This window comes from Dactylosporangium sp. NBC_01737 (assembly GCF_035963215.1).
GTDB lineage: Bacteria > Actinomycetota > Actinomycetes > Mycobacteriales > Micromonosporaceae > Dactylosporangium.
In genome coordinates, this window is the sequence record NZ_CP109153.1 from 5,545,966 (window position 1) to 5,657,070 (window position 111,105).

The window sequence follows — 111,105 nt, forward strand, 5'->3', positions numbered from 1 at the left end:
GGTCGGTGGGCAGCTCGTCCTTGTACCTGTAGCCCGGGCCGCCCTCGCCGGTGCCGGACGGGTCGCCGCACTGCAGGACCTTCAGCGTCGGGTAGGTCGTCAGCCGGTGGCAGATCGTGCGGTTGTAGAAGCCGTGCCGGGTCAGGTGCAGGAAGCTCTGCACCGTGCACGGCGCCTGCGCCCGGTCCAGGGTCAGCGGGATGAGGCCGAGGTTGGTGAACAGGGTGACGGTGACCGTGCCCCGCGACGGGGTGTGCCGCGGGTCCCTGGGCAGCGGCACCGGCCTGACCGCCGGATCCTCCGGTGTCGGCGTGTACGCGCACGGCCCGCCGGTCGGCCCGCCCCCGCCGGTCGCGGCCTGGGCGGGGGTGACGGCGAACGCGGAGGTGGCAAGCACGGCGAGCACGACCACGGCGAGACGGATCCGGACCACGTTGTCCTCCATCGAAGTTTGGGAATCTCCAAGAGGTCTAACGGATGTCGATGTCCTCGTCAAGGCCGGGGCGGCTAGTGTGGGTCGGTGGACCGCAGCATCCGGACCGTCGAGGACGTGCTCACCCTCATGGACGGGCTGTTCGCGCCGGAGGCGGACCGCTGGACCGCCGAGGGTGCCTCGTGGTGGGACGGCTTCTACGCCGACCGGGACCGGGCGGTGCCGTTCTTCGCCGCGAAGCCGGACGAGAGTCTCGCCGCGCACCTGGACCGGGGGCTGCTGACCGGCGGCCGCGCCCTGGACCTCGGCTGCGGCCCCGGCCGCAACGCGATCCACCTCGCCGCGCGCGGCTTCACCGTCGACGCGGTCGACCTGTCGCCGGCTGCGATCGCGTGGGCCGGCGACCGCGCCCGGGAGGCCGGCGTCGAGGTGCGCCTGATGCGGGGCGACGCGTTCACGCTCGACCTTCCCGGCCCGTACGACCTGGTCTTCGACTCGGGCTGCTTCCATCACCTGCCGCCGCACCGCAGGGTCAGCTATCTGGCGCTGCTGGAGCGGGTCCTCGCCCCTGGCGGGCTGTTCGGCCTCACCTGCTTCGCGGCCGGGGCGATGGGCTCGGAACTGTCCGACGCCGACCTGTACCGGCACGGCCGGCTGCACGGCGGCGTCGCCTATACCCCCGAGTCGCTGCGGCACATCTTCGCCGGCCTCACCGAGGTCGAGGTGCGGCGGATGCGGGACGAGCCGGAGGACTCCCCGTACTTCGGCGAGCCGTTCCTGTGGACCGCGCTCTTCCGCCGCGAAGACCGCCCGTTTGCGGGTGGAACGGCGGTATAGCAACGGCACTGCCCCTTCCCGTTGTTCACCTCATGCATGTCCGGCGTGCGCGCGGCCCCGCGTCTGTTGGTCATGCGCTGTCCCGAGCGTTTGTCCCAGCGGGTGGGAGTCCTGGGCGGACGAGGGGGCAGCGGGTGCACCAATCGAGGTTCGTCTTCTTAGCACTGGCCGGGGCGGTCGCCGACGACGGCACGGCCGCCGAGGCCACGACCTGGATGCTGGTGTCGCCGAACAACCGGCCGCTGGGCAGAGCGGCGCGGACGTTCGAGACCTACGGCGCCTGCCGCGACGCGGTGCTGCACCTGCGTGCCGGTTTCGCCGGGGTACGCAGCACCGTCGCGGCCGTGGAGTCCAACGGGCAGTGGGTCTGGCGGGCGGAGGTCGGCGGCACGACCGTCGGCATGTCCAGCCGCTCCTATCTGCGCGCCCGCGAGTGTCACTACAACCTGGAACGCTTCCTGGAAGCCGTGCCGGCGGCGCTCGTGGTGGCCGGCACCCGCAGTGTCCGAGGCGGTCACCGGGTGGCGTTCGACGCCGCCGGTGATCTGGCGGCCCTTCCGCCGAGCCCGGCACCGTGGGGCGCCCGGCCCCCGCACGCCGACCGCCCCCGCCACGGGGAGCGCGGCGGGTGGGCCGGGGCGCCCACCCGCTGACCCCGGCGCCGGGGAACCCGCCGGCGTGACCGGTTCGCACGGGCTGTGACGGTCCGGGCACTCGGTGCATCTCACCCGGCGGGGGTGCCCCGCATCGATGTAGGTTACGGACCATGGACGTGTTCCTGCTGTGGCACGTGCACCATGCGGGCCCTGACCACCGTGACAGTGACGGCGAGCTGAGCTGGGACGAGGCCGACGGTGACGACGTGAAGATCCTGGGCGTCTATTCGACCGAGGAGCGGGCCCGGGAGCGCATCGCCCGGGCTCGCCTGCTGCCGGGGTTCTCCGACGAGCCGGAGTGCTTCCTCATCACCGCGTCCGTCGTGGACGACGACCAGTGGACGGATGGGTTCGTCACCGTGACGGAGTGAGCGGCTCCGCCCGCAGCAGCGCCGGCTCGGGCACGGGCCCGCGCAGCTGGCGGGCGACGGCGGCGGCCCAGCCGAGGTGCCACTCGTCGGCGTCGGCGTGGAATGCGGCCCGCAGTTCATACCAGTGCAGCCCCCGGATGCCGGTGGTGCACGCTGTGCAGGTTGAACGCGAGGACGAACAGCTCCAGGGGCCGGGGCAGCCGCAGGTTCATCGCGTCGAGGGGTCGCTCCAGGCGGGTGCGGTAGTGGTAGGCGTTGTCCGCGAGGGACACCAGCAGCGCCCGGCCGCCGACGGCGGCGGCGAGCATCCACGTGTGCCGCCCGTAGCCGGCCACCGCAGCGGCGTAGGTCGCGACGACGGCGAGCGCCTCGAGGCGGAAGCGGCGCAGCGTGCCGCGCCGTGACACCCGCTCGAAGAGCAGCCCGGTGACGGAGTCGAGGGTGTCGGTGCGGCGCACCAGCCACCGCCACCCGGCGCCGGGCAGCGCGGCGAGCACCACCGACGCGGCCTCCAGCAGGTAGAGCCCGCCGAGCAGGCGCGGGTAGTAGCCGCGGGCGGCGGCGAGCCACGTGGTGACCGCCGGGTCGTAGACCTCGGTGCGTTCGCGGCGGGTCCGGCTGTACCGGTGGTGCAGCAGGTGCCCGGCCTTCAGCAGGGTGAACGGCGCGCCGTAGCCGGTGGACAGGACGCGGGCGAGGCGGTCGTTCCAGCGGCGGTCGCGCAGCAGGGTGCCGTGGATCCCCTCGTGGATGAGCGACCACAGCGGCACGGTGGTGAGCACGACCGGGACCAGCAGCCAGCCCCACCGCGGGTCGGCGGGCAGCAGCCACACCGGCAGGATCAGCAGTTGCAGCACGAGCGTGACGGCGGCGGCGGTGGTCAGTACCCCCGAGATCAATGTCTGACGGGCAGCCATGTGCGCACGGTAGCCCCGGCTCGAAAACGGCCGGGAGAACTCAGCCTGAACTGTCGCGGACGGTCAGTGTGGTCGGGAACGTGGCGTGCCAGCCGCTGCCGACCTCGCCGGCCAGCAGCGCCCGGGTCGCGGCCGCCGCCATCTCCTCGACGGGCTGCCGCACCGAGGTCAGCGGCGGGGTCGTGCACGCGGCGATGAGGCTGTCGTCGAAGGCGATGACCGCGACGTCCTGCGGCACCCGCCGGCCGGCCGCGGCGAGGGTCTGCAGCGCGCCGGAGGCCATCAGGTCGCAGGCGACGAACAGCGCGTCGAGGTCCGGGTGCTCGTCGAGGAGGCGCCGGGTGCTGGTGGCGCCGGTCTCCCGGGTGAACTCACCGCCGTCGCCGGTGATCGGGTCGAGCCCGGCGTCGCGGACGGCGGCGAGATATCCGGCGCGGCGGTCGACGGCGTCGCTGATGTGCGCCGGGCCGGTGACCGCCGCGATCCGCTTGCGGCCGTTGCGGTGCAGCAGCCGCACCGCCTCGTAGGCGCCGGTGGTGTTGTCCGGCACGATCGACGGCACCGGCGCGGCGGTGCGCCCCATCGACACGACCCGCGGGCAGATCGCGTGGAACGCCGCGGCGAGCGGCGGCGGCACGTTGACGAGGATCGCACCCACGCTGACGGAGTGGGCGACGCGGTCGAGCAGCCGCGGCGCGTCGGGCAGCCCGACGACGTGGACCCGCATCTGCGCCTCGGAGTGCCGCAGCCCGTCGACGACCCCGGCGACGACCCGACCGTAGTAGGGGTTGGTGCCGAAGCTGGTCGGCCGGCCGTCCACGACGATGAGCTCCACGACGTCGCCGTGCCCGCGGGCCAGGGCCCTGGCGACCGGGTCGGGCCGGTAACCGAGCTGCTCGACGGCCCGCTGCACCTGGTCGCGGACCTCTGCCGCGACGCGGGCGTTGCCGTTGATGACGCGCGAGACGGTCGCCCGCGAGAACCCGGCGACCTGCGCGACATCATCAAGCGTTGGTCGTTTGTGTTGCATCACGTGAGTTTATGGCGTCACCCGAACGCTGTTTCTTCTGCGGCGGCCTTCAGCCGTCCAGGAGCCGTGGGGATTCTCACCCCACACCCCCAGTGCACCCGCTGGTCGCACGCCCTGAAGGGCGCGGGCGACTCGCACGCGTGCGCGCTGCATCTGAAAGGCCCGTGGCCCGGGTTCCGACTCGCGACAGGTCTGCCGGCCGATTCGCCTGCCCTTCGCGCGAGACGCGTAGGCAGGCCCGTCCGGAGGACCCCGCGCTGCAAGAGCCTGGGTCAGCGGAACGCGGTGCGGATCTCCTGCACGAACAGCTCCGGCTGCTCGGCGGCCAGGAAGTGGCCGCCGGTGTGCGCGTGCGCGACCCTCGTCAACCTCGGGTAGGCGCGGCGCAGCCACTCCTCGGGCGGCACCGGCAGCCGTGGCTCGTTGGGGATGAGGACCGAGGCGGGCACCTGGATCACGTCGTGCGGGCCGGGCGGGCTCGACAACGCATAGAGGCGGGTCGAGCTGGCGATGGTGTCGGTCAGCCAGTAGAGCATCACGTTGTCGAGCATCAGGTCGGCGCTCAGCTCGGACGCGGGGTCGCTCCAGGTGAGCCACTTCTCCAGGATCCAGGCCGCGAGGCCGACCGGCGAGTCGGTCAGCGCGAACGCCAGGGTGTGCGGCCTGGTCTGCTGCACGTGCGCATAGGCCCCCTCGGTGCGGTCCCACTCGCGCGACGCGGCCAGGTAACGCTCCTCGGCCTCGCTCAGCACGGTGCCCGGGGGCAGATGCGCGTCCAGCCAGTTGGCGGTCTGGATGGCCGTGACCGTGCCGGCGTGGTGGATGCCGAGCCGGTTGACCACGCCGCCGCCGATGTCATCGCCGTGCGCCACGTAGCTGCCGAACCCCAGGTGCTGCACCATCAGCCGGTCGAAGAGCCGGGCGATCGCCTCGCGGTCCAGGTCCAGGTGCAGCGCCCGGTCCGACAGCCCGTAGCCTGGCAGGGCCGGGATCACGACGGTGAACGCGTCGGCCGGGTCGCCGCCGTGCGCCGCCGGGTCGGTCAGCGGCCCCAGCACGTCCAGATACTCCACGAAACTGCTCGGCCACCCGTTGACCAGCAGCAGCGGGCTCGGGCTCGGCCCCGTGCCCTCGGCGACGATCGCGTGCAGCCGGACGCCGTCGACCGTCACATACCGGTGCGGCAGCGCGGCGAGCCGCTCGGCCCGCGCCGGCCAGTCGTAGCCGTCGCGCCAGTAGGCGATGAGCTCGTCGAGGCGGGCCATCGTCTGCGGTGACTCGCCGCCGCCACGGATCGGCGCGGCCGGCAGCCTGGCCGCCGCGAGTCGCCGGTGCAGGTCTTCGAGCCGCTCCTCCGGGAATCTCATCCACCCATGTTACGTCCTAATCAGCTTTGACTGTAACCTGGCAGCATGGACCACCGGCTGCCGGCCCCGGGCGGGCTCGCCCTCGTCGAGGCGTTTCTGCGCACCCGCAACGCGGTGACGTCACCGCGGACCCTGGCCGCGTGGCTGCGCTCGCACGGCTTCCAGCCCGGCCCGCTCACCGCGGCGTCGCTGGCGACCGCGGTCGGTGTCCGCGAGGCGATCCGCGCCCTGGCCGCCGCGAACGGCGCGGTGCCGTCGCCGGGTCCGGCGGTCGAGACGCTGGACGCGCTGCTCCTGGAGCACCGGGTGACGCCGTCCCTCACCGGGCACCCGGCGTCGCCGGTGCCGGGCTGGCGGGCGGCCGGCGCCGGACCCGGCGACGGGCTGGCCGCCGCGCTCGCCGCGATCCTCGGCGGCGTGGTCACGGCGATCGCCGACGGCACCTGGCCGCGGTTCAAGACCTGCGCCGCCGACGACTGCCGGTATGCGTTCTACGACCACACCCGCAACCGGTCGACCCGCTGGTGCGATGTCGCCGGCTGCGGCGTCAACACCCGCATGCGGGCGTACCGCACCCGCCGGAAGCCCGCCTGACCCGGCACGGGCCGATGCCCCGCCGGGGCGGCGGGTGTGCCGCTCGACACCATGCGGGGACGAAACGGGCGGGGCGGCGGATGGCGCTGGCACGATTGGGGTCATGATCACGCCGTTGCTGGAGGTCATCGCGCTCGACGCCGTGGACGCGCGGCACGCCCGCGACGGCGGGGCGGACCGGGTGGAACTGGTCAGCGACATGGCGGCCGCCGCCGAGCCCGGCACCGGCGACCGTCGCCGCCGTGCGGGCCGCGGTGGACCTGCCGGTGCGGGTGATGCTGCGGACCCGGGCGGGCTTCGCGGCCGGTGACCTCGACGCCCTGCGGCGCACCGCCAAGGAGCTGCGCTCCGCGGGCGCGGAGGAGTTCGTCCTGGGCTTCCTGGACCGGTCCGGCGCCGTCGACCTGCCCGCCGTCCTCGAGGTCGTCGACGCCCTCGACGGCGCGCCGTGGACCTTCCACCGCGCGATCGACCACGCCACCGACCGCGCCGCCGTCTGGGCCGCGCTGACCGGACTGCCGGGCCTCGACACGGTCCTCACCTCGGGCGCCCCGGCCGGCCTGTCCGAAGGCCTCCCCACGGTCCTCGCCGAAGCGGCGGGCCTGGCCGAAGCGGCGGGCCTGGCAGGCACGGCGGGCCTGGCGGACCCAGCGGGCCGGCTACGGCTGTTGGTGGGTGGCGGGCTGCGGGACGAGCACATCGGGCCGCTGCGGGCGGCCGGCGTCACCGCGTTCCACTCGGGCAGCGCCGTGCGCCGTGATCGCGGCTGGGCCGGCCCGGTCGACCCGGCGCTCGTCGCCCTGCTGGCTCAGCGGCTGCGATCGGCCGGGTAGGGACGCTCGTCGGGGAGCATGGCCCGGGCCTCGTCGAGGGCGCCGGCGGTGACCAGCGCGTGGATCGCGTGGGCGAGGGGCGTCACGTCGCGGATGTCGACGGTCCAGTCGTCCACGTAGCGGTCACGGCCTCGCCGCTGAGACCCAGTTGCAGCGACCGGTGCTCCAGCGGCTGCAGCCGCAGGTCGCGCTCCGGGTCCCACTGGACGCGGACCGGGCTGGTGCGCAGCAGGCGGGACCACTCGGCACGGTCGGCGTGCACGCCGGGGGAGTAGTGGCTGAGGCAGGCGCCGGCGACGGCGGCGTCGAACCCGGCGCGGCGCAGCCGGACGGCGAGGACGTGCTCCTGGCCCTCCTTGGTGGCCCAGCCGCTGCGGTACATCATCCACAGGAACGACGGCTTGACCCAGGTCATCCGGTCCCGTTTGAACGGCGGCACGAACCGCTGCGCGTCCACGGCGGGCAGCGCGATGGCGGCGCCGTACGCCTGGTAGACGGTGATCGTCGCGTCGTCGAAGACGGCCCGGACGGCGCGGGTCTCATGAGGCACGCCGAAAACCCTAGAAGGTTAGGGTGCTGCGATGCCATTCGATTTGAACGATCTGCCCGCCACCGCCGCGGACGTCGCCGGTCACCTGGAGGCGGCCGGGTTCACCGAGTCGGCGCACCTGCGCCAGACCCTGGCTCTGGCGGAGGAGGTGGGCGAGTTCGTCGGCGCGGTCCGGCGGCACGCGGGGATGGCGCGGCGGCCGGGGCCGTTCAGCGACGTCGAGGCGGAGCTCGCCGACGTGGTGCTGACGGCGTTCGTCACCGCGCACACCATGGGCATCGACCTGCGGCAGGCCCTGGAGGACAAGCTGGCGGTCATCTACACCCGCGGCTGGCGTCAGCCGGAGAGCGCGTCGTAGAGCGGGGCGGGGTCCAGGCCCATCGAGGCGAAGTTGCCCTCGATCTCCAGGCTCACCAGGCCGTGCACGCGGCTCCACAGCTCCACCGCCCGCGCCGCCACCGCCGGGTCGGCGTCGGGCACGCCGCGGCGTGAGGCCCAGGCGGACAGCTGCGCCGACAGCGCCGGCGGCGGGGGCGGGCCGGGGGGCAGGGCGCGGATCAGCAGGTTCATCGGCTCCTGCGCGGCGGCGACGAGCCGGTCGCCGTGCGCGTCATACCCGGGCAGCGGCGCGGCGAACAGCAGCCGGTAGCGGTGCGGCTGCGCGAGGGCCCATTCCCGGTACGCGACCGCGAATGACGCACCGGAGGCCAGGGCGGCTGCCAGGTCCGCGTACGCGTCCACGATCAGCTCGGTGAGCAGCTCGTCGCGGCCGGCGAAGTAGCGGTACAGCGCGGGGCCGGACACGCCGAGCTCCTTGGCGATCGCGTTGATCGACAGGGCCTGCGGGCCGCCGGCCGCGAGCTGGCGCAGCGCGGCGGCCTTCACCTCGTCGCGGATCTGCGTGCGAAATCTGTCGCGCATGTCACTCATCTTGCCCTCCGAGCGCCGTCATGTTAGATACTATAACAGAAGTTAGAAGTTCTAACAGAGGAGTCGAACGATGCAGACCACCGAGATCGTCCTGCCGGGGATCGGCGAGCCGGAGACCCTGCGGGTCCGCGTGCGGGAGCTGCCGGAGCCCGGAGCGGGGCAGGTCGTGGTGCGGGTCGAGGCGAGCGGGATCTCCTTCGCCGAGCAGCAGATGCGCCGCGGGAAGTACTACGACATGCCGCCGTTCCCGTTCGTGCCCGGCTACGACCTGGTCGGCGTGGTCGAGGGGACCGGGCGGCGGGTCGCCGCGCTCACCAAGACCGGCGGCTGGGCCGACCGGGTCGTGCTCGACGAGGCCGACCTCGTGCCGGTGCCCGACGGGGTGGGCGCCGCCGCGGCCGAGACCGTCGTCGTCAACGGCGTCACCGCGTGGCGGATGCTGCACCGCGCCGCGAAGGTCCGCGCCGGCCAGACGATCGTGGTCCTCGGCGCCAACAGCGGCGTCGGCACCATTCTCGTCCAGCTCGCCCGGCACGCCGGGATCCGCGTCATCGGCACGGCCTCGCCGAAGCACCACGACGACCTGCGCGCGCTCGGCGTCGAACCCCTCGACTACCGCGCCGGCGACGTCCCCGCCCGGGTCCGCGAGCTGGCGCCCGGCGGCGTCGCGGCCGTCTTCGACCACGTCGGCGGGCCCGGCGTCGCCGACTCGTGGCGGATGCTCGCGCCGGGTGGCACCCTGGTCGGCTACGGCAGCGCCGCCACCCGCGATCACGCCGGCGACCCGCGGGTGCCCGTCTTCAAGCTCGTCGCCAGGCTGCTGTGGTGGAACCTGCTGCCCAACGGCAGGCACGCGACCTTCTTCGACCTGTGGAAGGGCAAGCGGAACCTGCCGCGGTACCGGCGGCAGCTGCACGAGGACCTCACCGCCGTGCTGGACCTCCTGGCCGCCGGGAAGATCACGGCCCGGGTCGCGAAGGAGTTCCCGCTGCGTGACGCGGCCGCGGCGCTGCGCTTCGCCGAGACCGCCGGGGTCGCGGGCAAGGTGGTGCTGATCCCTTGAGGATCATTAGCCCGGCTAACGAGCTATATTGGCCGGGTGGAAACCGACGGACCGGCCGTGCGCATCGACGGGCTTCGGCACCGGTTCAAGGAGACCGTCGCGGTCGACGGTCTCGACCTGGTCGTCGACCGGGCGGAGATCTTCGGCCTGCTCGGGCCCAACGGGGCGGGCAAGACGACCACGATCCGGGCGCTCGTGACCCTGCTGCCGCCGCAGGCCGGCACCGTGGAGGTGTTCGGGCTCGACGTGCGCCGCCGCAGGATGGCGGTGCGCCGGCTGATCGGCTACGTGCCGCAGGCGCTGTCCGCGGACCCCGCGCTCAGCGGCCGGGAGAACGTCGCACTGTTCGCCCGGCTGTTCGACGTGCCGCGGGCACAGCGCCGCGACCGCACCGCCGAGGTCATCGACGCGATGGGCCTCACCGACGCCGCCGACCGGCCCGCCGGCACCTACTCCGGCGGCATGGTCCGCCGCCTCGAGCTGGCGCAGGCCCTGGTGAGCTCGCCGCGGCTGCTGGTCCTCGACGAGCCGACGATCGGCCTCGACCCGGTCGCGCGGGCCGGGGTCTGGGAACGCATCCATGAGACCCGCGCCCGCACCGGCATGACGGTCCTGGTCACCACCCACTACATGGAGGAGGCCGCGGCCAACTGCGGCCGGGTCGCCCTCATGCACCGCGGCCGGATCCGCGCCCTCGACACGCCGGCGGCGCTGGTCGCGTCCCTCGGCGACACCGAGAAGAACCTCGACGACGTGTTCCGCGAGTACACCGGCGACGACCTCGACGGAGGTGGGTTCAAAGATGTCCGTGTCGCTCGCCGCGCCCGTTGAGCCGGTCCGGCTCCTCGCCTCCCGCACGTTCGCCCTGTGCCTGGTGGAGCTGCAGAAGCTGCGGCGGGACCGGACGGAGGTCGTCACCCGGGCGGTGCAGCCGGCGCTGTGGCTGATCATCTTCGGGCAGACGTTCACCCGGCTGCGGGTCGTGCCCACCGGCGACGTGCCGTACCTGGACTTTCTGGCGCCCGGCATCCTCGCCCAGTCGGCGCTGTTCGTGTCGATCTTCTACGGCATCCACATCATCTGGGAGCGCGACGCCGGCGTGCTGGCGAAGCTGATGGTGACACCCACCCCACGGGCGGCGCTGGTGACCGGGAAAGCGTTCGCCGCCGGTGTACGGGCCCTCACGCAGGCCGTCGTCGTCGTGGTGCTCTCCGTCCTGCTCGGCGTCTCCCTCGACCTGAACCCGCTGCACCTGCTCGGCGTCGCCGCCGTCCTGGTGCTCGGCTCGGCGTTCTTCTGCTGCCTGTCGATCACGCTCGCCGGCCTGGTCCTGAAACGCGACCGGATGATGGGCATCGGGCAGGCGATCATCATGCCGCTGTTCTTCGCCTCCAACGCCCTCTACCCGGTCTCCGTCATGCCGGGCTGGCTGCGGGCCCTCAACCACGTCAACCCGCTCAGCTACGAGGTCGAGGCGCTGCGCGGCCTGCTCATCGGCACCCACGCCCGGCTGCTGCTGGACTTCGGCGTCCTCGTCGGCTCCGCCGCCGTCGCGATCGTCGTCGCCTCGGCGATCCTCGGCAGGCTCACCCGCTGAGCCGGGGACCGGTGGAGCCGCGGACGGTCAGGTGCACCGGCAGCATCACCGACTGGCGCATCGCCGGGGCGGCCGGGTCGAGGCGCGACAGCAGCATCGACACCGCGACCCGCCCGGCCTGCTCGATCGGGGCGGTGAGCGTGGTCAGCGGCGGGTGGCAGAAGTCGGCGCCGAAGATGTCGTCGCAGCCGACCACGCTGAGGTCCTCCGGCACCCGCACCTCCCGCTCCCGCAGCCGCTGCAGGATGCCGATCGCGAGCAGGTCGTTGAAGACGATGCAGGCGGTCGCGCCCGTGTTGAGCACCGCGTCGGCGGCGGCGGAGCCGGAGCGGCGCCCGGACGGGAACGGCCCGACCCGGGTGAACGTGAGCCGGTGCCGGGCGGCGACCGCCCGCGCCGCGTGCCAGCGGGCCTCGTTCGGCCACGAACGCTCCGGGCCCGACACGTAGGCGATGTCGCGGTGGCCGAGCGAGATGAGGTGCTCGGCCGCCTGGCCGATCCCGGCCGGCGTGTCGATGATGGTGCTGGGCACGCCGCGCACGTTGCGGTTGATCGTGACGAGGGGGATGTCCTCGGCGAGCGCGGCCAGGGCCCGGTCCGGCAGGCGCGACGCGGCCAGGATCGCCCCGTCCAGCGAGCGGCGCATCTTGTGCAGCAGCTCCACCTCCAGGTCCCCGGAGTCCTCGGTGTCGATGAGCAGCTGCGCGTAGCCGGCGGCCTTGAGCTGCATCTGGGTGCCGCGCAGCACGCCGAAGTAGAACGGGTTCGTCACGTCGGAGACCAGCACCGCGATCGCGCCGGTCCGCCCGGAGCTCAGCGCGCGCGCCTGGGAGTTGGGCACGTAGCGCAGCTCGCGGGCGGCGGCCTCGATCCGCTCCCGGGTCGCCGGATTGACCCGGCCGGGGTTGTTCAGCGCGCGGGACACCGTCGACGCGGCGACCCCCGTGGCCGCGGCGATGTCATTGATGGTGACCGGCCGGTCACCGGATCCGAACTGGTGTGCACGGGGCATGACGAACAGCAGAGCAGACGATGGCAAACGATGGCAAGCGGTTGCCGCCGTGAATGCGGCGCTGATAGCGTCCGGCTCAATCCGCCGTCAAGCAGCATCGATGCGCCCGCCCGACACCCTGGTACCCGCCCGGTGCCGCGGGTCGGCGCACCGCTCACTGAGGAGTGGACACCCCTATGAGACGCATGTCCTTCATCGCCGCCGTTGCCGCCACCGCCCTCGTCTTAGCCGCCTGCGGCGACGGCGACGGCGCCCCCGAGTCCGGCGAGACCGGACTCAACGGTGCCGGCAAGACCCTCAACGTCCTCGTCCAGGCCAACACCATCTACCCCGACCAGCAGCGGTCCTGGTTCACCGAGATCAACGACAAGTTCAAGGCGCAGACCGGCGCCGAGGTGAAGTTCGAGACGTTCGCCTCGCCCAACGACGAGCTGACGAAGATCCAGACGTCGGTGCTGTCCGGTCAGGGCCCCGACATCTACTCCCTGGGCACCACGTTCACCCCGACCGCGTATGCGACGGGCGCGTTCCTGGAGCTCAAGGACGACGACTGGAAGAAGCTCGGCGGCAAGGACGCGTTCCTGCCCGCGACGCTGGGCATCTCCGGGCCCGACGCGGAGCACCAGGTCGGCATCCCGTTCACCAGCCGGCCGTTCGTCATGGCGTACAACACCGACCTGCTCAAGGCGGCCGGCATCGACAAGCCCGCGGACAGCTGGGACGGCCTGCTCGAACAGGCGAAGAAGCTCACGTCGGGCGGCACCTACGGCCTGGCCGTCGCCTACGCCGACGGGTTCGACCCGTGGAAGTTCATCTGGGCGATGAGCGTCCAGGCCGGCAACCCCCTGGTGAAAGAGAAGAAGGCGTCGCTGACCGACCCGAGCACGCTCAAGGCGTATCAGACCTACCTCGGCTGGCTGGCCACCGACAAGGTCGTCAACCCCGCCGCCGTCGGCTGGAAGAACGCCCAGGCGATCGCCGACTTCGGCGCCGGCAAGGCCGCGTTCCTGCCGATGGTCTCCGCAACGTCGAAGGTCACCCTCGACAAGTCCGCCGTCGCCGGCAAGTACGCCTACGCGATCATGCCGACGATCCCGCCCGGGCAGACCAGCAAGCCCTCCGGTGGTGTCGGCGCGACCAGCATCCTGTCCGGCGACAACCTCGTCGTGGCGAAGTACACCAAGAACAAGGACCTCGCCCTCGCCCTGGTGAAGCTGCTGACCAGCGCGGAGCAGCAGGAGTCGTACTACAAGACGTTCGGCGAGATGCCGACGAACGCGGCGGCGGCGAAGAAGCTGCAGGCCGACCCGGCGCTCGCGCCGATCATCGACTCGGCGTCGAAGGCCAGCGGCACCCCGTTCAACGGCGCGTGGAGCCAGGTCCAGCTGGCCCTGGTCAACGTGGTCGTGCAGTCGATCCCAGCGCTCAAGGACGGCAAGCTGGACGAGGCGAAGCTCAAGCAACTCATCGCCGACGGCCAGAAGGCCGCGCAGGACGCCCTGGACAAGAGTAAATAGATTCATGGCGATCGAAACTGTCGCACCGCCGGCGGCCCGGGACTCCAAGCCCGGGCCGCCGGCCCGCCGCCGGAGCCGACACCGTCCACTGTGGATGTTGGCGCCGGGTGGCGTGCTCCTCGTCCTGGTCATCCTGGTGCCGCTCGGCGTCGCCCTCACCGTGTCGCTGCTCGACCTCGACCAGTACACGCTGCGCGAGTGGACCGGAGCGCCGTTCATCGCGTTCGACAACTACGTCGAGGCGGTCACCGACACCGCGCTGCCGCACGCCATCTGGGTGTCCGTCGGCTACTCGGCCCTCGTCACCGTCGCGACCCTGCCCGTCGGGCTGGCCGCGGCCCTGGCGACCCAGCAACGGTTCAAGGGCAGGGCGCTGGTGCGTTCGGCGTTCCTCATCCCGTACGTGCTGCCGGCCTTCGTCGTCGGCACCGTCTGGCGGACCATCCTCATGCCGACCGGCCCCGCGAACACCGCCCTCGGCGAGCAGCACCTGTGGCTCAACGGGCCCAACAGCTACTGGACGCTCGTCGTCGTGCAGCTGTGGACGTCATGGCCGCTGCTGTACCTCCTGGCCGCGTCCGGCCTGCAGGGCATCAGCGACGAGGTGCACGAGGCCGCCGCGCTGGACGGCGCCGCGTGGTGGGCGAAGCTGCGCTACGTCATCTTCCCGCACCTGCGTGGCGTGCTCGCCCTCGCGCTGATCATCGCGTTCCTGCACAACCTCAACAGCTTCACGCTGCCGTACGTGCTGTTCGGGGTGCCCGCCCCGCACGACGTCGAGGTGCTGCCGGTCCTCACGTACGTGGAGAGCTTCCAGAACTTCCGGTTCGGGCTCAGCGCAGCCATGGCCGTGCTGTCCCTGGTGCTGGTCGCGATCCCGCTGTCGGTGTACCTGCGAGCGGTGAGGCTGAACCAGCATGAGAACTGACGTGCAGCGGCTGCTGCCTCGCGGGGTGCAGGCCCTCGTCATCGCGGTCCTGCTGGTCTTCGTCCTGACCCCGGTGCTGTACATGCTGTTCGCGTCCGTCAACGACGACCTCGAGGTCGCCCGCGGCGCGTTCTGGCCCACCAGCCTCCACCTCGACAACTACGCCAAGATCTGGTCCACGGTCGACCTCGGCGCCGGCCTGGTCAACAGCGTCGTCGTCGCCGGCACCGTCGCCGTCGTGTCCGCCCTGGTCGCCGTCGCCACCGCCTACGTCCTGGTCCGCTTCGCGTTCCTCGGCCGCGGCCTCATCCTGCGGGGGCTGCTCGCGCTGCAGTCGATCCCCGGCACGCTGATGCTGCTGCCGGTGTTCGTGCTGTTCGCGAACCTGTCCGCGGTCCTCGGCGTCCAGGTCATCGGCACCCGCTGGGCGCTGTTCGTCACGTACCTCACGTTCGCCCTGCCGTTCTCGACCTGGGTGATGGTCACCTACCTGCGCGGCCTGCCCACCGAGCTCGACGAGGCCGCCCGCCTCGACGGCGCCTCCTCCTGGCGGATCCTGCGCTCGATCATCATCCCGCTGAGCTGGCCCGGGCTGGTCGTGGCGAGCATCTTCGCGTTCCTGCTCGGCTGGAACGACGTGCTGTTCGCCTCCGTCATGACCAACCCCGACAGCCGCACCGTCGCGGTCGCCCTGCAGGTCTTCGGCGCCACCCAGGAGGGCGGCGCCATCCCGATCTACGGGCAGCTGATGGCCTCCGCGCTGATCTGTGCGCTGCCGGTGGTGGTGTTGTACCTCGTGTTCCAGCGGTTCCTGGTCGGCGGCCTGACGGCCGGGGGAGTGAAATGACAGACCTGATCAACGTGGCGATCGTCGGCAGCGGCATCATCGGCGGCAACCACGCCGACGCCATCCTGCGCCATCCTCGTCTGCGGATCGTGGCCCTGGTGGACGCGCTCGACGCGGCCAACGCGGCCCTCGCCGCCCGCATCGACCCGGCTCCTTCGTGTCATCGCACGCTCGGTGACGCCCTGGCTTCGCAGCAGGTGGACCTCGTGGCCATCTGCACCCCCAGCGGGCTGCACGTCGAGGCCGCCGAGCAGACCCTGCGGGCCGGCGCGCACCTGCTCGTCGAGAAACCCCTCGACGTGTCGCTGCCGAAGGCCCGCGCGTTCGCGAAGGTCGCCCAGGAGGCGGAGAACCGCGGCCTCGTCTGCGCCGTCGTCAGCCAGCACCGCTTCGACCCGGCGATGGTCGCCGTGCAGCGCGCCGCCGCCGCGGGCCGGCTCGGCCGGCTCACGTCCGCGGTCGTGTCCATGCCGTGGTGGCGCGACCAGGCCTACTACGACTCCGCCGACTGGCGCGGCACCTGGGAGTTCGACGGCGGCGGCGCCGTGGCCAACCAGGGCATCCACCTCGTCGACCAGATGCTCGCCCTGCTCGGCCCCCCGGTCGAGGTCACCGCCCGCACCGCCCGCGTCGCCCACGAGCGGATCGAGGTCGAGGACCTCGCGGTCGCCACGCTGCGCTTCGCCGGCGGCGCCCTCGCCGTCCTGCACGCCAGCACCAGCGCATACCCGGGCCTGCCGGTGCGGCTGCAGCTGCACGGCACCCGCGGCTCCGCCGTGCTGCACGAGGACCAGCTCGAATACTTCTGCTCCGCGGACAGCTCCCTGCCGGCCGCGGCGCAGACCCGTGAGCTCGTCGCCGCCGAGGACCTGTACGGCGCGCCGAAACCCGCCGACGGGTTCGTGCTCGGGCACCTGCGCCAGTACCAGGACCTCGTCGAGGCCATCGACGAGCGGCGCCCGCCGGGGGTCCGGGTCGCCGACGGCCTCCTCGCCCTCGCCACGGTGCGGGCCGTGTACGTGGCGGCCACCCTCGGCCGCCCGGTGCTGTTCGACCAGGTCCTCGACGGCGTCCACGACGACGTGCGCCCGTCGGTGACCGACGTGATTGAGGAGGAGCAGGCGTGAGGTTCTCGGTCTTCACCGCGTCGACCCCGGACTGGACCCCGCAGGAGGCGGTGCGGCACCTCGCCGCGCAGGGCTGGGACGGCGTCGAGTGGCGCGTCGTCGACCAGGACGACGCCGCCGAGCCGGGCTTCTGGAAGGGCAACCGCGCCACCTGGCCCCTCACCGGCCTCGAAGCGGCCCTGCCGGAGATCGCCGCGCTGACCCGCGGCGCCGGCCTGGAGTACTCCGGCATCGGCGGCTACGCCCGCAGCTTCGAACACGACGACGTCGCCCGGCTCCTCGCCGCGACCGCGACCCTCGGCGCCGGCCGGGTCCGGGTCACCATGCCGCTGCTGTCCACCGGCCGCTACCCGGACCTGTTCGACGCCACCCGCAAGGACCTCGAATGGGCCACCGGGCTCGCCGCCCGGCACGGCGTGTCGATCCTGGTCGAGCTGCACCACGAGACGATCGTGTCCTCGGCGTCCGCCGCGATGCGCCTCGTCGACGGCCTCGACCCGCGCCACATCGGCGTCATCCACGACCTCGGCAACCTCGTCATCGAGGGCCACGAGGACCACCGCGCCGCGTTCGAGCTGCTCGGGCCGTACCTGCAGCACGTACACGTGAAGAACGTGGCCTGGCAGCCCGCCGGCACCGCCGCCGACGGCACCGTCACCTGGGCGCACGACTGGGCGCCGCTGCGCACCGGGCAGGCGCACGTCGGCCGGTACCTCGCCGCGCTCGTCGCGCACGGCTACGACGGCTGGGTCACCGTCGAGGACTTCTCCACCGCCCTGCCCCTGCAGCGGCGCACCGCCGACAATCTCGAATATCTGCGGAGCCTGCTGTAACCCTCGCCGCGGCAGCGACATAGACAGGGGTATGGACGACGCCAACGACCGGGACACCGGCTGGTTCCGCGCCGTGTACGACCGGCACTACGCCGACGTCGTGCGGTACGGGCTGCGCCGCCTCGACCCCACCTCGGCGACCTCAGCCACCTCGTCGGCCGAGGAGCTGGCTCAGGAGGTGTTCCTGGTCGCATGGCGGCGGCGCTGGGACGTGCCCTCGCACGCGCTGCCATGGCTGTACGGGGTGGCCCGCCGCCTGCTCGCCAACCACTGGCGGGCACTGCGGGCCACCCCGCCGCCCGTGGAGCTCGGCGAGCGCCCCGCCACCGACCGGCACGACGGCGTCGACCAGCTCCTCGACGTCCGGGCCGCGCTGACCCGCCTGTCCGACGACGACCAGGAGATCCTCCGGCTCGTCGCGTGGGAGCAGCTCGCCGTCGGCGAGGCGGCGCTCGTCCTCGGCTGCGGCGTCACCGCGGCGAAGGTGCGCCTGCACCGCGCCCGCCGGCGTCTCACCGCACTGCTCGCCGAGATCCCTTCGCCGGTGGGAGGCACCCGATGAACGAGCAGATCCTGGACCTCCTGACCGCCGCCGACCCGGCGCGTGGCGTGCCCGTCGTCCCGGGCGACGTGGAGGCGCTGCTGCGCCGCGCGTCCCACGACGTCACCGGCTACGACCTGCGCCCCCCGGCGCGCCGCCGCCGTTTCCTGGTCGCGGCGGCTGCCGCGGTCGCCGTCGTCGCGGTGACCGGCACGACCGTCGCCGTCCTGGTGCGCGGCGGCCCCCCTGCCGATCCGGGCGTGCCGGTCGTGCCCGCGCCGAGCATCACGCCCAGCTGCCTCGACCGTCTCGCGGACGGCGTGACGAAGGCGCCCTACGACGGCGTGCAGGGCGCCTTCGAATACCTGCGGACCTCCGGGACCAGCGGCGGCACCGTGCAGATGAAGAACGGGAAGTTCGCCAGCATGATGTTCCAGGTGGAGACCTCCACGTGGACCGCCGCCGACGGCTCGCAGCGCCGCCGCACCACCACGCAGCCGCCCACATACGCCGACGAGACGTCGCGGATCTTCTTCCGCGACAACCCCGGCATGCTCCCCACGCTCGGCACCTCGACCGTCGACCTGCCGCCCGCCGAGGTCTCCCGCCCCGACGTCCCCGCCGCAGACCCGGCGGCGATGGCCGACGCCCTGTACCGGCCGCGGGAGAACGGCCCGTCCCAGGCGATCTTCGGCGTCGAAGACCTCGTCCGCACCCGCGTCCTGGACGCCGCGCACCGCTCGGCGCTGCTGCGGTTCCTCGCCCGCACCGACGGCGTCGCCTGCGCCGGAGAAGCGACCGACCCGGTCGGACGGACCGGGATCGCCGTGTCGGCACCGGTCGGTGCCGGACCTCGGCCGAGCCCGGGCGACCACGGCGGCGAGTCCGTCCTCGTCGACCCGGCCACCGGGGAGATCATTGCCGCCGGCTACACCGACGGCACCGGCACCACGTGGCACACCCTGTACCTGGAACGGGGGTTCACGGACACCCGGTCCCCGAGCTGACGGCTCGCAGGACGGCCGGCCGGCCGCCGAGGACGCCGGCGCTACTGCTCCGAGGACGTCCGCCGCCGCCTCTGAGGTGGTGCGGGGAGGTCGCTGTGGTGCGGGTGTCGCTGGCTGCTTCTGACACTACCCGGTCGGATCTAATTGATCTTCGACACCGTCACCAACCGTAGTTTACCCTGCTGAACATGGGTGGCCGCGCGCGGTCGCACCCTGGTTCGAACAGGCCGGCCTCGGCGTCAGGTGGTCGTCAGTACACCGCGGCGGTCGGGTGGGCGGCGGCCCAGGCGGCGCCGAGCAGGGCGGCGTGCTCCGTGTCCGAGACGGGGCGCGCCGGCAGGGTCAGCGCCAGGGCGGGCTCGATCAGGTCCCAGGCACCGGTCATCGAGCCGCCGAAGACGACCACGTCGGCGTCGAAGCGGGTGAGCCACTCGGTCAGCAGCAGGCCCAGCGCGCCGAACGCGGTGTCGATGACCGTCTGCGCGGCGGCGTCCAGCTCGCGGGCGCGGGCGGCCAGGCCGCGCATGCCGTCGATGTCGACGCCGGTCAGCGAACGGTACGCCCGGATCAGCGCGCGGTCGGAGACGACGTCCTCCAGCTCGACGCCGTCGATGGTGCAGAAGTGCAGCTCGCCGTCCGGAGGTACGTCGGGGCCGGTGGTGACCACGCTGCCGTCGGCGAGCCAGCCGGAGCCGATGCCGGTGCCGAGGGTGATGGCGACGCAGCGGGCCGCGCCCTTGGCGGCGCCGTCGACCCATTCGCCGAGGATGAAGGCGTCGGCGTCGTTGATGAACGTGAACGCGTCCGAGGAGGCCGGGATCGCGCGGGCCAGGGCGGCGCGCAGGTCGACGCCGCGGAGGCTGTCGAACTTGCCGACACCGGCGTGCAAGGAGACGCCGGTGCGGTAGTCGAACGGGCCCGGCATCGCGAACGCCCAGCGGTCCCCGGGGTGGGGGTCGAGCAGTTTCGCGGCGCCGGCGAGGGCGTCCACGATGGCGTCGGCGGAGAGGGCGGGGTCGAGGGGGTGGCGTTGCCGCTGGATCACCTGACGGTCGTCCAGCAGCACGCCGGCGGCCGTGACGTGGCTGCCCCCGATCTCGAGGACCCACACCGGCCGGGAGTCTGCTTCGGGCGCGTGCACGGCGTAACGTTATCGCACACATGATCGTCGGATCATGAGCGACCACCGTGCGATGCAGTCAGTGGAAGGTGAGCCGTGCACGATCCGAACCGGTTGCTGGGCCCGGACGGTGGTCTGCCCGAGTCGGTGCCGCCGTGGCCGGCCCGGGACGCGCTGCGGATCACCGCGGTCCGGCCGATCGTGACCGCGCCGGAGGGGCTGCCGCTCGTCGTGGTGAAGGTCGAGACGAGCGAGCCGGGGCTGCACGGGCTGGGCTGCGCCACCTTCACCCAGCGCTACGCCGCGGTGGCGGCGGCGGTGGCGGAGCACGTCGGGCCTCTGGCCGTCGGGCGGCACCCGGCCGACATCGAGGACATCACCCGCACCGTGCACTTCTCGTCGTACTGGCGCAACGGACCGGTGCTGAACAACGCCCTTTCGGGGCTGGACCAGGCGTTGTGGGACATCGCGGGCAAACGGGCCGGGCTGCCAGTCCACGAGCTGCTCGGCGGCCGGGTCCGCGGCGGCGTCGAGGTCTACACGCACGCGTCCGGCGCCGACACCGGTGAGGTGCTCGACGAGGCGGAGCGGCTCATCGCGCAGGGGTACCGCTGCATCCGCCTGCAACGCGCGGAGCCCGGCCTGGGCAGCTACGGCGCGGCCGGCACCGGCGGGCACTACCCGGACTCGCCGAACCCGGACGGCTGGGACCCGGAGCGATACCTGCGGGGCACGCCGTCGCTGTTCGCGGCGGCCAGGGAGCGGCTCGGCACGGGCGTCAACCTCATGCACGACGTGCACAGCCGGCTCACCCCGAAGCAGGCGGTGGTCCTGGCGCGGGCCCTGGAGCCGTTCGGGCTGTCGTTCCTGGAGGACCCGATCCCGTCGGAGCTGTACGACCGGCTGCCGGAGATCCGGGCCGCGTCGCCGGTGCCCCTGGCCGTCGGTGAGCAGGTGAGCTCGGTCGCGGACGCGGCGCGGCTCATCCGCGACGGAGGGGTCGACCTCATCCGGTTGCACACGTCGGCCGTCGGCGGGCTCACCCCGACGCGGAAGCTGGCGGCGCTCGCCGAGCTGTGCGGGGTCCGGACCGCGTTCCACTCCCCGGCGGACGTGTCGCCGGTCGGCGTCGCGGCGAACCTGGCCGTCGACATCTCCAGCCACGCGTTCGGGTTCCAGGAGTCGCACGAGTACAACGCGGCGACCCACGACGTCTTCCCCGGCTGCCCCGACGTGGTCAAGGGCTACATGTACCCGTCGGACCGGCCCGGCTGGGGCGTCGACGTGGACGAGGCGGAGGCGGCGAAGTATCCGCCGACGAAGTTCCTGTTCGACCGCTGGGCCGCCGTGGTACGCCGCCCGGACGGGTCCCTGGAGGCGCCGTGAGGGTCGTCGTCACCGGCGCCGCCGGCAACATCGGCCGGGCCGTCGTCGCCCGCCTGCACGCCGCCGCCGTCGATGTCGTGGCCCTCGCTCTTGAGGCGGTGACCGGCACGTCGAAGTGTGTGGTCGGGTCGGCCGGCGACCCGGACGTGGTCGCCGAGGCGTTCGAGGGGCAGGTCGACGCGGTCATCCACCTGGCCGCGATCCCGGCACCCACGCTCGGCACCGCCCTGGACGTGTTCACCGGCAACACCAGGGCCACGTTCGTCGTGCTCGACGAGGCCGCCCGCAGGGGCGTGCCGAGGGCCGTGCTCGCCAGCAGCTACGCCCTGCTCGGCATGCCGTTCTCGCCGCACGACCTGCACCCGCCGTACTACCCCCTCGACGAGCAGGCGCCGCCGCAGGTCGAGGACCCGTATGCGCTGTCGAAGCTCGTCGACGAGCTGACCGGCGAGATGTTCCACCGCCGGCACGGCATGGACGTGGTCGCGTTGCGGTTCCCGTTCACCGGCGGCACGCAACGGCTCGCGAAGGCCGCCGCGGACGTGCGCGCCGACCCGGAGCTGGGCGCCCGGAACTCGTGGGCCTACCTGCACGTCGATGACGCCGCCGAGGCCGCGTGGCTGGCCGCGTCCCGGCCGCTGACCGGGTTTCACCGGGTCTTCCTCGCCGCGCCGGACACCTTCGCGGCGCAGCCGACCGAGGAGCTGATCGCCGCCTACCACAAGGGTGTGCCGGTCCGTGCGGCCATTGCGGGCCGCCGGGTCCCGATCGACACCGGCGCCGCCGAGCGGCTCCTCGGGTTCCGCCCGGCCTACAGGATCCCCGAGTAGGCCGGATACGGCGTCGTCTTCGCCCCGGTGACGAGCGCGTCGAAGAACGCGTTCGTCAGCAGGGCCCTCGGCGCGTACCGCCGCACCAGCTCCGCGGCCTCCGGCGGTCCGAGGAACGGCGCCTCACCGCGCAGCACCGCCGCGCGCTCGGCCGGCCCGCGGAACTCCTCGGCGAGCCAGGTCGCCAGGTGCCCGGTCGTGTACCGCAGGTCGTAGTCGGCGTGCCGGCGCAGCCAGTCCCGCTCGTCCGCGTCCAGCTCGAAGCCTTCGTGCAGGGCGAGCCCGTAGTCGGCGAGATACACCTGGCGGCCGTCGGTGAGGATGTTGTTGAAGTGCCCGTCGAAGTGCCACAGCCCCTCGCCGTTCATGAACGTGATCGCGTCGCGCAGCCGGGCGTCGACGACAGGGGCGGCGGACGCGTCGGCGCGCAGCAGGTCGTGCACCGTCTGCGGGAGGTGCTCGAGGAACAGCACGAGCCGCGCCGGTGCGTCCCGCAGCTGGGTCAGCCGGTCGCGGACGGCCGGCGCGCCGCCCCAGTAGGCGACCCGCTCCTCGATGTCCTCGCCCTGCCAGGCGAACCCGGCCGGCAGCACCCGCCAGTGGTGCAGCAGCGGGAACGCGGCGTGCCGCCCGGTGAGGACCCAGCCGGTCGTGATCCGGTGCGCGGCGAGCTCGCGCCACACCCCGAAGCCGGTGGAGCCGACCCCGTACTGGCAGTACATCGGCAGGCCGAACAGGTTCGCGGTCGAGTGCGGGTGCGCGAGGTCCAGGGCGGTGACCGGGACCTGCTTGACGAAGACCGGCTCGCCGGCCACGTCGAGGGTCGCGGTGCGCCCGCCGATGCCGACCGCGTCGGGCCGGGCGTGCCGGTCGAGCAGCGCGGCAACGGCGGTGTCGCCGAGCAGGGTGAGGGCGGCCGACACCCGCTCATGGCGCAGCAGCCGCGTCACGGCTGCCGCGCGTACCAGATGAGGAACACGACCACGGCGATCAGCAGCACGCCACCCGTGACCGCCGCGGCGATCTTCGCGGCGCTGTAGGGGCGTTCGCCGGCGACCTCGCCGGTGCGGCCGTTGACCTGGATGTTGTAGGTCTTGCCGGCGTACACGTAGCAGGCGAGCCACACCGGCAGCAGCATCAGCTTGAACGTCAGGTCGTGGTAGGCGGTGTCGACGTGCTCGACGCGCTGCTCGTCGCCGCCGATGTCGGCGCGGCAGTCCTGCTCGATGAGCGGCGCCATGCGGGCCTTCGCGGCGTCGAGGGCCTGCTCCGGCTCGACGTCGTAGCGCAGCGTCTGGTGCCCGGCGAGATACTCCGGCCGGAACGGCTCCGCGTCGGTCAGCGGCCACGGCTCGAGCGCGTCCAGGTGTTCCCTGGTGACCTTCGTCGTGCCGGTGACCAGGACGTCGTCGAAGTCCCGGGCGACGGTGCCGGACGCGCCGCTCCACCGGGTCCGCCGAACCTGCCGGGTGCGGGTCTCCCCGTTGGAGGTGTACGTCTCGGTGACGTAGTAGTGGTCGCCGCGTTGCCCCTCGTACTGCGACACGGTCCGGCTGTCGTAGGTCCAGTGCGGCAGATATGTGCTCTTCGCCGACTCGGCCTCACCGACCTTCTTCAGCCCTGACGGCGCGAACCAGCGGGACGCGACCCAGGCCCCGAGCGCGGTCCGCAGCGCCCGCTGGTCGACGGTGAACGGCAGCACCGCCTCCGGCACGACCTGGTCGGCGGGGTCGACCTGGGCGACGACGGGGGCGCCGCAGAACCGGCACCGGTCCGACACGGTGTCACTCTCCGTCTGCGCGCCGCAGCCGCCGCACACGTAGACGTTGGCGGCGAGCAACGCGATCGGTTTGCGGGGAAGGCCCGCGAACTGCGCCCAGTCGTGCTCGCGCACCGCCCGGTCAGGCGGCTGCTCGATGAGCGTGGTGTGGCCGCAGTACGGGCAGCGCAACGCGTTGGTGCCGGGGGCGAACTCGACGGTGGCGCCGCAGCCGGCGCACGGGAACTGCCGCATCGGCGGCTACGCCTGCGGGGGCAGCGGCGGCGCCTGCGGAGGCTGCGGTGGCGGCGGCGCCTGCGGGGGCAGCGGCGGCGCCTGCGGGGGCAGGGGCGGCGGGACGGCGGCGAACAGGGCGCCGAGCTCCGGCACCTGACCCGCCGGTGTCCACTGCGCCATGCCGTTGCGCCACACGAGGGTCTCGCGGGTGACGGTGCCGCCGCGGATCTGCGCGCCGAGCCCAGCAGGGCCCTGCTGGGCTCCGCCGACCCCGGCGAACCACTGGTCCTGCTGCGGCAGCGGCGGCGGCCCGCCGCTGGGAGCGGCCGCGTTCGCCATCCGCTGCCCGGCGGCCATGCCGATGCCGAACCCGAAGGCCTCCCCGGCGCCGCCGGAGTTGTTGGCGGCGTCCTCGATCGCGTTCGCGGTCTGGAACCTGGTGTACGCGTCGAGGTTGCCGACGACCCCCATCGAGGTGCGCTTGTCGACGGCCTCCTCGACCTCCGGCGGCAGCGAGATGTTCTCGATGACGAACTTGGGGACCTCGATGCCGTAGCCGGCGAGCTCGGCGGTGAGGACCGGGGCGAGCCGCTGACCGATCTCCAGCTGCCGCGCGGCGAGGTCCAGGACCGGCACCTGCGCGGTGGCCAGGGCGCTGCCGAGGTGCCCGACGATGAGCTGCCGGACGAACTCCGAGACCTCCTCGGTGCGGAACTGCGGGTCGGTGCCGACCAGCTCGCGCAGCAGCCGGGACGGGTCGGCGACCCGCAGCGTGTACGCGCCGAACGCCCGCAACCGCACCATGCCGAACTCGGCGTCGCGCAGCAGCACCGGATTCTGCGTGCCCCACTTGAGGTCGGTGAACTGGCGGGTGTTGACGAAATACACCTCCGCCTTCCACGGCGACTCGAACCCGTACTTCCAGCCCTTCAGCGTCGCCAGGATCGGCAGGTTCTGCGTGGTCAGGGTGTGGGTGCCGGGGGTGAAGACGTCGGCGACCTGCCCCTCGTTGACGAACACGGCGGTCTGCGACTCGCGCACGACCAGCTTCGCGCCCATCTTGATCTCGTTCTGAAAACGGGGGAACCGCCAGACGATCGTGTCCCGGCTGTCATCGAGCCACTCGATGATGTCGATGAACTCGCCCTGGATTCTGTCCCACAGTCCCACGCCGCGCCCCCTTGCCGATCTTCAGACGTCCTGTCGGGACGCCGGCCACCAGTCTGCACTGGCTCCGCCAGTGGTGTCCCGGCCGACCCTGGAAAGTAACCGGGTGGCATCACGCAGCCACCGTGCGTCAGTTTCGGCGCAGGCGGTTGACACGTGGACGGACTGGGCGAAGTTGTGCACGTGCCCCGCCGCGGCCCGGTGGACGACCGGCACGCCCGACGCGGCGAGTCGTTGCGCGTACAGGCTGCCGCCGTCGCGGAGCGGGTCGTGCTCGGCCACGGCGACCAGCGCCGGGGGCATGCCGGTGAGGTCCGCGGTCAGCGGGTTCGGCACCCCGCCCGGCGCCCACCACCCGATCCACTCGCGCAGCTCGGCGACGTCCAGGGTGTACCCGGTGCCCTTCTGCGCCACGCTCGGCTGGGTCGCGGGCAGGGTGAGGTCGATGAGGGGGCAGATGAGCAGCTGCGCGTCGACCCGGTCGCGCCGGGCGAGGGCCGCCTGGACGGCGAGGAACCCGCCGGCGGAGTCCCCGGCGACGGCGACTCTGGCGGCGCTCTGGCGGTCGAGCACGGTGAGGACGTCGTCGACGGCGGCCGGGAACGGGTGCTCCGGCGCCCGCCGGTAGTCCACGGCGACGACGGTCCGGCCGGTGGCCTGCGCGAGCCGGCGCGCGAACGCGTCGTGGGTGTGCAGGTCGCCCAGGACGAACCCGCCGCCGTGCGCGAACACGATGACGTCGGCGCCCTGGTGGTACACCCGGACGTCCACGGCGCCCACGGTGCGGTCCTCGACCGGCATCGCCGGGCCGGGCGGGCGCAGCGCCGCCCGCTCCCGGCCGCCCCGGCGCAGGTCGGCGACGCTCACCGGCGGGCCGGGCACCCGGGACGCGGCCACCATGGCGGCGATGGCGTCATCGGCGAACACGTCGAGGGTCAATCGCGGCCTTGCCAGGTGGTGATGCAGACCTCGTTGCCCTCGATGTCGGCGAGAATCCAGTACGCGGGTGCCGCCGCCTCCGACATGAGGATGCCGCCGGCGGCGAGTGCGGCGGCGATCCGGTCCGCCGCCGCGTCGTGGGGGACGCTGATGTCCAGGTGGATCCGGTTGCGCTCGATTCTCGGCTCGGCCATCTGCTGGAACCACACGGCCGGCCCGAGCCGGTGCGGGTCGACGACGGCCGCGCCCGGGTCGTCGTGGGCGCCCTCCTCGTCCTCGTAGCCGAGGACGGCCTTCCAGAACGGGCGGACCCCGGGGATGTCGATGGCGTCGACGGCGATCTCGATGAGCTGCACGGGCCGTCCCGTGGTGGGGACGGTGCCCAGGCCGAGCTCCCGCAGGGACCCGGTGAGGGCCCGGGCGAGCTCGATGTCGCGGGCGGTGACCTTGGCCGCGCCGAGGGTCTGCAGGGTGAGCAGGACGTGGTCGGCGCGCAGGTCGAGCCACAGGTGCCGGTCGGCGTCGTCGCCGGCGGCGGCGGTGCACCGGGCGGCGACCTCCGCTGCCTGCCCGATGGAGCCGACGGGGACCGTCGTCATGAGGGTGCTGAGGATGTACCGCCATCCGACGTCGATGACCGCGTCGCTGATCTCCTGCCGGTTCATCCGACCGAATCTAGCGCCTACAGGTACACGTCGACGCCCTTGCCGTCGGAGACGTTGTTGGCGACGGCGGTGTTGTGCCTGGTGCCCATGAGGGCGCTGAGCGTGTCGGCCTGGGCGTTGACCTGGGCCTGCGCGGTCGCGGGGTCGACGCCGCGGCCGGCCGACGGGACGCTCCACGTGATGGACGAGGCGATCTGGGCGACGTTCATGCTGGCTCCTGTCGTTCGCCGGGTCGGTCGTGTCCACATCGGCCCGCCCGCGGCGACCTGAAGGGTTATGCGGCGCGGGTCAGCCGCCACTGGCTGAGCAGCCCGGCCGCCGCGGCGGCGAGGATCGCGGTGCCGTACAGCACGACGGTGGTGAGCAGGCCCAGCGGGGCGACGAGCTGCCCGGCGACGATCGCGGGGACGCCGAAGGACAGGTACGCGACGAGGAACACCGCGGCGAACAGCCCGGCCCGCTGGTGGGTCTCGGCGAGGGGGCCGACGGCGCGCAGCGCCCCGGAGAACGTGGCGCCGAACCCGGCGCCGCCGATGATCCCGCCGGCCCAGACGAGGGGCAGCACGACGGTGCCGATGCCGAGCAGGACGACCGCGGCGCCGAGCAGGACGGCGCCGCCGCCGAGCAGGATGGTGCGGCGCGGGTGCAGGCGGCCCAGGACGTACCCGGCGACGGCGGCGGACGCGGGCGGCAGGAACGCGGTCGCGCCGTTGAGCAGCCCGCTGTCGCGGTGGAAGATGTCCCGCACGATCGTCGGGGCGAGACCCATGAACAGCCCGGCGAACATCCAGCTGGCCAGGTGCACGGGGATCGCGGCGCCGAACTCGCGGCGGGCCGCCCGCGGCACCGTGACCCGCGGTTTGAGCGAGTCGAGGGCGCCGGCACGGCGGGTCACGGTCTCGCCGGAGAACGCGGCGGTGAGCGTGCCGAGGACCATGATGACGGCCAGGACGCCGAAGACGATGAGGTTCGCGGAGCCGGTGAACTGCACGGCGGCGCCGGTCAGCAGCGCGCCGAGGCCGAGCCCGCCGGCGGGGGCGGCACCCGCGACGATCGTGCCGAGGCGCTTGCGGTGCGGCGGCGCCAGCTCGACGAGGGCCGCGGTGAACGCGCTGCTGGCGGCGCCGGTGGCCACGCCCTGCACGACGCGGGCGGCGATGACCCAGCCGATGTTCGGTGCGAACACGAACATGAGCATCGCGGCGAACTCGACGCTGAGCGCGCCGACCAGGACCGGCCGGCGGCCGACGTGGTCGGACAGCGACCCGAACACCAGCAGCGCCGCGAGCAGCCCCAGCGCGTACGCGGCGAACGCGACGGTCAGGACCCACGGCGCGAAGCCCCACTCGCGTTCGAACAGCACCAGCAGCGGCGTCGGCGCGCCGGCCGCCAGGTACAGCGAGGCGAACGCGAGCCCGGCGCCGGTGAACGCGAGCCCGGCGGGCAGTGTGACGGGTCGGACCAGTGCGGTCGTCATGCCGTACCCCCTAAAGCAATTTTCGTTGCGTTAGGCTGAAGCTACGCCCCTCGCGGGCGCTAAAAGCAACTATCGTTGCGTTAGGAGCGTCACATGACGGCCGGGAAGCGCACCGGCGGCCGCAGCGCCGTCGTGCTGGCACAGGTCAGGACCGCGGTCGAGGACCTCGTGCGGGAACGCGGCGCCGAGCGGGTCACCATCCCGCTGATCGCCGAGCGCGCAGGGGTCAACCCGACCTCGATCTACCGGCGCTGGGGCGACCTGCCGACGATGCTCAACGACATCGCCACGTACCGGCTCGACCCCACCCGGCCGCTGCCGGACACCGGTGAGCTGCGCGCCGACCTCATCGCCTGGGCCGGCGAGATCGTCGAGCACTACGCGAAACCGGTCAACGCGGCCCTGCTGCGCGGCGGCGCCGCCTCCGCAGGCGAGACCGAGTCCGACTGCCTGCGCAACCGCCGCGCCGAGGCGCAGGTCCTGGCGGCCCGCTCCACCGCGTCGTTCGCCGCCGACGACCTCATCGACCTGGTCATCTCGCCGATCATCTACCGCGTGATCTTCCTGCCCTGGACGCTCACCCCGGACCTGGCGCAGCGCTGCGTGGACCGGCTGCTGAGCGCCGGCCCGAGCTAGGGTCGGGATTCATGAAGATCCCAGGACCCGAGCACCCGATCACCGTCACCCCGACCGGGCGGCGCGTCACGGTCCGCGTCGACGGCGTCACGGTCGCCGACACCACGGACGCGCTGACGCTGCAGGAGTCGACGTATCCGCCGGTGTACTACCTGCCCCTGGACGATGTCGACCAGTCGCTGCTGCGCCGCACCGAGCACTCGACGCACTGCCCGTACAAGGGCGACGCCTCCTACTACAGCGTCGTCACCGCCGACCGTGAGCTGACCAACGTGATCTGGACCTACGAGACGCCCTACCCGGCCGTCGAGCCGATCGCGAAACGGGTCGCGTTCTACACCAACCAGGTCGACCTGACGGTGGAGTGACCGCGCCCGTTTAGCCCCATTCGCCGGCGGGCCCACACGCATGATCGTCGTCGCACGCAACCTGAGGGGCTTTGCGAGACGTCTTCGTGTGGGTACCGTTCGCGAACGGGGAGGGTGCAGACATGCTGAGTCGTCGAACAATGCTGGCCACCGGAGCAGGGGTCGCCACCGCGGCCGTCCTGGCGGGCTGCTCCGACGGGGGCAAGAAGACCGGCGCGGCCGCGGGAGGGACCGACGGCGCGGGCGGCGGGGGAGGCGGCGGCGCGCAGCCGGCGAAGCTCACCATCACGCCCGCCGCGGACAGCAAGGACGTCGCACCGTCCAGCCCGGTCACCGTGGCGATCGAGAACGGCACGCTGGACACCGTCACGGTTGCCGCCGGCGGCAAGACCCTGGCCGGCACCCTCGCCGAGGACAAGCACGGCTGGCAGTCCACCGGCGCGCTCGCCTACGGCCAGACGTACACCGTGACGGTCACCGGCGTCGACACGGCCGGCACCGCGGTCAACCAGACGGCGACGTTCACCACGCTCAAGCCGGCCAGCACCGTGTCGATCACGTTCCAGGCCAACCCGATGCTCGCGCTGAAGAACGGCAACACCTACGGCGTCGGCCAGCCCGTCATCGTCTTCTTCAACAAGGCCGTCACCAACAAGGACGCCGTCGAGCAGGCGATGCAGGTCACCACGTCGCCCGCGGTCGAGGGCAAGTGGCACTGGGTCAGCGGCCAGAGCGCACACTGGCGCCCCGAGAAGTACTGGGCACCCGGCACCACCGTCAAGGTCAGCGCCAACCTGCTCGGCGTCGACGTCGGCAACGGCGTCTACGGCGGCGCCAACGCCTCCGCGAGCTTCTCCATCGGCAAGTCCCGCATCGCCATCGCCGACTCCAACACCAAGCAGATGGAGTGCTACATCGACGGCCAGATGGTCCGCAAGATCCCCTGCAGCATGGGCAAGGGCGGCAAGGGCACCATCGGCTCCAAGGGCGAGAAGATCGACTACCTGACCGCCAGCGGCGTGCACGTCCTCATGACGAAGGAACCCCTCGTCACGATGAGCTCCGCCAGCTACGGCGTCACGGACAAGAACAACCCGAACTACTACGAGGAGAAGATCCGGCTCGCCTGCCGCATCTCCCTGTCCGGCGAGTACGTCCACCTCGCCGACTGGAACATCCCCAAGCACGGCAAGGAGAACACCTCGCACGGGTGCATCAACATCGCCCCGGACCACGCGAAGTGGTTCTACGACACCTTCGACGTCGGCGACGTCGTCGAGGTCCGCAACACCCCGAAGAACCTGACCCTCACCGACGGCCTCGGCGACTGGAACGTCCCCTACGCCCAGTGGTGAGCTGTGCTGGCTGGGGCACTGTGCTAGCTGGGTCACGGCTGGCGCCGCGACCCGGCGGGGGGTTCCCACCCCGCGACCCCCCATGCCCGCTTCGCTCCCACTCAAGCTGTTTCTTCCGCGGCGGCCTTCGGCCGGAAGAGCAGTGGGGGATTCTCACCCCACACCCCCAATGCTCGCTTCGCTCCCACTCAAGCTGTTTCTTCCGCGGCGGCCTTCGGCCGGAAGAGCAGTGGGGGATTCTCACCCCACACCCCCAATGCTCGCTTCGCTCCCACTCAAGCTGTTTCTTCCGCGGCGGCCTTCGGCCGGAAGAGCAGTGGGGGATTCTCACCCCACACCCTCAATGCTCCGCTTCGCTCGCACGCCCTGCGCTTCGCGCGGCCGGAACACGCGCGTGCGCGCTGCATCCGAAAGGCCGGGGGTTGCGGTGTTCGAGCCTCACGACGGGTCTGGCGTCCGGCTCAGCGTGAGACTCCCCTCGCGCGCCTGACGCGCGTTTCCCGCCACCGCCGCCTTCTTCGCGGGCGGACATTTCGCGTTTTTCGGGAATATGCCATATAGCGGATGAGTGGACCGCAGAATCATGCGGTGCGGGGGATGCGGGTGCTTGTCACCGGGGACGGGCGGTGGCGGCTTGAGGTGCGGGCGAGGGGTGTCGACGTATACGACCGCGGCTCCCAGGACACCCGCCGCACCCGGGTCGGCGCGCTGGTCCTGCGCCAGGCCGACCTGGACCGCGCCGTGCGGTACCTGCTGGAGCAGGGTGCCGACGTCGACACCCTCCACGAGCGCTGAACCGTGCCGGCCGGCGGGGGTTCCCCGCCCCGCAACCCGGGTTGTTTCAGTGAGGGAGCAGGGCGCCCGCGGGAGTCAGCGCCCGCCGGCCACGCGGACGGTGGTGCCGGTGACGTAGGAGGCGGCCGGGCTCAGGAGCCAGGCGATCGCCTCCGCGACCTCGGACGGTTCGCCGGGGCGGCCGAGCGGGGCGGCCGGGCCGGCGCGGTCGGCTCGGTCAGGGTCGCCGGAGACGGCGTGGATCTCGGTGCGGATGATGCCCGGGGCGACGCCGTTGACGCGGATGCCGGCCGGGCCGAGCTCCTTCGACAGGCCGATCGTGAGGGTGTCGAGGGCGGCCTTGGTCGCGGCGTAGTGGATGTACTCGCCGGGGCTGCCGAGGGTCGCGGCGGCCGAGGACACGTTGACCACGGCGCCGCCGCGGGGCAGGACGCGGGCGGCCTCGCGGGCGCACAGGAAGGCGCCGACGATGTTGACGTCGACGACGCGGCGCAGGTCGGCGGCGGTGAGGTCGGTGAACGGGCCGATGCGGGAGGTGGTGCCGGCGTTGTTCACCAGACCGGTGACCGGGCCGAGGGCGTCGGCGGCGGTCGCGAACAGGCGCACGACGTCGTCCTCGACCGACGTGTCGGCCCGCACCGCGACGGCGGTCCCGCCGGCCGCCTCGATGGACGCGACGAGCGCGGCGGCGGCGTCGGCGGAGCGCTCGTATCCGATGGCGACGCGGTGCCCGTCGCCGCCGAGGCGCACGGCGGTGGCGAGGCGCACGGCGGTGGCCGCGCCGATGCCCCGGCTGCCGCCGGTGACGATGGTGACCTGATCCATGGTCAGGATCCTAGGCACGCCCGTGGGGGAGGTCCCAGCCGGACAGGTCGGGGCCGAGCGGGACGATGCCCGACGGGTTGATGTCGCGGTGGACCTCGTAGTAGTGGCGCTTGATGTGCTCGAAGTTCACCGTGTCGCCGAAGCCCGGGGTCTGGAACAGGTCACGGGCATAGGCCCACAGGACGGGCAGCTCGGTGAGCTTGTTGCGGTTGCACTTGAAGTGGCCGTGGTAGACCGCGTCGAACCTGACCAGCGTGGTGAACAGCCGGATGTCGGCCTCGGTGATCTGGTCGCCGACGAGGTAGCGCCGGGTCGAGAGGCGTTCGGAGAGCCAGTCGAGGCGGGCGAACAGCCGCTGGTAGGCGGCGGCGTAGGCGTCCTGCGAGCCGGCGAACCCGGCGCGGTACACGCCGTTGTTGACGTCGCGGAAGACCAGGTCGTTGACCTCGTCGATCTCGGCGCGCAGGGCCGTGGGGTACAGATCCGGAGCATCGGGCTTGTGGAACTGCGTCCACTCGGTGGACAGATCGAGGGTGATCTGGGCGTAGTCGTTGGTGACGACCTGGCCGGTGGTGGTGTCCACGACGCAGGGCACGGTGATGCCGCGCTCGTAGCCGGGGAAGCGGGCGAAGTAGGCGTCCTGGATGCGTTCGATGCCCAGCACCGGGTCGCGGCCGCCGGGGTCCAGGTCGAACGTCCAGCTGCGCGCGTCGTGCGTCGGGCCGCAGACGCCCATCGACAGGACGTCCTGCAGGCCGAGCAGCTCCCGCACGATGACGGCGCGGCTGGCCCAGGGGCAGGCCCGGCTCACCACCAGTCGGTAGCGGCCGGGCTCGACCGGATAGCCGTCGCGGCCGTCGGCGGTGATGCGGGTGGTGATGTAGTTCTGGTCCCGCTGGAACTCGCCGGTCGACCGGTAGGCACCCATACGTCCTATCCTGCCATTGCGGCGTACCGATCCGCCGGGTCGGCCGTCAGGGACGCCTTGGCGCCGCGGGACGTGTCGTCGGCGAGGACCTCGTCGCGGTCCTGCTCGATCGCGTCGAAGACCTGCGCGGCCACCGCCACGGGGCTGATCTTCGGGGCGTCGACGGACGCGGCCATGTCGGTGTCGACGTAGCCGACGTGCAGGCCCGTGACGCCGACGCCCTGCGGTGCGAGCTCCAGGCGCAGCGCGTCGCTGGCGGACCACAGGGCGGCCTTGGTGGCGCTGTACGAGTGCCCGAACGCGACCCACGACAGCGCCGAGTGCACGTTGACGATGCGGCCGCCGCCGTTGGCGAGGAGCTGCGGCAGGAACGCGCGGGTCACGTTGATCGGGCCGTAGAAGTTGGTCTCGAACTCGCGCCGCACATCGTCGAGGTCGCCGGTGACGAGGCTGGCGCCGACGTAGATGCCGGCGTTGTTGATCAGGACGGTGACGTCGCCGGTCTGCTCCGCGGCCCGGCGGACCGACGAAGGGTCGGTGACGTCGAGGGCGACGGCCTGCACGTCGGGTGCGGTCACGGTGCGCGGGTCGCGGGCGGCCGCGTAGACCTTCCGGGCGCCCCGGGCCACGGCCTCGGCCGCGAGGGCCTTGCCGATGCCACGGTTGCCACCGGTCACCAGTACCACCGCGTTCTTGAGGTCCATTTCGTTGCTCCCTGTTCGGCCGAGCGGAAACCGATCGGTTTCCGGCTGCCCGGCAACCATAAACCGATCGGTTTATCATTGGGGTGTGACCTCCCCGACACGTGAGCGCCTCTTGCGCACCGCCGCCGACCTGTTCTATGCCGAGGGCGTCGGCGCGGTCGGCGTCGAGCGCCTGTGCCAGACCGCGGGCGTGTCGAAGCGGTCGATGTATCAGCTGTTCGCGACCAAGGACGACCTGGTCGCGGAGGCCCTGCGGGTGCACGGGCCGGCCACCGTCGCGCACTACTTCGCGCCCGAGGACGCCGGGCTCACCCCGCGCGAGCGGATCCTGCACGTGTTCGGTGTCCTGGAGGAGCAGGCCGCCGCGCCCGGATTCCACGGCTGCCCGTTCGCCAACACCACCATCGAGCTGCACGACGCGACGCACCAGGCCAGCCGCGTCGCACTGGAGTTCAAGCAACAGCTCGAGGTGTACTTCCAGCGCCAGGCCGCCCTGCTCGGCGCCCGCGATCCGCAGCAGCTCGGCACGCAGCTGCTGATCGTGTTCGACGGCGCATCGGTGCGCGCCGTCATGCGCGGCGGCGGCATCGACGGCGTCGCCACCCGCACCGCCGGGATGCTCCTCGACGCGTTCGCATGACCTCACAGGTCATCGACACGCCTCCCCGCAACGGTGAGGATCGGTGGCATGACGGCATACGCACTCGCCCACCTGCACGACCCGAACATGCACGAGGACGTCCTGGTCTACCTGGAGCGCATCCAGGCGACCCTCGACCCGTTCGGCGGCACGTTCCTCGCCCACGGCCCGGACGTGGAGGTCCGCGAGGGTGAGTGGCCCGGCACGATCGTGCTGCTGCAGTTCCCCGACGCCGACGCGGTCCGCGCCTGGTACGACTCGCCCGCCTACCAGGAGATCCTGCCGCTGCGCACCGACCACATCAGCGGCTCCGCGATCCTCTTCGACGGCGTGCGTCCCGGCCACGACCCGGCGAAGATGGCCGCCGCGATCCGCGCGGGCCAGACAGGTTGAGCGCCCGTATACAGTTTGCCGCGTGTCCACGGATCGAATCGACACCAGCGTCGCCCACCCGGCCCGGCGATACAACTACTGGCTCGGCGGCAAGGACCACTTCGCCGCCGACCGCGCCTCCGGCGACGCGATCGCCGCCGCCTGGCCCAGCGCGCCGATTGCCGCCAGGGAGAACCGGCGCTTCCTGGGCCGCGCCGTCAGGTTCCTGGCCGGCGAGGCCGGCATCCGCCAGTTCCTGGACATCGGCACCGGCCTGCCCACGGCCGGCAACACGCACGAGGTCGCCCAGGCGATCGCCCCGGCGGCACGGGTCGTGTATGTCGACAACGATCCCATGGTCATGGTCCATGCGCGGGCGCTGCTGACCAGCGCCCCCGAGGGCGCCACCGCCTACCTCGAGGCCGACCTGCGCGACCCGGGCCGCATCCTCGCCCACCCGGACCTGCGCGCCACGCTCGACTTCACCCGGCCGATCGGTCTCATGCTCGTCGCCGTGCTGCACTTCATCCACGGCGGGGGCGCCGGCCGCCCGATCGTGCGGGAGCTCCTGGACGCCCTGCCCGCCGGCAGCTACCTGGTCGCGAGCAACGCGACGAAGGACTTCCTGCCGCCGCAGATCGCACAGGTGTACGACCGGATGCTGGCCGCCGGGCAGACGGACATCTGGCCCCGCGACCGCGCGGAGTTCACCGCCCTGTTCGACGGCCTGACCCTGGTCGACCCGGGCGTCGTCGCGGCACACGCCTGGCGCCCCGACGGCGACCTCGATCCCGCCCTCACCCCCGCGGACGTCTCCGTCTACGGCGCCGTGGGGAAGCTGGGCTAAGGCGTGTTTGGTAAGTGGGGTCGGTGCGAGGCGAGGCCCAGGCGGCGTCTGGGTCCGCCGCAGCCCGGCATCCACTTACCAAACACGCCTTAGCGCAGGGCGGCCTCGACCGCGTCGTACATGGCGTTGCTGCGGTCGTGGTCGCCGAGGCGGCGGGTGACGTAGGCGAGGCTGTAGCCGAACGAATCGTCGCTGCCCGCGGAGGAGCCGCCGATGCCGCCCATGCCGAACCAGGCCTCGTCGCGGCGCCAGCCGAGCGTCCAGGTCGCGTCCTCCTGCAGCAGCAGGTCGAAGCCGACCGCCTGCGGGCCGATCGCCTCGGCGAGCAGCGGCTGGGGGAGCAGGTCGGCCAGGGTGGCGTAGAAGGCGGCGAGGCCGCGGGCGGTCGCGTGGCAGTTGACCGCGGGCAGCTCGCCGCCGCGCCACAGCGGGCCGTTGACGACGTCGGTGGCGAGCAGCGCCGCCGGGCCGAGGGCGCGGGCCCACAGGTCGCCGTGGCCGTGCAGCTGCCGCTCGGGCCAGTCGGGGGTGGCGTGCTCCACCTCGGCGCAGCGGTCGATGTCCACGGGGGACAGTCCGAAGTGGACGTCGAGGCCGAGGGTGCGCACGACGTCGCCGACCGTCTCGCCGGTGGCGCCGCGCAGGATCTCGCCGAGGATGGTGCCGTACGTGAGGGCGTGCTCGCCGACCGCGGTGCCCGGCTCCCACTCGAGGGGCGTCGCCGCGATCGCCGCCGCGAACCGGGTGCCGTCCAGGATCTCCGCGACGTCGGTGACGGCGGCGGCGGGCAGGCCGGCCTGGTGCGCGAGCGCGTGCCGGACCGTCGCGGCGGGGTGTGGGAACGCCTTCCAGTAGGCGGCGATCGGTGCGTCCAGGTCGATCCGCCCGTCGGCGACGCGGCGCAGCACCGCCATGGCCGCGACGGGTTTGCCCGCGGAGAACACCGTCGACAGGGTGTCCGCCTGCCACGGGCGGGTCCGCGCGGCGTCGGCCCAGCCGCCCCACAGGTCCACCACCAGGGTCCCGCCGGCGTACGCGGCGACCGCCGCGCCCGTCTCCGCGCCCGAGGCGAACAGCTCCTCGAACGCCTCGCGGACGCCCTCGAACTCGGACGCCACGCTGCCCCGCACGATGTCAGTCACGCGCCGCACCCTACCGGCGCCTCCAGCGGGCCGCTGGCAATTCCGTTCAGTCCTCGCGGTCGCCGCCGCGGGTGGTGTACAGCGATGCCTCGAACCGCCGCCGAAACGCCGGGACGTGGTCGATGACCCGCAGGAACGTGCGCTGGCCGGTGAGCGCGAGCCGGCCGACGACCGGCCGGTGCACGAGCTGGTCGCCGCCCGTGCGGGCCTTGGAGGCGGCCACGGCGGCGAAGCCGTAGTCGCGCATCCGACGCTCGTACACCTGGATGCGGCCGGAAACGGGGCCGTCGCCGGAGGTGAGGTCCCGGACGAGGTGGTGCGCGTCGCGCAGGGCGGTGTTGGCGCCGACGCCCTGGCCGGGGGTCATGGTGTGGATCGCGTCGCCGAGCAGCGTCACGGTGTCGGACGGCCAGGCCGGCACCGGCACCGAGGTGCGCACGGTGATCGGGAAGCAGCTGGCGGGGTCGGTCAGCGCGAACAGCCGCCGCAGCGCGGGGCTCCACCGCGGCGTCATGGCGAGGGTCTGCGCGATCAGCCGGGCGCCGTCGAAGCCGGTGACGCCGGCGGGGAAGCGGTCGCGGTGCGCCGAGATCCCCCAGTTGATGTGGTCGCCGGTCGGGTCGTCCGGCAGCGGTGACACGCCGGCGGGCCCCCACGGGAACTCCAGCACGTGCAGGATGCAGGCGAACCCGTGCGGGGCGATGACCAGGCCGATGCCCGGGAACACCCCCTCGGGCAGCAGGGCGCGGGTCTCGTCGGTGAGCGGCACCTTGCCGCCGATCGCGACGACGCCGGAGTCCTCGACCCGGGCGTGCGGCAGCCGCTGGGCCCGCACCCGCGAGTTCGTGCCGTCGGCGCCGACGAGCACGTCACCGGTCGCGGTCGAGCCGTCGGCGAAGTGGGCGGTGACGGTGCCGTCGCCGTGCTGCTCGTAATGGGTGAAGACGCGGCCGAAGCGGACCACGTCCTGCATGCCGGTGTACAGGACCTGCCGCAGGGTCATCCGGCTCACCGACTTCTCGTCGTTGACGTCGTCGGCGGGCGGCCGCAGCGGCACCGTGAGCGTGCGGCGCAGGCGCTCGTCGAGGAACGCGAACGTCTCCGGCGCCCGCGCGCAGGTCCGGGTGAACAGGTCGAACACGTCCGGCGGGAGGCAGGCATTCAGGGCGCGGCTGCCGTCGGGGTCGATGCCGACCCGGTAGCCGTGCAGCCCGCCGGTCCGGGTCCGGTGCCGCTCGTAGACCTCCACGTCGACCCCCGCCCCGCGCAGGCCGTGCGCGAGGCACATGCCGCCGGTACCGCCGCCGATGACGATCACACGCACGATGGTCTCCTAGAAAGTCGAGTAACTAGATTTTCTAGTGTCTTAGCCTACGAGGGATCCCGTAGGATCGGCAAGTGTGGGAACGACCGCACGCGCGGACCTGCTCGCCGAGCTCGGCCAGGTCATGCAGGCCTATCAGCGCGCCATCGACGTGCTCGACCAGCGCGTCGCCGACCGCCTCGGGCTCAACCGCACCGACATGCGGTGCCTGGAGCTGCTCTTCGCGCCCGAGCCGCTCAGCCCCGGGGAGCTCGCCACCGCCGCCGGGCTCACCACCGGCGGCGTGACGACCGCGATCGACCGTCTGGAGCGCGCCGGGTATGTCGCACGGGAGCGCGACTCCGCCGACCGCCGCCGGGTCACCGTGCACCCCACCGAGCAGGCCCGGCGCGTCGTCGCGGAGATCTACGGCCCGATCGTGACCGAGGGCGACGCGCACCTCGCCCGCTACGACGACGCGACCCTCCGGCACATGATCGAGTTCCTGTCGTTCGCCACCGACCAGCAGCACCGCCACGCGGCCCGGCTCGGTGAGGGGTAGGTAACACCACGGGAGCGGCTTGCTCGCCGGACTGTCGTGCGGTTGCGTGGATCTCCTACAGTCCTCCTGTGACCGACGTGCCGCCGCAGAGCCCCGACAACCTCGACCAGGGGCCGCCCCGCGCACCCGGCACTGCCGACCTGCCGCCGCAGGCACCGCCCGCGGCACCGTTCCAGGCGCCGCCGGCCGCGCCGTATCAGCCGCCGCCGGCCGCGCCGCTTGACGGACCGCCCGCGGCGTCCTCGCAGGTGCCGCCGTCGCCCGACGGGGTCGACGACGGGCCGCCGCCCGGGCTGTGGGCGAAGATGCGCGCGGATCCCGAATACGCGCCCGAGCACCTCGCGATCGAGGCCGTCACGCGGATCGGCCCCAAGATGATCCTGGAGCTGCAGAAGCTGCGCGCCCAGAACCCGGGCGCGCCGCCGGACGCGCTCGCGAGGATGGTCGTCTACCGGTACACCAACCACGCCCGGCTCTCCGGCGCGGTCTCCGGCGCCGTCGGCCTGGCCGGCGCGGTCCTCGACGTCGGCGTCCTCGCGTGGACCCAGGCGAAGATGGTGCTGCTCATCGCGGTCATCTACGGCCGCGACCCGGCCGACCCCGAGCGCGCCATCGAGCTGCTCGTGCTGCAGGGCGTCCACAAGTACACCGAGACCGCCCGCACCGCGCTGCAGGTCGCCCGGGGCCGCCAGGGCATCGACTCGCTGCTGCCCGACAAGCGCCGCCCGGTGAACCAGATGCTGCTCGCCCTCGGCATGAAACTCGCGCAGATGGCCGGCGTCCGCGCCGCGAAGCGCATCTTCGCGAAGCTCGTCCCGGGCGCGGCGATCATCCTCGGCAGCTTCGCCAACGCCGGCGCCACGAAGTCCCTCGCCAAGCGGGCGATGGAGCTGTACGGCCGGCCGCAGCTGCCCGCGCAGCGCCCCCCGATGCAACTGCCCGCGGGCGACCCGCGCAACCTGCCCGGCAAGCCTTCCTGACCGGGACCCGCCACGGTCGCCCGACGGTCACATCCTCACGCGGTCCGGCGCAGCGTCGCATAGACGACGACGTTGCCGCGGTACGAGCGCTGCAACCGGTCGAACGTCCCGCCGCACGTGATGAGCCGCAGCACCGGCCGGTCGACCGCGCCGTAGACGTCCTCGGACGGGAACTGTGACTTCGGGTACTCCGCGACCCGGTCGACACCGAACACGGCGGTCCGCCCGTCGGCCCTGCGCACGCTGACCTCGTCACCGGGGCGCAGGTCCCGCAGCTGGTAGAACACCGCCGGCCCGTCCCTGGCCGTGTCGACGTGCCCGAGGATCACCGCCGGCCCGACCTCCCCGGGCGCGGCGAGGTTGCGGTACCACCCGGCGGGCGCACCGGCCCGCAACGGCGGCACCGCGATCGTGCCGTCGGGGTTGAGCCCCAGCTCCATGAGCGCCGTGCTGACCCCGATCGCCGGAATGTCCAGGTGCACGGGCACCGAGGCCCCCATCCCCACCGCCGCCGTCCCGAGACCAGCCACGCCCTGCGGTGCCGCCGCCGTGGGCGACGCCGTGCCCTGCGGTGCCGCCGAGGTGGCCGTCGCAGGGGCGGACGCCGGCCCGGCCGCCCGCGCGGCGAGGCTGGGCCCGGGGCCCGAGCGGCTCCTGATCGGCGGCGACCTGCTGCCCGGCCCGCCGCTGCGCCTCGTCCCGCCGCTGCGGCTCCTCGGCCGGCGCGGCACCGATCACCACGAGCGTGAGCCCCGCAACCGCACAGACGACCGCGAGGACGTCAACGGCCCGCCGACGCCGCCGAGGCTCCATCGCCGCAATCCACGCCCGCGCCCGCCCGACCCCGCCACTCCATCGCCGCGCCCCGCCCGCACTTGGCGTGCGCCCCACGCCGGGCAGCTCGCCGGGCTGGCCGGGGGTGCGGTTCGCGGTGACGGGCGGCGCGCCGATGGTGCCGGGTGGTTCGCCGGTGGTGAGGTCCGCACCGGTCGTGCTGGTCGTGGGGTTCGCGTCGCCGGGTGGCTCAGTCGTGGCGGTGGGTGGTTCGTCCGGCGGGCCGGGGGTGCGGTTCAGGGCGGCCGGTGGGTTGCCGGGGGCGGCGGGGTGGGGTCCGGGGTGCATCAGCGCCAGCCGGAGGCCGGTCGTAGGCGGAACACGACCAGGGCCGCGGCGGCCAGGAGCAGGGCGATGCCGGTGCCGGCGAGGAGCGGGTCGCGCATGCCGAGGCCGCCACCGCCGCCCGTGCCGGGGGCGCCGCTCGGGGTTGCCGGGCGGGCGGAGGTCATGGCAGCGCCGCCGGCCGCGCCGACGGAGCTGCCGCCGGCCGCGCCTGCCGAGCCGCCGTCGTGGGGGTGGTGCCGGCCGTGCCGGTCGAGGTGCCGGCCGGGCCTGAGGAGCGGCCGGGCGCGCCGCCCGTCGACGCGCCTCCGGCGCCGGTTGCGCCTCCGGCGCCGACGCCGGTCGAGGTGCCGGTGGGGGTGGACGTGCGGGCGGCGTTGCCGGACGCGCCGGGAGCGGCGTTGCCGGAGCGGGGGGCGGTCGGGGAGGCCGTGCCCGTGGTGCCGGGGGCGGCGCCGTTGCGGCCGGGGCGGGTGGCGGCGCAGTACGACAGCAGCAGGACCAGCAGGACCAGCAGCGCGACCGCGAGGACCGCGGCCACCATCCGGCGCTCGGCCAGGGAACGCCGGGCGTGTGATCGCCTCACGGGTGTGGACATCGAGCCATCCCTCCGTGAAGTCGGGGGTCACGGGTGTCAGCGTGCGTCTGGAGGTGGTACCCAACCGTCAGCCTGGCATAACCGGCGGTCGATAGCACCTGTCGCCCGAACGTGGGCGGGGCGCGCGAAGATCAGGGGGAGCGGCGCGCGGCGCCGGGGCGGCGGTCCCAGAGCACCAGCAGCCCGACGGCGGCGCGCAGTGAGACGGCGCCGACCAGTACCCACACGATCCACGACATGGCGGATACATGCCCAGATGGTCGATGGGTCAATCAGGGACTATTCGAACAGCGAGTGGTGGCCGCCGCGGGCGCGGCGTCGGCGCTGGATGACGACGAGGTCGACCACGGCGACGGCGGCCAGCGCGACGAACAGCCACGCCGGCAGCGCCAGTCCCGCCCGGAACAGCAGGACCGCGAAGACGACGGACATGACCAGCCCGAACGTGGCCAGGACCAGTCGCAGGTTCAGCGGGCTGTAGGGGTGCCCGACGGTGCCACGCCGCCGGGGCGGTTGCGCGTCCAGAGGCATACAGGTCCCCTACCCCGTCCGGGCCCGGATGGAACTCGATGGCCGGGACCGGCGGGAATCGGTACCGTGGCGGCGTGTCACGACATGATCGTCAAGGGTGAGCGGGCGGCTGCGGGAGATCGCCCGCCAGAGCGTCGCCATCGCCACCGACGGCGAATACCGCAACCAGGCCGGTGACCCGGTCCGCATCGGCGCGGCGGTGACCGCGGCCGTCGCCGGGACCAGGCTGTACCTGCCGGACGACGAGCTGCCGCCGCCGGCCGGGCCGTCCGCCGTGCCAGCCGTGGAGGTCACCGGCGAGTCGACCCTGGCCGCCGCCCGCCGCCTGGCCGGCACCCCGGGTGGCGTCGCGTGCCTGGTGTTCGCCTCGGCGAAGAACCCGGGCGGCGGCTTCCTCGGCGGCGCCGAGGCGCAGGAGGAGAGCCTGGCCCGCGCGTCGGCCCTGTACCCGTGCCTGCGCGCCGCGCCGGAGTTCTACGCGTTCCACCGCGAGCAGCGCGACCTGCGCTACAGCGACCGGGTCATCTACTCCCCGGCCGTGCCGGTGTTCCGCGACGACCAGGGCAAGCTTGCGGATGCCCCGCACGAGGTCACCTTCCTGACCGCCGCCGCGCCGAACCTGGGCGCGATCCTGCGCAGCCAGCCGCAGGACGCCGCGGACGTGCCGGCCGTGCTGCGGCGCCGGGCCCGCCGGGTCCTGGCGGTCGCCGCCGCGCACGGGCACCGCACGCTTGTCCTCGGCGGATGGGGATGCGGGGTGTTCCGCAACGTCCCCGCCGACGTGGCGGGCGCGTTCGCGGCTGCCCTGGCCGACGTCGACCGCTTCGACACGGTGGTGTTCGCGGTGTACGACCGGCTGCGCGGCACCCCGGTCCGCGCGGCGTTCGCCGCGGTGTTCCCGCCCGGGCCCGCCGCGTCCGCGTAGCCGTCCCGTAGCCCTGTGTTCAGTGGCTTTTCGGGGCGGACGGTCTACGTTGGTCCCTGGCCGGGGCCAACCCTGCCACCTGTAGAATTGGCGCCCGGATTGAGCGAGTTGCAGGATTTGGACTGATTGGTGTCGATGTCCGCCTGCTACCCGCTCGTTTTCGCATGCGATGTTCCGGCGCGTCGGTCCGCGAGCGGTAGGAGCTGAATGAGCACGAACGAGGTCGCCGTCGACCTGCCGCCCGACAGCGGCACAGCAGGCGGCGGCACAGCAGGCTCGGTCTGGGGGTCGTCGCTGCCCCGGATGCTCCTCGCGGTCGCCGTCGCGGTCACGGTGGTGGTCCTCGCCGTGATGCACTGGTCGACCGTCAGCGCCGGTGCCGCGGGTCTGGCCCGGGCCAACAGCGCCTGGCTGGTCGTCGCCGGGCTCGGCACCGCGTCCATCTGGATCGCCGGGACGATCACGCAGATCGGCTCGATGTCGCTGCGACCGCCGGTCGGCAAGCTGCTCGCGGTGCAGGTCGCCGCGTCGTTCGCCAACCACGTCCTGCCGGCCGGTTCGGGCGGGATGGGGATCAACATCCGGTTCCTGCGCAAGCACGGCCTGGGCTCCGGGGCCGCGGTCGGCTCGGTCGGGCTCAACTCGTTCGTCGGCATGGTGACGCACGTGCTGCTGCTGGTGGTCGCGGTGGCGGTGAGCCCGTCGCTGGCGCGCGGCATCCAGGTGCCGGGGTCGTGGCGGGACACCGCGTCCCGCGCGGCCGGGCCGGCCGGCTGGGTGCTGCTCGCGATCGCCGGAGCGCTGCTGGCCGCGGCGCTGGTCGCCTCCGTGCGGCCCGCGTGGCGCCGCCGGCTCGCGGGCCGGGTCGCCGCCGCGGGCCGCCGGGTGGCGGAGGAACTGCGCGGCCTGTGGGGCGTGCTGCGCGATCCGTACCGGGCGGCCGCGCTGTGGCTCGGCTCGCTGTGCACGCCGCTGCTGCACGCGGTCATCCTGTATGCGGTGCTGCGCAGTCTCGGCGTCGCGGTGACGGTCGGCACCGCCTTCGTGGTCTACCTGGTCGTGTCGTCGCTGTCGGCGTTCGTGCCGTCACCCGGTGGCATCGGCGCGCTGGACGTCGCCATGCTGGCCGGGCTCGCCGCGATCGGCGTGACCTCCGCCGTCGCGCTCGGTGCGGTGGTGGGGTATCGCCTGATCACCGTGTGGGTGCCGCTGCTGCCCAGCGCGTTCGTCCTGGCGGTGCTGCTCAGGCGCCGCATCATCTGACCGCCGCGACCCCGGCAGCGTCAGCCCCCATGACCACGGCAGCGCCGGCCACCACTGCGGCCGCCAGGCGGTGAGCCGGGCCGGCAACGGCGGCAGGGCCGGGGCCAGGGCCACCGCGGCGAGCCCGACGACGACCCCGGCGACCACGTCGAGGACCCAGTGGTTCGCGGTGACGACCACGACGACGCCGGTGGTCGTGGGGTACAGGTAGCACAGCGCCCGCCCGCGCCGGCCCGCCAGCAGCGCCGCCGCGACGCACGCCGTCCACACCGCCCAGGCCAGGTGCAGCGACGGCATCGCCGCGTACTGGTCGGCGGGCACCTGGCCGCCGTGGTCGAGGCTGAAGCCGGCCTCGGCGATCGAGTCGACGTAGCCGCCGCCCGGCATCAGCCTTGGCGGCATCACCGGCAGCAGGTAGAACACGGTCATCCCGGTCACGTTGGTGATGACCAGGGCGTTGCGCATCGGCCGGTACAGCTGCGGCCCGGCGATGTAGCACCAGACCAGCACGGCGAGGGACACGCCGATGTGGGCGAACTGGTACCAGTACACCGCGGCGAGGGCGAGCGGAGGGTGGTCGGTCAGCCACCGGTTGGCGGCCAGCTCCCAGTCCAGGTGCAGCAGCCGCTCGATGGACAGCACCTCGGCACCGTGCCGGTGCGCGGGTGCCTCCCGGACCGCCGCGAAGGAGCGGATCAGGTCGTACACCTTGACCAGCAGCACCACGATCAGCAGTTCGCCGAGAATGTTGGGGCGGCGGCGGCGCGTGGGCGCGGTGGTCGTGACGGGGCGGTCCGTGACGGGGCGCAGGGTCACGCTCGCGCGCCGATCGGTGCCCGGTGCGCCGCGGCGAGCTCATACAGCCCTGCGGTCCTGGCCAGGACGTCGGGCCATGCCACCGGCGGCGACGTCGCCAGGTTGTGCGCGGCGATGCGGCCGCGGCGGGCCGGATCGGTGGCGAGTGCGGCGATCGCGTCGGCCATCGCGGCGTCGCTGTCGACCAAGACACCCTCCCTGCCATCGGTGATGAGCTGGCCGATCCCGCCCTCGGCCCGCGCGACCACCGGAAGCCCGGCGCACCGCGCCTCCAGCGCGGCGATCCCGAAGGACTCCAGGATCGCCGGAGCGACGAACAGGTCACCCTGCGCGAACAAGGACCTGATCTGCGGTCGGGACAGCCTACCCGGCAGACTCACCCATCCGGTCATCCCGTGGCGGCGCAGGTAACGCTCCATCGCGGGGCGGCGGGGGCCCTCACCGGCGATCACCACCCGCATGCCGGCCGCCTCGGGCAGCGCCGCGCGGGCCCGGCGCAGCATCCGCAGCAGCTGCATCGGGCGCTTGCGGGCGGCCAGGCGCATCACCGCGACGATCAGCACGCCGCGCGGGTCGGCCGGGTGTGGGTCGACCCGCCACCGGTCGGCGTCGATCCCGTTGGGCAGCACGTGCACCTCCATCGGCCAGACCAGCCGCTGCAGGGGCGCCGCCGCGACGTCGCTCACCGCGGTCCACACCGCCGGCCAGCGCGACCAGCCGGAGGCGGTGTCCAGGGCGCGGAACGCGTGCTCCAGGTGCGACAGCAGCGAGTGGATCGTCACGACCGTCGGGATCTGCTCGGCGAGCGCGGCGGCGGCGAAGGCGAGCGGCGAGGCCGGCCCGGCGTGCACGTGCAGCACGTCGTAGCGCCCGTCCAGCAGCAGCGACCGGCCGGCCCGCAGGATGCCGGGCCGCACCTCGGCGGGCAGCCACAGGCGCTCGGAGAGCCGGTGGACCAGCAGGCCGTCGTCGTCGGCGGGACCGCCGGGGGTGGTGGTGACGATCTCGACGTCGTGGCCGGCCGCCTGCTGCCGGACGGCCAGGTCGTGCACGTGCATCTCGATGCCGCCGAGGCGGGGCAGATAGAAGTCGGTGACGTGCGCGATTCTCATGAACGGGGGCTCCGAAGCGGTGGCGGCCGGCGCCCGTGGTGAGGTGGGAGCATTGGCCGGTGCCGTACACGATGGTGTCGTTTCATGCTCATCCGGACGACGAGGCGTTGCTGACCGCCGGGACCCTTGCCCGCGCGGCCGCCGAGGGGCACCGCGTCGTCCTGGTCGTTGCCACCGCCGGCGGGGCCGGCCTGGCGTCCTCCGAGGTGCTCGCGGAGGGGCCCCTCGCGCGGCGCCGGCTGGCCGAGCTGCACCGGTCCGCGGAGGCGCTGGGGTGCGCCCGGGTCGAGTGCCTCGGTTACGAGGACTCCGGGATGGCGGACGCCCCGTCGGGCGCGGCCGGCGCGTTCGCCGGCGCCGACCCCGAGGAGGCTGCGGGTCGGCTCGCCGAGCTGCTGCGGCAGGAGCGCGCCGACGTGCTGACCATCTACGACCCGGCCGGCGGCTACGGCCACCCCGACCACGTGCAGGTGCACCGGGTCGGGACCAGAGCCGCGCAGCTGGCCGGGACCGCGGTGGTGCTGGAGGCCACCGTCGACCGGCGGCTGCTGCAGCGGGTCCTGCGGGCCGTGCACTGGCTGCCGGGCGTGCCGGCGGACTTCCACCCGGCGCGCTTCGCGGGGGCCTTCGCCGCGCCGGAGCGGCTCACCCACCGCGTCGACGTGCGGGGCTTCGCCGGGCACAAGCGGGCGGCGATGGCCGCGCACACCAGCCAGGCCGGGGCCGACACCGGCCGGCGCACCCTGGCGGTGCTGTTGAAGCTGCCCCGGCCGGTGTTCCGGATGCTGATGGGGCGCGAGTGGTTCGTGCAGCACGGCCGCACCCCGGCGCGTCCCCTGATCGACGACGTCTTCGCCGGACTGCCGGACAGCCGGTGAGCCGTTTCCCCGAGCAGGCAATGCGCCCCCGATCGTCGATCATGCCAGTGGCCGTGCACCGGGACCGCTGCGTCGGCAACCAACGTGCAGCGAACCGCTGGGGAATTGTAGGTGGTCCCATTCCGGCGCAGGGGGGAGGCACACCCGCCGGCCACCGCGTTGTGCTCAGATGCGGCGCCCGTGTGCCGATCGGGGCGAGGTGGGGGAGCGGGCGTCACTGCGCCGGTCGATGATCCTCGCCCGGGACCGGGTGGCCGCGACGCGTGCGGTCGCGTACTTCCTGATGGTCGGGGGAGCGGTCGTCGGGACCTGCGCCCTGCTCGTGCCCGGGTTCGCCGGCGGCACCACCGCGGGGGTGCTCGCGACCGTGGTCACCGGCGGTGCCATGGTGTTCGCCGGAGCGTGCTGCCGGGTGGTGCCGGAGCGGGTGCCGGAGCCGTTCTGGATCGCCGTGCCGATCCTGGCGGTGGTGATCATCGGCGGCCTGAACCTGGCCACCGAGGACGTGAGTGTCAGCGCGCACCTCTACTATCTGTGGCCGTTGCTGTACGCGGCGACGTTTCTGCGGCACGACCTGGCGTATCTGCTGCTGGCGCTGGCGAGTGTGACCGACGCCGCGTCGACGTTCACGCTGCAGCCGATCAACGTCGCGGTCACCGACGTCGCGGCGCTCATCACCGCGTACTGCGTGCTGACCATTGTGGTCACCAAGCTGCGCGCCCGTGCCGAGGCCCTCGTCGCGATGCTGGAGCAGCAGGCGATGAGCGACCCGCTCACCGGCCTGCCCAACCGGCGGGCGTTCGACCGGGACCTCGCCGCCGCGCTGGCGGCCGGCCGGCGCACGGGTGCGGAGCGCTCCCTGCTCATCATCGACGTCGACCACTTCAAGACGATCAACGACACCTGGGGCCACGCCACCGGTGACACCGTCCTGGTGCAGGTCGCGGCAGCGCTGCGGGACGCCGCCGCCGGGCGGGCCACCGCCGCCAGGCTCGGCGGCGACGAGTTCGCGGTGGTCGTGGAGGGCGACGTGGAGGGCGCGCAGCGCATCGCCGCGCGGGTGCGGTCCACGGTGGCCGGGATCTCGGACCTGCCCGACGGGCTGCCGACCCTGAGCATCGGCCTCGCCTCGACCCGCTCGGGTGCGACGGAGCCGGAGGCGCTGCTGGCCGCCGCCGACCGGGCCCTGTACGACGCGAAGGTCCGCGGCCGCGACCGGGTGTCCGTCGTGGAGACCGCCCCACGCCGGCAGCCACGAACCGTGGCACGCCCGTAGCGGCGGCCGGCCATGTTGCGTTCGCGGCGCGAACTGGCAATCACCCGGCCTGTTCCTCGGGCTATTGACAGGCCCCGATCCCGCACCGATGCTGTGAGAGCGCTCTCTCTTAAGAGTCTTCACAGATTCGGGAGCGGGCGCCGGCGGACCACACAACGTCGGCGACAGCCCTGTCCGGCCGCCACCGGACGCACCCAGGGCCGTCCAGCGTCACTGAGGAGCCACCTTGCGCACCTTCACCAGGCTGCTGCGCGCAGCCGCGACCCTCGTCCTGGCGGTGCCGATCGCCCTCGCGGCCGGCACCGCCGCGCACGCGATCGGGCCGAGCCTGCTGCCCCTGACCGTCACCAACACCACCGGACGCGGCGACGCCGTGTACCTCTACGTGCTCGGCGTCAACCTGAGCACCGGCCGGCTCGGGTACGTCAACGCCGCCGGCACCTTCAACAACTGGCCGGCCGGCGGCCTGCCGCCCACCCCGGCGCCGGACGTGTCGATCGCCGGCCCCGGCAACGGCGGCACGAAGACCATCCAGATCCCGCGCGGGCTGTCGGGCCGGGTGTACTTCTCCCTCGGCCAGCGGCTCAACTTCTTCCTGACCCCGGACGGCCTGGTCCAGCCCGCGCCGTGGGCGGGCGGTGACTCCAACCGCGACATCCTGTTCGACTGGAGCGAGTTCACCTACAACGACGCCGGGCTGTGGATCAACAGCTCGCAGGTCGACATGTTCGCCGTGCCGCACGCGGTCACCGTCACCGGCGCCACCGGCGCCACGAAGCGGACCGGCGACCTCGTCTCCGGCGGCCGCGACGCGGTCATCAACGGCATCCGGGCGCAGTCCGGCTGGAGCGGCGCGGTCTACACCCGCGGCGACGGCACCGTGCTGCGGGTCCTCGCCCCGGGCAAGGCGGCCGAGGCGGGCGGACTCAGCAGCACGTACCTCGACTCCTACATCAACACGGCCTGGGGCGCGTACGCGTCCAAGACCCTCACCGTGGTGCCCTTCGGCGACCAGCCCAACACGAAGTACTTCGGGCGCGTCTCGGGCACCACGATGAACTTCACCAACAGTGCCGGGCAGCAGGTCGCGTCGTTCCAGCGGCCCACCAGCGCCGACGTCTGGGGCTGCGCCGGGCGCCTCGCCGCGCCCAACGACCTGGTCGTCGGGCCCATCTCGCGCACCCTGTGCGCCGCGCTCAACCGCGGCACGCTCGGCACCATCGACACCCAGCCGAGCACCAACGCGGCGGACTTCTACAAGAACAACCCGACCAACCAGTACGCCAAGATCATTCACGCGAACATGGTCGACGGCAAGGCGTACGCCTTCCCCTTCGACGACGTCGGCGCCTTCGAGTCCCTCGTGCACGACGGCGACCCGCGCGCGGCCGGCATCGTGCTGACCCCGTTCGGCGGCGGCGGTCCCCAGCCGACCGGCAACCGCATCATCAGCAACATGAACAGCAAGTGCGTCGACGTGCCCTCGTCGAACTTCGTCGACGGCGTCCAGCTGCAGATGTGGAACTGCAACGGCACCGGCGCGCAGAACTGGACCGCCACCGGTGGCACCTTCCAGATCGCGGGCAAGTGCATGGACGTCTCCGGCGGCTCCACCGCCAACGACGCGAAGATCCAGCTGTGGACCTGCAACGGCACCGGCGCGCAGCAGTTCACGCTCAACGGCGCCGGTGACATCGTGAACGCCCAGTCCGGCAAGTGCCTGGACATCCAGTCCTTCAACACCGCCGACGGCGCCAAGCTCATCCAGTGGACCTGCACCGGCAGCTCCAACCAGAAGTGGCACCGGGGCTGACGCTTCGCCTGCCCTTTCCTCGCGGCCGGGCCTCCCCCGTGGAGGCCCGGCCGTCGTGGTCCTGGCCCGCCAGCCAGGACCACCTACCTGAGAAGGGTCAGAAGGTGCCGGCGGTGTTGCACTTCGCCTTCTGCACGATGCAGTCCTTCACCCGGTGGCCGAGGGCCGCGTTGTCCCAGGCGAAGAAGTTGTCACCGTGCATCGACGACGCCAGGCCCGACGCGAGGGTGTAGCCGTCCGCGCTGCCGTGCGTGTTGTAGTCGATGACGAACGAGACGTTCGGGATGGCGACCGGGAACGCCCCGCCGCACTGCCCGTTGACCAGGTTGGTCGACACGTGCGACTTGTGATCGGGGCTGTCCAGGTGCACCCCGTCCCAGCAGTCCTGGAAGACGAGCTGGAAGGTGAGGTTGGCGGTCTGCGCGCAGATCGGCCAGTTGCCGTCGGCGCTGCGGCCGATCTCGCCGCCGGGGCCCGCGCACCAGAACTGGCCCGGCGCGCCGGACGGGGTCGCCACCTGCCGCTTGGCGTCACCGGCGATCATCCGGAAGCCCTGCGGGAACGGCACCGTCTTCGTCGTGTCCGCCAGCCGCGAGCCGTAGTACACGGTCACGCCCCGCGGCTCGATGGCCACGCCCCGCTCGTACAGGGTCGGGATCCAGTAGGCCGAGTGATCCAGGGCGGGGCCGCAGCTGGAGGCCGTGTTCGCCATGAGCGACTCGGTGGTGGTGTTGGCGTTGGTACTGCGGTTGCCCAGGAAGCTGTGCATGTGCGAAGCGCCGGGCAGACCGGGGAAGACGATCGGGTCGTCCTTGAACGAGTGGCTGTAGGTACACGCGGCGTTGAACTCCGCGACGCGCACCGCGTTGGCGGGTGCCGGGTTGATGGTCATCGCATTGAACTGGGCGAGCTGGGCGGCCCACTTCGCCTGGTCCATCTTGATCCAGCCGGCGCCGGACGACGCGCTGGCCGTCGGGGTCGGCTGGACCCCGCCGGTGCCGAACACCTGGAACTCCCACAGCGACGCGCCGTACTGCGTGGCGCGCACCGTGGTGTTCAGCCGCACGTACCGGCCGGAACCGGTCACGTTGAGCGTCTGCACCCCACCCGTGCCGTTGACGGTGGTGTTGATCGTCGTCCACGAGGTGCCGTTGGCGGACGTCTGGATGGTGAAGTTCCTGGCGTAGGCGGCCTCCCAGGTGATGACCACCCGGTTGATCGTGGCGGTGGCACCCAGGTCGACCTGGAGCCACTGCGGGTCACTGAACGCACTCGACCACCTGGTGCCGAGGTTGCCGTCGACCGCCGCGGAGGCGGGGGTGCCACCGTTCTCGGTCGACGACGCCGTCGCCGGCCGGCCCTGCGACAGCGGGGTCTCGGCGGCGCCGGCGGGCTGCAGGGCCTGGATGGTGAGGAACGTGCCGAGCAACGCGGTGAGCGCGGCACCGAGCACCAAGGTGCGCAGCCGCATTCTGCCCGCGAGGGCACTTCGGGACATGACGGGTCCTCCGGTTCTGCGGAAACGGCCGGGGGCGGGGTCCGACCGGCACCGTGCCCGTGGCAGCGGGCCCGGTGATCTTGCCAGAGAGCGCTCTCTGTCACTTCACACTGAACCCCGCACTCGATCGCTGTCAATGGATCCGGACAAATGGGAGAGCGCTCTCCAAGAATCCGTTTTCCCGCAGGCCGCATCCCTGCAACGCGCTGAGGCCCTGACCCCGCCATCCCCGACCCGGCTGCGAGGGAGCGCTCTCCCGGACTGACGCTTTCCCGCTGAGCTCCCAGCGACAACCATCACTCCCCGCTTCGCTCCCACCGCACCCAGGCCCCCCAACCCGCCGCCGCCCCCTTCGACCACGGCCCACTTGATCGAAGTCGCCCCGTGGCCGCGCGAGCGACCAGCCCGCGCCGTTGATCACAGCAAGGCCGCGTGCAGTGGCGCGCGCTCTGGGGCGTCCTTGCCGGTGGGTGCGTGTTCGGGCCGTGGGGCGACCGCCGGCCGCGGGCCGGCCCGCCCATGATTGGCGCTTGCCCTCGTCGAGTGTCGCCGCGGCCAGCTGGCAGTCGTCGGACGATCTTGCGGCCGTGATCGAAGGACAGCGGTGGTCGTCCCAGTGGCCAGGGGCGTCCTTCGATCAAGCGGGGCGGGGGGAGGTCGCTGTCTGGAGCGTGGTCCTCCCCGGTCCAGTCATCGATGGCCGCGAACTTCGCAGCAATCCGGGAGGCGCCGGCACCACTCGGTCCGGCGTAGCGGCGGGGTGGCTGGGTCGCGGCCCGCGGCCCGAGCACAGCAGGGCTCCTGCCGATGGCCGCGGTTCAGTGCCGACGGACGATCTTGCGGGCGTGATCAAAGGACGGCAGTGGCCACCCCGGCGACCACGGGCGTCCTTCGATCAAGCGACGGGGGAAGATCGCCGCTTAGAGCGTGGCACTCCTCGGCCCAGTCATCGATGGTCACGACTTCCCGGTGATCCGGAGACGGCACCCCGCCGGACCCACCGATTGACACAACCCTCCACAGATCGAAGTCGCCCCGCGGTTGCGCGAGCGACCAGCGCGCCGTTGATCACAGCAAGGCAGCGTGCGGCGGCGCGCTCTGGAGCGTTCTTGCCGGTGGTCGTGCGTTCGTCCGCGGGGCGAGCGCCGACCGCGGGTCCGACCCGCCCATGATTGGCGTTAGCCGTCGTCGGGTGTCGCCGCGGCCGGCGGGCAGCCGGCGGGCGATCTTGCAGCGGTGATCGAAGGACGGCGGTGGTCGTCCCGGTGGCCAGGGGCGTCCTTCGATCAAGCGGGGCGGGGGTGAACAAGGCCTTCGCGGATCGAAGTCGTTGTGTGGCTGCTCGCGCAGTTGTGGGCGGAGGTTGGGGGTGATGGGGCGGCGGGGGTCAGGCGGCGACGGCGGGGGTGAGGGCCAGGGCGTCGGCGAGCTCGCGGGCGAAGCGCATGCGCGGGGCGGCCGTCTCGGGGCGCTCGCCGTACTCGGTGGCCAGGAGCTCGACGCAGCCCTGGGCGCCGTAGCGGGCGACGGCGGCGGTGACGGCGGCCCACGCCTCGGCCGCGGTGACCGGCTGTGACGGCTGCAGTGAGGAGGCGAAGACGGCCTCGGCGACGAAGTCCGTGACGGTTCCGATCATGATGTGCCCCCCGGCTGGTGTCCCGTTGTGCTGCTGGACACAACTCAACGCCTTCATGGGTGCAGCGCCAGATCCGCGTCGGGTCCCGGGAGGTTGCAGACCGGCCGGACGCCCGACAGCACAGCCGGCTCACAGGCGGCTGGCACGGTGGGCACACGTTCGGTGCGTACCCAGGGGGACATGAACATTTCGGGCGGGTGCGCAAACTGTGGCCGGCGAGTCGGGTGGGGCGGGTCGTCGTCAGCGGTGTGACGGCGCTGGTGCGGGCGGCCGGTGGCGGCACGGCATGGGCGCTGGACCATTACGTCGTCGATCACGTGCAGATCGCGGACGTCGACGCGTCCGAGGCGGCGCACTCCGGCACCGCGTCGCAGCGCCGCGGCGGCGAGACCACCGTCACCGGCACCACGTATGCGTCGAGCGACGCGACCGTGACGATCGCCAGGCACGTCACCGGGAGCGGCAGCGCCACCGTCACCTACTACGTCGCCGACGTGGTGCTGACCGACGCGACGCGGCTGCGTTCGGCGTTCGCGGACAACCGGTTCGGCACGAACATCGTGGAGAACACGTCGCAGATCGCGGCGGACAACGACGCGGTGTTCGCAATCAACGGCGACTACCACGGGTTCCGGGACACCGGGATCGTGATCCGCAACGGCGTCGTGTACCGCGACAAGGGCACCCGGCAGGGGGCTCGCGTTCTACCGTGACGGCACGGTCGAGGTGTACGACGAGACCGCCACCACCGCGCAGGAACTGCTCGACGCGGGGGTGTGGAACACGATGTCGTTCGGGCCGGCGGTGCTGCAGGACGGGCAGGTGGTGGCCGGCATCGAGGACGTCGAGGTCGACACGAACTTCGGCAACCACTCGATCCAGGGTGACCAGCCGCGCACCGCCGTCGGGGTGATCGGCGCGGCCGCGGGCGGCGCCTGCGAGGCCGACCGGCTGCTGTGGTCCCTCGGCCACCGGCCCTGCTCCGTGTCGAAGTACGGCACCGGTCTCGCCGCGCTGCGGCCGGACCTCCCCGCGAACCGCTGGCGGTCGACGCTGCGCCGGCACTTCCCGTCCGCCCCTCCCAACAGGGAGTCCTGAGATGCGTATCCGGAACCGCGCCGTCGCCGCCATCACCTCCGTCATCCTCGCCACCGCCGCGCTCGCCGGCTGCGGCACCGGCTCCGGTGACGCCGCGAGCACCGGCCAGACCACCTCCGCGGCCGCCGCGGCGGTGACCGCGGACGCCACCCAGGACGCCGCCGTGGTCCTCGCCGCGAACACGGCCGTCCACGGGTCCGACACCACATGGAGCGCGTCCGACGCGGTTGCGATCACCCTCACCGGCTCGTCCGCGACCGCGGGCAAGGGCGTCACCGTCGCCGGCGGGAAGGTCACGATCACCGCCGCCGGCACGTACCGGATCAGCGGCACACTGACCGACGGCCAGATCGTCGTCGACGCCGCCGGCGCGACCGTGCAGCTCGTCCTGGACGGCGCGACCATCAGCAGCTCCACCGGCGCGGCGATCGCGGCGACCGCGGCGGAGCAGGTCGTCGTCATCCTCGCCGACGGCAGCAGCAACACCCTGTCGGACACGAAGACGTACGCGGCCGACGCCGACGTCAACGCCGCCCTGTACAGCGCCGCGGACCTCACCGTCGCCGGCGCAGGCAGGCTGACCGTGCACGGCAACGGCAACGACGCGATCACCGGCAAGGACGGCCTCGTCATCGCCGGCGGCACGATCACCGTCGACGCCGCCGACGACGGCATCCGCGGCAAGGACTACCTTGTCGTCACCGGCGGCACGATCAGCGTGACGGCCGGCGGCGACGGCTTGAAGGCCGACAACGCCGAAAAGGCGGACGCCGGATTCATCGCCGTCAGCGGCGGTACCGTCACCGTCAAGGCGGGCGGCGACGGTGCCGACGCCGCCACCGACCTGGTCCTCACCGGCGGCACGATGACGGTCACCGCCGGCGGCGGCAGCGCCACCAAGGCCGGCGACACGTCGGTCAAGGGCCTCAAGTCCGGCGTCGTCAGCGTCCTGGAGGGCGGCACGGCCACGGTCGACGCCGCCGACGACGCGGTGCACAGCGACGGCGCGGTGCACCTCAACGGCGCGGCGCTCACCCTCGCCGCCGGCGGCGACGGCGTGCACGGCGAGACCGCCCTGGTGATCGACCAGGGGACCGTGAACGTCACCAGGTCCTATGAGGGCCTGGAGTCGGCGCACATCACCGTCAACGGCGGCGACACGCGCGTCGTGTCCAGCGACGACGGCCTCAACGCCGCCGGCGGCAGCACCACCGGCACCGCCGCGCAAGGCGGCGGCCAGGGCGGGCCCGGCGGTGGTGGCGGCTTCGGCGGCGGTGGTGGCGGCGGCGAGACGGTCGGGGACCTCACCGCCACGATCACCGGCGGAACCCTGGTCATCGACGCCGGCGGCGACGGCTTCGACTCCAACGGCACCGCGTCCATGACCGGCGGCACCGTCGTCGTCAACGGCCCGACCCAGCGCGGCAACGGCGCCCTGGACGTCAACGGCAGCTTCACCGTCAGCGGCGGTGTCCTCGCCGCGGCCGGCAGCTCCGGCATGGTCGTCGCCCCGGACACCGGGTCGGCGCAGGGCTGGCTGTCGGCGACGTTCACCGGCACCGTCGCCGCCGGCACCACCGTCCAGGTCGTCGACGGCGAGGGCAAGGTCGTCGCGACGTTCGTGACGTCCAAGGCGGTCCAGAACCTCGTGTACTCCTCGCCGGCGATCAGGAGCGGCAGCCAGTACAAGGTCTACACGGGCGGCGCGGCGAGCGGGACGAGCACCGGCGGCCCCGCGCAGGGCGGCACGCTCGGCTCGGCGACCGTCGCGGTGACGGTCACCGCAGGCCAGGCCCCGGCCGGCGGCGGCATGGGTGGCCGCCCCGGCCAGTGACGGTCTCCGGCCGGCGTCCGGGCCGGGCGCGCACGCCCACCGTGGGCCTGGCCGGCGTCCGGGCCGGGCGCGCACGCCCACCGTGGGCCCGGCCGGCGTCCGGGCCGGGGCGCGCACGCTCACCGCGGGCGCGTCCGGCCCGCCGTGCGCCCGGGCGGCGCCACGAACGGGTGCATCCTGACGGCTGGGCGGACCGGCCCGTCGGCAGGGGAGTCGGGCCCGACGGTGGTTCCGGAGGACGCGTACCCGTCAATACGTTCGGTGACATGACGTGCCCGATCTGTGCCTTTCCGGGCAACGATCCCACCGCGGTCCGGTGCACGAACTGCGGCTTCGCGATGCGGCCACCCCCGCCGAACCCGGAGCCGGAGGTCGTCGCCGCCTACGACGTGTACCCGATCTCCGACGCCCCGCCGCCGTACCCGACCGGCGGCTGGCAGCAGGTACAGCCGCTGTCGCCGATGCCGGTCTCCGCGCCCCTGCCGTATCGGCGCCACCGCAGGCGCTGTACCCGCCGGTGCCGCGGCAACGCTCGCGGGTGGCCGTGCCGCTCACCGTGATCGTGGTCGTGCTCGTCATCGCCAGCACCGTCATCGCGGTGGTGCGGATGACGGCCGGGACCGGCGCCACACCCGCGGCGGCCGGCATGACCGCGGGAGCGGGCTGGGGCGTGCCGTCCGGCCCGCCGCCGTCCCGGCCAGGGACCGCGTCCGGGTCGCAGGCCGACCCGCGGGCGCAGGCCGCCGCCGTCGACGCGGTGCTCGACGCCAGCGGCGCCAGCCGGGCGAAGCTCAACGACGCGATCGCCCTCGTCGGCGACTGCACCCTCATCGAGAAGGCCACCGCCGACCTGCGCAGCGTCGGCGCCGAACGCCAGTCGCAGCACGACAGCGTCGCCGCGTTCGACCTGTCGGCGCTGCCGGAGGGCGAGCAGCTGCGCACGCTGCTCACCGAGGCTCTGAGCCACTCCCTCGCGGCCGACCGCAGCTTCGTGCTGTGGGGCCAGGCGGTGCAGGACAGCGGCTGCGACGGCGGCGGCCGCGGCGACTACCAGGACGCCCAGCGCCAGTCGAAGCTCGCCGGCGACACCAAGGCCCGGTTCGTGGCCGTGTGGAACCCCGTCGCCACCCGGCACGGCCTGCGTGAGCGCTCATCCACCGACATCTGACCGCCGCTGCATCGGCCCGCGTGCATGCCGTACGTCCTCGATACGGGGCAGCGCAGCGGGACGGTCCGTGGCACGATGCGCACGCAACGCTGAACGGGGACTCCAAGGAGCAGCGGTTGAGTGACTCCTGCCCGGGGTTCCCTCCACCCCACCCTCCGGGAGCGCGCATGCGCAGCAATGTCCTCGGCCGCACCGTGTCGTTCGCAACGGTGACGGCCACCACCCTCGCCACCACCGCCGTGGCCGTCGCTCTCGCCGCACCGGCGTACGCGGCCGGCACCGGCACCATCACCGGTCACCTGACCGACGCGAGCGGCAACCCCGCCGCCAACGCCTACGTCTGGACGCAGCAGCCGGACATGAGCGCCAACGCATCGGCCTACACCGGCGCGGACGGCGCGTACACGCTGCCGGACCTCCCCGAGGGCGACTACGTCGTCAGCTTCCGGGCCGCCGGCGGCAGTTTCGTCCAGTGGGCACGCCAGAAGGTGACCTTCTCGGCCGCCGATCGCATCACCGTGGGCGCGGGAGCCACGGTGGTCGTCGACGACCAGCTGCTGCCGACCGGCACGATCCAGGGCCGGCTGCTCAACCGGGACGGCACCCCGGCCCAGGCGTTCGTCACCGTCTACCAGGCCGACGTGCAGTCCCCCGTGAACTACACGACGGTGCAGGCCGACGGCACGTTCAGCACCGAGCTGCCGGCCGGCACCTACAAGCTGGGCTTCCGGATCCGTGGCGCGTTCGAGCAGTGGTCCGGCGGGCAGCAGTCCTACGAGACCGCGAAGCCGGTCGTGGTCACCGCCGGGCAGGCGGTGCAGGTCGATGAGACGGTCCTGCCGACCGGCTCCCTCGGGGGCCGGCTGACCAGGACCGACGGCACCCCCGCCGGCAACGTCCAGGTCATCACCAGCCAGCCGGGCGTCAACGGCACCTTCGCCTCGGTGACGACCGACGCGGACGGCCGGTACCGGTTCAACGACCTGCTGCTCGGCAACTACGAGGTGGCGTTCTACGGGCCCAACTGGGTGGCGCAGTACGCGCACGGCAAGCTCGACCCCGCCGCCGCGGACCGCTTCGCCGTCACCGACGGGCAACTGACCACCGTCGACGAGGTGTTCCTGCCGACGGGCACGATCCGGGTGATCGCGCACGACGCCGTCACCGGTGCGCCGCTGTCGGACTTCTGCGCGTACACGCGGTCGGCCACCACCATCGGCGGCTGTGCCACCGGCACCGAACTGCTGGTGACCGACGTCTTCGTCGGCTCGTACCCGCTGGACGTCTCCATCGACGACCACCTGCACCTCAGCGCCACCGCAGGTCCGGCGGTGGTCGTCGCCGGGCAGACGGTGACCGTCGACGTGGCGCTGCGCCGGGGCGCGACGATCACCACGACGATGGTGGCCCGGGCCGGCGGTGCCGCCGCCGACGGCTGCGTCAGCGTCGCGCGGCTCAACGACGCGTACAGCTGGACCCCGTACGGCTACTGCTCGGACTGGACACCCGGCCCGACGCCGGGCTCGGTCGTGGTCGGCCCGCTGGAGCCGGGCACCTACCAGCTGTTCGCCGACCCGCGCGGTGACGCGCTGGGCATGCAGTGGCTGGGCGCGACGGGTGGCACCGGCAGCCGGGAGGCGGCCAGGCAGTTCACGCTCGCGGCCGGCGACCAGATCACCGCGCCGGTGATCCGCTTCGACAAGGCCGGCACGGTCAAGGGCACGGTGACCGACGCCGCGACGGGCGCCCCGGTCCCGTACACCTGCGTCTGGGTCGCTGCCCTGTCGTCGGGTTTCAACGGCAGCGGTGACTGCCCGGCGTCCACGGCCACCGACGGCACGTACAGCATCCCCGGCGTCGGGCCGTACGCGTGGCCGGTGGAGTTCGCCCACTACCAGTACCAGTGGCGCTGGTCCGGCAACGCGGCGAACCGCCGCACGGCGACGCCGGTGACGGTGCAGGCCGGCAGGAAGGCCACCGCGAACATCAAGCTGCGCACCGGTGGCGGCACGCTGACCGGCATCATCCGCGACGCGTCCGGCCACCCGATCGACGCGTTCGTGGTCGCCCACGACGCGGTGACCGGCGAGGCGGTCCAGTTCGCCGGCGGCATCACGCCCGAGGGCCAGCCGCCCGCGACGTACACCATCGCCACCATCGCGCCGCAGCAGGTCAAGATCTCCTACCGCACCGACGACGGCCGCACCGGCTGGCTCGGCGGTGCCGACCTGGCCCACGCCACGGCGTACGACGTGCGCAACAACCGCACGCTGACCGTGAACATCGTCATTCCGTAAGTGCGCCCGTGCGCCGGGGTCACCGCAGCGTGGCCCCGGCGCCGGATCCCGGCACGACGAGGGCAGCGACGAGGGCCGTGAGGGGCGCAACCCTCGGTAGCGTGCATCGACGTAGGCGAACTCGTCGATAGGAGCCACGGTATGACGCGCTTCAGGCGTGCACTGTTGTCGATGGCGTTACTGCTCGGTCTGGTCGGTGCCGTCGGGGTCGGCAGCCCCGCCGCCGCCGCGACCGACATCCGCGACCAGCTCGAGGCGGCGCCGGGCGTGACCGTGCTGGAGGAGCAGCCGGTCGCCGCGCCGTACCGGTTCTTCGTGCTGAGCATCACCCAGCCGGTCGATCACCTGCGGCCCTCGGCCGGCACGTTCCAGCAGCGGTTCACGGTCCTGCACCGGGGCACCGACCGGCCGACGGTGTTGCACACGACCGGCTACAACGTGCCGGAGTACGCGTTCCGCTCCGAGCCGACCCGGCTCATCGACGGCAACCAGCTCTCCGTCGAGCAGCGGTTCTTCACCCCGTCGCGGCCCGAGCCCGCCGACTGGTCGAAGCTCACGATCTGGCAGGCCGCCACGGACCACCACCGCATCGTCGCCGCCCTCAAGCGGATCTACCCGCAGAAGTGGATCTCGACCGGGGCGAGCAAGGGCGGCATGACCTCGATCTACCACCGCCGGTTCTACCCGTCCGACGTCGACGGCACCGTCGCGTACGTCGCGCCGCAGGACGTCATCAACGCCGAGGACTCCGCCTACGACCGGTTCTTCACCAAGGTCGGCACCGCGCAGTGCCGGGCGGCCCTCGACGCCGTGCAGGTCGAGGCGCTGCGGCGGCGCACCGAACTGGTCGCCCGCTACGAGGCGTGGGCGGCGCAGAACGCGCGCACGTTCAGCATCATCGGCAGCGCCGACAAGGCGTTCGAGTTCATGGTGAACGGCACGACGTGGGCGTTCTGGCAGTACAGCCTGGAGAGCGACTGCGTGGACGTGCCGCCGGCGACCGCGTCCAGCGACGACATCTGGGCGTGGCTGGACCTCATCTACGGCCTGGACTCCAACACCGACCAGGGCGTCACGCCCTACATCCCGTACTACTTCCAGGCCTCCTACCAGCTGGGCTACCCGGACGTGACGCTGCCGCACCTCGCCGGCCTGCAGCACTACCGGGGACAGGACCGCGCGCAGTCCTACATCCCGCGTGAGATCGTCCCGCGCTTCCAGCCCCTCGCCATGCTCGACATCGACGCCTGGGTGAAGCTGTCCGGGCGGCGGCTGCTGTTCGTGTACGGCCAGAACGACCCGTGGGGCGCCGAACCGTTCCGCCTCGGGCCCGGCACGAAGGACTCCCTGACCTACACCGCCGCGGGCTGGAACCACGGCGCGAACATCAGCCGGCTGACCGCGCCGGAGGCGGCCACCGCGACGACGGCCGTGCAGCGCTGGGCGGGCGTGCCCGCACCTGTGGCGGCGCTGACCGCGGGCGCACCGTCCTACATCCCGTCACTCGACGACCGCGACCCGGCCCTCGATCGGAAGTTCAACCGCCGATAGGCAGACACGAGCCCGTCCCGCGTCCAGCGCGGGGCGGGCTCACGCCGGCGGCGGGGCGGTGCTGCGGCGGGGGACCAGGGTCGGGGACAGCGACAGCAGCACCGAGCGCTGCCGCTTCTGCTCGACGCGCTCCAGCAGCAGGCGGGCGGCGTTGACCCCCATGAGGTGGCCGTCCTGGTCGACGCTGGTCAGCGAGATCGGGCCCATCGCGGCGATCGAGGTGTTGTCATACCCGGCGACCGAGATGTCCTCCGGGATGCGCAGCCCCGCCTCGTGCACGGCGTTGAGCACGCCGATGGCGGCGACGTCGGCGCCGGCGAAGATCGCGGTCGGCCGGACCGGGCGGGCGAGCAGCTCGCGGGCCGCGGTGTAGCCGCCCTCCTCGCTGTAGGTGCTGAACACGATGTCGATCTCGGCGCCGAGGCCGCGCCGCAGCATGGCCTGCCGGTAGCCCTCGGCGCGGACGGTCTGCGGCATCGTGGTCGGGATGCCGCGGGTGGTGTCCTTGTGCTCGATGTGGGCGATGCGGCGGTGCCCCAGGTCGGCGAGATGGTCCACGATCAGCCCGGCGCCGGCGAGGTCGTCGTCGACGACCGCGTCGTACTCGGTGGACTTGCCGTGCCGGCCGATGACCACGATCGGCACGGTCGCCGCGGTTGCCTCCAGGTGGCTGCGCGCCAGCGTCGGGGCGATCATGATGATGCCGTCCATCCGCCGGTCGAGCAGCGCGTCGGTCATGCGCCCCTGCGACTGCGCGGTGCTGCCGCCGGGGCCGAGCAGTGACTGGTACTCGGTGGTGTCCAGGTGCTCCGCGATGCCCTCGACGAGCTCGGGGAAGAACGGGTTGCGCAGGTCGGGGATGAGCACGCCGACGGTGTAGGTGCGCCCGCGCATGCCGCGTGCGGCGGCCTGCGGGCGGTAGCCGAGCTCCGCGATGGCCTGCCGCACCCGCTCCTGCATCGCGGGACTGACCCCATAGGCGTTGCGCAGCACCTTCGACACGGCCGCGGTGGAGACGTTGGCGCGGCTGGCGACGTCCGTGATGGTCGCCCGTCGTGATGCCGGCTCGGCAGCCATCCACCGTCCCCCTTGTGTAGAACGAACTACATGCCCGGGCCGAGTCTAGTCGTTCGCCGCGCCGCCGCGACAGCGTCCAGGACGGCGGCGCGTTGTCGATATTGGTCTACGCGGTCCGGCGCGTGCGAGTGCTTGACAGTCGGCTCCGGCCGTCATAAGAATGGAGAACGCTCTACGAAACACCCCCACCACCGTGACGTTCCGGCGTACACCCCTCCGTCGGCGTCACCGCGTCCGCCATCGTGTTGAATCGTTTCAAGGAGAATCCGTGTCGCCCAGCGTCATCAGGGTCATCGGGCTACGGGCCGAGCACCACCGCGAGCCGCTCGGCCTCGGCACCGCCCGTCCGCGGCTGTCCTGGCAGGTCGAGACCGGCCAGGACCTCCCGGCCGGCTGGCTCCAGGCCGCCTACGAGGTCTCCGTCGACGGCACCGGCACCGGCCGCGTCGACTCGGCGGAGCAGGTCCTGGTGCCGTGGCCGGCCGGCGCGCTCGCTCCCGCGACCGCCGGACCGTCCGGGTCCGGGTCTGGGGCGCCGACGACGCCGAGCCCTCCCCGTGGAGCGCGCCCGTCGCCGTCGAGGCCGGCCTGCTCGACGCCGGCGACTGGGTCGCCGCCATGATCACCGCCGGGCCGCCGCCGGGGACGCCGACGGCCCGGCGGTCCACCTGCGCCGCGAGTTCGAGCTGCCGGCCGCGCCGGTCTCCGCCCGGCTCTACGCCAGCGCCCACGGCGTCTACGAGCTGGAGCTCAACGGGCGCCGGGTCGGCGACGACGTGCTCGCGCCCGGCTGGACCAGCTACCACCACCGCCTGCGCTACCAGACGTTCGACGTCACCGGCCACCTCACCGCCGGGCGCAACGCCGTCGGTGCTTGGCTCGCCGACGGCTGGTTCCGGGGGCGGCTCGGCTTCCGCGGCGGCCGCCGCGCCGTCTACGGCGAGCACACCGGCCTGCTGGCGCAGCTGGAGATCCGCTGCGCGGACGGCTCCACCCACGTCATCGCCGGCGACGGCACCTGGCGCGGCGCGCCCGGCCCGATCCACACGACCGGCCTGTACGACGGCGAGCACCACGACGCCCGCCGCGAGCACGACGGCTGGTCCTCGCCCGGCTTCGACGACGCCGGCTGGTCCCCGGCGACCGTGCTGGCGTTCGACCCGGGCACGCTCGTCGCGCCCGACGGGCCGCCGGTCCGGCGCACCGAGCTGCTGCGGCCGGTGGAGGTCAGCACGTCGCCGTCGGGGCGCACGATCGTCGACTTCGGCCAGAACCTCACCGGCCGGCTGCGCATCCGGGTCAGCGGGCCCGCGGGCACGACGGTGGTGCTGCGCCACGCCGAGGTGCTGCAGGACGGCGAGCTGTACGTCCGGCCGCTGCGGGAGGCGGCCGCCGTCGACTCGTACACCCTGCGCGGCGGTGGGACAGAGGAATGGGAGCCGCGCTTCACCGTCCACGGCTTCCGCTACGCGGAGGTCACCGGCTGGCCGGGGGAGCTGACCGCGGACGACGTCACGGCGGTGGTCTGCCACACCGACATGCGCCGCACCGGCTGGTTCGAGTGCTCCGACCCGCTGCTGCAACGCCTGCACGACAACGTCGTGTGGAGCATGCGCGGCAACTTCCTCGACGTGCCCACCGACTGCCCGCAGCGCGACGAGCGGCTCGGGTGGACCGGCGACCTGGCGGTGTTCGCGCCGACCGCCACGTTCCTGTACGACTGCGCCGGCATGCTCACCTCGTGGCTGGCAGACCTCGCCGCCGAACAGGGCGAGCTGGGCACCGTGCCGTTCTACGTGCCGTGGGTCGAGCTGCTCGGCCCGGCGCTGCCGGCCGCGGTGTGGGGCGACGTCGCCGTGGTCGCGCCGTGGATCCTGCACGAGCGGTACGCCGACACCGGGGTCCTGCGCGCGCAGTACCCGAGCATGACCGCGTGGGTCGACCAGGTCGCGGACCTCGCCGGCGAGCACCGGCTGTGGGACACCGGCTTCCAGTTCGGCGACTGGCTCGACCCGGCCGCGCCGCCCGAGCAGCCGGCCGCGGCCCGCACCGACGCGCACCTGGTCGCCACCGCCGCGCACGCCCACAGCGCCCGCCTCCTCGCGGAGATCGCCGCGCTGCTCGGCGAGGCGGGCGACCACCTGCGCTACACCGCGCACGCCGCCGCGGTCGCCGAGGCGTTCAACGACGAGTACGTGACGCCGAGCGGCCGCCTCGCCAGCGACGCGCAGACCGCGTACGCCCTCGCGCTGACCGCCGGGCTGCTGTCGAAGGAGGAGCAGCGCGACCGGGCCGGCCGCCGCCTCGTGGAGCTGGTGCGGTCCGAGGGCTACCACGTCGGCACCGGCTTCGCCGGCACGCCGCTCATCTGCGACGCCCTCAGCGGCGTCGGCGCCCACGACACCGCCTACCACCTGCTGCTGCAACGCGAGTGCCCGTCGTGGCTGTACCCGATCACGATGGGTGCCACGACGATGTGGGAGCGCTGGGACAGCATGCTGCCCGACGGCACCGTCAACCCGGGCGACATGACGTCGTTCAACCACTACGCACTGGGCGCCGTCGCGGACTGGCTGCACCGCACCGTCGCCGGGCTCGCGCCGGGTGCCCCCGGCTACCGCGGCGTCACGGTGCGCCCCCGCCCCGGCGGCGGCCTCACCCACGCCGCGGCGACCCACGACAGCCCGTACGGGCGGATCCGGTCGCGTGGCGGCGCGCCGCCGGCCGCCTCGACGTGGACGTGACCGTGCCGCCGGGCGCCACCGCGCTCGTCGACCTGCCGGGCGCCGCGCCCGTGGAGGCCGGCTCCGGCACCCACTCCTTCAGCTGCCCCTTCCGCGACGCCGCCGACGACCCGGCGCCCGTCGCGATCGTTCACCCCTTCGCAGCACCCGCCTGACACCCCCAACACACCCCTCGGAGGTACTGATCATGAAAGGAATCCGGCGCTTCGGCGCCGTCGCCGCACTCGCCGCCGGCACCCTCGTGCTGAGCGCATGCAGCGCGGGTGACCTCGGATCCAGTGACGGAGACGGTTCGTCCATCACGTTCCTCGCCGACAACTCCGACCCCAGCACGAAGATCGCCGAAGGTCTCGTCAAGGACTTCAACGCGAAGAACACCGGCGTCACCATCAAGGTCGAGACCCGGCCGCAGGGCAGCGAGGGCGACAACGTCGTCAAGACCCGCCTCGCCACCGGCGACATGTCCGACGTGTTCATGTACAACTCCGGCTCGCTGTTCCAGGGGCTCAAGCCCGAGCAGAACCTGACGCCGCTGGACGGCGAGTCCTACGTCGGCGACGTCGACAAGACGTTCACGACCACCGTGTCCGCCGGCGGCAAGCTGTACGGCGTGCCGTTCGGCGGCGCCACCGGCGGCGGCATCCTGTACAACAAGGCCGTCTACGGCAAGCTCGGGCTGCAGGTGCCGAAGACGTGGGCCGACTTCATGGCCAACAACGCCAAGATCAAGGCGGCCGGGATCGCGCCGGTCGTGCAGACCTACCAGGACACGTGGACGTCGCAGATCATCGTCCTGGCCGACTTCCACAACGTGTCCGCCGCGCAGCCGTCGTTCGCCACCGACTTCACGAAGAACACCGCGAAGTACGCGACCACCCCGGCGGCGCTGCGCAGCTTCCAGCGCCTCCAGGACGTCCACGACGCCGGCTACCTCACCTCCGACTTCGCCTCCACGAAGCTGGAGGCCGGCGTCAAGCACCTCGCCGACGGCACCGGCGCGCACTACCCGATGCTCACCTTCGCCGTCGGTACCCTCGTCTCCCAGTCACCGGACAAGGCCGGCGACGTCGGGTTCTTCGCGCTGCCCGGCGACGACGCGGCGAAGAACGGCCTCACCGTCTGGGAGCCCGCCGGCATCTACATCCCGAAGACCACCACCGGCAAGAAGCTCGAGGCGGCGAAGAAGTTCCTCGCCTTCGTGACCAGCAAGGAGGGCTGCGACTCCGCGGCCAAGGCGTTCACGCCGTCCGGCCCGTTCCTGGTCAAGGGCTGCACCCTGCCGGCCGACGTGCCGGGCGCCATCAAGGACATGCAGCCGTACTTCGACTCGGGCGCGAACAGCCCGGCGCTGGAGTTCCTGTCGCCGGTGAAGGGCCCGTCCCTGGAGCAGATCACCGTCGAGGTCGGCTCCGGCATCCGCAAGGCCGCCGACGCCGCCGCGCTCTACGACCAGGATGTCAAGAAGCAGGCCCAGCAGCTCGGCCTGCCCGGCTGGTAGACCGTTCCCGGCCCCGCTCCCACGAGCGGGGCCGGGTTGAGGAGGGCCCATGAAACGCAGCAGCGCATACCCTTACTGGTTCTACCTGCCCGCGGCGCTCGTGTACGGCGTGCTGTTCCTGCTGCCGACCTTCGCGTCGTTCTACTTCAGCCTCACCCGCTGGACCCTGTTCGACCACGAGTTCATCGGGCTGGCCAACTTCACGCAGTTCTTCGAGGAACCCGCACTGGTCAAGGGTTTCACCAACACCCTCGTCTACGCCGTCGTCACCTGCGCGCTGAAGGTCGTGCTCGGGCTGCTGCTGGCGGTGCTGCTCACCTCGCAGCTGTCGGCCCGTGGCTACCTGCGCTCCGTCGTGTTCTTCCCGGTGCTGGTCAGCACGATCGGCGTCGGGCTCACCTTCACCGTGCTGATGGACCCTTCGCACGGCCTCATCAACGACAGCCTCGGGGTGATCGGCATCGACGGGCCGGGGTGGCTGACCGACCCTTCGCTGGCGCTGCTGTCCGTGGCGCTCGTCGACGTCTGGAAGGGCGTGGGCCTGGCCACCCTCATCTACATCGCCGGGATCGTGTCGATCCCGCAGGAGTACTTCGAGGCCGCTCGCGTCGACGGCGCCGGCCCGCTGCAGAACTTCCGCACCATCGTGCTGCCCCTCGCCCGCCCCGCCACCGTCACCGTCACCATCCTGTCGCTGATCGGCGGGCTGCGCTCCTTCGACCTGATCTGGGCGATGACCCGCGGCGGGCCCGGCTTCACCTCCGACGTCGTCGCGTCGGTCATCTACAAGCAGTACCAGGCCGGCTTCTACGGGTTGTCCACCGCCGGCAACGTGGTGCTCTTCCTCGTCGTCACCGCGATCGTGCTGCCGCTGTCCTGGTTCCTCAACCGCAAGGAGGTGGAGGCGTGAGGCGGCACCTGCTCGGGCTGGTCTCGATCCTCGTGTCCGGCGTGGTGTTCCTCGTGCCGTTCGCGTTCATCGCCGTCAACGCCGTCAAGGACCGCCGGCAGTCGGCGCTGCCGTCGTTCGAGTGGCCGACGCACTTCCAGTTCGTGCAGAACTTCCTGGACGTGGTCAAGGCCCGCGACTACATGCTCATCATCGCGTTCATCAACAGCACGATCCTGACCGTGTGCAGCGTGGCAGCGATGGTCGTGCTCGCCGCGATGGTCGCCTTCGTCCTGCAGCGCCGGGCGGGCCGCTGGACGGGCCTGGTCAACTTCCTCGTCCTGTCCGGCCTGATCATCCCGCCGGCGGTGGTGCCCACGATCTGGGTCCTGCAGGGCCTCGGGCTGTTCAAGACGATGCCCGGCCTCATCCTGGTCGAGATCGCGTTCGGGCTGTCCTTCAGCATCCTGCTGTTCCGCGCGTTCATCGCCACGATCCCGCGGGAGCTCGACGAGGCGGCGGTCCTGGACGGCGCCGGCCCGCTGCGGCTGTTCTTCCGGGTCGTGCTGCCGCTGCTGCGGCCGGTCGCGGTCACCGTCGTGGTGGTGCAGTCGGTGGTCGTGTTCAACGACTTCACCAACCCGCTGTACTTCCTGCCGGGTTCGGAGAACGCCACGGTGCAGCTGACGCTCTACAACTTCTCCAGCCAGTACAACACCCAGTACAACCTGCTGTTCATGAACATCCTGCTCATCACGATCCCGCCGCTGCTGATGTTCATGTTCTTCAACCGCCAGATCGTCGCCGGCATGACCTCCGGCGCCATCAAGGGCTGACCCGCCCGTTGACCTTGGAGACCTCGACCCGCCACGGGCGGGGTCACGGTCTCCAAGGCCAACCAGGCATCAGGACGCGGACGGGGACGGGGACGGGGCGGGGGGCGTCACCGGCGGCGTCGCCGGCGGCGTGGGGGACGGCTGCTTGCGGAACCCGTCCCCGGGGCGGATCCGCTTCCGGTCGTCGCCGCGCTCGTCGCCCCGGACCACCGGACCACGGGGGCCGCGGTCGTCGCGGGTGATGCGGCCGCGGTCGTCGCCGCGGTGGTGGTCGCCGAACACGGCGACCCCGGCGGCGACGATGCCGGCGCCCAGGCAGCAGCCGAGCACCAGGGTGGCCGCGCCGACGAGCAGCGGGACCCGGACCCGCGACTGCCGCAGCTGCCCGCCCGCCGTGCGCAGCCGGCCCGGACCCGCGGGTGCCGCCCAGACGGGCCCGGCGGGCGCCGGTTCCGCCGCCGTCGCGGCCGGTGCATCGGCCGCCGGGTTGGCCGCCGGTGTGGCGGCCGGCTCAGCGGCCGGCTCAGCGGTCGACGAGGCGGCTGGTGAGGCGGCTGGTGGGGCGGTTGACGCGGCGGCTGGTGGGGCGGGCGCCGGGTCGGGCGTCGCCGGGGTGGCCACGGTCCGGTCGGGGTCGTCCGGGAGTGGCTTGGTGTCGCTCATCAGTGGTCCTCCGGTACGGGGGGATGGTGGCCGGCACCCGCCAGCATCACCCCCGCACCTAAGAGGCCCGGTCCGCGTGACTAAGAGTTCAATGAGAAAACGCGGTCAGGGCCTCCCGCGCCTCGGCGAGCACGGCCTGTGAGGTGCCGGTGGTCAGGACGTGCTCCAGAGCCAGCCGGTACGCCACCGTCATCGCCTCCGCGGCGGGCGTGGCGATGTCGGGCGCGACGCCGGTGCCCTCCCAGTTGGTGCCGGTGACCGGGTTGATCGAGCGGGCGTGCGGCACCGCCACCTCCAGGGTCGCCGAGATCGGGTGCCGCGCCGTCGGGTGGGCGCCGCCGCGGGTCACCTCGCCGATCAGGGTCGCCCGCCGCAGCGCCTTGAGGTTGTAGGCGAACTCCTCGCCGCCGGAGAACGTGAACGCGCTGGTGAGTACATACACGGGACGATCGAGGTAGCGGTGGCCGGGCACGTGCGCCAGGGTCCAGAACTGCCGGGTGCTGCCGGTCTCGCCGTCGTAGATGTCGTTGAGGTGGGTGTCGGAGTCGGGGAACAGGTAGCTGTGCCACAGCTGGACGCCCTCCGGGTCGCCGCCCTTGTTGCGGCGCAGGTCGAAGATCAGCGCGCCGGTGTGGGCGACGAGTTCCATCGCGGCGGCGATCGCGGTGCCGGCGGTGCCCGGGGAGGCGACGCCGCGCAGGTCGATGCAGCCGACGTTGCCGTCGAGGCGCTGGACGGTGGCGATGTGATGGTTGGCGAGCCGCTGCCCGTCGGCCCAGGCGGCCTCCGCCTCGGCCTCGGTGGTCGCGGCGCGGTGGTCCGGCGCGCGGACGAGCAGCCGCAGGTGCCTGTCGCCGCTGGTGGCGAGGAACTGCTCGGTGACGCGGGCCGCGAGGGTCTCGTCGTCGAGGCCGTCGTAGTCGCCGGCGGCGGCGCGCGCCTCGACCGCGGCGACGATCTCGGCGGCCGTGTCCGGGAAGATGTAGTGCTGCTGGACGAGGTCCAGCGCGCTCGTGATGAGCTGCAAGGGTCGATCCTTTCGATACTCAGGTCACTGGTCGCAGGGCCAGGCGTGAGCAGACCGCCTCAGTGGCGGGAGGTGACGCCTGGTCGGTCACAGGTGCGGTCCATGGCGGTCACCTCGCTTTCGGGATCGGTTCCGCAGCAGTATGCCACAAACGCTCACGGCGCCACCCCCGCTGCGCTGCGGGCCGGTCATGCGTAGTCGGGCAGCCGCCGCGCGACCTCGTCCGGTGACGGCATGGCGGCGATCTCGGCGGCGATCGCGCGGGCCGCGTCGCGGAATCCGTCCCCGGCCAGCAGCGCCCGGACGTGCGAGGCGACGGCGTCGGCGGTCACGTCGGCGGCGTGCAGCCGGGCCCGGCGCCGGCGGCGGTGACCGCTTCGGCGTTGGCGAACTGGTCGGCGCCCTGCGGCAGGAACAGCTGCGGCACGCCGGCGGCGAGCGCGCCGAGGGTGGTGCCGCTGCCGCCGTGGTGCACCACGACGTCGGTGCGCGGGAGCAGCTGCGCCTGCGGCACCCATGACGAGACCGTCACGCCGGCCGGGACCGCGCCGATCTCCTCCGGCGGCACCCGCCCGGCGGCGACGACCACGGTCACGTTCAGCCGGGCCAGCCCTTTGATCGCGGTGGTGAGCAGCGAGGCGGTGCCGAACGCGGTGCCCAGCGTCAGGTACACCAGGCGGCGTGCACCCCGGACGGCGGCCGAGGCGCCGTCCGGGAACGAGAACGGCACCGGGCGCAGCTCGATCCGGCCGGCGCCGGCGAGGAAGTCCTTGTCCTGCAGCGACGGCGGGCAGATGTCCAGGTGCGGGCGGCCGGGGACGGCGGTCTCGGGCAGCTGCAGGCCGATGCCGGGCGGGATCATGCGGCCGAAGCCGTGCCAGAGGCCGGGGATGCCGGCCCGGTCCGCGGCGATCGCCGCTCCGGGCAGCCCCCATTCGTGCACGACCAGGTCGGGGCGCAGCCGGTCGAGCTCCGGTGCGAGGTCCTCGGCGTAGATCTCGTAGAAGGCGTCCGCGGGCCGGAACGGCCGCAGCCCGAGCGTCGCCAGGGGCGGGTGGACCTCGGCGCCGGCGGCCCAGTGCACCTCGTGGCCGGCGTCGCGGGCGGCGACCGCCAGGGGGATCAGCGGGTAGGTGTGGCCGACGGAGCCGAGGCTGGCGAAGAGGACGCGCACCCGGCCCAGCTTGCCAGTTGACGCCCGGCACGAAAAACATACACTCCAAGTGCATATACTCCCGCGGCGTTGAAGGAGTGGCATGAGCAGTCCGGAGCGCAGCGGAGGTCTGCGAATCATGAGCACAGGGTTGAGCTCGGGCCGACGCCGGAGCGAAGCGGAGGTGGCGGCGTGAGTACGCAGGAAGGCCGGCTCGCCGGTCGTGTCGCCGTGGTCACCGGCGCGAGCCGCGGCATCGGCCTCGGCATCGCCCGGCGGTTCGTCGAGGAGGGCGCCAAGGTCTGCATCACCGCCCGCAAGCCCGACGCGCTGGAGGAGGCCGTCGCCGCCCTCGGCGGGCCGGTCAACGCCCTCGCCGTGGCCGGCCGCGCCGACGACCCGGACCACCGCGCCGAGGCGGTGCGGCAGACCGCGGACCTGTTCGGCCCGCCCGACATCCTCGTCAACAACACCGGCATCAACCCCGTGTACGGCTCGCTGCTGGAGCTCGACCTCACCGCCGCCCGCAAGATCTTCGAGGTCAACGTGCTCAGCGCGCTCGGCTGGGTACAGGAGATCTTCAGCAAGCCGCCGGAGCGCGGCGGCGTGGTCATCAACGTGTCGTCGGTGTCCGCGGTGCACCCGCCGGCCGGCATCGCCTTCTACGGCGTGACCAAGGCCGCGCTCAACCACCTCACCTCCTGCCTCGCGGTCGAGCTCGCGCCGGCGGTGCGCGTCAACGCCGTCGCGCCGGCGGTGGTGAAGACCCGCTTCGCGGCGGCCCTGTACGAGGGGCGTGAGGAGGAGGCCGCCGCGCAGTACCCGATGCGCCGCCTCGGCGTGCCGGGCGACGTCGCCGCCGCGGCCGCGTTTCTCGCCTCCGACGAGGCGAGCTGGATCACCGGGCAGACGCTGACCGTCGACGGCGGCGTCACCCTGGCCCGGCGGGCCGGCTGATGGCCGGCCTCGCGCTCAACGGCGCCGCGGTCGTCATCACCGGCGGCGGCTCGGGGATCGGCGCGGCCCTCGCCCGCCGCTTCGCCGCGCTCGGCGCCCAGATCGTCGTCAACGACCTCGACACCGACGCCGCCCGCCGGGTCGCCTACGAGATCGACGGCCTGGCGTTCTCCGGTGACGTCGCCGACCCCGACGAGGCCGACCGCCTCGTCGACTTCGCCTGGGACAAGTACGGTGCGCTGGACCTGTTCTGTGCCAACGCCGGCGTCGCACCGGGCGGCGACGCGACCGCACCCGACGCGATGTGGCAGCAGGCGTGGCAGGTGAACGTCATGGCGCACGTGTACGCGTCCCGGGCGCTGCTGCCCCGCTGGCTCGCCAAGGGCCAGGGCCGGTTCCTGGCCACGGTGTCCGCGGCGGGCATGCTGACCCTGCTGGGCAAGGCGCCGTACGCGGTGACCAAGCACGCCGCGTTCGCCTACGCCGAGTGGCTGCGGGCCACGTACGCGCACCGCGGCATCGTCGTGCAGGCGCTGTGCCCGCAGGGGGTGCGTACGCCGATGCTGGCCCGTGGCAACGGGCCGAGCCGCGGCCTGCTGGACCGCACCGCGCTCACCCCGGAGCAGGTCGCCGACGACGTCGTGGAGGGCCTCGCCGGTGACCGGTTCCTGATCCTGCCGCACCCCGAGGTCGCCACCTACTACGCCCGCCGGGGCGAGGACCCCGACCGCTGGCTCAACGGCATGAACCGGCTCCAGCAGAAGATCGACATGGGCCAGTTGTGAGGGGACGGCTGTGATGGACTTCAGCTTCGACGCGGTGACCGAGGGGTACCGGCAACGGCTGCTCGCCTTCATGGACGAGCACGTGTACCCCGCCGAGGCGCGACCGGACCTCGACGCGTTGCGGCGAACGGCGCGGGACCTCGGGCTGTGGAACCTGTTCCTGACCGGCGAGCACGGCGCGGGTCTCACGAACCTGCAGTACGCGCCCCTGGCGGAGATCATGGGGCGCAGCCCGTCGCTCGCCCCGGCCGCGCTCAACTGCGCCGCACCCGACACCGGCAACATGGAGCTCCTCGCCGAGTTCGGCACCCCGTGGCAGCGTGAGCAGTGGCTGGAGCCGTTGCTCGACGGGCGGATCCGCTCGGCGTTCTGCATGACCGAGCCCGAGGTCGCGTCGTCGGACGCCACCAACATCGCCACCCGCGTCGAGCGCGACGGTGACCAGTACGTCATCAACGGCCGGAAATGGTTCGCCACCGGCGGCATGAGCCCGCGCTGCGAGATCTTCATCGTGATGGGCAGGTCCGATCCGGGCGGTCCGAAGCACCGGCAGCAGAGCATGGTGCTCGTGCCGCGCGGCACCCCCGGCGTGACCGTGGTGCGCGGCCTGCACAGCTTCGGCTACGACGACGGTGACCACGGCGGCCACGCCGAGATCGAGTTCGCCGATGTACGGGTCCCGGCCGGCCATCTCATCGGCGGCGAGGGCGACGGGTTCGCGATCGCGCAGGCCCGCCTCGGCCCGGGCCGCATCCACCACTGCATGCGGCTGATCGGCATGGCCGAGCGGGCGCTGCAGCTCATGTGCGAGCGCGTCACCAAGCGGGTCGCGTTCGGCCGGCCACTCGCCGAGCAGGGCGTGGTGCAGGACTGGATCGCGGAGTCCCGTGTCCGCATCGAGCAGGCGCGCCTGCTGGTGCTCAAGACCGCGTGGCTGATGGACACCGTCGGCAATCAGGGCGCCCACACCGAGATCCAGGCGATCAAGATCGCCGTACCGTCCACTGTGGAGTGGATTCTCGACAAGGCGATCCAGGCGCACGGGGCCGCCGGCGTCAGCCAGGACACGCCCCTGGCCGGGCTGTGGTCCCGGGCCCGCACGATCCGCATCGCCGACGGCCCGGACGAGGTGCACCGCCGTTCCCTCGCCCGTCGCGAGCTGCGCCGGTACGCATGAGCCCCGCCCGGGCCCGGCGCGGCACGGCGCGGGGTCCGGGCGGCCTTCAGCCGGCGAGGAACTTCACGAGCGCGGGCGCGTACGCCGGTGCCCGCAGCGCGGTCATGTGGTCGCCGCTGACGATCCGCCACCGGGCGCCGGGGATGGCGGCGGCGAGGACCTCGGGGCGCGCGGCGAGGGCGTCGTCCTGCCCGACCAGCACCAGCGTCGGCGCGGTGATCCGGTCCAGGGCGATCGGCGTGCGGTGCGCGGCGCTGACCTGCGCGGCCAGGGCCGCCCGGTCGGCGCCCACCGCGTCGGCGAGCAGCCGGAACGCCGCGGCCGGCGACGCCTCGATCGCCGAGCGCGACGACGTGAGCAGCACCGCGGTCACCTCCGCCGGCGGCATGACCCGGGTGTCCAGGCCGCCGAGCTCGGCGACGCCGGCGCCGACGCCGGACAGCACGAGCCGGCGCACCCGGGGGTCGGCGGCGGCGAAGATGGCCGACACGACCGCGCCCATCGAATACCCGACCAGGTCGACCTCCCCGGCGCCGAGCGTGTCGAGCAGCACCCCGAGGTCACGGGCCATGACGGCCTCGCCGTACCGCTCGGCCTCGTGCGGCTTGTCGGAGGCGCCGTGCCCGCGCGCGTCCAGCGCGACGACCTGGCGGCCGGCCGCGACCAGGGCGTCGACGACGCCCGGGCCGACGAAGTTGGTGGTGGCGTCGACGACGAAACCGTGGTGCAGCACCACCGGCGGCAGCTGTGAGGGCTCGCCCCACACCTGGTACGCGATCCCGGTGCCGTCGGAGGAAGTAAACCGTTCCATGTCGGCGAAGATTAGTGCACTCTAAGTGCAAATAGAAGCTGTGAGGTAGGAGAGGCAATGGATTTCTCGCTCAGCGATGAGGAGAAGGCGATCCGGGACACCGCCCGGACCTTCATCCGCAAGGAGGTCGAGCCCCTGGAGCAGGAGGTGCTGCGCCGGGAGCGCGCGCACGGTCCCGGACTGGACCGCAGCGAGCTGCGCGAACTGCAGCTCAAGGCGAAGCAGTTCGGCTTCTGGGGACTGTCCACCCCGGAGGAGTACGGCGGCATGGACCTCCCCGCGGTCCTGCAGTCCCTGGTGTGGACCGAGGTCGGCCGGTCGTTCGTGCCGTTCCGCTTCGGCGGCGAGGCGGACAACATCCTGTACTTCGCCAACGACGAGCAGCGCCGCGAATACCTGGTGCCGACCATCGAGGGCGAGCGCATCTCCTGCTTCGCGATCACCGAGCCCGGCGCGGGCTCCGACGCGGCCAACATCAAGTTCAGCGCCCGGCGCGACGGCGACGACTGGCTGCTCACCGGCGAGAAGACGTTCATCACCAACGGCAACGACGCCGACTTCACCATCGTCATCGCCGTCACCGACAAGGACAAGGACGTCCGCAAGGGCGGCGCGACCGCGTTCCTGGTCGACCGGGCGATGGGCTGGCGCTCGGAGTTCATCCAGACGATGGGCGAGGGCGGCCCGGCGTCGCTGGTGTTCGACGACGTGCGCGTGCCCGGCCGCAACGTCCTCGGCGAGATCGGCCAGGGCTTCGACCTCGCGATGCGCTGGATCGGCAAGGGCCGCTACGTCATCCCCTCGCACGCGATCGGCATCGCGGAGCGCACCCTCGGCATGGCGATCGAGCACGCCAACACCCGGCACACGTTCGGCCGGCCGATCGGGCAGAACCAGGCGATCCAGTGGATGATCGCGGACTCCGAGGTGGAGCTGGAGGCGGCCCGCTGGCTGGTGCTGCGCGCCGCCTGGACCGTCGACCAGGGCCTGGACCCCCGGCACACGTCGTCGATGGCGAAGCTGTACGGCGCGAACATGGTCAACAACGTCGTCGACCGGGTCATGCAGATCCACGGTGGCATGGGGTACACCCGCGAACTGCCGATCGAACGCTGGTACCGCTCCGTCAGGCTGCTGCGCATCTTCGAGGGCACCGACGAGATGCAGCGCATGATCATCGCGCGGGACCTGCTGCGCGGCTTCACCCAGATCGGCGGGCACCTGGCATGAGCGGTCCGGAGCGCAGCGGAGGAGCCGCGAATCAGGGGCGCTGTCTTGGCTCAGGCCGGCGCCGGAGCGCAGCGGAGGTGACGGCATGAGCGCGACGCTATCCGTCGCGGCCATCCTGGCGGAGTCGGCGCGGCGGTACCCCCAGCGCATCGCGGTCGTGGACGGCGCTTCGCGGGTCACCTACGCCGAGTTGTGGCGTGAGGCGCTGCTGGTCGCGGGCGCCCTGCGGGAGCTCGGGGTGCGCCCAGGCGACCGGGTGGCGCTGCAGTGCCCGAACACGGTGGACTTCCCGCGCGCCTACTACGGCATCCTTGCCCTCGGCGCCGTCGTCGTGCCCGTGCACCTGCTGCTGACGGCGGACGAGGTCGCGTACACGCTGCGCGACAGCGGTGCCCGGGTGCTGGTCTGCCATCCCGCCGTGGCCGCCACCGGGTCCGCCGCCGCTTCGTCCGCCGGTGTCGCGGTGGTCGCGCCGCAGGACCTCGCGAACGCCGAGCCGCTGCGCTCCTACGCGTCGCGCCGCCCCGAGGACCCGGCGGTCGTGCTGTACACCAGCGGCACCACCGGGCAGCCCAAGGGCGCCGTCCTGACGCACCTGAACCTGGTGATGAACGCGACCGTCAACGTGTTCGACGCCAACGACGCCCGCCCCACCGACGTGGTGCTCGGCTGCCTGCCGCTGTTCCACACGTTCGGGCAGACGGTCGGCATGAACGGCACCTTCCGCCTCGGCGCGACGCTGGTCATGCTGGCCCGGTTCACCGGTGCGTCGGCGCTCGAGCTGATGGTGCGTGAGGGCGTCGACGTGTTCCACGGCGTGCCCACCATGTACCTGGCGCTGCTGGACGCGGCCGCGTCCTTCGCCGAGCTGCCCCGCCTGCGGTTGTGCATCTCCGGCGGAGCCTCCCTGCCCGTGCCGGTCCTGGAGCGGTTCAACGCCGCGTTCTCCACGTCGATCTTCGAGGGGTACGGCCTGTCGGAGACCTCCCCGACCGCCACCACCAACCAGCCGCACTTCGGCACCCGCGCCGGCACCGTCGGCCACGCGGTGTGGGGCGTGGAGGTCGAGGTCGCCCGCCCCGAGCTCGACGACCGCATCGAGCTGCTGCCGGCGGGCGAGCTGGGCGAGATCGTCATCCGCGGGCACAACGTCTTCGCCGGGTACCTCGACCGGCCCGAGGACACCGCCCTGGCGGTCGTCGACGGTTGGTTCCGCTCGGGAGACCTCGGCACCAAGGACGCCGACGGGTTCGTCACGATCGTCGACCGCAAGAAGGACATCGTGATCCGCGGCGGGTTCAACGTGTACCCGCGGGAGGTCGAGGAGGTCCTGGCCCGCCACCCCGAGGTGGCGCAGGTCGCGGTGATCGGCGTGCCGGACCCGGTGCACGGCGAGGAGATCTGCGCGGTGGTTGTCGCGTCCTCCCCGTCGTTGCTGGCCGAGGACCTGATCGCCTGGTCGAGGGAGCGCCTGGGGCGGCACAAGTATCCGCGGCAGGTCCGGTTCGTCGACGCGTTGCCGCTCGGGCCGAGCCACAAGGTGCTCAAGCGGGAGCTGCGGCGGGCCGTCGTGTCACAGTAAGCCTCTTCCATTGCCGTTACCGACGCGTAACACTGGCGACATGGTTAGTGCATCGACCGTGCAGAAAGTTTTCTTGCGAGGCCGCGACGCCGACCGTGCCGCCATCGCGACCCTGCTCGCCGCCGCCGCCGAGGGGCGCGGGGGAGCCCTGGTCGTCGCCGGTCCGGTCGGCATCGGCAGGACCGCCCTGCTCGCCGCCTCCTCGTCCCCGGTCCCGGCTTCCGTCGCGTCCCCGGCCTCCTTCGTGTCCTCGGCCTCCCTCGCGGTCCCGGCCGTCGAGCTGAGCGTGACCGGGTGCCCGGCGGAGAGCGGGCTGCCGTACGCCGCGCTGCACCGGCTGCTCGCCGGCCGGCCGCAGGCCGCCTTCGACGGGGCGGCCGGCGGGGTCTTCGGCCGGTGCCATGACGGCGCGGTGCCGGACCGGCTCGCCGCGGGGCTTGCCACCCTCGCCGCCCTGCGCGGCCTGGGCGGCAAGGCCCGCGGGCCGGTGGTGTGCCGGATCGACGACGCCCAGTGGCTGGACCGGCCGTCGCTGGACGCCCTCGCCCTGGCCGCCCGGCGCGCCGGCGGCGACCGGATCGCGCTGCTGTTCGCGCTGCGCGACACCCCGGCGTGCGCCGGCAACGAGGCGTCCCTGGCCGGCCTGCCGTACCGGCGGCTCGCGCCCCTGGACCTGCGCGACAGCCGCGACCTGCTCACCGACGCCGTGCCCGACCTCGCCGGCGACGTCGCCGGTGTCCTCGCCGGCATGGCCGGCGGCAACCCGCGCGCCCTCATCGAGCTCGCCGGCGCGCTGCACGCCGAGCAGCGCCACGGCCAGGCCGCCCCGCCGGACACCCTGCCGCGTGACAGCCCGCTGCGCCGGGAGTACCGGGCGGTGCTGCGCGCCCTGCCCGACGCGACCCGCCGGGTGCTGCTGCTCTCCGCGACCGCCGCCCTGACCGGGGCACGGTCACCGGACGCCCGGCCCAGCTGCGGCGTGGCGGTGCTCCTCGCCGCCGGGCACCGGCCGGCCGACCTCGCCGCCGCCGAACGCGCCGACCTCGTCCACGTCGACGACGGCCGGGTCCGGTTCGTGCCGCCGCTGTTCGCCCCGTCCTGTACGCCGAGGCCGCCCTCGCCGAGCGGCACGCCGCGCATCGCCTCCTCGCCGGCCTGCCGGCCGGGAGCCGGGGAGCCCGGCGCGGTCCTGACCTCCGCCCTGCACCTGGCCGCCGTCGCCGACGGCCCCGACGACGCCCTCGCCGGCGTCCTCGCGGATGCCGCCGCCGACGTGCCGCCGGCGCTCGCCGCCACCGCGCTGCGCCACGCCGCCGCCCTCACCGGCGCGCCCGTCCTGGCCGCGTCCCGCACCCTCGCCGCGGCCCGGCTGGCGTGGCGCGGCGGCGAGCCCCACCAGGCGCGAATGCTCCTGCGGTCGGTGTTCGCGCCCGGCGTACCGGAGCATCTGCACGCCGAACGGGAACTGCTGCTCGGCGAGATCGACCTGCGCACCGGCGCCAGCGGCGGCGAGCAGCACACCCTCATCGCCGCCGCGGGCCGCCTCATCACCCGGGACCGGCAGCGCAGCCTCGGCGCGCTCATGCTGGCCGGCGAGGCGCTGCTGGCGACCGGCCGGCACGACCAGTTCACCGCGCTCGCCGACCGGGCGCTGCGGCTGCGCCGCCCCGACGACCCGGTCGGCGCCGTGCTGCTCTTCGAGCACCTCGCCGGGGTGTCCGCCCTCTTCTCCGGCGAGCTGTCCCGCGGCGTCGAGCCGCTGCGGCGGGTCCTGCACCTCGCCGCCGCGATCGACGACCCGCCGACGCTGGTCCGCGCGGCCGCCGCCGGCATCCTCATCGGCGAGGACCAGCAGGCGTACCGGCTGGCCGTGCGCGCCGCCCGGCTGGCCGGTGGCGCCGGCGACCGGGCCAGCGTGCCGCACGCCCTGGACCTGGCCGCCACGGCCGCGTTCGCGCTCGGCGACCTCGACCTCGCCGTCGCGACCGCCACCGAGGGGCAGCGCCTCGCCGCCGCCACCGGCCAGGACGCCATCGCAGACAACTGCCGCGGCATGCTCGCCGTGGTGCTCGGCATGCTCGGCGACGGCCCGGCCAGCCAGGCGTGGGCCCGCCGCTGCCGGGCCCGGGCCGGCGTCGACGTCGACAGCCAGGCCCGCGCGATGTGCGTCTGGGCCGCGGCCCTGCTCGACGTCGCCGAGGGCCGCTACGCCGACGCCGCCGGCCGGCTGTGGGGCGTGATGCGCACCGCCGGCGGCCGCGGGCACCTCGGCGTGCAGATCCCCGCGACCCCGACCCTGGTCGAGGCGGTCGCCCGCTGCGGCGACCGCGCCCCCGCCCGCGAGATCCTGTGGGCCTACGACCTGTGGGCCTCCTGCACCGCGAACCCGACGTGGCTGGCGCTGTCGGCGCGCTGCCACGCCCTGCTCGCCGACACCGAGGACGAGGCCGATGACCGGTTCCGCGAGGCGATCCGCCTCCACCTCGCCGGCGACTCACCCTTCGCCCGGGCCCGCACCGAACTGCTCTACGGCGAGGAGCTGCGCCGCCGCCGCCACCCGGCGGCCGCCCGCGAGCACCTGCGCCGCGCCCTGGCGACGTTCGAGCAGTTCGGTGCGGCGCCCTGGGCCCAGCGCACCGCCGCGGAGCTGCGCGCCGCCGGCGACCACGTCTCACCCGCGTCCGTCGAGGAGGCCCGGCCGGCGCTGACCGCGCAGCAGGCCCGCATCGCGGAGCTGGTCGCCGGCGGGGCCACCAACCGTGAGGTGGCCGAGGTGCTGTTCCTCAGCCCCCGCACGGTCGATCACCACCTGCGCAACATCTTCACCCGGCTCGGGGTGCGCTCCCGGACCGAACTGGCGAAGGTGGTGTCCTGAGCTGCTTTTCTCAGCCGCACATGACGTCGTCGACCAGCCGCATGACCCGCGCGTCCATGGCGCCGCCCTTGACCGGGTCGGCGAGCCCGGTCGTGCGGTACACCACGACCGCCGTTCTGCCGGCGTCGTCCACGCCGTTGAAGGTGCTGGTGCCGGGCACGTCACCGGGGTGCCCCCAGTAGCGGCCGCACGCCGTCGGGACCTCGAAGATGCCCAGCCCGTACCGCAGACCGCGCCGGACATCCTGATACGTCTCCGCCAGCACGGTGCGGTGCAACTCGGCCTGCTGGGCGGGCCGCAGCAGCCGCCCGTCCTGCAGCGCCCGCCAGAACCGGTTCAGGTCCGCGGTGGTGCTCACCAGCCCCCCGGCGGCATCGGCCGCGGTCGCGTTGAACTCGGTGACGTCGACCAGGTCTCCGCCCGGCGCGAACTGCTGGTAGGAGCGCGCGGCCCGCCCCGGCAGCGCCGCCCTGTCGCCGGGGAAGAACGTGCCACGCATCCCGAGCGGACCCACGATCCGCCGGTGCACCTGCTCCGCCCACGACTGCCCGGTCACCGCCTTCACGACCATCCCGGCGAGCACGTAGTTGGTGTTGCTGTAGTCCCAGTGCGTCCCCGGCTCGAACGCCGGCCGGTGCCGCATCGCCAGGGCGACGAGCTCCGCGGGCTCGTAATGGTCGAACCGGTGCGCCAGGAACCCTTCCTGCGACCCGAGCGCCGCCATGTCCCCGGTGTAGTTGGCGATGCCACTGGTGTGCTGCAGCAGCTGGCGTACCGTGACCCGCCGCCCGTCGTTGCCGTTGCCCGCCACCGTGCCGGGCAGCCACCGCTCGACGCTGTCGTCCAGGCTCAACCGGCGCTCGCCGGCCAGCTGCAGCACCACCACCGACACGAACGTCTTGGTGTCACTGCCGATCCGGAACGCCCCGGCCACCGGCATCGGCGCCCCGCTCGCCAGGTCCGCGACCCCGCTGCGCGCCGCGGTCTCCCGCCGCCCAGCCGACACCTGCCCCTGCGCCCCTGCCGCCCCCAGGTCCCGCAGCTCGTCCAGCGCGGCCTGCAACCGCCGCGGATCCCCCGTGGTCTCTTTCGCCGCGGCGGTCCCACTGCCCACTGTGGACAGCAGCAGCGCCGCGACGACCGCAGCCACCCCGACCCGTGTCCCTCGTGCGTTCACAACATCCCCCAGTTCGTCCGACTCCCCCCAAGCTACGAAGCACGTCGATCCCCGAACCAGCCCGCCACCCCGACCGTCGTTGGTGGTGCTGCCCCTACGGCCGGCGCGCACGGGGACGCAGGCGATTCCACCGATGCGCGAGGGAGGTCCGGTCGGCAGGCTCGCAGGTGCGGCCCCGCCCGGCCGTACCCCGTCGTCCAGCTGATCGGAGATCCCATGCGTCGGATGCTCGTGCTCCTGTTGGCCTGTGCCTCGTTCGTCGTCGCCGGGCCGGTGACCGGCGCCCATGCCGCCGCGCGGCGGCCGGTCGTGTTCGTCCACGGTTACACCGGCAGCGCGTCGAACTGGGTGACCGCCCAGTCGGTGTTCAGGGCCGCCGGATACAGCAGCAGCGAACTGTTCGCGTACGAGTACAACTCCTACGGCAGCAACGTCACCAACGCTCAGGGGCTGGCGACGTTCGTGTCGCGGGTGAAGGCGCAGACCGGGGCGTCGAAGGTGGACATCGTCAACCACTCGATGGGTGGGCTGGTCAGCCTCTGGTATCTCAAGCAGCTGGGCGGCACCGCCAACGTCGCGCACCTCGCGTCGCTCGCGGGCGCCAACCACGGCACCACGGCGGCCGGGGCGTGCCTGATCTTCGTGACCTGCCAGCAGATGTACCCGGGGTCGCTGTTCATCGCGACCCTGTCCGCCGGTGACGAGACGCCGGGCAGCGTCGTCTACCGCACCTGGTACTCGCCGTGCGACGGCGTGATCCTGCCATACACGAGCACGGTCCTCAGCGGCGCCACGAACACCTACGTGGCCTGCGAGAACCACCTGACGTACCTCACCGACACGTCGATCCTCTCCCAGGTGCGGGCGTTCGTCTCCAGCTGACGACCGCCGCGCCGCACAGTCCACGGTCCGGGTGCGCACACCGAGGTGCGCGCCCGGACTGTGCAGCGTGACCTCACGAGCGTGCGAGGCGGCAGGCAAGAATAGGACGGCGTCAGGGTCAACCGTGCGGCCCTCCTGCGGGTGTTGCCATCAACGGACGCCGGAGGGAGCACGGGGTTGGCCGACGACGACGGCTTCGAGGATTTCTACAGAGGGACCCGGCAGCGGGTCATGACCTTCCTGTACGCGATGTGCGGCGACCGCGCCGACGCGCAGGACGCCGCGCAGGAGGCGTATGTGCGCGCGTGGCAGCGATGGTCGACGATCGCGGGCTACGACGACCCCGAGGCGTGGGTCCGCACCGTGGGGTACCGCGTGTGCGCGAGCCGCTGGCGCAAGGCCCGCAACGCGGTCGTCGCGTACCGCCGGCACGGCACCGCCCCGCAGACCGGGCCACCGAGCGAGGACACGGTGGCGCTGGTGCGGGCGCTGCGGCACCTGCCGCCGGCGGACCGGGAGGCCGTCGTCCTGCACCACCTGCTCGACCTGACGGTCGCCGACGTGGCGGCCCGCACGGGCGTGCCCGCCAACACCATCAAGACCCGGCTCGTCCGCGGCCGCAGGGCGCTCGCCGGGCTGCTCGGCACGGATCTCACGGGGGAGTACACCAATGCCTGACCCGCTGTTCCAGACGCTGTTCGACGACACCGACACGGCGTCGTGGGCGCCGGCCGGCGTGGTGCGCGAGCGGGCCCGCCGCCGTACCCGCCGGGCCAGGGCCGGGGCGGTGGCCGCGGCGGCCCTCGCCGTCGCCGTCGTGGCCGGAGGCGTGGCGTTCGCCGGCCTCGGCCCGGCGCCGGTCGTGGAACCGGGCAGATCCCCGGCCGCGTCGTCCAAGGCCGCGTCGTCCAAGGCCGCGTCGTCCAAGGCCGCGTCGTCCAAGGCCGCGTCGTCCAGGCCCGTCGAGCCGGTGGTGCTCGGCGACGACCTGTTCCTGACGCCCGCCGACGTCGACCCCGAGTACCGGATCGCCGCCGAGGGGGAGGCCGTCGCGGGCAGCTGGACCTACGAGTCCAGGATGGGGACGCACGGCTGCCAGCCGGGCGCCCAGATCGATCAGCTCGACCGGCGGGACAGGTCGCTGGTCCGGGGTCCACGGCAGAACGGCAACGTCATGTCGCAGCGTGTCTCCCGGTACCGGCCGGGTGACGCCGCGCGATACCTCCAGCAGGTCCGCGACCGGGTCGCGGCATGCCCGCCCGGCGGCGGCAGGTCGATCACGATCGGGGCGCAGCGGTTCGCCGGTGAGGACGCCCTGCTGCTCGAGGACGACCTCGGCGTGGGCGCCATCAGCGCTCTGGTGCTGATCCGGCAGGGGGACCTGGTCACCCAGTACGAGGTCGTGTTCGACCGCGACGCCCAGGCGACGCTGGTGACCGCCCGCAAGGCCGCCGACCGGCTCTGCGCCGGCACCCCGGCCTGCTGAGCCGGCCACGGTGTCCCGGCGCTCGTCACAGCGACGTGCTCAGCGGGTGGTCGAACCCCCGCTCCGACATCCGCTGGGCGACGTCCTTGAGGTCCGCCGCGAACTCCGCGATGCGTTCGTCGGTGAAGCGCATCGTCGGCCCGCTCAGCGACAGCGCGCCGACGACCGAGCCGGAGCGGGACAGGATCGGCACGGCGACGGCGGACAGGCCGTCCTCGCGCTCGCCGTGGCTGACCGCGAAGCCCTCGTGCGCCGCCGCGTCGATCCACTCCTGCAGGCGTTTGGTGTGCGTCTCGCCGTACGGCGAACTGCGGGCGATACGCATGAGGCGGCTCGCGGTGGCGTTGCGCAGCAGGACCTTGGCCGAGGCGCCGGCCCACAGCGGCAGTTCGTCGCCGATGTGCACGACGTGCCGCAGCGGTTGCGGGCTCTCCTGCTGCGCGATGCAGACCCGGTAGATGTCGCGGGCGACGTACACGTTGACCGTCTCGCGGCGCCGCGCGGCCAGGTCACGCATCATCCGCTGGGTCTCCGGCGGCAGCTCCCAGCTGCGCCGGGCCAGGTGCGCCCAGCGCCACAGACCGGGGCCGGCCATGTAGCCGCCGGCGGTGCCCCAGAGCAGGCCGATCTGTTCGAGGGTCTGGACCAGGCGGATGACGGTGGTCTTGGCCAGGCCGGTCTCCTCGACGATCTCCCGGATCGACACCGCCGGGCGGTCCTCGGTGAGCAGGGTCAGGATGTCCAGCGCCCGCTGGACGCTGCGGACCCCACCGGACTCGGTCTCGGCGACGGGTTCCGTCTCCGTGCTTGCCTTCACCATGGTCGTCGTCTCTCCGTCGCCTCGTGCAGTGCCGCTGACCGCAGAATTCTCCCGCGCCCGAGTTCGTTTCACGCGCTCGTCACGCTCTCGAAGCGGACTCTGCCAGCGACCGACGGCAATTCCAACCGTATAGTGGTCCAGATGTGCCGTTAAGCGGTTTTCCGGAGCGACGCGGCGGTCCGCGAAGTGGTCCGATACGCCCACCAGGGGCGGCCGTGGCGTGGCCGCCCTCGCTCCCGGCGCGGGCCGCGATCCTGGAGTGCGCCGCCGCGGCGGCCGGGAGGCGTTCGCCCGGTGATCGCGCTGAATCTGGGCAAGCCGCAGGAGGAGGGCCATGGCGAACTCGACCGGGCCCTCCTCCTGCGGACGCCTTCGCGGCGTGCGCCGCCGGCGTCGTTCTGGCGATCACGCCCGTTCAACGCGCCCGCGAACCTCGTGGCGCATCGCTCGCCGGTCCCGGTGAGGTCCCCGCCGCGGGCGCCAGCCATCGCCGCCGCTGGCCTGATCGGCCATGTCCTGGCGGTGCAGTACCTGGCGCGCCGCTACCTTGCCGTGTGTTCGGAAGCTACGGCACCGTGCCCTCGATCGCCGCCGGCCCCAGTTCCTCCAGCTTGCGCCGGCTGCGCTCGACGTTCTTCGGGGTCGGGTCCCTGCCCTCGGCCACGGCCAGGTCCTCCGGGTCCCACGGCTGGTCCGCGCCCGTCCGCACGTTGACCACCCGCCCGCCCGGCTCCGCGGCGCGGGCGGCCGCGGGCACGCCGGAGATGATCGGGTCCTCGCTCATGAGCGGTGCTCCCCTCTCTCGTGCTGGCTGCCGCACCCTCTACCCGCCCTCACCCGTCTCACACCGGCCGCCGCCGCATGCCCACGAGACCCGCCGGATTCCGTGGTATTGAGAAGTCTCGAACGGCGCGCCGCCGCTGTGTTGCGATGCTCTGGTCGCGGTCCGCGTGCGTGTTTGGCATGCCCGTAATAGAAGATCCATCACGGCTGCGGCCTTTGTGGCTCCGCGCAGCCTCCGGCGGCGCGACGGGTAGCGCGGTCACCGTCCGTGCCGTGCCTGGGGTGATGCCAAGCCAGGTCCGACCTCACATGATCCAGCGCCGTCGGGCGCGTCATTCGGTGGTGCCACACCGTCGTTGGTCCGAAAACGAAGACCATCGATCGCTAGACCGGGGTAGTACCAGCGCTCGGACGGCGATCTTCCGTTCCGGCCCATGATCGAAGGACGGCCGTGGTCGTCTGGACAGCCATCCCGGTCCTTCGATCATGCGCGCGGAAGGGTGGATCTTGGCGCGGGCGAAGCCAGCGCTGCGATATGGGTGATTTGTTCGTGTCTTTGAACCAGCGACGGTGTTGTAGCACCGAATGACGACCGCGCACGCGAACCGCGACCGGGACCTGACCAGCGAATCGGCATGTCAAAGGCGCCGACACCCCACTCCGATTATCCGATCAAGAACGACCGACATCGCACAGTCAGTCCCGGCCCGCACCATTGCCAGAGGACAGTTGCAGGAGCGAATGACGCGACGCCTGCGAACATGAGTAACCCCGAACTGATTGACTTGTTCCAATCACTTTGGTCATGGTGCAGATATGGGTCTGCGTGGAAGCCCGGGATTGCTGGGCGAGCACGACTTCCGGCAGTTGTTCGTCGCTGACACGATCAGCCAGCTGGGCAGCCAGATCAGTGTGTTGGCGTTACCTTTGGTCGCGCTGGTTGCGCTGGACGCCTCCAACTTCGAGGTGGGTGCACTGACCGCCTGCGGCATGATGGCGTTCCTGCTGATCGGCCTACCGGCAGGGGCGTGGGTGGACCGGATGCGCCGCCGCAAGGTGCTGATCATCGCCGACGTGGGGCGGGCGGTCGTGCTGAGCTCGGTGCCGTTGGCGTGGGCGTTCGACGTGCTGAGCATGCCACAGCTATATCTGGTGGCGTTGGCGGTCGGGGTGTTGAGGGTGTTCTTCGACGTGGCGTACATGAGCTACCTGCCGCACCTGGTCGGCCGGGAGCATCTGGTCGAGGGCAACGCCAAGCTCGAGGGGGTCCGGGCGGTCGCCCTGATCGGCGGCCCGACCGTGGCGGGCCTGCTGGTCCAGGCGGTGACCGCTCCGCTGGCCGTGGCGCTGGACGCGGCCAGTTTCGCCGGGTCGGCGATGTTCGTGCGGCGCATCCGTCGACGCGAGGACCTGCCGGAGCGCCGGCGTGGCGCCAGCCTCGGCAAGGACATGGTGGACGGACTGCGGTTCGTGTTCGGCAATCAGCTGCTACGCGCGATCGCGCTGTCCATTTCGTCGTACAACCTTCTGTCCGGGATCCGGAGCGCGATGCTCATTGTGCTGCTGGCCGGAGTGCTGCACCTCCCCGCCGGGACGATCGGCGTGTTCTTCTCGATCGCCTCCGTGGGGGCACTTATCGGCGCGCTGACCGCCAGGCGGGTCGCCGCGCGGATCGGGCAAGGCCCGGCGATCTGGATCCCGGTCGCGGTGACCGCGCCACTGCAACTGGTGATTCCAGCGGCCCAGCCCGGGTGGCTGCTGTGGGCCGCGGCCGCCGCGTCATTCGTCATCTACTGCTGTGTCTCGGTCAACAACATCACCCAGGTCAGCTTCCGCCAAGGCCTCACCCCAGATCACCTGTCGGGCCGGATGAACGCCACCATGCGCTTCCTCGTCTGGGGCACCGCCCCGCTCGGCGCCCTCATCGGCGGTGTCCTCGGCCAACTCCTCGACGCCAGGACAGCACTGTGGATCGCCGCCGCAGCCGGGCTGCTGCCGGTATTGCCTCTGCTCTTCTCGCCGCTGCGAACCATGCGCGCGCTCCCGGCCCAGTGTGAACAGGAACCGCAGCCTACGTCGCCGTCTCACGCCGCCAGTTCCGATACCGTCGGATAGCCGGCGAGACGATGCAACCGCACGATCAGCGCGAGGCTACAGCGGTGGACATCATGCAAGACATGGTCACCGATGCGGCCGCCTTACATCACCCTCGCCCGCCACCTCGTGGCTGAGCATGGCCGCGCCCGGTCCGCGCAGTCACCGCTACGCAGGCGAACCCGTGCACCAGACGCGATCCCCCCAGCACGATGGTTCCGCCACAGCACCCGACACGCCCGACAAGCCACACCAAAGTCACGCCGACAAGTGCGGCTGCCTACTAGCCGGCGGATCGGCATGCCAACGGCGCAGGCGCGATGTGGGACCGCCGAATGCTGCCCGAGGCCGCGCATGCGAACTGTGACCGGAGCTGGCCGGCGGATCGGCAAGACGGAACGGCGGCTATCGCGGCGACAGGCGGGCGGAGCAGAGGCGGTCGGCAGGGTGGTGGGCGCTGCTCGGGAACGGCGGGACAGGTCAGTCGGTGGGGCTGGTCAGGCAGAAGGGCTTGCCGGCGGGGTCGGTGTAGACGCGGTAGGTCTGGCCGCGGGCGCCCGTTGCGGTGGCGCCCAGCGCCAGTGCGGCCCGCTCGGCGGTGTCCAGATCTTCGACCAGCACGTCGAGGTGGGCCTGCTGCGGATGGGCGGGGTCCGGCCAGCGGGGTGCGGTGTAGCCCGTCACCTGCTGGAACAGCACGGGCTGGGCGCCGTCCTCGCCGATCATGGCCATGCTGTCGGCCTCGTAGGTGACGGGCTTGCCGAGCAGGTCGGCGTAGAAGGCGCTGAGCGTCTTCGCGTCGGGGCAGTCCAGCATCACGCCCATGAGGGTGGTGTGCGGGTCGTCGGGCTTGAGGCACAGGTCGAACGGGTGGCCGGCGGGGTCGGCGACCGTATACCAGGCGTCGCTCTTGTTCAGCAGGGTCCCGCCCAGGTCGACGGCGCGGGTGAGGGCGGCGTCGAGGTCGGGGACGCGCAGGTCGAGGTGGGCCTGCTGGGGGAGGTCCTGGCCGGGCCACCGCGGCGGGCGGTGGTCGGGCACCGCCTGCAGGCCGATCTGCCAGCCGTCGGGGGTGTCGAGGGTGATCCAGGAGCCGTCCGCGCTGGACTCGGCCCAGCCGGCCAGGCCACGGTAGAACGCCGACAGGCTCACGATGTCGGCCGCGTCGAACACGACCATTTCCAGCTTCCCAACCATGCGACCCATTCTGCCGACCGGGTACGACAAAACCCCGCGACCGGGTGAAGTGGGGTTGCGAGCGGCCGGGAGAGTGGCACGATGCGAAGCAGGAGGTGTGGCATGAGCGGCGTGAGGGTGCTCGTCGGGACGCGCAAGGGCCTGTTCATCCTGACCGCGGACGGTGACCGCCAGGACTGGAAGGTCGACGGTCCGCACTTCGGCGGCTGGGAGATCTACCACGCCAACGGCTCGCCGGCCGATCCGGACCGGCTGTATGCGTCGCAGTCCGGTGGCTGGTTCGGCCAGTTGATCCAGCGCTCCGACAACGGCGGCGACACGTGGGAGCCGGTGGGCAACGACTTCGCGTATGAGGGCAAGGTCGGCGACCATCTCTGGTACGACGGAACGCCCCGGCCGTGGGAGTTCAAGCGGATCTGGCACCTGGAGCCGTCCCGGGACGACCCCGACACGGTGTATGCGGGTGCGGAGGACGCGGCGCTGTACCGCTCCACGGACGGCGGGCGCGAATGGCAGGAGCTGACGGGGCTGCGCACGCACGAGTCGGGGCCGCGGTGGCAGCCGGGTGCCGGCGGCATGTGCCTGCACACGATCATCCTCGACCCGGTGCACAAGGATCGGATCTTCGTGGCGATCTCGGCGGCCGGGGCGTTCCGCTCCGACGACGCGGGTGTCACGTGGCAGCCGATCAACCGGGGACTGGTGTCGGGGCAGATCCCGGATCCGGACGCCGAGGTGGGGCACTGCGTGCACCGGCTCGCCCAGCATCCGTCCCGGCCCGACACGCTGTTCATGCAGAAGCACTGGGACGTCATGCGCACCGACGACGCCGGCGGCTCGTGGCGGGAGATCAGCGGGGACCTGCCGACGGACTTCGGCTTCCCGATCGCGGTGCACGCGCACGAGCCGGAGACGGTCTACGTGGTGCCGATCAAGAGCGACTCGGAGCACTACGTGCCGGACGGCAGACTGCGGGTGTACCGCAGCCGCTCCGGTGGTGAGCAGTGGCAGCCGCTGACCGAGGGGTTGCCGCAGTCGGACTGCTACGTCAACGTGCTGCGCGACGCGATGGCGGTGGACACGCTCGACGAGTGCGGCATCTACTTCGGCACGACCGGCGGTCAGGTATACGTCTCCGCCGACGCCGGGGACAGCTGGACGGCGATCGTGCGGGACCTGCCGGCGGTGCTGTCGGTGGAGGTGCAGACGCTGCCATGATCCGCGTCGTGCTCCCCGCGCACCTGCGGCAGCTGGCGCAGGTCAGCGGCGAGGTGCGGTTCGACCTCACCGGACCGGTCATCACCCAGCGTCTCGTGCTGGACGCGCTCGAGGAGCGCTATCCGATGCTGCGCGGCACCATCCGCGACCGGGCCAGCGGGCAGCGGCGGGCGTTCGTGCGGCTGTACGGCTGCGAGGAGGACCTCTCCAACGACTCCCCGGACGAGCCACTCCCGGAGCGGGTCGCCAGCGGCGCCGAGCCGCTGCTGATCATCGGCGCGATGGCGGGCGGCTGAGCAGACCCAAAGAGCTGAGCAAACCAAAGAGCTGAGCAGACCCAAAGAGCTGAGCAAACCAAAGAGCTGAGCAAACCGAAGAGCTACAGAACCAGCCGGCGATACTCCGCCGGCAGCTGTGCGAGGGCGTGCTGGACGTGGGTGCTGGACACGGCCTGCCCGAGCGTGGTCAGGACCGCGCTCGTGCCGCGGGTGACCTCGGCCTCGTTGAGGCCGGTGCGTTCGCTGACCTGCCGGACGAAGTCGCGCAGCGGCACCGGATGCGCCCCGCCCGACCGGGCCGGCAGGCTCTGCGCGAGGCCGGAGGGCAGGTCGAGCGCCAGGTCGCGCGCCTCGCCGCCGCTGAGCTGGCTACCCAGCGCCTCCAGGGTGGCGCGGGTGAGGTCGGCGGCCTCCTCCTTGCCCAGACCGGCCCGCTCCGCGACCGCCGCGGCGAACGCGCGTTCCTCCATCGTGGTCCCCTCACTGTCGCTTGAACCGGCACACCCATCGTCGGGCGTGTCCCCGTCGCTCGCGTGGGGTGACCACGGCGGCGACGGGGACACGGCGAAGAGAGCGGATCAGCAGGCGTTGGTACGGAAGCTCGACACCGCGGCACCGGAGAAGCCGCAGGTGAAGGGCGTGAAGCGGGAGTCCTGGTTCAGCCAGCGCTTGAACCAGGAGACCAGTGCGCGGGACGTGGTGGCGTTCGACGACTGCGGGAAGAAGTGGCTCGCCCCGGTCAGCTCGACGTACGTCTTCGGCCCCGCCAGGCTGTTGTAGAACGGCACCGAGTGCGTGGCGACCGGCGCGATGGTGTCGGCCTGCCCGCCCACGATCAGGACCGGCTCGCTGACGTTGTTCCAGGTCTTGTCGCTGTTCCAGGGTGCGAGCGGCACCCCGGCCTTGACCAGGCCGCTGGTGTCGGCGGCGAGCGCCTCCAGGGTGCCGCCACCGCCCATCGAGTGGCCGGCCACGCCGCGGCGGCTGCCGTCGACGCGGGACCGCACGGTGGTGGGGGAGGAGTTGACCGCCCAGTTCAGTGCGGCGAGGAGCTGGCTGCCCCGGCTGCCGGGCTGGTCGTAGAGGCTGTTCGTCTCGATGCCGACGACCACGAAGCCCCACGAGGACAGGCGGGGACCGATCCAGGAGAGACTCGACCAGGTGGCGATCAACGGGGGTAGGTGCCGCTGCGATCGGGTGACCAGGCTGGAGATGCTGGTGGACGTGGTCGCGAAGCTGCCGTTGCCGGTGATGTTGGCGGCGGTGGGTGCCTGGCCGATCTCGTCAGCGAGCGCCGGGGTGGCGACCGCGGCGACCCCGCCGCCCATGAGCGTGAGGACGACGGCCAGCCTGAGCAGGATTGTTCGCAACGCTGCACTCCTCTCGAAACACCTTCGTAACTTCGATGGGTGTCAGTGTGTGCAGGTCGTGGCCCATGCCGTATCGGCGAAATCACCGGTGTTCGGCATTGAACGATCGTTCAGGAGATGGTCGGTATCGTTCGGGCATGACCAGCGTCGGGGCCGCCGTCGACGCGCTGGTGGTCGGGTCCGTCCTCGTCGGCGTGCCGCTGACATGGAGGACCGGACCGCGGCAGGCACGGGCCGCCCGCGGCCCGGGGTTCTGGCTCGGGGCCGTCGCCGCCGCGATCTACCTCAATCAGCTGCTGTTCACGGTGTACGTCCTGCGCGTCCACCGCGGTGACCCGTCCTTCATCGCGCGATACCTGCCACCCGGCTGGTTCGACCTCGCCCACGGCGGCGCGATGCGGGCCGTCGCAACGGCGTTCCCCGCGCCGGAGCTCCTTGAGGTCAGCGTCCTGCGGGTCCAGGCGGTGCTCGAACTGCCGTTCGTGATCCTCGCCTACCTGTGCGTGTGCCGCTGGCTCGACCCGGTCCGCGCCCGGGTGCTGAGCAGCCCCGCGGTGCTGTGGGCCGCGTGCGTCGCGTACTGCGTCGTGTTCGGCCTGGTCGAGTGGGGGCTGCGCAACCCGTACACGACCGACGACCTGATCCTGCGGGCCGTGTCGTGCGTCGCGACCGCGGCCCTCGCCGGCCGCTCCGCAAAAGACCTGCGCGCCACGAAACCGGAGTCGGCGGTGGACGTGCTGCTCGCCGTCGGGTCCGCCGCGGCGCTCGGCGTGCTGGTGCTCGTGGTGTACGACACCGCCCTGCTCTACAACCTGGGCCACGTCCCCCGCCTCCTGCCGGTCGCGGCGGTGGCCGCCGCCGCCCTGGCCGCCGCGAGACTGCTCGCCCGCCGCCGGGCCGCGACGCCCCGCGAGGCGGGAGCCGGCGTGCGCACCGTCTCGGCCGGGCTCGCCTGGTTCGCGGCGCTGTTCTTCGTGCCGGCGCTGCCCATCCGGTACGCCCTGGACCTCGGCACCCCGTGGCTGGCCGTGGCCGGCGCCGCGGTGGTGGCCGTGACCGCCGCCGCGCTGACCGTGCGCGAGGTCACCGCCGGGCTCGGCCGGACCCGCCGCGCGGTCGGCCTGTGGCTGGCGCAGGTGTCGGCCGCCACCGTCGCCGGGCTGGCCGCCGCGAGCGCCGCGCTGCTCCCGCCGCCGACCTACCCGGAGGTGCGGATCCTCCTCGCGGCGGCGCTGTTCCTCGTCACCGTGACCGCCGCGTGCGCCGTCACCGACACCTTCCTGCGCCGCGAACCGGCATGATGGACCGCTTCCGGTGCCGGGTGCGGGGTCGCGAGGATGCTCACCGCAGCCAGGCGCGGATTCGTCGCAGCAGCGACGGTCGTGGGGCCGGCGCGGCAGGGGGCGGGCCGGCCGTGGGGAATGTGCCGGTGTCGTCGCGGACCACGGTCCGGGTGCCCGGCGGGGGCGGCTGGGACGGCCGCGGTCCGGCCGCCGGCGCCTCCGGCGGGTGGACGGTGACGGCGTGGAAGTGCCGCAGACCGTCCGCGATCTCGACCCTCGTCCAGTCGCCGCCGGCCTTGCGCTCATGGTCGGGCAGGCGCTGCCCGTACCAGGCGGAGACCTCCTCGACCGCGGCGGCCGTCGCGAACCAGGTCGTCGTGATGTGGCCCCCCGTCGCCGCGTAGGTGCGCAGCGTGTCGAACGGCACCAGGCCGGGGAAGTGGCTCATCACAGCGAGCCTAGACGGGGCCCGCGGCGCCGAATCATCGTGCACAGGCAGTGCCGAAAGCCCGGTGTGCAGGTGTATGGTCGGCCCACGCCGTCGCAGGAGGCCGTCATGGTGTTCAAAGTGGACGTTCCGCCCGACCTCGTCCAAGGCGACGTCGACGAGGGCTACGGGCCGGTCGCCGACGCGTTCCGGCGCAACTTCGCCGAGCACGGCGAGATCGGCGCGGCCTGCGCCGTCTACCGCGACGGCCGCAAGGTCGTCGACCTGTGGGGCGGCTACCGCGACGGCCGCACCAGAGCACCGTGGCGGCAGGACACGCTCGTCACCGTGTTCTCCACCACCAAGGGCGTGTCCGGGCTCGCGGTCGCGGTCGCGCACTCCCGCGGCTGGATCGACTACGACGCGACCGTCGCCACGTACTGGCCCGAGTTCGCCCGCAACGGCAAGGAAGCGGTCACGGTCCGGCAGCTGCTCGCGCACCAGGCGGGACTCGCCGCGATCGACCGGCCGCTCACCGTCGCCGACCTCGCCGACCTCGACGTGGTCGCCGACGCCCTCGCCGACCAGCGCCCGGCGTGGGAGCCGGGGACCAGGCACGGGTATCACGCGATCTCGCTCGGCTGGTACGAGGGCGAGCTCCTGCGCCGCGTCGACCCGGCGAAACGGTCACTCGGCCGGTTCTTCGCCGAGGAGATCGCCGCGCCCCTCGCCGCCACGAAGGGGGACACGACCGGCGACGGGATGGAGTTCCATGTCGGCGTGCCCGACACCGTCGACCCGGACCGGATCGCGTTCATCCACGGGTACAAGCCCGCCGAACTGCTGCTGCACCTGGGCACCATGCCGCGCGGGTTCGTGTTCGGGTTCCTCAACCCGCGCAGCGTCACCGCCCGCTCGTTCGCCAACCCGAAGGTCCTGTCCGAGACCGGCAACTACAACCTGCCGGAGGTGCGGCGCCTGGAGCTACCCGCCGCCAACGGCACCGGCGAGGTCCGCGCCATCGCCCGCGCCTACGGCGACGCCGCCACCGGCGGCGGCACCCTCGGCCTGACGCCGTCCACGCTGGACGCCCTGCGCCGCCCGGCCGAGGCGCCGAGCGGCGGGCTGCAGGACGTGGTGCTGCGGGTGCCGACCATCTTCTCGCTCGGCTACGTCAAGCCGTTCCCCCGCCTGCGCTTCGGCGCGGCCGGCAACGAGGCGTTCGGCACGCCGGGCGCCGGCGGGTCGTTCGGGTTCGCGGACCCGGAGACGGGTGTCGGCTTCGCCTACGCCATGAACCGCGCCGGCTTCCACCTCTGGGACGACCCGCGGGAGCTGGCGCTGCGCGAGGCGCTCTACGGCCAGGTCCTCGGCGAGCGGTCCCAGCGCCCCGACCCGCGCTGAGGACTCAGGCGCGCAGCTCGGTGACCAGGGCGACGTACTGGCGCTGCGCGTCCTCCTGCGAGGTGCCGGCCAGGGCCTTCCAGGCGTCGTACTTGGCGCGGCCCACCAGGTCGAACACCCCGGGCCGCTTGCCGTCCGCGTCGCCGTGGGTGCCCTGCTTGTAGAGGGCGTACAGCCGCAGCAGCACGTCGTTGCCGGGGCGCTGGTCGAGCTGCTTGACGTCGATCTGGGCCTGCTCGAACTCCGCGGTGAGGGACATCCCCGCAGGATAGTGCAGGGCTAACTGAACGCGAGCGGGTGATCCTCCACGAGTGACTCGGGCGCGGACAGCTGCCACGCCTCGTAGAGCAGCTCGCCGAGCTCGTCGGCCTCGATCTTCTGCAGATACACCACAACCCAGCCGAAGCCGCCGGAGGTGAACTGCACCTCGAACACGTCGGGCCGCTCGGCGACCAGGGCGATCTGCTCGGAGATCGTCTGCTTCAGCCCGGCGGTGTGCGTGCGGGGCCAGTAGTAGCCGAAGCGCTTGCCGCGCACGCTGAAGGACGTGTAGTCCGCGGCGTGCGCCCGCTCGACCTCGGCGAGGCCGTCCACCATTGCCAGGAACTGCGCGTCCGGTACACCCACGCCCGGCATTGTCGCGCACCGGCAGGTCCCCGTGGAAGTTTCACGCCCCAGGCTGCCCGCACGGCGCGACCGGTTGACACGTCGGCGGGTTGTTCGTAGCTTCCCTGTCGAAGCGCTTCGACAACGTTCTGCACACACCCGGCCAACACTCAGGAGCAGACGTGTTCAGCAGACTGCGCAGATCTGCCGCAGCGGCGGTGGTCGTCATCGCCGTGGCGGGGCTTGCCGCGTGCGGCGGGGCCGACGAGGAAGCCGGCGACGGCAAGACGCTCAAGCTCTGGCACTACGAGGGCGCGACCAGCGCGATGGGTGTCGCCTGGACCGAGGCGATCAAGCGGTTCGAGGCGTCCCACCCCGGCGTCAAGGTCGTGTTCGAGGAGAAGGGCTTCGAGCAGATCCGGCAGGGCGCCAACATGATCCTCAACTCGAGTGACGCCCCCGACGTCATGGAGTACAACAAGGGCAACGCCAGCGCCGGGCTCCTCGCCAAGCAGGGCCTGCTGACCGACCTGAGCGCCGAGGTCGACAAGCGCGGCTGGGGCAAGCTGCTCAACCCCGGACTGGCCACCACCGCCCGCTACGACCAGCGCGGCGTGATGGGCGGCGGCAAGTGGTACGGCGTGCCGAACTACGCCGAGTTCGTGATGGCGTACTACAACAAGGACCTCTTCGCCAAGTACAACGTGCAGGTCCCGAAGACGCTCGACGAGCTCGTCACGGCGATGGACACGTTCAAGCGCAACGGGGTCACGCCGCTGTCGGTCGGCGGCGCCGAGTACCCCGCCCAGCAGATCCTCTACGAGCTGGCGCTGTCGAAGGCCGACCGGGCCTGGGTCGAGGACTTCCAGCTGTACAAGAACAAGGTCGACTTCCAGGGCCCGCAGCTGACCTACGCCGCGACCACGTTCGCCGACTGGGTCGCCAAGGGCTACGTCGACAAGAACTCCGCCGGCATCAAGGCCGAGGACATGGGCCAGGCGTTCGAGCAGGGCAAGTTCCCCATCATGGTGTCCGGCAGCTGGTGGTACGGGCGGATGACGAAGATCAGCGGCTTCCAGTGGGGCACGTTCCTGTTCCCCGGCAACACGCTGCACCCGGGCTCCAGCGGCAACCTGTGGGTCGTGCCGGCGAAGGCGAAGAACAAGGCCCTCGCGTACGACTTCATCGACATCACCATGAGCAAGGACATCCAGAACCTGCTCGGCAACTCCGGCGGCATCCCGATCGCCGCGGACCAGGCGGCCATCACCGACCCGAAGAGCAAGGAACTGCTCGCGCTGTTCGACACGATCGTCAAGCAGGACGGGATGGCGTTCTACCCGGACTGGCCCGCGCCGGGCTACTACGACGTGCTCGTCGCCGGCACGCAGAAGCTCATCAACGGCTCGGCGAAACCCGCGCAGGTCCTGGACGAGATCGCCAAGCCCTACAACGACAACCGGGCGAACGTCGGCGGCTGATGAGACGTCGGCGGGGCTTTTGGCCCTTTCTGGTCCCCGGGGTGCTGCTGTGCGCCGTCGTCATCGTGATCCCCGTGGTGACGACGGCCGGGCTCAGCTTCACCGAATGGACGGGCGTCGGCACGCCCCGGTGGACCGGACCGGCCAACTACGACCGGCTGCTGCACGACGAGAACTTCTGGGCGTCGTTTCGCAACATCGCGCTGCTCATCGTCGCGATGGCGGTCGTGCCGACCCTGCTCGGGCTGTTCCTCGCCGCGCTGCTGTTCGACTACGTCGCGCCCCGCCTCGGCATGCGGGTGGCCAGGGCCCTGCGGTCCGGGCTCTACCTGCCGCAGGTCCTGCCGCTGGCCGTCACCGGCATCGTGTGGGGCTGGATCCTGCACCCCGGCTACGGCGCGCTGAACTCGATCCTCGACACCGCCGGCCTGGGGTCCCTGGCCCGCAACTGGCTCGGGGATCCCGCATACGCGCTGTACACGATCATGGCCGTGATGGTGTGGGTGCAGCTCGGCTACCCCCTCGTGATGTTCATGTCTGGCCTGCAGCGCGTGGACCCGGAGCTGTACGAGGCCGCGTCGCTGGACGGCGCCGGCTGGTGGCAGCGGTTCACCCGCATCGCCGTGCACCAGATCCGGCCGGAGATCGCCGTCGTGCTGATCACCACCACGATCGCCGGGCTGAAGATCTTCGGCCAGATCTTCGTGCTGACCCGAGGCGGGCCGGGCAACGCGACCCTGGTGCCGTCCTACTTCGCGTACCAGAACTACTTCGAACGCGCGAACGTCGGCTACGGCTCGGCGATCTCGACCGTGCTCACCGCCCTCATCGTCGCGCTGACGTTCGTGTTCCTGCGAGTCCTGACCCGCGGGGAACACGCATGAGGCGGGGGGCGCTGCTCGTCGCGGGTGTGCTCGCCGTCGTGGTGCTGCTGGTCCTCGCCCCGTTCGTGCTGGTGCTGCTCAACGCGGTGAAGACGGAGGCCGAGTATGCGTCCACCGGCCCGCTGTCGCTGCCCGGCGGCCTGCACCTGTCCGGCGTCGCCGCGTTCTGGGAGCGGGTCGACTTCGGCCAGAAACTGTTCAACAGCGCGCTGATCAGTGGCTCCGTCGCCGTGCTCGCGGTCGTCGTGTCGGTGCTCAACGCCTACGCGCTGGGCATCGGCAAGGTGCGCGGGCGGGGCTGGTTCCTGGGCGCGTTCCTGGTGGCGAACCTGGTGCCGCAGGAGAGCCTCATCTACCCGCTGTACTACATGGCCAAATACGTCGACCTGTACGACACCCGGGTCGCGGTCGTCATCATCTTCACCGCGATCCAGAGCGCGTTCGGCACGTTCCTGCTGTCGTCGGTCTTCGCCGCGTTCCCCACCGAGCTGCTCGACGCGGCCGCGATGGACGGCGCCGGGCGGCTGCGGACCCTGTGGCGGGTCGTCGTGCCGGTCAGCGTGCCGACGCTCGGGGTGCTGTTCACCTTCTTCTTCGTGTGGACGTGGAACGAGCTGTTCATCCCGCTCATCTTTCTCGTGTCCAACCCGAACCAGACCGTGCCGGTCGCCCTGGGCCTCCTGCAGGGCGAAAAGATGATGGACGCGACCACGACCAGCGCGTCGGCGCTGCTGGGCATCGCGCCCGCCGTGCTGTTCTTCCTCGTCTTCCAGCGGACCCTCACCCGTGGCGTCATGACCGGCGCAGTCAAGTAGATGGAGCGTGCATGAAGTTCAGCGACGGGTACTGGCAGCTGCGCGACGGGGTGCACCCGCTGTACCCCGTGCACGTCCGTGACGTGGCCGTCGGCGCGAACAGCCTGTCGGTGTACGCGCCCACCCGGCGGGTCACCGGCCGGGGCGACACCCTCAACACGCCCCTGATCACCGTCGACTGCACCACCCCGGCGCCCGACGTCGTCGCGGTGCGGGTCAGCCGGCACACCGGCGGGCGGGCGCGGGGACCCCGGTTCCGCATCGACGCCGACCCGGCAGCCGACGGCAAGGTGACCCGCGATGAGGAGTCCGTCACGTTCACCGCGGGCGCGCTCAGCGCCAGGTTCTCCCTCGGCGAGCAGTGGCGCCTCGACTTCATGGCCGAGGGCCGGATCCTCACCACCAGCGCGCCCAAGGCCCTCGCCGCGCTGCGGACCGGTGACGGGCACTACCTGCGCGAGCAGCTGAACCTCGGTGTCGGTGAGATGGTGTACGGCCTGGGCGAGCGCTTCGGGCCGGTGGTCAAGAACGGCCAGACGGTCGACGTCTGGAACGCCGACGGCGGCACCAGCAGCGAGCAGGCGTACAAGAACGTGCCGTTCTACCTGACCAGCGGCGGCTACGGCGTCTTCGTCGACGACCCCGGCCCGGTGTCGTTCGAGATCGGCTCCGAGGCCGTGTCGCGCGTGCAGTTCAGCGTCCCCGGCCAGGTCCTGTCGTACCTGGTCATCTACGGGCCGACGCCGCGGGACGTGCTGCGCAAGTACACGGCGCTCACCGGCCGCCCGGCGCTGCCGCCCGCCTGGTCGTTCGGGCTGTGGCTGTCCACGTCGTTCACCACGTCCTACGACGAGGCGACCGTGACGTCCATTGTGGACGGCATGGCGGAGCGGGGGCTGCCGCTGTCGGTGTTCCACTTCGACACGTTCTGGATGCGCGAGTTCCACTGGTGCGACTTCGAGTGGGACCCCGTCACGTTCCCCGACCCGGCCGGCATGCTGGCCCGGCTCAAGGCGAAGGGGCTGCGCATCTGCCTGTGGATCAACCCGTACATCGCGCAGCGCTCCGCGCTGTTCGCCGAGGGTGCCGCGCTGGGCTACCTGGTCCGCCGGGCCGACGGCGACGTGTGGCAGTGGGACCAGTGGCAGGCCGGGATGGGCCTGGTCGACTTCACGAACCCGGCGGCGCGGCAGTGGTATCAGGACAAGCTGCGCGGCCTGCTGGACCTCGGCGTCGACTGCTTCAAGTCCGACTTCGGCGAGCGGATCCCCACCGAGGTCGTCTGGGCCGACGGCGCCGACCCGCTGCGGATGCACAACTACTACACGCACCTGTATAACGAGGCTGTCTTCGAGGTGCTGCGCGAGCACCGCGGCGACGGCGAGGCGGTCCTGTTCGCCCGGTCGGCGACCGCCGGCGGCCAGCAGTTCCCGGTGCACTGGGGCGGCGACTGCGCGTCCACGTTCGAGTCGATGGCCGAGAGCCTGCGCGGCGGGCTGTCCCTGGCCTGGTCCGGTTTCGGGTTCTGGAGCCACGACATCGGCGGCTTCGAGGGCACCCCGGACCCGGCGGTCTTCACCCGCTGGATCCCGTTCGGGCTGCTGTCCTCGCACAGCCGCCTGCACGGCAACGAGTCCTACCGGGTGCCGTGGCACTTCGGCGACGACGCGGTCGCCGTGCTGCGCGAGTACACCCGGCTCAAAGCGCGGCTGATGCCCTACCTGTACGGGGCCGCCGTCACCGCGCACCGTGAGGGGCTGCCGGTGCTGCGGCCCATGGCACTGGAGTTCCCCGACGACCCCGGCTGCGCCCACCTGGACCGCCAGTACATGCTCGGCGGCAGCATCCTCGTCGCGCCGGTGTTCAGCGCCGCCGGCGACGTCACCTTCTACCTGCCGGTGGGGCGGTGGACCGACCTGCGCAGCGGGGAGGTGCTGACCGGACCGGGCTGGATCCGGCGCCGGTACGGGATCGGCGACCTGCCGGTGCTGGTCCGGCCAGGCTCGGTCCTGCCGTTCGGCGCGCACGACGACCGCCCCGACTACCCATACGCCGACGGCGTCACCCTGCGGGTCTACGAGCTGCCCGACGGCGCGGGCACGACCGTGGACATCCCTTCGCCGCAGGGCCGGCCAAGTGCCACCTTCACGGTGCGCCGGGCCGGGACGACCGTCGAGGTGCGCCAGGACAACGGGAGTTCCTCGGCGCGCTGGCGGGTGCAGCTGGCCGGCGTCACGACGGTGGCGGCCGTCGACGCCGGCCGGCTCACTCCCTCCCCGACCGCCGACCCCGCCGGCGTCCTCATCGACGCGGACGCCGGCGCCCACCAAGTGACTGTGCACCTCCACTGATGTCCGGAGGCACAGCATGTCCAGACGCGTCCTGGTCGCGGGTGTCGTCGCCGCACTGACGGTGACGTTCGCACCACCCGCGGCGGCGGCCCCACCCCGCTACGCCTACCCGTTCCAGGATCCGAGGCTGCCGCTGCAGGTCAGGGTCGACGACCTCACCGGCCGGCTCACCCTCGAGGAGAAGATCTCGCTGCTGCACCAGTACCAGCCGGCGATCCCGCGGCTGGGCGTCAAGCTGTTCAAGTCCGGCACCGAGGCGCTGCACGGCCTGGCCTGGTCCAACGACACCAGCGGCAACGTCGTCACCGCGACCGCCACCCAGTTCCCGCAGGCGGTCGGGCTGGCCAGCACCTGGGACGTCGAGCTGATGCGGCGGGTCGGCTCCGCCGTCGCCGACGAGGCCCGCGAGCACCACGCCCAGAACCCCGACGTGTGGGGGCTCAACCTGTGGGCGCCGGTCGTCAACCCGCTGCGGGACCCGCGGTGGGGCCGCAACGAGGAGGGCTACAGCGAGGACGCCTGGCTCACCGGGCAGCTCGCCGTCGCCTACGGCGGCGGCCTGCAAGGCAACGACCCGCGCTACCTGAAGACCGCGGCGACCCTGAAGCACTACGCCGCCTACAACAACGAGGTGCGCCGTGACACGACGTCGGCGACGGTGCGGCCCCGGGTGCTCAACGAGTACGACCGCACCCCGTTCCGCATCCCGCTGCAGGCGGGCGCGGCGACGGGCGTCATGGCGTCCTACAACCTGATCAACGGGCGGCCCGCCACGGTCAGCCCCGACCTCGACCTGCTGCGGACCTGGACGGACCGGCCGTTGTTCAACCCCAGCGACGCCTTCGCCCCAGGGAACCTGACCGGTTCCCAGCAGTACCACACCACGCAGGCCGAGGCGGACGCCGCCGCGATCAAGGCCGGCATCAACAGCTTCACCCAGGACGGCGCCAACCCCGCGGCCACCATCGCCGCCATCCACGACGCCCTCGACCAGGGGCTGCTGACCCCCGCCGACATCGACGACACCGTCAAGCAGAACCTGGCGCTGCGCTTCCGCCTCGGCGAGTTCGACCCGGGCGGCGGGCCGTACGGCGGGGTCACCGCCGACGAGGCCGCGAACGCCCGGCTCGCCCGCGACGCCGCCGCCGAGTCGATGGTGCTGCTGAAGAACACCGGGGTGCTGCCGCTGCGGAGCCCGAAGAAGGTCGCCGTCGTCGGTCCGCTCGCCGACACCGTCTACAGCGACTGGTACGGCGGTGCCATGCCGTACCAGGTGACACCGCGGCAGGGGATCGCCGAACGGGTCGGTGACGTCGCCTTCAGCGAGGGCGTCGACCGGATCGCGCTCAAACAGCACGGCACCGGCCGCTACCTCACCGGCGGCGGCGGGCCGGCCGGCGCACCGATCGCGGCGAACGGCGACACCGCCGGCACCGCCGCCCAGTTCGACGTCTTCGACTGGGGCAACGGGGTCGTGACCCTGCGCAGCGCCGCCAACGGCCGCACCGTCGGCTACAACTGGTCCGGGTTCGTCAACGACCAGGCGCAGCCGAACGGCTGGTTCGTCCAGCAGCAGCTCAAGCTCGAGCGGCGCGCCGACGGCAACACCGTCATCCGCTACGCCGGTTACGAGGCCGCCTACGACTGGGCGCCGTCGTACCGCACGCCGTACCTCGTCGTGCAGGCCGACGGCACGCTGAACCTGGGCGCCGCCACCGCCGACGAGGCGACCCCCTTCACCCGCGAGGTCATCAGCAGCGGCGTCGACACCGCCGTCGCCGCCGCGACCGGGGCCGACGCGGCCGTCGTCGTGGTGGGCAGCATGCCGTTCATCAACGGCCGCGAGGACCACGACCGGGCCGACCTCAACCTCGCCGAGGGGCAGGCGGCGCTGGTGCGGGCCGTCAAGGAGGCCAACCCGAACACGGTCGTCGTCGTGGAGAACAGCTACCCGACGGCGCTGAACTGGGAACAGGCCAACGTGCCGGCGCTGCTGTGGACCAGCCACGCCGGGCAGGAGACCGGGCACGCCCTCGCCGACGTGCTCTTCGGCGACCGCAACCCCGCCGGGCGGCTCACGCAGACCTGGTACCGCTCGGCCGACGGCCTGCCCGCCATCACCGACTACGACATCATCGACGGCGGTCGGACCTACCAGTACTACACCGGCGACCCGCTCTACCCGCTCGGGCACGGGCTGTCCTACACCTCGTTCCGGTACGGGGCGCTGCGCACCGGCACGTCCACTGTGGACCAGCGTGGCACCGTCCGGGTCGGCGTCGACGTCACCAACACCGGCACCCGCGCCGGCGACGAGGTCGTCCAGCTGTACACGCACCAGCGCACGTCACGGGTCGAGCAGCCGATCAAGGCGCTGCGCGGCTTCCAGCGGGTCCACCTGGAACCCGGCCAGACGAAACGGGTGACGTTCACGCTCGCCGCCTCCGACCTGCGCTTCTGGGACGTCACGCGGGACCGGTGGGTGGTCGAGGACGCGACGCACGACCTGCTCGTCGGCGCGTCGTCGGCGGACATCCGCGCCACCGGGCAGCTGCGGGTCCGCGGGGAGACGATCCCGCCCCGCGACCTGCGGCGCACCACCCGCGCGGAGAACTTCGACGGGTACCAGGGCACCACCCTGCTGGACGAGGCGAAGGCGGGCGGCACGTCGGTCGCGGCGACCGGCGCCGGGCAGTGGGTCCGCTACACCGACGCGGACCTGCGCGGCCCGGCGGCCTTCACCGGCCGCTTCGCCAACGCCGGCGCGGCGACCACCGTCCAGGTACGCCTCGACGACCCGGTCCGCGGGCAGCTCCTGGCGACGGTGGCGGTACCCCCGACCGGCGGCGTGTACGCGTACACGACCGTGACCGCGGCGCTGGTGAAGGCCTCCGGCCGGCACGACGTGTACCTCGTGTTCGGCGGGCCGGTGCGCCTGGCGACGTTCACGGTCTCGTAGTGGCTTTGCTCCGGGTGTGAGTCAGCGCCGCCGCGGGCCGGATCGGGTGTTCCGGGCCGCGGCGGCGCTGTCGCGCACCGTCAGCGCCGGCGGCAGCAGCGTCGCTTCCGGCACCGCCCGGCCGTCGAGCTTCGCCATGAGCAGGTCGACCGCGCGCCGCCCGACCTCCTCCGCCGGGATGCTCACCGACGTGAGCCGCGGCTTGCCGCGCTCGGCGACCTCATCGGGGCAGATCGCCACCACCGACACGTCCCGCGGCACCCGCAGGCCCAGCGCGGCGAACGCGTCCAGCAGCGGCGGCACCGTCGGCTCGTTGTGCACGACCACACCGGTGAGGTCCGGGTGGTCGCGCAGCAGGCCCGTCGCCATCGCCAGGACCGCGTCCGGGGTCGGCTCGCACGGCACGGTCGTGCCCCGCAGCCCCCGCCGGCGCAGCGCCTCGTCGAACCCGGCGGCGGTGCGGCTGGCGAAGCCGAGCTCCCGCTCGTACACCTGCGGGGGTGAGCCGACCAGCGCGACGCACGTGTGGCCGAGGTCCGCGAGATGGTCGACGCAGGCCGCGCCGGCCGCCGCGAAGTCCAGGTCGATGCAGGTCAGCCCGCTCGCGTCGGCGGGGAAGCCGATGAGCACCGACGGCCGGCCGAGGCTGCGCAGGCGGGGCAGCCGCCGGTCGTGCAGCTCGACGTCCATCACGATGAGCGCGTCGGCCAGGGAGCTGGCGGCGACCCGCTCCAGGCCCTGCTCGCCCTCGTCCTGGGTCAGCAGCAGCACGTCGTGGTCGAAGCGACGCGCCGCGGTCACCACCGAGATGACGAACTGCATCAGCACCGGCACGTACAGCCCGGTGTACAGCGGCATGATGAGCGCGATGACGTTGGACCGGTTGCTGGCCAGTGCGCGGGCGCCGGCGTGCGGGTGGTAGCCGAGGACCTCGACCGCGGCGAGCACCCGCTGGCGGGTCTCCTCCGAGATCGTCCGTTTGCCGCTCAGGACATAGGAGACGGTGCTCGGGGACACCCCCGCCTGCCGTGCCACGTCACCGATCGTCGCCATGCCACCCTGCCCGTCGCCGTGCCTGCCGCCGTGGCCGGCCAACGATGTCCGGGCCACGGTCACGACAGTATGCGACGGCGGCGGCGCCGCGCTCCCGTGGACAGGAGCGCGACGCCGCCGTGGGCGCGGGCGGTCAGGGGCCGAACTCGACCCAGTTGAGGTTGACCAGACCCGTCGTGGGTCCACCCGGGACCGCGGCGAACGCCAGGTACAGCCGGTGCGGCCCGGCCGGCTGGCTGACCGGGACCGCGGTGCTGGTCCAGGCGTTGTTGCCGGTGGTGGCGTTCAGCGTGGCGGTCGCCACGACCGGGCCGGTCGGCGAGTCGAGCCGCAGCTCGACCGTGGCGCGGGCGGTGCCGGCGGTGGCCGCCGAGCCACCCGAGTGCCGCAGCGTGACGGTGCCGATGCCGCCGAGGCTGATCGGGTCGAACCCGACGTGGTCGCCGGGGTCGATGCCGGTGAGGTGCTGCCCGCCGCCGGTGTCGCCGGTGACGGTGGCCTCGACGCCCTGCTTGAACTGGGCGTTCTCGGCCTGCTGGCGGGGCACCTGGATGATGGCCTGCCCGACCGTGGTCAGCGCCGGCTGACCGTTGGCGCCGAGGTCGGTGTAGCTGGCGCTGATCCCGCCGTACAGGTAGCCGCCGGCGTGGTCGGCGCCGTCCGCGGGGGTCGGCAGCACGCCCGTGCAGCCGGTCGTGGACGCGTCGCCGTGGCCGTGACTGTCGTGGCCGAGCACGAAACTTACCGTCACCCGCGAACAGTCGACGGGTCCGTCCTCGGGGTCGGTGACGGTCACCGTGAACGGCACGGCGTCACCCCAGTTGAAGAACGAGCCCGCGACCGGTGCCACGACGGTCACGGCCGGCGCGGTGTTGCCGACGGTGATGGTGCGGGTGAGCACGGCCGTCTTGCCGCTGGAGTCGGTCACGGTGAGCTTCGCCGTGGAGACGCCGTTGGTGGTGTACGTGTAGGACGGCGAAGGGTCGGCCGAGTCGACGGTGCCGTCGCTGGTGAAGTCCCAGGCGAACGAGATGGACTCGCCCGGGTCCGGGTCCCGTGAGCCGCTGGCGTCGAACTGCACGGTCAGCGGTGCCTGCCCCGACGTCGGTGTCGCGGTGAGGGAGGCGATCGGTGAGCGGGTGCCCTTGACGTACCGGATGACGGACAGCTGCGCGTCGGGGTTGGCGCGGAAGAAGCCGTCGCCGTACTCCAGCATGTACAGGTTGCCCTCGGGGCCGAACTGCAGCTCCATCGGGTTGTCGGCGATGAGGCCGGGCAGGAACTGCTCGACGCCGACGAGGTTGCCGCGGCCGTCGGTGCGCATCATGAACAGCTTGTCGCGGGTGAACTCGCCGAAGACGACGGCGTTGTCGTAGTACTCGGGGAACTTCGTCTGGGAGTCCAGGCGCTTGTCGTAGTTGTAGATCGGGCCGCCGTGCGGGCCGACGCCGCCGACGCCGATGACGGGCCACTTGAAGTCGCACGTCGTCGGCGGCGTCTGCAGGTATGCGCCGGGGCACGGGGTACGGGCCTCGTAGGTGTACCAGAAGTCGGGCTGGGCGACGCGGGGCAGCGTGGCGCGGCCGGTGTTGCGCGGTGAGTTGTTCACCGGTGCGGCGCAGTTGAACGCCTGCCCGGAGGTGCGGGTGACGAAGTCGAAGTCGATGTAGGGCAGGTCGGGGGAGAAGCAGTACGGCCAGCCGTAGTTGCCGGGCTTGTCGGTGGCGAACCAGCGGCCGGCGCCCTCGGGGCCGCGGGCCGGGTTGGAGACGCGGGAGTCGGGGGAGTAGTCGCCGACGTAGACGGTGCCGCGGGCGTCGACGTCGAACCGGAACGGGTTGCGCAGCCCCATCAGGAAGATCTCCGGCCGGGTCAGCCCGTCCCTGTCGTCGCGTTCGTCGAAGAGGTTGCCGTTCGGGATGGTGTACGTCCCGCCGGCCTTGACCTTGATACGCAGCAGCTTGCCGCGCAGGTCGTTGGTGTTGCCGGCGGAGCGCTGCGCGTCGTAGCCGGGCCCCTGGGTCGGCGACTCGTTGATGGGGGTGTAGTTGTCGGAGCCGCCCGCGTTCGTGTCGTCGCCGGTGACCAGGTACAGCAGGCCCTGGCCGTCGAACTTCACCTTGCCGGCGACGTGGCAGCAGATGCCGCGGTCCACGTCGACGCGCAGGATCTGCTGTTCGGTGCTCATGTCCAGCCGCGGGGCCGGCCCGTCGACGAACTTGACCCGGGACAGCTGGTTGTAGCCCTTGAACTTGTCCCACACGGTCGGGTCGGTGCTGGTGGTGGGCGCGTCGCCCTCGTTGACGCCGGGGGTGGCCGGGTCGTCGACGGGGGTGTTCAGCGGCGGGGCGTAGTACAGGTAGACCCACTTGTTCGTGGCGAAGTCGCGGTCGATCGTGAGGGTCTGCAGGCCGTCCTCGTCGTGCTGGTACACCGGGATGGTGGTGATGACGGGGCTGGCGCCGGACGCCGGGTCGTAGAGGCGGACCTCGCCGCCGCGGGTGTTGTGCAGGACCCGCCCGTCGGGCAGGACGGCGAGGGACATCGGCTCGCCGGGTTCGTCGTTGAGGGTGACCTTCTCGTAGTTGCCGATGACGGTCGCGCCGCAGTCGCCCTCGACCACGCCGGCGGCCCAGGCGATGCCGCCGAGCAGGTGCCGCTGGACGCTCTGGCTGCGGTAGGAGCTGCCGGAGTGTCCGAGGCCGGTGTACCAGGACCGGCCGCCCTGGAAGTCACCGCACCACGCGATGGGGTGGTCGGTGAAGTCCGGCTCGTCGAGCGTGGCGAGCACGTGCGACGTGCCGCGCACGTTGGCGGTGAAGTCGTACCACTCCTCCGTCAGCGTCAGGTTCCTGGGCATCGTCTCGGTCGACGGGTGGGCCCGGTCCGCGACGCTGATCCGCCCCGGACCGACCGGGGACGCGGCGGCGACCTTGGCGCCGACCAGGGTCTGGTAGAAGGGCCAGTCGGGTTCGGTCTCGGCGGCGGCGTGAACGCCGACGTAGCCGCCGCCGGCGGTCATGTAGCCCTCGAACGCGGTCTGCTGCGCCGCGTCGAGGACGTCGCCGGTGGTGTTGAGGAAGACGACCGCGCGGTAGCGGGCCAGGTTCGCGGCGGTGAACGCGCGGGCGTCCTGGGTCACGGTCACGGTGAAACCGTTGCCGCGGGCGAGTTGCTGGATGGTGTTGACACCGTCCTGAATGGACGGACGGCGCACGCCGGCGGTCTTGGTGAAGACGAGCACCTTGTAGCTGCCGGGGCGGCGGGCGTCGGAGCGCAGCGCGGCCGGGCCGTTCTCCTGCGCGATGAGGGTGTCGGCGGGTTCGATCGGCGGGGCGGCGGCCGCCGGGGACTGCAGGGCTCCCTGGGCGAGGAGGACGGCGGCGGCGAGGACGGCGGGCCAGCGAGGTCGTGACGACTGGGTCATGGGCTTCTCCGGTGCCGGGCAGGCATGCGCCATCGACAGGTGGCGCGTCGGGGGGCGCGAGCCTGCGGGAGGGGTGGATCAGGTGTGGGGTGGGCGGCCCGGCGCCGACACGGGCCGCCCGGTGCTTCCCGGCGCCGAGGCAGGGTGGACGGCGGCGCCGGCGGGACGCTCAGCGCTGCTTGTAGATGGTCAGCTCGGAGAGGTTGGCGTAGCTCAGGTTGGCGAAGTCCAGGGACTGCGCGGGCAGCGCGGCACCGCCGGGCGCGGTGTCCTGCTCCCAGTTGGCGTGGTGGAAGTCCTGCTCGCCGATGGTCTGGAAGAACTGCTGGAAGTTGATGTCGCCCTCGCCGAGCGGGGTCATCTCGTAGCCGTTGGGCAGCGTGGTGTTCTTGTTGCCGTCCTTGGCGTGGAAGAGCGGGAAGCGTTTCGTGCGCTCGGCCACGGTGAGGATCAGGTCGAAGAGGTCGGTCTGCTCCCGCCCGGAGCGGTCGACGTACTTCTGGTGCTTGTACCGGGCCACGTACGCCCAGTAGATGTCGAGCTCGAAGAACACGTACCTGGGGTCGGTCCTGTCGAAGAAGTACTCCAGGCGGCGCCGCCCGGACGAGCGGGTGGGCTTGCCGGCGGCGTCGAGGGGTCCGCTGTCGAGCAGGAAGCTGTAGGCGGCGTCGTGGTCGTGGGTGTACAGCCGCATGCCGCGGGCCTGGGCCTGCCGGCCGAGGTCGTTCCAGAGGTCGGCGGCGGCGTCCCAGTCCGAGGTGTAGTTGCTGTTGCTGGGGTCGTTGCCGGTGCCGATGTTCTTCATGCCGAGGGTCTGGGCGATGTCCAGCTGCTGCTGGAAGGTGGCCGCGTTGATCTGCGTGTGGGTGCCGTTGGCGACCAGCCCGTTGTCGTCGAGGATCTTGCGGATCTCCGCCGGGGTGATCTGCCGGCCGAGGATCGCGGTGCTCTGGTTGTACCCGGCGAACTCGATCTCCTTGTAGCCGATCTCCGCCAGCCGGGCCAGGACCCGCTCGAAGCCGTACGGCACGCCGCTGTCGTCCGGCGCCGCGCTGATGCGGTCCCGGACGCTGTACAGGATGATCCCGCGGTTCTTCGCGGGCACCAGCGGTTCGACCTTGAGCCGGCCGCCCTTGCCGCCGTTGCCGCCCTTGTCGTCGTTGTGGGCGAGGGCCGGGGTGCCGGTGGCCAGGATCGGCACGCCCGCGGCGGTGAGCACCGCGGCCGCCGCGGCCGACCGGCTGAGCAGCCGGCGCCGGGTCAGGTTGACGGGTTCTCGATGCATCGGTGAATCCACTTCCGGGCAGCACGAGGCCGCCCACGTCTCGGTGTGAGGATGCGAGTCAAGGAGCACCTGCTGATGGCGGTCCTGGAGCAGCGCGACCGGGAGGGCACCCGCCGGCTCAACGAGAGCTCCTGGAGCGACGGCGGCGGCGCGGCACTCGACGCGCTGCGCGAGCTGGTCGAGCACAACGGCACCACCCCTGAGCTGGTGCAGATGTTCACGGTCCTCGTCGGGGAGAGCGTGGCCGCCGACCATCCCGCCCGCGCCTTCTTCGCCGACCGGTACGAGACCCTGCGGTACCGCACGACCCGGGCCATCCAGCGCGGCCAGGACAGCGGCGAGTTCCGCGCCGACGCCGATGCCGCCACCCTCGCCGCACTGGTCCTGGCGGTCATGGACGGGCTGCAGATCCAGTGGCTGCTCGACCCGGACCTCGACATGGCCACCCGGTTCGCCGTGTTCGTCGACATGATGAAGCGCTTTCTCGCCCCACCCGCGTAGGCATGTCCCTTTTCGCACCGTGGTGAGGAAATTTCCGGACCGGACCAAATTGACGACGGTTAACGCCTGCCATGCATTGGATTCAATGCATGAATCCCATTCACCCCTCCCTTGCCGGCACCCTCGACCGGACCACTTCCGGGTGCGATTTATCTGGACATTGAGTGCAATTGATGGCGGACCATCCCGTCCGCCCTTCCACGCCTGTCTCGGCAAACGCTAGGCTCCCGGGCATTGCCGGCCGTCCCGCATCCGTGCCCGCGGATCGACGGGCAACCATGTGAGAGGGGGGAATGACCATGAAGGCGGTCCGCTCGCTCTAAGAGACGCAGAAACTTCGATGCTGCGCCGGTGTCGTGCGGAAACGCGGCCGGCGCAGCTTTCTGGCCCGATTCGACGAAGGAACTGGAAATCCCTGTGACAATGCGCATCGCGGTTCCCTTCGAAGGGGAAGGCAGCGGGGTCGGGGAGCTGACCTGGGGACAGTTCGCCGCGTGGCGGTCGATGCAGGTCGTCGAGGCGACCGAATGGGCCGGCGGCACAATGCCCCTCGCCGACGGCACCACCGTCCGGGACGTGG

At 72.5% G+C, this 111,105-nt stretch carries 109 protein-coding genes and 4 pseudogenes (2 of these 113 cut by a window edge); 67 read left to right on the forward strand and 46 right to left on the reverse strand.

The genetic code is table 11. From position 1 onward, the window contains the following. Positions 1–433, reverse strand: partial view of a peptidylprolyl isomerase gene (locus tag OHA72_RS24970; RefSeq protein ID WP_327010210.1) — the 5' portion only. It extends 281 nt beyond the left edge of the window; only the first 433 of its 714 coding nucleotides appear in the window; it begins with the start codon at positions 431–433; its stop codon lies off the left edge, out of view. A gap of 87 nt (positions 434–520) precedes the next feature. On the opposite strand from OHA72_RS24970, the gene OHA72_RS24975 reads away from it, so the two are divergent. From OHA72_RS24975 to OHA72_RS24985, 3 genes are all read left to right on the forward strand, one after another. Further along, positions 521–1,270 carry a class I SAM-dependent methyltransferase gene (locus tag OHA72_RS24975; protein ID WP_327010211.1) on the forward strand — a complete coding sequence of 250 codons (750 nt, stop codon included), beginning with the start codon at positions 521–523 and terminating at the stop codon, positions 1,268–1,270. A gap of 215 nt (positions 1,271–1,485) precedes the next feature. Beyond that, positions 1,486–1,923, forward strand: coding sequence for a hypothetical protein (locus tag OHA72_RS24980; RefSeq protein ID WP_327010212.1), 438 nt, complete (start codon positions 1,486–1,488; stop codon positions 1,921–1,923). Positions 1,924–2,036: 113 nt separating this feature from the next. Then, positions 2,037–2,297, forward strand: a complete 261-nt coding sequence (locus OHA72_RS24985) for a DUF7336 domain-containing protein (protein WP_327010213.1) — start codon at positions 2,037–2,039, stop codon at positions 2,295–2,297. Between the two features lie 116 nt (positions 2,298–2,413). On the opposite strand, the gene OHA72_RS24990 is transcribed toward OHA72_RS24985, so the two are convergent. The 3 genes from OHA72_RS24990 to OHA72_RS25000 form a co-directional block, all read right to left on the reverse strand. Beyond that, positions 2,414–3,214, reverse strand: coding sequence for a fatty acid desaturase (locus OHA72_RS24990; protein ID WP_327010214.1), 801 nt, complete (start codon positions 3,212–3,214; stop codon positions 2,414–2,416). Between the two features lie 40 nt (positions 3,215–3,254). Beyond that, positions 3,255–4,244, reverse strand: coding sequence for a LacI family DNA-binding transcriptional regulator (locus OHA72_RS24995; RefSeq protein WP_327010215.1), 990 nt, complete (start codon positions 4,242–4,244; stop codon positions 3,255–3,257). 272 nt (positions 4,245–4,516) lie between these two features. Beyond that, positions 4,517–5,611: an epoxide hydrolase family protein gene (locus tag OHA72_RS25000; protein WP_327010216.1), complete on the reverse strand. Its 1,095-nt coding sequence runs from the start codon at positions 5,609–5,611 to the stop codon at positions 4,517–4,519. Positions 5,612–5,656: 45 nt separating this feature from the next. Here OHA72_RS25000 and OHA72_RS25005 point away from each other — a divergent pair, with 45 nt between their 5' ends. The 3 genes from OHA72_RS25005 to OHA72_RS25015 all read left to right on the forward strand — a co-directional run bounded on the left by OHA72_RS25005 (position 5,657) and on the right by OHA72_RS25015 (position 7,038). After that, a complete protein-coding gene (locus OHA72_RS25005) occupies positions 5,657–6,205 on the forward strand; it encodes a CGNR zinc finger domain-containing protein (RefSeq protein ID WP_327010217.1) in 549 nt (182 codons plus the stop codon). Positions 6,206–6,308: 103 nt separating this feature from the next. Then, a complete protein-coding gene (locus tag OHA72_RS25010) occupies positions 6,309–6,515 on the forward strand; it encodes a hypothetical protein (protein WP_327010218.1) in 207 nt (68 codons plus the stop codon). Further along, positions 6,448–7,038 carry a copper homeostasis protein CutC gene (locus OHA72_RS25015; RefSeq protein ID WP_327010219.1) on the forward strand — a complete coding sequence of 197 codons (591 nt, stop codon included), beginning with the start codon at positions 6,448–6,450 and terminating at the stop codon, positions 7,036–7,038. Before OHA72_RS25010 ends, OHA72_RS25015 begins: the two co-directional genes overlap by 68 nt. On the opposite strand, the pseudogene OHA72_RS25020 reads toward OHA72_RS25015, so the two are convergent. Continuing rightward, a pseudogene (locus tag OHA72_RS25020) lies at positions 7,014–7,588 on the reverse strand (DUF4291 domain-containing protein). The gene OHA72_RS25015 and the pseudogene OHA72_RS25020 overlap by 25 nt on opposite strands. 31 nt (positions 7,589–7,619) lie before the next feature. Between OHA72_RS25020 and OHA72_RS25025 the strand changes: the two are divergent. Further along, the gene (locus tag OHA72_RS25025; RefSeq protein ID WP_327010220.1) at positions 7,620–7,946 is read left to right on the forward strand and encodes a MazG nucleotide pyrophosphohydrolase domain-containing protein; all 327 of its coding nucleotides are present in this window, start codon (positions 7,620–7,622) and stop codon (positions 7,944–7,946) included. On the opposite strand, the gene OHA72_RS25030 is transcribed toward OHA72_RS25025, so the two are convergent. Further along, positions 7,925–8,509, reverse strand: a complete 585-nt coding sequence (locus OHA72_RS25030; RefSeq protein ID WP_327010221.1) for a TetR/AcrR family transcriptional regulator — start codon at positions 8,507–8,509, stop codon at positions 7,925–7,927. The genes OHA72_RS25025 and OHA72_RS25030 overlap by 22 nt on opposite strands. 79 nt (positions 8,510–8,588) lie before the next feature. Between OHA72_RS25030 and OHA72_RS25035 the strand changes: the two genes are divergently transcribed. From OHA72_RS25035 to OHA72_RS25045, 3 genes are read left to right on the forward strand one after another with little or no spacing between them, the layout of a single operon-like run. Further along, entirely contained in the window at positions 8,589–9,581 is a 993-nt protein-coding gene (locus OHA72_RS25035; protein ID WP_327010222.1) for a medium chain dehydrogenase/reductase family protein, read from the forward strand. A gap of 36 nt (positions 9,582–9,617) precedes the next feature. Further along, positions 9,618–10,412 carry an ABC transporter ATP-binding protein gene (locus OHA72_RS25040; protein WP_327010223.1) on the forward strand — a complete coding sequence of 265 codons (795 nt, stop codon included), beginning with the start codon at positions 9,618–9,620 and terminating at the stop codon, positions 10,410–10,412. Next, positions 10,384–11,178, forward strand: a complete 795-nt coding sequence (locus OHA72_RS25045) for an ABC transporter permease (RefSeq protein ID WP_327010224.1) — start codon at positions 10,384–10,386, stop codon at positions 11,176–11,178. Before OHA72_RS25040 ends, OHA72_RS25045 begins: the two co-directional genes overlap by 29 nt. Here the strand turns inward: OHA72_RS25045 and OHA72_RS25050 are convergent. After that, the gene (locus OHA72_RS25050) at positions 11,168–12,190 is read right to left on the reverse strand and encodes a LacI family DNA-binding transcriptional regulator (protein WP_327010225.1); all 1,023 of its coding nucleotides are present in this window, start codon (positions 12,188–12,190) and stop codon (positions 11,168–11,170) included. The genes OHA72_RS25045 and OHA72_RS25050 overlap by 11 nt on opposite strands. Before the next feature lie 176 nt (positions 12,191–12,366). Here OHA72_RS25050 and OHA72_RS25055 point away from each other — a divergent pair, with 176 nt between their 5' ends. From OHA72_RS25055 to OHA72_RS25085, 7 genes are all read left to right on the forward strand, one after another. Beyond that, positions 12,367–13,707 carry an ABC transporter substrate-binding protein gene (locus tag OHA72_RS25055; protein WP_327010226.1) on the forward strand — a complete coding sequence of 447 codons (1,341 nt, stop codon included), beginning with the start codon at positions 12,367–12,369 and terminating at the stop codon, positions 13,705–13,707. Between the two features lie 94 nt (positions 13,708–13,801). Beyond that, complete coding sequence (locus tag OHA72_RS25060; RefSeq protein ID WP_327010227.1) at positions 13,802–14,635, forward strand: carbohydrate ABC transporter permease; 834 nt, start codon at positions 13,802–13,804, stop codon at positions 14,633–14,635. Beyond that, positions 14,625–15,482: a carbohydrate ABC transporter permease gene (locus OHA72_RS25065; protein WP_327010228.1), complete on the forward strand. Its 858-nt coding sequence runs from the start codon at positions 14,625–14,627 to the stop codon at positions 15,480–15,482. Before OHA72_RS25060 ends, OHA72_RS25065 begins: the two co-directional genes overlap by 11 nt. Then, positions 15,479–16,609, forward strand: coding sequence for a Gfo/Idh/MocA family protein (locus OHA72_RS25070; RefSeq protein WP_327010229.1), 1,131 nt, complete (start codon positions 15,479–15,481; stop codon positions 16,607–16,609). The genes OHA72_RS25065 and OHA72_RS25070 overlap by 4 nt, the downstream gene beginning before the upstream one ends. Next, positions 16,606–17,442 carry a sugar phosphate isomerase/epimerase family protein gene (locus tag OHA72_RS25075; RefSeq protein ID WP_327010230.1) on the forward strand — a complete coding sequence of 279 codons (837 nt, stop codon included), beginning with the start codon at positions 16,606–16,608 and terminating at the stop codon, positions 17,440–17,442. The genes OHA72_RS25070 and OHA72_RS25075 overlap by 4 nt, the downstream gene beginning before the upstream one ends. A gap of 31 nt (positions 17,443–17,473) precedes the next feature. Continuing rightward, entirely contained in the window at positions 17,474–18,004 is a 531-nt protein-coding gene (locus OHA72_RS25080; RefSeq protein ID WP_327010231.1) for an RNA polymerase sigma factor, read from the forward strand. Next, the gene (locus tag OHA72_RS25085) at positions 18,001–18,990 is read left to right on the forward strand and encodes a CU044_5270 family protein (protein ID WP_327010232.1); all 990 of its coding nucleotides are present in this window, start codon (positions 18,001–18,003) and stop codon (positions 18,988–18,990) included. The genes OHA72_RS25080 and OHA72_RS25085 overlap by 4 nt, the downstream gene beginning before the upstream one ends. Before the next feature lie 250 nt (positions 18,991–19,240). Here OHA72_RS25085 and OHA72_RS25090 read toward each other — a convergent pair whose 3' ends face one another. Continuing rightward, positions 19,241–20,131 (reverse strand): ROK family protein, encoded by an 891-nt coding sequence (locus tag OHA72_RS25090; protein WP_327010233.1) that lies wholly within the window; start codon positions 20,129–20,131, stop codon positions 19,241–19,243. Between the two features lie 75 nt (positions 20,132–20,206). On the opposite strand from OHA72_RS25090, the gene OHA72_RS25095 reads away from it, so the two are divergent. Beyond that, on the forward strand, positions 20,207–21,496 hold the full coding sequence (locus tag OHA72_RS25095) for an enolase C-terminal domain-like protein (RefSeq protein ID WP_327010234.1): 1,290 nt from the start codon (positions 20,207–20,209) through the stop codon (positions 21,494–21,496). Beyond that, positions 21,493–22,326, forward strand: a complete 834-nt coding sequence (locus tag OHA72_RS25100; RefSeq protein ID WP_327010235.1) for an NAD-dependent epimerase/dehydratase family protein — start codon at positions 21,493–21,495, stop codon at positions 22,324–22,326. Before OHA72_RS25095 ends, OHA72_RS25100 begins: the two co-directional genes overlap by 4 nt. On the opposite strand, the gene OHA72_RS25105 is transcribed toward OHA72_RS25100, so the two are convergent. The 7 genes from OHA72_RS25105 to OHA72_RS25135 all read right to left on the reverse strand — a co-directional run bounded on the left by OHA72_RS25105 (position 22,308) and on the right by OHA72_RS25135 (position 28,570). Further along, complete coding sequence (locus OHA72_RS25105; protein WP_327010236.1) at positions 22,308–23,276, reverse strand: hypothetical protein; 969 nt, start codon at positions 23,274–23,276, stop codon at positions 22,308–22,310. The genes OHA72_RS25100 and OHA72_RS25105 overlap by 19 nt on opposite strands. Continuing rightward, positions 23,273–24,340 carry a TFIIB-type zinc ribbon-containing protein gene (locus tag OHA72_RS25110; RefSeq protein WP_327010237.1) on the reverse strand — a complete coding sequence of 356 codons (1,068 nt, stop codon included), beginning with the start codon at positions 24,338–24,340 and terminating at the stop codon, positions 23,273–23,275. Before OHA72_RS25110 ends, OHA72_RS25105 begins: the two co-directional genes overlap by 4 nt. 6 nt (positions 24,341–24,346) lie before the next feature. Next, the gene (locus tag OHA72_RS25115; protein ID WP_327010238.1) at positions 24,347–25,492 is read right to left on the reverse strand and encodes an SPFH domain-containing protein; all 1,146 of its coding nucleotides are present in this window, start codon (positions 25,490–25,492) and stop codon (positions 24,347–24,349) included. 21 nt (positions 25,493–25,513) lie between these two features. Then, positions 25,514–26,428 (reverse strand): alpha/beta hydrolase, encoded by a 915-nt coding sequence (locus tag OHA72_RS25120; RefSeq protein ID WP_327010239.1) that lies wholly within the window; start codon positions 26,426–26,428, stop codon positions 25,514–25,516. Beyond that, the gene (locus OHA72_RS25125) at positions 26,425–27,093 is read right to left on the reverse strand and encodes a 4a-hydroxytetrahydrobiopterin dehydratase family protein (RefSeq protein WP_327010240.1); all 669 of its coding nucleotides are present in this window, start codon (positions 27,091–27,093) and stop codon (positions 26,425–26,427) included. Before OHA72_RS25125 ends, OHA72_RS25120 begins: the two co-directional genes overlap by 4 nt. Positions 27,094–27,110: 17 nt before the next feature. Next, entirely contained in the window at positions 27,111–27,302 is a 192-nt protein-coding gene (locus OHA72_RS25130; protein WP_327010241.1) for a hypothetical protein, read from the reverse strand. A gap of 65 nt (positions 27,303–27,367) precedes the next feature. After that, on the reverse strand, positions 27,368–28,570 hold the full coding sequence (locus tag OHA72_RS25135; protein WP_327010242.1) for an MFS transporter: 1,203 nt from the start codon (positions 28,568–28,570) through the stop codon (positions 27,368–27,370). A gap of 93 nt (positions 28,571–28,663) precedes the next feature. Here OHA72_RS25135 and OHA72_RS25140 point away from each other — a divergent pair, with 93 nt between their 5' ends. From OHA72_RS25140 to OHA72_RS25155, 4 genes are all read left to right on the forward strand, one after another. Then, positions 28,664–29,206: a TetR/AcrR family transcriptional regulator gene (locus tag OHA72_RS25140; RefSeq protein WP_327010243.1), complete on the forward strand. Its 543-nt coding sequence runs from the start codon at positions 28,664–28,666 to the stop codon at positions 29,204–29,206. A gap of 11 nt (positions 29,207–29,217) precedes the next feature. Then, the gene (locus OHA72_RS25145; protein WP_327010244.1) at positions 29,218–29,574 is read left to right on the forward strand and encodes a DUF427 domain-containing protein; all 357 of its coding nucleotides are present in this window, start codon (positions 29,218–29,220) and stop codon (positions 29,572–29,574) included. A gap of 122 nt (positions 29,575–29,696) precedes the next feature. Beyond that, entirely contained in the window at positions 29,697–30,929 is a 1,233-nt protein-coding gene (locus OHA72_RS25150; protein ID WP_327010245.1) for a L,D-transpeptidase, read from the forward strand. 597 nt (positions 30,930–31,526) lie between these two features. Next, positions 31,527–31,724 carry a hypothetical protein gene (locus OHA72_RS25155; RefSeq protein ID WP_327010246.1) on the forward strand — a complete coding sequence of 66 codons (198 nt, stop codon included), beginning with the start codon at positions 31,527–31,529 and terminating at the stop codon, positions 31,722–31,724. 75 nt (positions 31,725–31,799) lie between these two features. Here OHA72_RS25155 and OHA72_RS25160 read toward each other — a convergent pair whose 3' ends face one another. From OHA72_RS25160 to OHA72_RS25170, 3 genes and pseudogenes are all read right to left on the reverse strand, one after another. Continuing rightward, the gene (locus OHA72_RS25160) at positions 31,800–32,549 is read right to left on the reverse strand and encodes an SDR family oxidoreductase (RefSeq protein WP_327010247.1); all 750 of its coding nucleotides are present in this window, start codon (positions 32,547–32,549) and stop codon (positions 31,800–31,802) included. A gap of 16 nt (positions 32,550–32,565) precedes the next feature. Next, positions 32,566–33,477: pseudogene (locus OHA72_RS25165) on the reverse strand (glutathione S-transferase family protein); the annotation flags it as partial. 5 nt (positions 33,478–33,482) lie between these two features. Further along, positions 33,483–34,181: an SDR family oxidoreductase gene (locus tag OHA72_RS25170; protein ID WP_327010248.1), complete on the reverse strand. Its 699-nt coding sequence runs from the start codon at positions 34,179–34,181 to the stop codon at positions 33,483–33,485. 85 nt (positions 34,182–34,266) lie between these two features. Between OHA72_RS25170 and OHA72_RS25175 the strand changes: the two genes are divergently transcribed. The 3 genes from OHA72_RS25175 to OHA72_RS25185 are packed head-to-tail and all read left to right on the forward strand — an operon-like array spanning position 34,267 to position 36,040. After that, positions 34,267–34,821 carry a TetR/AcrR family transcriptional regulator gene (locus OHA72_RS25175; protein ID WP_327010249.1) on the forward strand — a complete coding sequence of 185 codons (555 nt, stop codon included), beginning with the start codon at positions 34,267–34,269 and terminating at the stop codon, positions 34,819–34,821. 48 nt (positions 34,822–34,869) lie between these two features. Then, complete coding sequence (locus OHA72_RS25180; protein WP_327010250.1) at positions 34,870–35,214, forward strand: DUF1330 domain-containing protein; 345 nt, start codon at positions 34,870–34,872, stop codon at positions 35,212–35,214. A 22-nt stretch (positions 35,215–35,236) separates the two neighbouring features. After that, the gene (locus OHA72_RS25185; protein ID WP_327010251.1) at positions 35,237–36,040 is read left to right on the forward strand and encodes an SAM-dependent methyltransferase; all 804 of its coding nucleotides are present in this window, start codon (positions 35,237–35,239) and stop codon (positions 36,038–36,040) included. An 89-nt stretch (positions 36,041–36,129) separates the two neighbouring features. Here the strand turns inward: OHA72_RS25185 and OHA72_RS25190 are convergent, their stop codons facing one another. Beyond that, positions 36,130–37,182 (reverse strand): serine hydrolase domain-containing protein, encoded by a 1,053-nt coding sequence (locus OHA72_RS25190; protein ID WP_327010252.1) that lies wholly within the window; start codon positions 37,180–37,182, stop codon positions 36,130–36,132. Positions 37,183–37,228: 46 nt separating this feature from the next. Further along, positions 37,229–38,470 (reverse strand): FAD-dependent oxidoreductase, encoded by a 1,242-nt coding sequence (locus OHA72_RS25195; RefSeq protein ID WP_442788743.1) that lies wholly within the window; start codon positions 38,468–38,470, stop codon positions 37,229–37,231. A 112-nt stretch (positions 38,471–38,582) separates the two neighbouring features. On the opposite strand from OHA72_RS25195, the gene OHA72_RS25200 reads away from it, so the two are divergent. Continuing rightward, positions 38,583–39,047: a MarR family winged helix-turn-helix transcriptional regulator gene (locus OHA72_RS25200; RefSeq protein WP_327010254.1), complete on the forward strand. Its 465-nt coding sequence runs from the start codon at positions 38,583–38,585 to the stop codon at positions 39,045–39,047. A 68-nt stretch (positions 39,048–39,115) separates the two neighbouring features. Beyond that, positions 39,116–40,027 carry an EcsC family protein gene (locus OHA72_RS25205; protein ID WP_327010255.1) on the forward strand — a complete coding sequence of 304 codons (912 nt, stop codon included), beginning with the start codon at positions 39,116–39,118 and terminating at the stop codon, positions 40,025–40,027. A 35-nt stretch (positions 40,028–40,062) separates the two neighbouring features. On the opposite strand, the gene OHA72_RS25210 is transcribed toward OHA72_RS25205, so the two are convergent. The 4 genes from OHA72_RS25210 to OHA72_RS25225 form a co-directional block, all read right to left on the reverse strand. Next, positions 40,063–40,515 (reverse strand): class F sortase, encoded by a 453-nt coding sequence (locus OHA72_RS25210; RefSeq protein ID WP_327010256.1) that lies wholly within the window; start codon positions 40,513–40,515, stop codon positions 40,063–40,065. Positions 40,516–41,148: 633 nt separating this feature from the next. Beyond that, a complete protein-coding gene (locus tag OHA72_RS25215) occupies positions 41,149–41,313 on the reverse strand; it encodes a hypothetical protein (RefSeq protein ID WP_327010257.1) in 165 nt (54 codons plus the stop codon). Next, the gene (locus OHA72_RS25220) at positions 41,310–41,744 is read right to left on the reverse strand and encodes a hypothetical protein (protein ID WP_327010258.1); all 435 of its coding nucleotides are present in this window, start codon (positions 41,742–41,744) and stop codon (positions 41,310–41,312) included. The genes OHA72_RS25215 and OHA72_RS25220 overlap by 4 nt, the downstream gene beginning before the upstream one ends. A gap of 279 nt (positions 41,745–42,023) precedes the next feature. Beyond that, positions 42,024–42,275 carry a DUF6343 family protein gene (locus tag OHA72_RS25225; RefSeq protein WP_327010259.1) on the reverse strand — a complete coding sequence of 84 codons (252 nt, stop codon included), beginning with the start codon at positions 42,273–42,275 and terminating at the stop codon, positions 42,024–42,026. A gap of 97 nt (positions 42,276–42,372) precedes the next feature. On the opposite strand from OHA72_RS25225, the gene OHA72_RS25230 reads away from it, so the two are divergent. Together OHA72_RS25230 and OHA72_RS25235 are read left to right on the forward strand one after the other, a co-directional pair. Continuing rightward, positions 42,373–43,200, forward strand: a complete 828-nt coding sequence (locus OHA72_RS25230; RefSeq protein WP_327010260.1) for a TIGR02452 family protein — start codon at positions 42,373–42,375, stop codon at positions 43,198–43,200. A gap of 207 nt (positions 43,201–43,407) precedes the next feature. Then, complete coding sequence (locus tag OHA72_RS25235) at positions 43,408–44,463, forward strand: lysylphosphatidylglycerol synthase transmembrane domain-containing protein (protein ID WP_327010261.1); 1,056 nt, start codon at positions 43,408–43,410, stop codon at positions 44,461–44,463. Between the two features lie 159 nt (positions 44,464–44,622). Here OHA72_RS25235 and OHA72_RS25240 read toward each other — a convergent pair. After that, positions 44,623–45,279, reverse strand: a pseudogene (locus OHA72_RS25240) (phosphatase PAP2 family protein); the annotation flags it as partial. Beyond that, positions 45,276–46,391, reverse strand: a complete 1,116-nt coding sequence (locus tag OHA72_RS25245; RefSeq protein WP_327010262.1) for a glycosyltransferase family 4 protein — start codon at positions 46,389–46,391, stop codon at positions 45,276–45,278. The gene OHA72_RS25245 and the pseudogene OHA72_RS25240, both read right to left, overlap by 4 nt. Before the next feature lie 59 nt (positions 46,392–46,450). On the opposite strand from OHA72_RS25245, the gene OHA72_RS25250 reads away from it, so the two are divergent. The 3 genes from OHA72_RS25250 to OHA72_RS25260 all read left to right on the forward strand — a co-directional run bounded on the left by OHA72_RS25250 (position 46,451) and on the right by OHA72_RS25260 (position 50,358). Beyond that, entirely contained in the window at positions 46,451–47,269 is an 819-nt protein-coding gene (locus OHA72_RS25250) for a PIG-L deacetylase family protein (RefSeq protein WP_327010263.1), read from the forward strand. Positions 47,270–47,438: 169 nt separating this feature from the next. Beyond that, complete coding sequence (locus OHA72_RS25255; RefSeq protein WP_327010264.1) at positions 47,439–48,545, forward strand: GGDEF domain-containing protein; 1,107 nt, start codon at positions 47,439–47,441, stop codon at positions 48,543–48,545. Positions 48,546–48,771: 226 nt separating this feature from the next. Further along, positions 48,772–50,358, forward strand: a complete 1,587-nt coding sequence (locus tag OHA72_RS25260) for a beta-1,3-glucanase family protein (protein WP_327010265.1) — start codon at positions 48,772–48,774, stop codon at positions 50,356–50,358. A gap of 97 nt (positions 50,359–50,455) precedes the next feature. Here OHA72_RS25260 and OHA72_RS25265 read toward each other — a convergent pair whose 3' ends face one another. Both OHA72_RS25265 and OHA72_RS25270 read right to left on the reverse strand, forming a co-directional pair. Beyond that, positions 50,456–51,856 (reverse strand): DUF1996 domain-containing protein, encoded by a 1,401-nt coding sequence (locus OHA72_RS25265; protein WP_327010266.1) that lies wholly within the window; start codon positions 51,854–51,856, stop codon positions 50,456–50,458. Between the two features lie 1,387 nt (positions 51,857–53,243). Further along, complete coding sequence (locus OHA72_RS25270; protein ID WP_327010267.1) at positions 53,244–53,492, reverse strand: hypothetical protein; 249 nt, start codon at positions 53,490–53,492, stop codon at positions 53,244–53,246. Positions 53,493–53,689: 197 nt separating this feature from the next. Between OHA72_RS25270 and OHA72_RS25275 the strand changes: the two genes are divergently transcribed. The 7 genes from OHA72_RS25275 (at position 53,690) to OHA72_RS25305 (ending at position 61,440) form a co-directional block, all read left to right on the forward strand. Continuing rightward, the gene (locus OHA72_RS25275; RefSeq protein ID WP_327010268.1) at positions 53,690–54,205 is read left to right on the forward strand and encodes a hypothetical protein; all 516 of its coding nucleotides are present in this window, start codon (positions 53,690–53,692) and stop codon (positions 54,203–54,205) included. A 13-nt stretch (positions 54,206–54,218) separates the two neighbouring features. Then, the gene (locus OHA72_RS25280; RefSeq protein ID WP_327010269.1) at positions 54,219–54,590 is read left to right on the forward strand and encodes a hypothetical protein; all 372 of its coding nucleotides are present in this window, start codon (positions 54,219–54,221) and stop codon (positions 54,588–54,590) included. 1 nt (position 54,591) lies between these two features. Then, positions 54,592–56,424, forward strand: a complete 1,833-nt coding sequence (locus OHA72_RS25285; protein ID WP_327010270.1) for a carbohydrate-binding domain-containing protein — start codon at positions 54,592–54,594, stop codon at positions 56,422–56,424. 266 nt (positions 56,425–56,690) lie between these two features. Continuing rightward, the gene (locus OHA72_RS25290; RefSeq protein WP_327010271.1) at positions 56,691–56,984 is read left to right on the forward strand and encodes a hypothetical protein; all 294 of its coding nucleotides are present in this window, start codon (positions 56,691–56,693) and stop codon (positions 56,982–56,984) included. Beyond that, positions 56,963–57,592 (forward strand): hypothetical protein, encoded by a 630-nt coding sequence (locus OHA72_RS25295; RefSeq protein ID WP_327010272.1) that lies wholly within the window; start codon positions 56,963–56,965, stop codon positions 57,590–57,592. The genes OHA72_RS25290 and OHA72_RS25295 overlap by 22 nt, the downstream gene beginning before the upstream one ends. Before the next feature lie 167 nt (positions 57,593–57,759). Then, the gene (locus tag OHA72_RS25300) at positions 57,760–59,889 is read left to right on the forward strand and encodes a carboxypeptidase regulatory-like domain-containing protein (protein ID WP_327010273.1); all 2,130 of its coding nucleotides are present in this window, start codon (positions 57,760–57,762) and stop codon (positions 59,887–59,889) included. A gap of 141 nt (positions 59,890–60,030) precedes the next feature. Continuing rightward, positions 60,031–61,440 carry a S28 family serine protease gene (locus OHA72_RS25305; RefSeq protein WP_327010274.1) on the forward strand — a complete coding sequence of 470 codons (1,410 nt, stop codon included), beginning with the start codon at positions 60,031–60,033 and terminating at the stop codon, positions 61,438–61,440. Between the two features lie 39 nt (positions 61,441–61,479). On the opposite strand, the gene OHA72_RS25310 is transcribed toward OHA72_RS25305, so the two are convergent. Next, complete coding sequence (locus OHA72_RS25310; protein WP_327010275.1) at positions 61,480–62,517, reverse strand: LacI family DNA-binding transcriptional regulator; 1,038 nt, start codon at positions 62,515–62,517, stop codon at positions 61,480–61,482. Between the two features lie 160 nt (positions 62,518–62,677). Between OHA72_RS25310 and OHA72_RS25315 the strand changes: the two are divergent. The 6 genes and pseudogenes from OHA72_RS25315 to OHA72_RS25340 form a co-directional block, all read left to right on the forward strand. Continuing rightward, positions 62,678–63,051 (forward strand): annotated as a pseudogene (locus tag OHA72_RS25315) (glycoside hydrolase family 78 protein); the annotation flags it as partial. A gap of 23 nt (positions 63,052–63,074) precedes the next feature. After that, positions 63,075–65,261 carry an alpha-L-rhamnosidase gene (locus OHA72_RS25320; protein WP_327010277.1) on the forward strand — a complete coding sequence of 729 codons (2,187 nt, stop codon included), beginning with the start codon at positions 63,075–63,077 and terminating at the stop codon, positions 65,259–65,261. Then, positions 65,258–65,416 carry a hypothetical protein gene (locus tag OHA72_RS25325; RefSeq protein ID WP_327010278.1) on the forward strand — a complete coding sequence of 53 codons (159 nt, stop codon included), beginning with the start codon at positions 65,258–65,260 and terminating at the stop codon, positions 65,414–65,416. Before OHA72_RS25320 ends, OHA72_RS25325 begins: the two co-directional genes overlap by 4 nt. Positions 65,417–65,448: 32 nt before the next feature. After that, positions 65,449–66,759 (forward strand): ABC transporter substrate-binding protein, encoded by a 1,311-nt coding sequence (locus OHA72_RS25330; RefSeq protein WP_327010279.1) that lies wholly within the window; start codon positions 65,449–65,451, stop codon positions 66,757–66,759. A gap of 49 nt (positions 66,760–66,808) precedes the next feature. Then, positions 66,809–67,669, forward strand: a complete 861-nt coding sequence (locus OHA72_RS25335) for a carbohydrate ABC transporter permease (RefSeq protein WP_327010280.1) — start codon at positions 66,809–66,811, stop codon at positions 67,667–67,669. After that, positions 67,666–68,484 (forward strand): carbohydrate ABC transporter permease, encoded by an 819-nt coding sequence (locus OHA72_RS25340; RefSeq protein WP_327010281.1) that lies wholly within the window; start codon positions 67,666–67,668, stop codon positions 68,482–68,484. Before OHA72_RS25335 ends, OHA72_RS25340 begins: the two co-directional genes overlap by 4 nt. 69 nt (positions 68,485–68,553) lie before the next feature. On the opposite strand, the gene OHA72_RS25345 is transcribed toward OHA72_RS25340, so the two are convergent. The 4 genes from OHA72_RS25345 to OHA72_RS25360 form a co-directional block, all read right to left on the reverse strand. Further along, complete coding sequence (locus OHA72_RS25345) at positions 68,554–69,147, reverse strand: hypothetical protein (protein ID WP_327010282.1); 594 nt, start codon at positions 69,145–69,147, stop codon at positions 68,554–68,556. Between the two features lie 88 nt (positions 69,148–69,235). After that, positions 69,236–70,174 carry a S41 family peptidase gene (locus OHA72_RS25350; RefSeq protein WP_327010283.1) on the reverse strand — a complete coding sequence of 313 codons (939 nt, stop codon included), beginning with the start codon at positions 70,172–70,174 and terminating at the stop codon, positions 69,236–69,238. Positions 70,175–70,362: 188 nt separating this feature from the next. Then, positions 70,363–70,506, reverse strand: coding sequence for a hypothetical protein (locus tag OHA72_RS25355; RefSeq protein ID WP_327010284.1), 144 nt, complete (start codon positions 70,504–70,506; stop codon positions 70,363–70,365). Beyond that, positions 70,503–71,348 carry a glycosyltransferase gene (locus OHA72_RS25360; protein WP_327010285.1) on the reverse strand — a complete coding sequence of 282 codons (846 nt, stop codon included), beginning with the start codon at positions 71,346–71,348 and terminating at the stop codon, positions 70,503–70,505. Before OHA72_RS25360 ends, OHA72_RS25355 begins: the two co-directional genes overlap by 4 nt. A 171-nt stretch (positions 71,349–71,519) precedes the next feature. On the opposite strand from OHA72_RS25360, the gene OHA72_RS25365 reads away from it, so the two are divergent. From OHA72_RS25365 to OHA72_RS25375, 3 genes are read left to right on the forward strand one after another with little or no spacing between them, the layout of a single operon-like run. Continuing rightward, positions 71,520–72,284 carry an SDR family oxidoreductase gene (locus tag OHA72_RS25365; RefSeq protein ID WP_327010286.1) on the forward strand — a complete coding sequence of 255 codons (765 nt, stop codon included), beginning with the start codon at positions 71,520–71,522 and terminating at the stop codon, positions 72,282–72,284. After that, the gene (locus tag OHA72_RS25370) at positions 72,284–73,069 is read left to right on the forward strand and encodes an SDR family NAD(P)-dependent oxidoreductase (protein WP_327010287.1); all 786 of its coding nucleotides are present in this window, start codon (positions 72,284–72,286) and stop codon (positions 73,067–73,069) included. The genes OHA72_RS25365 and OHA72_RS25370 overlap by 1 nt, the downstream gene beginning before the upstream one ends. A 13-nt stretch (positions 73,070–73,082) precedes the next feature. After that, entirely contained in the window at positions 73,083–74,246 is a 1,164-nt protein-coding gene (locus tag OHA72_RS25375; RefSeq protein WP_327011660.1) for an acyl-CoA dehydrogenase family protein, read from the forward strand. A gap of 46 nt (positions 74,247–74,292) precedes the next feature. On the opposite strand, the gene OHA72_RS25380 is transcribed toward OHA72_RS25375, so the two are convergent. After that, on the reverse strand, positions 74,293–75,057 hold the full coding sequence (locus OHA72_RS25380) for an alpha/beta fold hydrolase (RefSeq protein ID WP_327010288.1): 765 nt from the start codon (positions 75,055–75,057) through the stop codon (positions 74,293–74,295). Between the two features lie 57 nt (positions 75,058–75,114). On the opposite strand from OHA72_RS25380, the gene OHA72_RS25385 reads away from it, so the two are divergent. The 3 genes from OHA72_RS25385 (at position 75,115) to OHA72_RS25395 (ending at position 80,744) form a co-directional block, all read left to right on the forward strand. Continuing rightward, positions 75,115–76,287 (forward strand): acyl-CoA dehydrogenase family protein, encoded by a 1,173-nt coding sequence (locus tag OHA72_RS25385; protein ID WP_327010289.1) that lies wholly within the window; start codon positions 75,115–75,117, stop codon positions 76,285–76,287. A gap of 85 nt (positions 76,288–76,372) precedes the next feature. Beyond that, positions 76,373–77,869: a long-chain-fatty-acid--CoA ligase gene (locus tag OHA72_RS25390; RefSeq protein WP_327010290.1), complete on the forward strand. Its 1,497-nt coding sequence runs from the start codon at positions 76,373–76,375 to the stop codon at positions 77,867–77,869. Positions 77,870–77,927: 58 nt separating this feature from the next. Further along, positions 77,928–80,744, forward strand: a complete 2,817-nt coding sequence (locus OHA72_RS25395; RefSeq protein WP_327010291.1) for a helix-turn-helix transcriptional regulator — start codon at positions 77,928–77,930, stop codon at positions 80,742–80,744. A 10-nt stretch (positions 80,745–80,754) separates the two neighbouring features. On the opposite strand, the gene OHA72_RS25400 is transcribed toward OHA72_RS25395, so the two are convergent. Further along, on the reverse strand, positions 80,755–81,894 hold the full coding sequence (locus OHA72_RS25400) for a serine hydrolase domain-containing protein (RefSeq protein WP_327010292.1): 1,140 nt from the start codon (positions 81,892–81,894) through the stop codon (positions 80,755–80,757). A gap of 252 nt (positions 81,895–82,146) precedes the next feature. Here OHA72_RS25400 and OHA72_RS25405 point away from each other — a divergent pair, with 252 nt between their 5' ends. From OHA72_RS25405 to OHA72_RS25415, 3 genes are all read left to right on the forward strand, one after another. After that, entirely contained in the window at positions 82,147–82,803 is a 657-nt protein-coding gene (locus OHA72_RS25405) for an esterase/lipase family protein (protein ID WP_327010293.1), read from the forward strand. 177 nt (positions 82,804–82,980) lie between these two features. After that, positions 82,981–83,481 carry a sigma-70 family RNA polymerase sigma factor gene (locus OHA72_RS25410; RefSeq protein WP_327010294.1) on the forward strand — a complete coding sequence of 167 codons (501 nt, stop codon included), beginning with the start codon at positions 82,981–82,983 and terminating at the stop codon, positions 83,479–83,481. Continuing rightward, positions 83,474–84,289, forward strand: coding sequence for a hypothetical protein (locus OHA72_RS25415; RefSeq protein ID WP_327010295.1), 816 nt, complete (start codon positions 83,474–83,476; stop codon positions 84,287–84,289). The genes OHA72_RS25410 and OHA72_RS25415 overlap by 8 nt, the downstream gene beginning before the upstream one ends. 25 nt (positions 84,290–84,314) lie before the next feature. On the opposite strand, the gene OHA72_RS25420 is transcribed toward OHA72_RS25415, so the two are convergent. Together OHA72_RS25420 and OHA72_RS25425 are read right to left on the reverse strand one after the other, a co-directional pair. Next, positions 84,315–85,109 carry an IclR family transcriptional regulator gene (locus OHA72_RS25420; RefSeq protein ID WP_327010296.1) on the reverse strand — a complete coding sequence of 265 codons (795 nt, stop codon included), beginning with the start codon at positions 85,107–85,109 and terminating at the stop codon, positions 84,315–84,317. A 565-nt stretch (positions 85,110–85,674) separates the two neighbouring features. Further along, the gene (locus tag OHA72_RS25425) at positions 85,675–85,893 is read right to left on the reverse strand and encodes a hypothetical protein (protein ID WP_327011996.1); all 219 of its coding nucleotides are present in this window, start codon (positions 85,891–85,893) and stop codon (positions 85,675–85,677) included. An 839-nt stretch (positions 85,894–86,732) separates the two neighbouring features. Here OHA72_RS25425 and OHA72_RS25430 point away from each other — a divergent pair. Continuing rightward, positions 86,733–88,007, forward strand: a complete 1,275-nt coding sequence (locus OHA72_RS25430; protein WP_327010297.1) for an MFS transporter — start codon at positions 86,733–86,735, stop codon at positions 88,005–88,007. A gap of 459 nt (positions 88,008–88,466) precedes the next feature. Here the strand turns inward: OHA72_RS25430 and OHA72_RS25435 are convergent, their stop codons facing one another. Then, positions 88,467–89,183, reverse strand: a complete 717-nt coding sequence (locus OHA72_RS25435; protein ID WP_327010298.1) for a VOC family protein — start codon at positions 89,181–89,183, stop codon at positions 88,467–88,469. Between the two features lie 102 nt (positions 89,184–89,285). Between OHA72_RS25435 and OHA72_RS25440 the strand changes: the two genes are divergently transcribed. Together OHA72_RS25440 and OHA72_RS25445 are read left to right on the forward strand one after the other, a co-directional pair. Continuing rightward, positions 89,286–90,401 carry a WD40/YVTN/BNR-like repeat-containing protein gene (locus OHA72_RS25440; protein WP_327010299.1) on the forward strand — a complete coding sequence of 372 codons (1,116 nt, stop codon included), beginning with the start codon at positions 89,286–89,288 and terminating at the stop codon, positions 90,399–90,401. Continuing rightward, positions 90,398–90,697, forward strand: a complete 300-nt coding sequence (locus tag OHA72_RS25445) for a MoaD/ThiS family protein (RefSeq protein ID WP_327010300.1) — start codon at positions 90,398–90,400, stop codon at positions 90,695–90,697. Before OHA72_RS25440 ends, OHA72_RS25445 begins: the two co-directional genes overlap by 4 nt. An 83-nt stretch (positions 90,698–90,780) precedes the next feature. On the opposite strand, the gene OHA72_RS25450 is transcribed toward OHA72_RS25445, so the two are convergent. Next, positions 90,781–91,149, reverse strand: a complete 369-nt coding sequence (locus tag OHA72_RS25450) for a DUF2267 domain-containing protein (RefSeq protein ID WP_327010301.1) — start codon at positions 91,147–91,149, stop codon at positions 90,781–90,783. Positions 91,150–91,257: 108 nt separating this feature from the next. Further along, positions 91,258–92,049, reverse strand: coding sequence for an alpha/beta hydrolase family protein (locus tag OHA72_RS25455; RefSeq protein ID WP_327010302.1), 792 nt, complete (start codon positions 92,047–92,049; stop codon positions 91,258–91,260). Between the two features lie 137 nt (positions 92,050–92,186). On the opposite strand from OHA72_RS25455, the gene OHA72_RS25460 reads away from it, so the two are divergent. After that, positions 92,187–93,350 carry a hypothetical protein gene (locus OHA72_RS25460; protein WP_327010303.1) on the forward strand — a complete coding sequence of 388 codons (1,164 nt, stop codon included), beginning with the start codon at positions 92,187–92,189 and terminating at the stop codon, positions 93,348–93,350. A gap of 40 nt (positions 93,351–93,390) precedes the next feature. Here OHA72_RS25460 and OHA72_RS25465 read toward each other — a convergent pair whose 3' ends face one another. Further along, positions 93,391–93,780, reverse strand: coding sequence for a hypothetical protein (locus OHA72_RS25465; RefSeq protein ID WP_327010304.1), 390 nt, complete (start codon positions 93,778–93,780; stop codon positions 93,391–93,393). A 108-nt stretch (positions 93,781–93,888) separates the two neighbouring features. Between OHA72_RS25465 and OHA72_RS25470 the strand changes: the two genes are divergently transcribed. Then, the gene (locus OHA72_RS25470) at positions 93,889–95,163 is read left to right on the forward strand and encodes a serine hydrolase domain-containing protein (RefSeq protein WP_327010305.1); all 1,275 of its coding nucleotides are present in this window, start codon (positions 93,889–93,891) and stop codon (positions 95,161–95,163) included. Between the two features lie 4 nt (positions 95,164–95,167). Here the strand turns inward: OHA72_RS25470 and OHA72_RS25475 are convergent, their stop codons facing one another. Continuing rightward, positions 95,168–95,422, reverse strand: a complete 255-nt coding sequence (locus OHA72_RS25475; protein ID WP_327010306.1) for an acyl-CoA-binding protein — start codon at positions 95,420–95,422, stop codon at positions 95,168–95,170. A 20-nt stretch (positions 95,423–95,442) separates the two neighbouring features. Further along, positions 95,443–95,790 carry an MmcQ/YjbR family DNA-binding protein gene (locus OHA72_RS25480; RefSeq protein WP_327010307.1) on the reverse strand — a complete coding sequence of 116 codons (348 nt, stop codon included), beginning with the start codon at positions 95,788–95,790 and terminating at the stop codon, positions 95,443–95,445. 161 nt (positions 95,791–95,951) lie between these two features. Between OHA72_RS25480 and OHA72_RS25485 the strand changes: the two genes are divergently transcribed. Genes OHA72_RS25485 through OHA72_RS25505 form a run of 5 tightly spaced genes read left to right on the forward strand, consistent with a single transcriptional unit; the run spans position 95,952 to position 104,259 of the window. Continuing rightward, positions 95,952–97,250, forward strand: coding sequence for an ABC transporter substrate-binding protein (locus OHA72_RS25485; protein ID WP_327010308.1), 1,299 nt, complete (start codon positions 95,952–95,954; stop codon positions 97,248–97,250). Then, a complete protein-coding gene (locus OHA72_RS25490) occupies positions 97,250–98,134 on the forward strand; it encodes a carbohydrate ABC transporter permease (RefSeq protein ID WP_327010309.1) in 885 nt (294 codons plus the stop codon). Before OHA72_RS25485 ends, OHA72_RS25490 begins: the two co-directional genes overlap by 1 nt. After that, positions 98,131–98,949: a carbohydrate ABC transporter permease gene (locus tag OHA72_RS25495; RefSeq protein WP_327010310.1), complete on the forward strand. Its 819-nt coding sequence runs from the start codon at positions 98,131–98,133 to the stop codon at positions 98,947–98,949. Before OHA72_RS25490 ends, OHA72_RS25495 begins: the two co-directional genes overlap by 4 nt. Positions 98,950–98,960: 11 nt before the next feature. Then, complete coding sequence (gene yicI, locus OHA72_RS25500; RefSeq protein ID WP_327010311.1) at positions 98,961–101,300, forward strand: alpha-xylosidase; 2,340 nt, start codon at positions 98,961–98,963, stop codon at positions 101,298–101,300. A gap of 16 nt (positions 101,301–101,316) precedes the next feature. Then, the gene (locus OHA72_RS25505) at positions 101,317–104,259 is read left to right on the forward strand and encodes a glycoside hydrolase family 3 protein (RefSeq protein ID WP_327010312.1); all 2,943 of its coding nucleotides are present in this window, start codon (positions 101,317–101,319) and stop codon (positions 104,257–104,259) included. Positions 104,260–104,280: 21 nt separating this feature from the next. Here the strand turns inward: OHA72_RS25505 and OHA72_RS25510 are convergent, their stop codons facing one another. The 3 genes from OHA72_RS25510 to OHA72_RS25520 form a co-directional block, all read right to left on the reverse strand. Further along, a complete protein-coding gene (locus tag OHA72_RS25510) occupies positions 104,281–105,369 on the reverse strand; it encodes a LacI family DNA-binding transcriptional regulator (protein WP_327010313.1) in 1,089 nt (362 codons plus the stop codon). Positions 105,370–105,445: 76 nt separating this feature from the next. Continuing rightward, positions 105,446–108,739: a ThuA domain-containing protein gene (locus OHA72_RS25515; protein ID WP_327010314.1), complete on the reverse strand. Its 3,294-nt coding sequence runs from the start codon at positions 108,737–108,739 to the stop codon at positions 105,446–105,448. Between the two features lie 169 nt (positions 108,740–108,908). Then, positions 108,909–110,024: a sugar phosphate isomerase/epimerase family protein gene (locus OHA72_RS25520; protein ID WP_327010315.1), complete on the reverse strand. Its 1,116-nt coding sequence runs from the start codon at positions 110,022–110,024 to the stop codon at positions 108,909–108,911. A gap of 51 nt (positions 110,025–110,075) precedes the next feature. Between OHA72_RS25520 and OHA72_RS25525 the strand changes: the two genes are divergently transcribed. After that, on the forward strand, positions 110,076–110,525 hold the full coding sequence (locus OHA72_RS25525) for a TetR family transcriptional regulator C-terminal domain-containing protein (protein WP_327010316.1): 450 nt from the start codon (positions 110,076–110,078) through the stop codon (positions 110,523–110,525). Positions 110,526–110,948: 423 nt separating this feature from the next. Then, on the forward strand, positions 110,949–111,105 hold the start of the coding sequence (locus OHA72_RS25530; protein WP_327010317.1) for a condensation domain-containing protein. 1,214 nt of this gene lie beyond the right edge of the window; the window shows 157 of its 1,371 coding nt (coding positions 1–157); the start codon lies at positions 110,949–110,951; its stop codon lies beyond the right edge, outside the window.

Bases quoted from the DNA above. Each gene is read 5' to 3' on its own strand.
- OHA72_RS24980 (WP_327010212.1), top strand. From the start codon at position 1,486: ATGCTGGTGTCGCCGAACAACCGGCCGCTGGGCAGAGCGGCGCGGACG.
- OHA72_RS24985 (WP_327010213.1), top strand. From the start codon at position 2,037: ATGGACGTGTTCCTGCTGTGGCACGTGCACCATGCGGGCCCTGACCAC.
- OHA72_RS24990 (WP_327010214.1), bottom strand. From the start codon at position 3,214: ATGGCTGCCCGTCAGACATTGATCTCGGGGGTACTGACCACCGCCGCC.
- OHA72_RS24995 (WP_327010215.1), bottom strand. From the start codon at position 4,244: ATGCAACACAAACGACCAACGCTTGATGATGTCGCGCAGGTCGCCGGG.
- OHA72_RS25000 (WP_327010216.1), bottom strand. From the start codon at position 5,611: ATGAGATTCCCGGAGGAGCGGCTCGAAGACCTGCACCGGCGACTCGCG.
- OHA72_RS25005 (WP_327010217.1), top strand. From the start codon at position 5,657: ATGGACCACCGGCTGCCGGCCCCGGGCGGGCTCGCCCTCGTCGAGGCG.
- OHA72_RS25010 (WP_327010218.1), top strand. From the start codon at position 6,309: ATGATCACGCCGTTGCTGGAGGTCATCGCGCTCGACGCCGTGGACGCG.
- OHA72_RS25025 (WP_327010220.1), top strand. From the start codon at position 7,620: ATGCCATTCGATTTGAACGATCTGCCCGCCACCGCCGCGGACGTCGCC.
- OHA72_RS25030 (WP_327010221.1), bottom strand. From the start codon at position 8,509: ATGCGCGACAGATTTCGCACGCAGATCCGCGACGAGGTGAAGGCCGCC.
- OHA72_RS25035 (WP_327010222.1), top strand. From the start codon at position 8,589: ATGCAGACCACCGAGATCGTCCTGCCGGGGATCGGCGAGCCGGAGACC.
- OHA72_RS25045 (WP_327010224.1), top strand. From the start codon at position 10,384: ATGTCCGTGTCGCTCGCCGCGCCCGTTGAGCCGGTCCGGCTCCTCGCC.
- OHA72_RS25050 (WP_327010225.1), bottom strand. From the start codon at position 12,190: ATGCCCCGTGCACACCAGTTCGGATCCGGTGACCGGCCGGTCACCATC.
- OHA72_RS25055 (WP_327010226.1), top strand. From the start codon at position 12,367: ATGAGACGCATGTCCTTCATCGCCGCCGTTGCCGCCACCGCCCTCGTC.
- OHA72_RS25060 (WP_327010227.1), top strand. From the start codon at position 13,802: ATGTTGGCGCCGGGTGGCGTGCTCCTCGTCCTGGTCATCCTGGTGCCG.
- OHA72_RS25065 (WP_327010228.1), top strand. From the start codon at position 14,625: ATGAGAACTGACGTGCAGCGGCTGCTGCCTCGCGGGGTGCAGGCCCTC.
- OHA72_RS25070 (WP_327010229.1), top strand. From the start codon at position 15,479: ATGACAGACCTGATCAACGTGGCGATCGTCGGCAGCGGCATCATCGGC.
- OHA72_RS25080 (WP_327010231.1), top strand. From the start codon at position 17,474: ATGGACGACGCCAACGACCGGGACACCGGCTGGTTCCGCGCCGTGTAC.
- OHA72_RS25085 (WP_327010232.1), top strand. From the start codon at position 18,001: ATGAACGAGCAGATCCTGGACCTCCTGACCGCCGCCGACCCGGCGCGT.
- OHA72_RS25110 (WP_327010237.1), bottom strand. From the start codon at position 24,340: ATGCGGCAGTTCCCGTGCGCCGGCTGCGGCGCCACCGTCGAGTTCGCC.
- OHA72_RS25125 (WP_327010240.1), bottom strand. From the start codon at position 27,093: ATGAACCGGCAGGAGATCAGCGACGCGGTCATCGACGTCGGATGGCGG.
- OHA72_RS25130 (WP_327010241.1), bottom strand. From the start codon at position 27,302: ATGAACGTCGCCCAGATCGCCTCGTCCATCACGTGGAGCGTCCCGTCG.
- OHA72_RS25135 (WP_327010242.1), bottom strand. From the start codon at position 28,570: ATGACGACCGCACTGGTCCGACCCGTCACACTGCCCGCCGGGCTCGCG.
- OHA72_RS25140 (WP_327010243.1), top strand. From the start codon at position 28,664: ATGACGGCCGGGAAGCGCACCGGCGGCCGCAGCGCCGTCGTGCTGGCA.
- OHA72_RS25145 (WP_327010244.1), top strand. From the start codon at position 29,218: ATGAAGATCCCAGGACCCGAGCACCCGATCACCGTCACCCCGACCGGG.
- OHA72_RS25150 (WP_327010245.1), top strand. From the start codon at position 29,697: ATGCTGAGTCGTCGAACAATGCTGGCCACCGGAGCAGGGGTCGCCACC.
- OHA72_RS25155 (WP_327010246.1), top strand. From the start codon at position 31,527: ATGCGGGTGCTTGTCACCGGGGACGGGCGGTGGCGGCTTGAGGTGCGG.
- OHA72_RS25160 (WP_327010247.1), bottom strand. From the start codon at position 32,549: ATGGATCAGGTCACCATCGTCACCGGCGGCAGCCGGGGCATCGGCGCG.
- OHA72_RS25170 (WP_327010248.1), bottom strand. From the start codon at position 34,181: ATGGACCTCAAGAACGCGGTGGTACTGGTGACCGGTGGCAACCGTGGC.
- OHA72_RS25180 (WP_327010250.1), top strand. From the start codon at position 34,870: ATGACGGCATACGCACTCGCCCACCTGCACGACCCGAACATGCACGAG.
- OHA72_RS25195 (WP_442788743.1), bottom strand. From the start codon at position 38,470: ATGTGCCTCGCGCACGGCCTGCGCGGGGCGGGGGTCGACGTGGAGGTC.
- OHA72_RS25215 (WP_327010257.1), bottom strand. From the start codon at position 41,313: ATGACCTCCGCCCGCCCGGCAACCCCGAGCGGCGCCCCCGGCACGGGC.
- OHA72_RS25220 (WP_327010258.1), bottom strand. From the start codon at position 41,744: ATGTCCACACCCGTGAGGCGATCACACGCCCGGCGTTCCCTGGCCGAG.
- OHA72_RS25225 (WP_327010259.1), bottom strand. From the start codon at position 42,275: ATGCCTCTGGACGCGCAACCGCCCCGGCGGCGTGGCACCGTCGGGCAC.
- OHA72_RS25235 (WP_327010261.1), top strand. From the start codon at position 43,408: ATGAGCACGAACGAGGTCGCCGTCGACCTGCCGCCCGACAGCGGCACA.
- OHA72_RS25245 (WP_327010262.1), bottom strand. From the start codon at position 46,391: ATGAGAATCGCGCACGTCACCGACTTCTATCTGCCCCGCCTCGGCGGC.
- OHA72_RS25255 (WP_327010264.1), top strand. From the start codon at position 47,439: ATGCGGCGCCCGTGTGCCGATCGGGGCGAGGTGGGGGAGCGGGCGTCA.
- OHA72_RS25265 (WP_327010266.1), bottom strand. From the start codon at position 51,856: ATGTCCCGAAGTGCCCTCGCGGGCAGAATGCGGCTGCGCACCTTGGTG.
- OHA72_RS25270 (WP_327010267.1), bottom strand. From the start codon at position 53,492: ATGATCGGAACCGTCACGGACTTCGTCGCCGAGGCCGTCTTCGCCTCC.
- OHA72_RS25285 (WP_327010270.1), top strand. From the start codon at position 54,592: ATGCGTATCCGGAACCGCGCCGTCGCCGCCATCACCTCCGTCATCCTC.
- OHA72_RS25290 (WP_327010271.1), top strand. From the start codon at position 56,691: ATGACGTGCCCGATCTGTGCCTTTCCGGGCAACGATCCCACCGCGGTC.
- OHA72_RS25300 (WP_327010273.1), top strand. From the start codon at position 57,760: ATGCGCAGCAATGTCCTCGGCCGCACCGTGTCGTTCGCAACGGTGACG.
- OHA72_RS25305 (WP_327010274.1), top strand. From the start codon at position 60,031: ATGACGCGCTTCAGGCGTGCACTGTTGTCGATGGCGTTACTGCTCGGT.
- OHA72_RS25310 (WP_327010275.1), bottom strand. From the start codon at position 62,517: ATGGCTGCCGAGCCGGCATCACGACGGGCGACCATCACGGACGTCGCC.
- OHA72_RS25330 (WP_327010279.1), top strand. From the start codon at position 65,449: ATGAAAGGAATCCGGCGCTTCGGCGCCGTCGCCGCACTCGCCGCCGGC.
- OHA72_RS25335 (WP_327010280.1), top strand. From the start codon at position 66,809: ATGAAACGCAGCAGCGCATACCCTTACTGGTTCTACCTGCCCGCGGCG.
- OHA72_RS25345 (WP_327010282.1), bottom strand. From the start codon at position 69,147: ATGAGCGACACCAAGCCACTCCCGGACGACCCCGACCGGACCGTGGCC.
- OHA72_RS25370 (WP_327010287.1), top strand. From the start codon at position 72,284: ATGGCCGGCCTCGCGCTCAACGGCGCCGCGGTCGTCATCACCGGCGGC.
- OHA72_RS25375 (WP_327011660.1), top strand. From the start codon at position 73,083: ATGGACTTCAGCTTCGACGCGGTGACCGAGGGGTACCGGCAACGGCTG.
- OHA72_RS25380 (WP_327010288.1), bottom strand. From the start codon at position 75,057: ATGGAACGGTTTACTTCCTCCGACGGCACCGGGATCGCGTACCAGGTG.
- OHA72_RS25385 (WP_327010289.1), top strand. From the start codon at position 75,115: ATGGATTTCTCGCTCAGCGATGAGGAGAAGGCGATCCGGGACACCGCC.
- OHA72_RS25390 (WP_327010290.1), top strand. From the start codon at position 76,373: ATGAGCGCGACGCTATCCGTCGCGGCCATCCTGGCGGAGTCGGCGCGG.
- OHA72_RS25405 (WP_327010293.1), top strand. From the start codon at position 82,147: ATGCTCGTGCTCCTGTTGGCCTGTGCCTCGTTCGTCGTCGCCGGGCCG.
- OHA72_RS25415 (WP_327010295.1), top strand. From the start codon at position 83,474: ATGCCTGACCCGCTGTTCCAGACGCTGTTCGACGACACCGACACGGCG.
- OHA72_RS25420 (WP_327010296.1), bottom strand. From the start codon at position 85,109: ATGGTGAAGGCAAGCACGGAGACGGAACCCGTCGCCGAGACCGAGTCC.
- OHA72_RS25425 (WP_327011996.1), bottom strand. From the start codon at position 85,893: ATGAGCGAGGACCCGATCATCTCCGGCGTGCCCGCGGCCGCCCGCGCC.
- OHA72_RS25435 (WP_327010298.1), bottom strand. From the start codon at position 89,183: ATGGTTGGGAAGCTGGAAATGGTCGTGTTCGACGCGGCCGACATCGTG.
- OHA72_RS25440 (WP_327010299.1), top strand. From the start codon at position 89,286: ATGAGCGGCGTGAGGGTGCTCGTCGGGACGCGCAAGGGCCTGTTCATC.
- OHA72_RS25445 (WP_327010300.1), top strand. From the start codon at position 90,398: ATGATCCGCGTCGTGCTCCCCGCGCACCTGCGGCAGCTGGCGCAGGTC.
- OHA72_RS25450 (WP_327010301.1), bottom strand. From the start codon at position 91,149: ATGGAGGAACGCGCGTTCGCCGCGGCGGTCGCGGAGCGGGCCGGTCTG.
- OHA72_RS25460 (WP_327010303.1), top strand. From the start codon at position 92,187: ATGACCAGCGTCGGGGCCGCCGTCGACGCGCTGGTGGTCGGGTCCGTC.
- OHA72_RS25465 (WP_327010304.1), bottom strand. From the start codon at position 93,780: ATGAGCCACTTCCCCGGCCTGGTGCCGTTCGACACGCTGCGCACCTAC.
- OHA72_RS25470 (WP_327010305.1), top strand. From the start codon at position 93,889: ATGGTGTTCAAAGTGGACGTTCCGCCCGACCTCGTCCAAGGCGACGTC.
- OHA72_RS25475 (WP_327010306.1), bottom strand. From the start codon at position 95,422: ATGTCCCTCACCGCGGAGTTCGAGCAGGCCCAGATCGACGTCAAGCAG.
- OHA72_RS25490 (WP_327010309.1), top strand. From the start codon at position 97,250: ATGAGACGTCGGCGGGGCTTTTGGCCCTTTCTGGTCCCCGGGGTGCTG.
- OHA72_RS25495 (WP_327010310.1), top strand. From the start codon at position 98,131: ATGAGGCGGGGGGCGCTGCTCGTCGCGGGTGTGCTCGCCGTCGTGGTG.
- yicI (WP_327010311.1), top strand. From the start codon at position 98,961: ATGAAGTTCAGCGACGGGTACTGGCAGCTGCGCGACGGGGTGCACCCG.
- OHA72_RS25505 (WP_327010312.1), top strand. From the start codon at position 101,317: ATGTCCAGACGCGTCCTGGTCGCGGGTGTCGTCGCCGCACTGACGGTG.
- OHA72_RS25515 (WP_327010314.1), bottom strand. From the start codon at position 108,739: ATGACCCAGTCGTCACGACCTCGCTGGCCCGCCGTCCTCGCCGCCGCC.
- OHA72_RS25520 (WP_327010315.1), bottom strand. From the start codon at position 110,024: ATGCATCGAGAACCCGTCAACCTGACCCGGCGCCGGCTGCTCAGCCGG.
- OHA72_RS25525 (WP_327010316.1), top strand. From the start codon at position 110,076: ATGCGAGTCAAGGAGCACCTGCTGATGGCGGTCCTGGAGCAGCGCGAC.